Raw genomic sequence first — 115,343 nt, 5'->3', positions numbered from 1 at the left:
GCAGTAGATCCTGGACCTGGAACGATCGATCAAGCAGACCTATTAGATCACCGTCTACCTGAAATGCCAGCAGCTTTAGTCCCAATTATTGAAGAGATCTGGCAAGAAGAAGTGGCAGGTAAATAGATGTCGCTTCATTTTAGAAGAAGGTGTTGGGCTTGGATGCTTTTTTTGCCCCAAGCCTGTATCATCTCTTTATTAATTATTGGAGTAATGGTTGGAATGGTGCAATCTTTTGGCATCATTCCTTCTTTAGGTTTTAATGACTTTACCTTAGAATTCTATCGTCAGGCCTTGAATAATCCCCAATTAAAGGACTCGATTGTTTTTTCTTTGAAGATCGCCCTTGCTTCTTCCTTGTTTGCGATTGGTTTAGGTCTAGGGATTTGCTACGTTTGGCTGCATCAAATAAAACCTTCAAAGTTTAGCGAGATGATGATTCGTATTCCGATTATTGTTCCGCATATCGTGGTCAGTTTATTTGTCTTGCAGTTTCTGAGTCGGACGGGATTATTGGCCCGACTTTTATTTGCCTTAGGGATCGAAAATGCCCGTGATTGGTTTGAACCGCTTCTTTATCAACCAAATGGCATTGGGGTGATCCTCAGCTTTTTATGGAAGGAAGTTCCTTTTGTCGTCTTTTATTGCTTCCCAATGATTCAATCAATCAGTGATGGCCTTGGCCAGGCTGCCCGCACTCTGGGAGCCAGCAGGTGGCAGACTTATTGGAAGATTATTTTGCCTTTAGCTAAGAAGACCATTTTCGCAGCCTTTTTTATCATCTTCATGTTTACCTTTGGGGCTTATGAACTGCCGGCGCTTTTAGGACCCACTGTACCGCGTGCGCTACCGGTAATGACTTATCAAGCCTATACCCATCCTGATTTGGGTCAACGTCCATATGCTATGGCTATGAATGGCCTAATTTTATTCGTGGGCTTAGCGGCTATCTTATGTATATGGATTCTGATTTCCTTGCCTCAGATCAAACATTATCGCATGACTTTCAGGAAAGGAGGGGTCGACTATGAAGGCTAAGTGGTTGAATGGCATCATGGGCTTGATCATCTTTGCTCCTATTTTATTAATGGGAGTGTGGGCTGTGACAGCGCGTTGGCCTTGGCCCGATTTATGGCCGGAATCCTTTTCCTTGAGGGGTCTTCAAGAAATCTGGCGCCAAGGAGGGCGGTTAGGTCATAGTATTTTTACCAGCATCCTCGTTTCTTTAGTGACAGCTTTCTTAGCGACAGCTTTCAGTCTAGCTTCAGCCAGGGCCTTGTTAGATGCTTCGGGCTTCTTAACACGATTGATTCGCATGACTCTAAGCTTGCCTTTTCTGATTCCAGTTACCGTGCTGGCGACAGGCATTCACCAAAAAATGATTCAATGGGGGCTATCCAATAGTGTGACGGGCATTATTCTCGTTCATTTGATCTATTCTTTACCTTACAGCGCTTATTTAATTCATGATGCTTATCAAGCGATTGGGGTGCGGCTAGAAGAGCAGGCCTGGTTATTGGGGGCGAATCGTTGGCAAGCGTTCATGAAAGTTTCTTTGCCGCAGCTAATTCCCGTCTTGTTTACTAGTTTTTCGATGGCCTATATTGTATCGTTTAGTCAGTACTTCTTGACTCTGATGATCGGCGGTGGTCAGGTGCAAACCTTATCGATCTTAATTTTTCCTTATCTTCAAGCCAATGATCGGACGATCGCAAGTAATTATAGTTTGCTTTTCCTGGTGATTACACTGGTAGTACTGGCGGTCTTTCAGCTGGCAATAAAGATTTACCAACGCCATTATCAAACCGTCAAGTATTATTAGGAGGGCACTATGACACTTACAATTACAGACTTAGCTGTGACACTGGATCGTGTCTCAATTTTAAAGAATTTGAACTTACAAGTTGCAGATGGAGAATATTTGGCTTTGTTAGGCCCTTCTGGTTCAGGTAAGACCACCCTCTTAAAGTCAATTTCTGGCTTGATTGATCAAGTTCAAGGCGCAATTCAAATTGACCAGGTCAATATTAAGGAATGGCAGCCTGATAAACGGCCTGTTTCGGTCGTTTTTCAAGACCTGCGACTTTTTCCCCATTATAATGTCTACGATAATATTGCCTTTGCCTTAAAATTACAAAAACTCCCACAAAAAGAGATTGACCAACGCGTTGCGAGTCTCTTGGAGGATGTGCAGTTGCCAGGCTATCAAAAAGCCAGAGTGAATCAATTATCAGGAGGTCAACAGCAACGCATTGCGATGGCTAGGAGTTTGGCAAGTGACCCCAAGGTCCTGCTGCTTGATGAACCATTCTCAGGTTTAGATGAACCCTTACGCCGAGAGATGGGTCAATTGGTCTACCAATTACACCAAGAAAAAGGGATGATGACTATCCTTGTAACACATGATAAGCGAGAAGCGGTTGCCTATGCGGATCGGATCGCTTTCCTGCAGGAAGGGAACTTAGTGCAGGTGGCAGACCCTCAATTTATCATTAATCACCCTCGAACTCACTATTTAGCTAATTTCTTTGGTAAGATGAACGACTTGACCGGACAGGTTGAGAAAGGCTACTTTAGGTCGGGGTCATTATCTATCCCTTGTTTAAATCCTCAAGCAAGAATAATGATGATTCGGCCTAATAGGATCCGGTTGGCCACTTCTTCTGATGAAGCGATCTCTGGTATTCAAGTTGAGGCCCAGATTGAGGCTATGGTCCAGTTTCCAGAATATAGTGAGGTGACTCTGCGATTATTAGCTGAGAATGTGGTCTGGACGGTTAACCTAACAACCCTTGACCCAGGTTTGAAGCTAGAGGATCGAGTCATTCTGTCTTTCCAAGCGGATGATGCAAGCTTTGTGGAATAACAAATACCCCACCTGTTTTAAGCAGGTGGGGTATTCCAATTAAAGCGAATTATTTTTCTTCAAGTGGTAATTGGTCGTTTTCTTTTGTTCCATCGAGTGAGTTCTTAACGTTCGTGTAGCCTTCTTTTTCTAAGAACTCTGCGATCACTGCAGAACGGTTACCTGAATAGCAGTAAGTAACGATTAGAGCATCTTTATCTTCTGGAACATGTTCTAACGCTTTTTCAGGTTCATCCGCTGAAACGTTGATTGCTCCTGGAAGTGCGCTCTTTTCGAAGTCTTTCGCTTCACGCGCATCGAAGATGACCGCGTTGCCTTCTTCCACAATCTTAATGAGTTCATCAGGTAAGATTGATTCAAAGGTATAAAGGGTATAGTCAAATTCTTTGACACCTTCTGAGTTCTTAACATCCTTGAAGCCATTATCGAGTAAGATTTGGGCAGCTTCAGATGATTTCTTACCGGAGTTGCAAGTGGTAATGATTGGGAAATCTTTGTAAGCTTCTAAGCGGTCAAGTGAAGCTTCGAATTCGTCAAGTGGGATGTTGATCGCGTGTTTAACATGTCCAGCCTGATATTCTTCTGCTGAACGAACATCAATGACCAAGACTTTTTCTTTTTGTTTGTTATCTTGTTCCATTTTTTCTAGCTTATCACCAGTTAGGACTTCGATATCTTGAGCATAAATCGATGAAACAGATAGGGTTGCAATGGTTCCTAGAATCATTGCTCCTTTAGTTAAGTTCAAAAATGCTTTGCGCATGAAACACACTCCTTCAATGTATTATGGCTCTATTATAGTCAGAAAAATTGAAGCTAACAATAATGTTTTATGATAAGATGCCTATACTTATTACTATTTTATATAAGAAAAAAGTTGCAAGATTTGGTAAGCTGACACTGATTGATTACTTTTCGAATGGGGAGCGTATAAAAGATGGCAAGTAAAATTTACTGGACAATTGAAGGGCTAATCCTTATGGTGGGCTTTGCACTTAATCATTATGCCAGCCAACGCATGGGGCTCTACCGGCATTTAGTCTACCGGCGTTCACTGCTCGATCAAGGATTATTTGCGACAATTCAACAAAAATATTGGATCCTAGCTGCGTGTTTACTTATCCTGCTTGCGCTTGTGGCGATTTATCGCACGCGTCAGGTTATTCAAGTTTGTTATCGATTCTCTTGGCGGGTACATTGGAGTCTTATAGCCAGTCTTGCCTTATTAGAGATCCTCTTGCTAACCTTCTTTAATAACCGATCCAACTTTTTGATGTTCCCTTATTTTGTTCTTTTCATTCCAGCCATGGCATGTGTCAATTTAATCGGGTGCATTTTGATTCGGATTTTTCATTCCAACCAAAAAACTGTTAAATTGAGGAGGCCTAAATGAATCGCGCAATTATTTATTTTGTGAAGTTGCCCATCATTGGTTATAACAAGACCCGTCTACAAGGGTTTATTCCACCTGAAGATATCCACCATCTGGCAGTATACCTCCTACAAGAAAATTACCAAGTCATCCAAAATTTCCAAGCGGATGTTTGGTTATATGTTTCACCCGCTGAGCGCAAGTTAGACATTCAGCAATTACTTGAGATTTCTAGTGATCGAATTAAAGGACAGTTAGACCATCCTCATTTGGGCCGTCGCATGTCCGCAGCGATGAAAGAGGTTTTTGCAAAAGGTTATCAAGAAGTTGCTCTGATGGGATGTGACTTAGTCGGTATCGATCGGGATTTGTTAGATGAAGTGTTTACATGTCTCCAGGAAAAGGACCTCGTCTTAACTCCTACTGAAGATGGCGGCTATGGGATTATTGCGAGTCGTTATCATGAGCCGGCTGTTTTTGATCTTACGGCCTACTCACATGAAAAAGTCTTGGAAGAAACACTAGAAAAAGCGGCTGCTGTGGAGATGTCCTATGGTTTGACACGCCCCATTGATGATATTGATACAAGGGATGATATCGCAAAATATTTAACGGGTGATTCCTCTGCCCACTTTTTTAACCAGGGAGAGTACAATGCGAATTTTATCTTTGACCAAGATCAAAAAATATTAAGGATTGCTTTGGACTCGCAAATGCACCTAGACGACCAGATTGTCTATGAGTACCAGGCGCTCAAGGGGTTGGAATCGAGTGGGGTTGTGCCGAAGGTTTATGAATGCCAAGCGAATACACCTCTTCTGGGTAAAGGCTATTTAATCGAGGAATACTTGCCAGGACGCCCTTTATCTTATCAGACTGATTTAGCTCTTGCTGCAGATTTGCTAGCCAAGGTTCATAATGTCAATCCAGACAACGCCCCCCATTTAATCGTAGCAGACCAGCCCTTGCAGGTCATGTACCAGGAATTTCAAGAAATGTTTAGTCATTATTTAATTTGGCCGCAAAAGGATCCAGTGATTGCTGAAAAGATTAGTAAGATGCTACGGGACTTGGATCAATATGATCGAGACCAACCCTTACAAGAAGCCTGTATCATCAACACAGAGTTGAATTCCCATAATTTTTTGATTAATCCCGGCCAGGATTCCTATATTATTGATTGGGAGAAGCCGCTAATAGGGGAGAAGGAGCAAGACCTTGCCCACTTTTTAGCGCCAACGACGACTCTCTGGAAGACTAATGACCTATTAGACAAGTCACGTGTTGAAGCCTTTGTCGAGGCCTACAACCAACATAGTCACTTACCAGTTGACTGGGACAAGCTGATTACTTATTTACATTTTACCTGTCTGCGAGGGATTACATGGTGTTCAATGGCTTATGTGCAGTACCTTCAAGCAAGTAAGATTAAAGCAGCCGATCAGGGGTCTTTCGCTGTGATTGAACGCTTTATCAGTCTACCGTTCTTGGAGATGATTGAAGCTTATATTGATTCTTTAGGAGACTTAAGTGATGACCACTAAGCTAAGTGTGATTATTCCTGTCTATAATGAAGCAGACCAAGTTTCAAGCTTAGTCCGGCATCTTGATCATTTTCAAGATGAAGCGATTGAGGTCCTTTTTGTGGATGGAGGTAGCCAGGACCAGACAGCGGATCTACTAGAAGAAGAGGGCTACCAAGTGGTTAAAAGTCTCAAGGGACGTGGCCATCAACTAAATGATGGGGCTCAAAAGGCTAGAGGAGATGCCTTGTTATTTTTGCATGCTGATTCCTTTTTTAAAACTTCGCCAGTCGGTGAAATTTTGCAAGTCCTAACTGAGGCTGATTTTGGGGCCTTCCCTCTGCGATTTGAACCGAATAGCTGCTTACTTAGGATGATTGCAATGGGATCTAATTGGCGGATCAAACATCGCCAAATTGCTTTTGGAGACCAGGGGATGTTTATGACCAAGGCACACTATCACCGTCTGGGTGGCTTTCGGCCTTTACCACTCATGGAAGATTATGATCTGTCAATCAGGAATAAAGAGCACGGACATGGTATACTCTTAGCAAAGACGCCTATTTATACCTCCTCCAGACGGTTCAAGCGCCAGGGGACAATGCGGACACTCATGCGAATGCAGTATTGCCAGTGGCTTTTTAGAAGGGGTGCAACAATTGAAGAAATCCAAGCAATCTATGCTAAAAAATAATTAGAAAGGAAGGACAAAATGAAGAAGCGAAGTTTTAAAGAGAAAATCATTGCCAAGGGAGCGGAGAGAATGGTGATGACCATTGATGAAGCTCCTGCATATGTGACACTTGAGAAGCCTTTAGAGCAATGTAAGGTAGCCTTTATTACCACCTCTGGTCCCCATCTAAAAACCGATCCGCCTTTTAATGTGAAAGGCGATCATACTTATCGGATGATCCCAGGAGCCAGTCAACCCTCCGATATCATGATCACCCACGATCACTATAACCACAAACCAGCTGACCAAGATTTGAACTGTGTTTTTCCTTTAGCCTTACTAAAAGACCTGGCTCAAGAAGGCGTTATTGGGGAAGTGGGACCACGGCATTTTGGCTTAATGGGTTATATAACTAGGACCGATCTCTTAATGAATGAGACGGCCCCTGCGATTGCCCGTCAGTTGAAGGAAGATGGTGTGGACTTGGCTTTGCTGTCTCCTGGCTGATATATTTGCCACCAGTCCGTCGGACTCATTCAACGTGAAGTAGAAGATCAAGGTATTCGGACCGCTTCAATTATGCATTTACCTCGCTTGGCTGAGAAAGTGCGTCCACCTCGGATGCTGACGATCGAATTCCCACTTGGATTGACCTTTGGCGAGCCAGGAGATACTCTTATGCAACGCAAGGTGATGAATCAGTTGTTAGATCTAGCGGTTACAGGTGGGCCAGAAGAACAGCGGCCCTACCAGGATTAGACTTTTTCAGGGGAAGTATTACAATATTTATAAATAAATAAAAGGTCAAAATACCCAGATTTTAATATCGACCTTGATCCATCTGTTTCTAGACAGATCAAGAACTTTAATAAATAAAGGTTGCCAAATAAATTGAAAGTATCTTAGATTTTAAAATTTTGTTAAAATGATTGAGTGTAAATGTCACCACTATTAATAGTGATGACATTTTACCTTGTAAGGGAGGCTGAGCGATGAATTATTTTCTACTATTCATAGAAGGGATTATGACCTTTATCTCTCCTTGTCTATTACCCATGATCCCCCTTTATATTGCCTATTTTGCTGGGGATAAAAAGACGCACACCAAGGGACAGACCCTGCTAAGGGCTGGTTTATTTATGCTGGGTTTTAGCTGTGTCTTTATCTTAATGAGTCTATTTGTGTCGACTGTTGGTAAATTCTTATTGGTTAATCGTCAAGTTGTCAATCTAATTGCCGGTGGAATTATGGTGCTTTTAGGCTTGGACTACTTAACCGGACAACGCTTAATGACCAGGCTATCGCAATCAGGTCAGGCAAGACAACAAACCGCCAACCCCTTTATCTTTGGAGTGATCTTCGCTGTCTCATGGACTCCTTGTGTTGGGACCTTCCTGGCTTCTGCTTTGACTTATATCGCGACGGTTCCTTCGTCTTTTGCATCTTTTATGCTGATTTTATGCTATTGCATCGGCTTAGGGATTCCCTTTCTCTTGTGTGCTCTCTTAATTGAAGAGAGTAAAGAGGCAATCACATGGATTAAATCGCATTATGAGTTGATTAACCGGATTGCAGGGATCTTCTTGATAGCGTTTGGCGTTTTAACGATGACAGGTCTCTTAGAAAATCTTTTAGGTCAACTTGCTTAGGAGGAATCGATTATGAAGCAATTAACACGGTATGGTCTAATGCTAGTCGCCTTATTTATCGTCGCTGGTGTCTTTTATTCACAGGCCCAGAAGGACCAGCAAGTCGTAGACAGTCCACAAGAAGTTACGACAACAACCACATCAACGACCAGTCAAGAGCCAGAAGAAATAAGTCAAGAAGATGAGATAGAGCTAGACGACCAGGCCTCAGAGGAAACCGAGGAGACTCAGAAAGAGTCATCAGAAACTGAGAATGAATCGTCGATTGACCTAGCTAAGTTTGAATTTATTGATGGCAAGGAAGAAGTCATCGATATCACTGACAATATTGGCCGCCCCATGGTAGTTAATATGTGGGCGACCTGGTGCCCACCTTGTCGTGAAGAAATGCCAGCCTTTCAGAAAGCGTGGGAAGACCATAAAGAGGAGGTAGACTTCTTCATGGTCAACGCTCTCCATAGCAAGCCAAGTGAAAATAAAGAGGCAGTCGATCGTTTTGTTGAGAAACATAAATTGACGCTACCAATTTATTATGATTTAGACCTGGCGACGATGATTGAGGTGCAGGCAACATTCTTACCAACTACTTTATTTATTAATAAGGAAGGGGAGATTGTCCATCACCAGATCGGGATGATCAGCCCCGAAGACTTGGAAAAACACATCGAATCGATTTTATAGGTAGATCTTCAATGACTATTGAAAGGGGAGATGGGATGGTTTGTAACACACTTAGCAATTCAAATTAATAAGGAGGTACCTATGAAAAAAAGTCAAATTGCACTTATCGTGAGTGTTGTCGTTCTGTTACTCGTTTATTTCTTTGTTGAGCCCGTTAATAGCTTTATTAACGAATCGGTTGGAGCGATGAAGGCAGTTAAGTTAGAGGATACCATTGCCTTTATTCGTTCTTATGGGAGTATTGCAGCGGTGGTTTCTTTCTTCTTGATGATTCTTCAATCAATCGTTTCGCCGATTCCAGCTTTCCTGATTACGCTTTCTAATGCCGCTATTTTTGGGTGGGCCTGGGGAGCTGTACTTTCGTGGACGTCTTCAATGGTGGGAGCTGCAATATGCTTCTATATTGCGCGTATTCTAGGCCGGGATGTCGTAACCAAGATTACATCTAATCGCGCTTTACAGTCGCTGGATGGCTTCTTCGAACGTTATGGTAAATATACAATTGTTGTTTGCCGGTTATTACCTTTTGTCAGCTTTGACTTAGTGTCATATGCGGCAGGTTTAACTTCTATGGGCTTCTGGCCATTCTTCATTGCAACAGGGATTGGACAACTTCCCGCAACCATTGTTTACTCTTACATTGGCCAAAACTTTGGCGGTGGCGGTAAGCAACTCTTTGTGGGTCTGCTCCTTCTATTCTCTGTTTCAATTGTGATCTTTATTATTAAGTCGGTGTACAATGAACGAAACAAAGAAACAAAAGCAACTGTCGAAGAGTAAGCTATTTAAGGCAGTCTTGATTGTTATTCTCGTAATTGCGACGATTTGGATTACTGTTTATTTTTCGCCAGATCGAGTAAGACAAATGATTGAAGAAGCAGGACCGAATGGACAGATCATTTATATTCTCTTATGGACCTTCTTGCCTATCGGCTTCTTCCCAGTTCCTGTCCTCGCAATTGCTGGGGGGATGGGCTATGGTCTCTGGCAAGGCTCCCTATTGACTTTTATTGGTGCAAGTTTCAATATGATCTTTATGTTCTTTATGTCTCGCTACCTCTTTCGTGAAGGACTCCAGTCTTATCTCTACCGTAAGTATCCTAAGAGTGTCGAAATTCTGGGGGCGGAACGCGGTCGGTTGAATTTCGTCTTGATGCTGGCACGGTTGATGCCTGTCATCCCATATAATATTGAAAACTATGCCTTCGGTTTGACCGATATTCGGTTTTGGGATTACTTATGGATTTCTTGGATCTTTATCCTACCAGGCACCTTTATTTATGTGAATGTCGGGGATAAAGCGCTAGAACCGACGGACCGTTCCTTTATGATTTCACTCCTCTTGCTTGGAGCCTTAGTCATTGGGACGACCTTCCTAGGGAAATTCTTGAAGGACCCAAAAAAGAAAGATAAGGAGTCACAAAATGAAAGTCGTCATTGATTTTGATAATTCTTTTTATACACCGAATCGAGATGTCGATGATGGTCTGGCTTTAATGTACTTGCTCGGGTCGGTGGATGTGGAAGTTGTTGGCATCACCTCGACATTTGGCAATTGTCCGATTGAGGAAGTAGACCGGTGCACCCGGCAATTGATTCAAGACCTTCAGCTCCAAGAAATTCCCTATGCCAAGGGTGGTGGGACAAATGGTGATTATCTCACCGAGGCTAGTCAACTCTTGGTTGATTTAGCCAACCAGTATCCGGGAGAATTAAAAGTCTTAGCAGTTGGTTCCATGACCAATCTGCAAGGAGCTTACTTGAGAGATCCTGATTTCTTCAATAAGTTATCTCAAGTCGTCCTAATGGGTGGCACGACGGAGCCTTTGATCTTTGCTAAACAGGAGATGCTGGAATTAAACTTTTCTTGCGATCCGCAAGCGACCTATACCGTCTTAACGAAGGGTAAAAACGTCAGTATCTTAACTGGGAATCGGTGTACAGACCTCTTATTTACCCGAGAAGATTATCAAAAAGCCTTCCAGGGTGTCGAGACACCGATTGCAGCGCTTATTTCTAAATATTCCGATCCATGGTTTGTGGATAATGAGATTGAATACGGTATTAAGGGGTTTTATAATTGGGATTCCTTAGCGGCTGCTTACTTAGTTGATCCGGGGTATTTCCAAGAAGAGTGGACTGATTTTAATGTTTCAATCAATAGCCTCTCAACGGGTTCTTTAATCGCCAAAGATTTTGATCCGACGTCCTATGCTGGCTCTAAGCCCCTAAGCAAAGTGCACCTTAATATCCCTCAAATCACTGACCACGAGGCTTTAAAACAGGCGCTCTTTGACAAGTGGCTAGCCATTGAATTATAGAAAGGGGGGGAAATGATGTTTAACCTAAAAAATATTCTTTCAGCTCTTTGCTCAGGCTTTATTTTTGCGCTAGTAGCGGGGGCCTTGATGTCTTATTGGGTTTGGTTAGAGATGAGGGTGCATACCTGGGTGTTGTGTTGGTTTGTGGTGGCGCTCTTTATTATGTTAGCCTTATTCTTCAAGATTAAGCCGATCACCTTCTTTATTGGAGAAGCGATTGCCTTGGTCTTAATGTTGGTTAAGTCGCCTAACATATTCTATTATAATGTGCGGGATATGTTCTTTATGAATACACCCTTAAGTACGACCCGGTTGACAACCATAGTGATACTCGTTGTTATGACCATCGTCATGGCTTTTATTTGGTATCATGACAATAAAAACAAAAAACAATTTAAAAGGAGATCTTAAATTATGAATAAATTTATCAAAAAAATTGCAAGTGTTGCCTTTACTTTCGTTGCTGCAGCAAGCTTAGGTGTTCCAACTTTTGCAGAAGAAAGTCTTCCGACTGAAGAGGAACCGATCTTAGTCGATAAAGAAAATAAAACCATTACACTTTTAGCTTATGTGAATGGTAAATATTTAGAAACAAATACCCGCCACGCGATCGTATTTGATGATGGAAACTTTGGTCATAAGTCCATTTTCGGTACTAAAGGAAATCAAGATGATTTCTATGAAGCCTTGAAAGAAATTGGTGCAGAATCTGGTGATAATATGACTCCAGAAAATAAAGAAGAAACACAAGTAGAAGGTGATAAAATTAATGTCACTGTTACTTGGGATGGTGCAGAGAAAGAATATGACATTAATGAAGTTATTAACGATTCAAATGGTAATGAATTGGACTTCCGCTTTGGTGGAAATAAAGAGCGTGCTCACGAAGTCTTTAATGGATGTATCTTATGTCTTGACTCTTGCCCAGTTGGATTGATCTCGAATCATACTTATACTTATGGTGCAGTTGAGAACCGTAACGAAGTGAATTTTACTGGTGATGCAGATGTGTTACCTGAAGAAGGGACTCCTGTCTATATCACTTTTTCTGTAAAGTCTGAAGATGATAGTGACGATCAAGAAAAAGAAGACGAGGAAGATGCTGAAACAGAAGAAGCAGAAGACGACGATCAAGAAGCAACAAAGGATGAAGAATAATCCTCTTTTTGCTCAATCAAAAGCTGGGGCAACCCAGCTTTCTTTTTATAGACAAAGTTGAAAGGAGCGCTACTAAGATGACACATTCCTATTTTGTGAGTCCAGATTGGTTGGAAGCACACTTGCAGGATCCCAATGTTAGGGTTGTGGATGCAACCATCTTCTTTGATGTGGATAATGAAGCGATGATTCAGTCTGGTCAGAAACAATTTGAAACGCACCATATTCCTGGGACCGTTGAAGCAAATTTGATGGAACTTTCAGATCCAACCGCTGAATTACCTTTTACCGTAATGCAGCACGAGGACTTTGTAAAAGCGCTGGAAAAAATGGGGATCTCGGATGAGACCCATGTGGTGGTCTATGATTCAGGGCCACAAGTGGGTGTTGAGTTCTCTGCTTCAATCTGGGCAGCGCGTTTAGCTTGGCAGATGCTCTATGCCGGCTTAACTAAGGTTTCGATTCTTGAAGGAGGCTTTGATCGTTGGTTACTTGAGGAGCGTCCGGTAAGTAAAGAAATCGTAGACTATCCAGAAGGTCAGCTGAATGTCCAACAACAAGACCATTATTTTGTTGATAAGAAAGAGGTCTTGGCTGCTATAAAAGCAGACAATATTCAAATTATCGATGCCTTAAGTCCTGACCAGTATCGCGGCGTGAGTGCCCCTTATGGCCCAGATAGGGCAGGGCATATTCCTGGGAGTAAGAATGTCTTTTATGGGTCTTTAGCAGACCCTGCAACGGGTCGCTTGCTTGACCGAGCGATTTTATCTCAGATTTTCGAAGAGGCGGGCGTTTTGACAGACACGGTTGAGGCCATTTTATATTGTGGCTTTGGGGTCGGTGCCTCCTGGCTCTTTATGGTCCTTAAAGAATTAGGAAAGGAAAAAATTGCGGTCTACGATGGATCCATGGATGAGTGGACTCAGGATGACCAATTACCTATTGAAAAAGATAGTAGCCTGTGATCATTTTGAAAATAAACCTTCAGATCAAGGATAAAAGCTTGATATTAAATGGAATAACTGGTATTATTGTAAGAGTCTTGCTGAAAGAAATATACTTGGGAGCGGATGGGTTCTGGTGTTCCCTCTGGTCTTCAAAACCAGTATGAGGCGTTAAGAGCGTCTTGGGTAAGTTCGATTCTTACACGTTCCCGCCAGACATTTAAGCTAGCCTTTAGAGTCCTCAAAGGATTCTAGGGGCTAGAATTCTTTATTGAGGCAAGACAAGGTCTCCTTCACTTCATTTGGCTTATGGATTGATTTGTTTTATAATGAGTGAAGAGGTTTGAGATATCAGGAGGGTAGTCAAAATCTAATTGAAAAGTCCTTTTCAAAATCCCTTTTTTGTGATATTGTGAACCTATACACAAAACTAATAAATATGGAGGTCTTTATTGATGAATGAAATTCTTCAAAAGGTAGTAGATGGTGGATTATTTAATGAAACAGTAGCAGGATATATTGAGGAAGCTTTCAATAACAAAGAATCTGTCATTATTGCTGGCCACCCTTCAACTGGGTCTCGCCCATTAATGGCTAATGTGATGCAATTAGCTAAAAAATCTTACCCATCTGTACAAGTGCGTAAAGCAGAAGACATGGATAAAGATGGCGATTACTATTTAGTATTTGGTGCGCCTGCTGAGCAAGTTGAAGAATTTGTTGCGGCAGCTTTAGAAAAAGGTAAATCATTTGTTACCTTAAAACAACCAGATACACCTGTATCAATTCTTAAGATCATGAAGCAAGTCTTAAAAGAAAATCCTGATTTTGATCATAAAGTACTTCAAGTTTCTCTTCGTAAAGATGGAACAGGTGCTGGAGCAACACCCTTTACAGACCGCGTTGACCGTTACTTTGTAAATGAAAAAGGACGCGTTAAATCAGAAAAATTAGACTTCTAGTCTTTCGAGAGATACACGGATCAACAGCACAGGTTTTCCTGTGCTGTTTGTTTATTATGCTTAACAATAAGTAGTCATCCTTGATGACTGAAATATCTTTTCAGAAAGCGTATAATAAGGATGAATACAAATTAAGAAATGAGGGATTCAATGGTAGATAACAACAAGAAAACAGATAAAACGACCGAATTAGAAATTTGCGGTGGGTGAAACGCTAAGATTGGACCAGGCAGTTTGTCTGAAATTCTAGGTGGCCTTCCTAAGCAGTTCAATCCTAACTTGCTAGTTGGCTATGATTCGAGTGATGATGCAGCCGTTTACCAGGTGTCAGAAGATGTTGCGGTCATCCAAACGACTGACTTCTTCCCCTCCATGGTCAAAGATCCGTATGATTTCGGTCGGATCGCTGCAACGAATGCTTTATCCGATGTTTATTCCATGGGTGGGCAGGTTATAACGGCCCTCAATATCGTAGCGTATCCAGATAATACCCAGCCGCTTGATGCTTTGGCTGAGATTCTGCGAGGGGGTGCTGAGAAGGTGCTTGAAGCTGGTGGGGTCTTAGCAGGTGGGCATACCATTCGACAAGATCCGCCTCTTTATGGACTAGCGGTTGCAGGGGTTGTTCATCCAGATAAAATTGTAACCAATAATGGCTGTCGGCCAGGTGATGCTCTAATTGCAACGAAAAAGCTAGGCGTTGGGATTGTCACAACAGCCCACAATAAAGGCTTAATTGATGATGCGTCCTTTGAGGAGGCCATTGAATCAATGACCACCTTGAACAAATATGCAGCTGAAATCATGCTAGAATACCAGGTGACGGCTTGTACGGACATTACAGGTTTTGGTATTTTAGGACATTTAATTGAAATGGTGGAAGAGGATGTTTCAGCCGAAATCGACGTCAGCAAGGTGCCGATCATTCCAGGTGCCTATGAAGCGGCTAAAGCCAAGTTGACAACAGGCGGTGCCAAGCGGAACCGCGAACATTATGAGCGGTTGATCGATTTTCAAATGGATGATGTGGCGATGGAAGAGATCCTCTTTGATCCACAAACATCCGGAGGTCTATTAATTACCGTACCACAAGATCAATTGGTTGGGATCATGCAAGCTTATGAAGCTGCGAATATTCAAGCCAGTCATATTGGTACGATTACAGAACGGAAAGATAAGTTAATTACAGTCAAATAAAAGGAGATAAAGATGTCAGAACATATTATAATCTTAAATAACGATCGTTTAGGTAGCGGAAATGATGAGCTCGGTAAGGTTCTAATGAAGTCCTTCTTGAGTGTCGTCGCACAAGATGATGACCTTCCTAAGGAAATCATTCTTTATAATGGGGGTGTGCTGCTTGCCAAAGAAGGAGCGGATACCCTTGAAGACTTGAAGTCCCTAGCGGATAAGGGTGTAGCGATTAAAGCTTGTGGAACCTGTGTCTCTTTCTATGAGATGGAAGATCAATTAGCGGTTGGTGAGAAGACCAATATGCGTTACATCTATGAGCAACAACGCTCACATTCACAAGTTGTCATTCCAGCCTAAGCATTATAGAAAGGATCAATCATGAAGAATGTCGTTTTAGGGACGGCAGGCCATATTGATCATGGAAAGACCACGCTTATCAAAGCCTTAACTGGGATCGAAACAGATACCACTAAGGAGGAGAAACAGCGTGGCCTTTCTATCAATTTGGGCTTTGCCTATTTGGACTTACCGAATGGTGAGCGGGTTGGAATCGTCGATGTGCCTGGTCACGAAAAGTTTATCAAGAATATGTTAGCCGGTTCAGCGGGCATTGACCTTGTTCTCTTAGTGATCGACGTTAATGAAGGGATTATGCCTCAAACCAAAGAGCATGTGGATGTCTTGACCTTGCTAGGGATTGAAGAGTATGTCATTGCTTTATCTAAGGTATCGGGTGTAGACCAAGATTTAAAGGACTTAGTCTATGAAGATATCCGCGAACAATTTGCTGACACTCCTTTAAAAGATGCGCCGATTGTTGAAACCGATGCGATTGCAGGGACTGGTTTGGATGAATTAAAGGACGTCCTTGTCCAAAAAATTGCAGGCATTCAACAAGAAAATGAACAATTACCCGCTCGTTTGAATGTAGACCGAGCTTTCTCAGTTAAAGGCTTCGGGACGGTCGTAACAGGGACTCTGATCGATGGGTCCATTAAAGTCGGCGATGACTTGACCATCTACCCAGCAGGCATCACGACACGGGTTCGGACCATTCAAATTCATGAGCAAGATCAAGCGATTGCTTATGCGGGGAATCGAACAGCTCTCAACTTGACTAAGGTTGATTTAGACCAAGTTGAGAGAGGAGATGTCTTGAGTGCTGCTCCTCTTGAGGCGTCCTATATGTTGGATGCTAAAGTTATGTGCTTGAAGAGTGCTAATCAGCCCATGCAACTATGGGACCGGGTCCATCTCCACATCGGAACGTGTGAAGTGATTGGTCGTCTTGTACCACTTGGGGTGGAAGCTTTGGCTCCAGGTGAGACTGCTTTTATGCAGATTCGGTTGGAAGAGGAAGTGGCCGTTAAGAAAGGGGATCGGTTCATCCTAAGGAACTTCTCACCGGTTGTGACCATCGGCGGAGGTGAGGTCTTGGATGCAACTCCTCGCAAGCACAAGCGCTTTAACCAGAATGTCATTGATTCACTTGAAGTAATGGAATCCGGTTCAACTGAAGATGTTTTACTGGACTTCTTGATCCACCGGTCCACTGGTTTTACTTCAATTAAGGAGATGGCAGACTACCTAGGTGAAGAAATGAGAGTGGTTGAAGCATATGTATCAGACATGGTCGCAGAGGGGAAATTGTTGAAATTTGGTCAATTCTACTTTGCGAAAGATTCCTTTGATGCGATCAGTCAGGAAATGATGAAATTATTAGATGACTTCCACTCAAGCAACAATATGGTGGCAGGGATGTCTCTGGAAGAATTTCGCTCTCGCTTCAATCAGGTAGCACCTAAGGAATTAAATGCTATTATCTCGACCTTAGTTGAGGATAAAAAGCTGAGGATCGATGGCGATATCATCGCTTTGGCAGGCCACTCGATTCAAATCTCACCTGCTCAGGCAAAAGCTCGCCAGGCAATTGAAGATCAATTAGCCCATAATCCATTTACTCCTCCTAGCTTTGAGGAAGTGGTAGGCAAGGATCCGGTTAAGCGTGAAGTCTATATGCTGATGCGTAAAGAGAATGAATTCTACCGCTTAGATAAACAGACTGAACTTCATGTTAAATATTACAATGAGGCTTTGGAGATTTTGGCCGAATTCTGTCGAGACCACGGAGAAATTGCCCTCGCTGATTTCCGCAATTTACTTGGAACCAGCCGTAAATATACCCTTTTATTATTAGATGACTTTGACCGCCGTGGAATCACAACGAGGCAAGAAGATGTGCGGGTGATGAATCCAAAATATCTCAATCATATTGAGGAGGTACAATTATAGTGAGAGAATTATTGGCCAAGTTGCCAAAAGTAGATAAGGTGATGCAAGCAGAAGTCATTACCGCATGGCAAGCAGAATTAGACCTTGATTATATTAAGGAAACGATCCAACTCGAAATTGATAAGATCCGCCAGCGCATCTTAGATGGGGAAGCAACAGATCCGGAGGTGGTCGCCTTTGACCAGGTTGTTAATCAAGTGAATGATGCCTTGACTATCAGGGTTCAGCCCTCCTTGAAGCCGGTGATTAACGCCACTGGGACGGTTCTTCACACAAACTTAGGCCGGGCGCCCTTATCTGAAGAAGTCGTCCAAGCAATTGCTGAATTAGCACCTTCCTATTCGAACTTAGAGTACGATTTAGCAGCTGGTAAACGGGGGTCACGCTATGTTCACTTAAAGGATGTCCTCAAGCAAATAACAGGTGCTGAAGATGCCTTGGTCGTTAATAACAATGCAGCAGCCGTTCTCTTGATGCTATCAGCGCTGACTGAGAAGCAAGAAGTGTTAATCTCACGTGGTGAATTAGTCGAAATTGGAGGTTCCTTTAGAATTCCCGATGTTATTACGCGCGGTGGCGCCCGTTTAAGAGAAGTGGGAGCGACGAATAAGACCCACTTAAAGGACTATCAACAAGCCATAAGTGACCAAACGGGGGCTATTCTTCGTGTCCACACTTCGAATTATCGCTTGGTCGGCTTTACTGACCATGTGTCAGACCATGATTTAGTCGAACTCGCCCATGAAAAAGGAGTCTTAGCTTTAAATGACTTAGGTTCCGGACTGTTCCTCGATATGCAGCAATTTGGTTTACCTTATGAGCCAACAGTTCAAGAAGCGATTCGAGCAGGCTTTGATGTGGTGACCTTCTCTGGAGATAAATTATTAGGTGGTCCACAAGCAGGGATTATTGTGGGCAAGAAGCACTTGCTTGATAAGATTCGTTCTCATCCTTTGACACGGGCGCTTAGGACTGATAAGGTGACCCTGGTTGCCTTAGAAGTGACCATGCGTCAGTACTTAAATCCTGAAGTAGCCCTGGAGAAGATTCCTGTTCTACAAAAAATTAGCCAAAGCCTTGATCAACTACAAGCAAAAGCAGATAAAATGATTCGCGCCATTAATGACCTATCCGAAGATTGGCAGGCTGAGCGTCAACCTGGTCAATCTCAAATAGGTGGCGGGTCTTATCCAGGATCGACCCTACCAACCGCCTTAGTACAGATTGCGCATGCTCACTGCAGCGCAGCTCAGTTAGAACACTACCTGCGTACCCGGACCAAGCCGATTATTGCTCGAGTCCAGCAGGATTATGTTCAATTGGATGTTCGGACCTTACTCGACAGTGAGATGGATGAAATTATCCAAGTATTAAAAGACATGTAAAAAAAGCCCCGAAGGGCCCTGACAAGTATTCTAGCAAGAACGCTTGGCAAATGGCCTTCGTGGGCTTTTTTATTTGGTAACAAGGGCAGGTTTAGATTGTTTACGAGTAAACCTTGAACCATAAACAAAGTAAAGAGCACTCCCTTTAATGAGCATTAGAAGGACCGAATAAACTGCGTTAATTGCTTGTGCATTGAGGTTGGTATCGGGGTTCGCATTCTTTCTAATTTCGATCCCAAGTGTAGGATTCGAAGGTTGATAGAGAAAGACTGAAAGATCATAGTCATCAATCAGCTGGTTGAATTGGATGGCAAAGAGGGCCAAAAGAGTTGGGATCAGAATCGGAATAATGACCCGTCTTAGGGTCTGCCAAGAAGAGGCGCCGAGTAACTTTGAGGCATCCTCTAATTGACCATCCACGCCATAAAAGGCTGCTTTAATGTATCGTAAGCTATTGGGTAAGGAAACCACTAAATAGGCCAGAGGAAGAATCCACCAGGATCCAATGACGGATTGCCCTAATAACAAGCTTGAGGGAGAATCATAAGCGATTAAATAACCTAAGGCTAATAAGAGTGAGGGGATCAGCCAGGGAATATAGAATAAATATTCTAAGGGTAGAGAGAACCAAGCTTCTTTGTTGTTCCGAATCACTCTCGCAATTAAGGTCATCAAGAGGACGGCTAGACCCGCTGCAATGATGGAATAGATGATAGAGGTTACAATTGGTTGATAACCTTTGACATGTGTCAAGACCTCCTGGTAATTGGCCAGGGTAAGACTAGACAAGGAGAGTGTTGATTGTCTTAAACTGGCTGCCGGGGTGAAGGAAGCTAGGATAATCGCGATGAAAGGTAACATAAATAAGATAAATAATCCGTAGGCTAGAAAGTGGACAAGGAAATTCAAGAGAGGAGAATGAATGACTTGCTTCTTGAGGGAAGACTTGGTCTTAGAGATGGAAAGAAAATTTCCCCGTCGTTCATTGCGTGTTAGGAAATAGAGCAGAATAAGTTGACAGATACCTAAAAAGATTGACAGCATCGCTGAGAGATCGCGCGATTTGGGTCGGTTGGCAAAGGTCAAGATTAAAGGTGAAATAGTTTGAAAGTTCTTCCCTCCTACCATAACAGGTGCCGAGAAGGCACCGAGACCGGTTTGGAAGGTCATAATCACTAAGGTCATGATAATTGGAATGAGTGTCGGCAAGGCCACTCTAAAGAGGACATTTAAGGGCTTGGCTCCTAAAATTTTAGCGGCTTCTAATAATTGATAATCGATCGACTGAAAAGCATTTCTCAAGAAGAGCATGTGGATATGGGTACAACCGAGAGTCATGACAAAGAGGACAGCAGGATAGCCCTCAAACCAATAAGGATCCAGGCTAGGTATGAAATGCATCAAGGCCTGAGTAATAAAGCCATTCTTACCATAGACCAGGATATAACCAAAGTTCATGACTAGTCCACCCATTAATAGTGTCGTTAAATAGCCTAGCCGAAGGATTTTTTGTCCTTTAATGGCAAAATACTCCGTTACGAGCACCATAAATAGGCCAACGATATTACAGGTGATGGTTAAGGTAATAGCCAGTAGAAAAGAATTTTTGATCGCCGCCATGGCTCTCTTGGAAGCTAACACCTTATGAATAGCCGATAGGTCGAGTTGGCCATTTTGCCAGAAGCTTGTCGCAATAACACTCAAGATGGGATTGATAATGGCGATCAGGATAAACCAAGCGAGTAAACTGATGAGAAGAAGGTGCGCGATCTTTTGCCAAGGAAATTGCTTAGTCATGAGGAGCCCCTCCTAGCGGATAAGTCATAATATCGCTGGGATTCAGATAAGTTTTGATTGAATGGCCAATCTCAAAATGGTGTCCCGGTTGATTTAAGACCATAAACTGGAAGCTGGCATCTTCGATTTGGATTTGGTAGATTAAACTGTTGCCTTGGAATTTGCGGTCAATGATCGAACCCTCCAAAATAAGATCTTCTTGGCTAAGGGCTTGGGGGCGAATATTCTCCCAGCGAATATAAGCAATATGGTCCGTTGGTAGAGGGGTCTCTAATTGGTGATTGAGCAATTCTATGATTCCTGGAGATAGTCGGTTGGCATCCCCAATGAAATTTAATACAAACTCTGTTTGTGAATGGTTGTAAACTTCGATAGGGCTTCCAATTTGTTCAATTTTACCCCGTTGGAAGACCGCTAATTGATCCGAAAGCTCCAAAGCTTCTTCTTGGTCGTGGGTAACATAGATGGCGGTCAGACCCGTCTTGGCTTGGATTTCTTTTAGTTCTTTGCGCAATTGTTTCCGCAATTTTGCATCGAGGTTCGATAAGGGTTCATCGAAGAGGATGACTCGTGGTTCCATGATCAAGGTACGAGCAATGGCCACACGTTGTTGTTGCCCACCAGATAATTGGCTGACATTTTTGGCAAGTTGGTTGGGATGTAAGTCGACGATTTCAGCTTGGCGGTGAACCTTCTCTCGGATGCGATCTTCCGCCATATGCTGCACCCGAAGTCCGTAGGCGATATTCTCATAGGCAGTCATGGTCGGAAATAGGGCGTAGGATTGAAAAACCATGCCTAGCTGGCGCTTTTCAACTGGTGTATGCGTAATGTCCTGACCATCGAGTAGGACTTTCCCTTGACTAGGAGGGGTTAAACCCGCAATGGCGCGCAGAGTGGTTGTCTTACCACAGCCTGATGGCCCTAGAAAAGTAAAGAAATCACCTTCTTGAATACGAAGGTTAACGTGATCCACCGCAATGTAATCACCATATTTAACTTGGATATTTTGAAGTTCGATCATAAATAGGCTCCTTTATTGGTTGAGATGGAATCTACTAACTATTATCTTAAGATTAAATGTTACAAGATGAAACATTTAAGGTCTGGTCAAAAAATAAAAGCCGAATCGTCAGGGTCGCAAGCTAATGTCGGCTTCTTACCTAGTTGGCGTTTACCAAAGGCATAGCGGCCTTTCAAAAGCCTATTCTGCGAGGCTCGATTCGGCAGTTTGATTGATCAGACGGGTAGTGTGCGTCACAGTCCCTAAGATTGAATCAAAGCGTTATGGCATGTAGTCTAGTTCTAATTTTTCGACCCAAGCGTCAACGTTTTCACGGTAGAGATCCCAGTCAACTTCCATTGGAGTTACTTGTTCCAGGAGTCCTTTCATGGTCTCATCGATTCCTTCTTGAGCAGCGGGAGTTAGTGGGATGAAGCCGAATTCTTCAGCTAAGATCTTTTGAACTTCATCCGAACCAAACCAGTCCACGAATTCTTCCGCGACTGAATAGTCATGATCTCCCCCCTTGTCTAGAATCCCAATTTCTTCTGTCATGGTGAAGACACCGTACTCAGGGTTAATCGGCTTAACATTTAAATCTGGATCTTCCCCCATGCGTGTTGCAGTTCCTGAAGCATGGAAGTAGTCATAAAGCAAAGTACCATCCTTAAGTAATTCAAAATGGTCTTCATCCTCGCGAATTTGATAACCGTTAGCGAGGTAATCTTCGACTTGTTGCCAGCCTTCATCGGAAATACCTAATTCACCCGCTTCATCTGGATATTGCATAAGAATTGAAAGAATAATCTTTTGGTGAGTCGATCCACCTAAGTCTTCTGGAATGCGGTATTTATTTGCTAAATCAGGATCTTGCCCTAATTCTTCTAGGCGGCTAGGAAGATCTTCTTCAGATACTTGATCAGGATTATAAAGGCCAAAGATATAAGATTCAGCAAAAGGATAGAATTGGCCATTGCCGAGTAATTTAGCTTCAGGCATGTCTTTAGCCCAGACCGGCTCAAAGTCATGGAGAGCAACCTCATCTTGTAAGTTCAGCCAATTAGCTTCATCTAAACCAATCACAACATCTGCTTGAGCATCCTCTTTCTCAGCAAGCACCCGGTTATAAATATCACCACCACCTGCTACGACTACTTGTAAGTCAAAACCAGCTTCTTTAGCTAATTCTTCAACACGTGCTTGGCGTTTTTGGTCATTCAAGGTATTGGAATAAATGACTAAGCTTTTATTTTCTTGTGCTGAAACTTGAGTCGGTTCTGTTACGGGAATCAAGCCTGCTGTGAGCGCAGCAGCTGAAATAAAGCATACGAGTTTTCTCATTAAAAAATCCTCCTAAATAATCATTGATAAAGTAATTTTAACACATCAGGGATCTAAAGCCGAATCAAAGCAAGTCTCATCAGAGATTATCATAGGTGATGGGGCATTTATTAGTTGTCAAGCCTTCCTATCACCTTAAGCGACGGATGATCCTGGCCTGACGATCACCATGCTTTATTGGCTGAGGAGTCCTTGTAATAAGCGGTACTGCCGGTCAATTAACTCTGGCCAGGAGTGGCGGGTAATTTCTTGACGCATGCTTTCAGTTGTAGAATGGTCCAAGATTCGTTGGATTTGCATATCCAAGTGAGTGGTTAGGTCCTCGATAAAGATTGGTAAATCTTCTTTGATGGGCTTATCTTGGTCGTAAAGGCGCGGGAGGTTGACGTATTCAATGATGCCCGACTGGTTGACGGTGTCACCTAAGAGTTTTTTGAGTGGCAGTAGGTCTGTCACAACCGCTCGCAGTCCACAAGCCAATGCTTCTAGTACGATGGTAGCCAAACCTTCGAAGTAAGAAGGCAAGACGAAGAGATCGGCTTGTCGCATCTTTTCGGCCAGCTCTAATTGTGAGACAGCGGGATAGAGGAAGAAGCCACTCGCTTCATCCGCTTGGGCGATTTGGTAGAGCTGTCCTTTCTTATCTTCTTCGCCATTACCTATAATATGCAGTTCAAGTTGTGGGTATTTGCTTTTGAGGGCTGGAAAGGTGGCAGCTAATTCAAAGACACCTTTGGCTTGGGCAATCTTGCCGGCGTAGAGAATTTTGATGGTGCCGTCGCTTATTTTTTTCTGGGGTGGATAGAAGATTTGTGGGTTGTAGCCATTACCTGTAATGTGGATCTTTGTTTCATCAATTTGATAGGTTTCCTGAATCGCTTCTTTATCTTGATGAGACAAGGAGAATACCAAAGATAAGCGATTGAGATCATTCACATAACGAGCTGCCAGTTGAGGATGTCGACGCGCTTGTCGAATGTCGGTCCCATGGCTGACACCAACCACTGGAATATCTGTAAAACAATCGAGAACTAAGGATGTTAAGTACCATAAATGGTGGGTAATCACTATATCCGGTTGAAATTGTTCTTTTGCAGCCTGCAGACGTTTTTGAAAGGCAGTTTGCCAAGTTCTCACTTCTTGGTCGGACATTTGGGAGTAGATGGTATGTGGATAGGGCATTGTATCGGACATACCGGGAATGGGAAAAGGACACTCTTCACTCATAAATTGGACTGGGTAGCTAGGGTAGTGGTTCAAGTTGTCTTCAAAGGGGGGTTGGTTGGCATAGATCAGGGCATGCTGTACTTCATCATGGTTGAGCCCTTCAATTAAGTTTCGATAATAAACGCCTGATCCCGTTTGTTGAGGGAGTTGCGCTAAGACGTGTAGTATTTTCATAGTTTCCTCCTTAATTAGTGACTATCTCTGGGTATTATAGCGTACTTTAGATTAAACAAGAGGCTAATTCAGTTTCCAGGTTGGGCCGTTGGTATTTATTAATAAAATAAATATAATTTGGATGGTTATTGTAGCAAGGATTAAAGAAAGGTAAACCGAAGTTATGAAAGGGATTACAAAAGTATTTATAAAAAATATTTGACAAATCCATAAAATAGACTTATGATAATTATCGTAGTAGTGATATTGTTGTTGCGAACAATTTTATTTCATATTTTCTTAGGAGGTATATTATGTCAATGGATAACAAGAAATTGCTTATCATTGGTGACCGTGACGGAATCCCAGGACAAGCAATTGAAGCATGTTTAGAAGGTAAACCAGTAGACATTCTCTTCTCAAGTACAGAATGTTTCGTTTGAACGGCCGCAGGTGCCATGGATTTGGAAAACCAACGTCGTATTAAAGAAGCAGCTGAGAAACACGGTGCAGAGAATCTAGTTGTTATCTTAGGTGGTGCTGAAGCAGAATCTGCTGGTCTAGCAGCTGAAACAGTAACTAACGGAGACCCTACATACGCAGGTGCATTAACTGCTACTCCTCTAGGATTAGCTGTATACCATGCAACTGAACCAGAATTTAAAGATTATGTAGATCCAGATATTTACGACGAACAAGTCGGAATGATGGAAATGGTATTAGATGTAGATTCTATCGCCGAAGAAATGAAATCTATTCGCGATCAATTTTCTAAATATAGTGTATAATCTACCCTAAACAAAAGAGTCGGTATCAGCAGTTTGCTGGTGCTGGCTCTTTTCTTAAAAGGCAAGTGAAAGTGCTTGCTTTTTCAAAAAATATGTGAAATAATCTACAATATAAAACTATGACTAAAGGAGAAATGCAAATGACTTTACCAGTAATTAAAGCTGCGGCTTATACTTTGGTTAATACACCAGATATGTTGGTGCACAATGGTTCTACTCAAACAACTGAGAAGGTAACCACTCCTGATTCTGAATACTTGAAGAATCTTAACAAGCACTTACGTAGCTATGAAGAAGTTTTGGCAGATCCTGCTAATCAAACATATATCAACAATATGCACTACTCTGAATTGAAGAAAATTGCAGAACCACGTTATAAAGAAAAAGCAGAAGCAAAACGCTACTCTAAACGTGGAGAAATTATGCCTGAATTAGAATTTTATGGCTTAATTTCGATTGTTGATGTGTTTGACCTCGTTTACTTAGAAGAATCTTTTGCTGAAAAGACTAAAGCAGCCCTTAGCGAAAACGATATGTTCAAAGATGACATCGCTAAGATTAAAAATACAGAATCAGCTGAATGGTTACAAGTTCAAGTTGATGAAAAAGGGGCAGAAGGGCTCTACTATGAAGGAGAACTTGTCGGAGTGGTTGAACGCGCTCACGATATTGACCCTAACTTATCTGCTCACGTTATGCTTGAAAACTTAGTAAACAAAGCGTCTGGTGTGCTTTCTCTTCGTCACTTATTAAGAGATTCTGAAGATGTGAATGCTGAAGATATTGAATATGTCATCGAATGTTCAGAAGAAGCAATTGGGGATGTTAACCAACGTGGTGGTGGAAACATGGCCAAGGCGATTGCTGAGATGTGTGGTCTTTCAAATGCATCTGGTTCAGACTTACGTGCATTCTGTGGAGCGCCTACTCACGCTTTGATCTCTGCTGCATCACTTGTTAAGGCTGGAACTTACAAGGCAGTTGCGGTTGTAGCGGGTGGTTCAACTGCGAAACTAGGTATGAACGGTAAATCTCACTACGAAAAAGACATGCCATTATTGGAAGACTCTGTAGCAGGTGTGGCATTCTTAGTGACTCAAAATGATGGTATCAGCCCAATCGTTCGTCTTGAAGACTCTGGACGTCATACCGTTTCTTCTGGTTCTTCACCTCAAGCAGTTATGACAGCTTTAGTTGGGGATCCATTAGATAAAGCTGGTTTAGGTGTACCAGACATCGATGTTTACTCAATTGAAATGCAAAACCCAGATATCACGAAACCTGCTGGAGCTGGTGATGTTCCAACAGCGAACTTGAAGATGATTGGTGCGGTTGGGGTTCTACGTAAAGAAATCGAACGTGCTGAATTAGGCAACTTCGTAGCTGAGAAGGGAATTCCTGGATGGGCGCCAACTCAAGGACATATTCCTTCAGGTGTACCTTACCTAGGATTTGCGGTTGATGATATGACTTCTGATTCAGGTGTTAACCGTGCTATGATCGTTGGTAAAGGGTCACTCTTCTTAGGACGTATGACGAACTTGTTCGATGGGGTTTCTGTAATCTTAGAGCGTAACACTGGTGAAGTTGAAGCAGAAGGCGTAACAGGTGACTTGAAAGAAACAGTTAAGGTTGAAGTTGCGAAGGCATTACGCCAATTTGCAGAGAATTTCTCAGCAGAAGAAGAATAGAGGTGAGCAATACGCATGTCTAACCAAGTTAATCAAGCAATAAAAGATGTTTTTAATGAATTAGCTCATACATTAGAGAGCGGTCAAGTTGGACCTTCTATTAAGATCGGTCTAACCATCAATGGCTCTGAATTAGGGTTTGATGTGATGCGTGAAGCGGCTGCTTTAGCGAAGGCTGAAGGACTATTTGATGTTGTTCTAATCGGAGAGAAGTTAGACTGGACCGATGACTATGAACACTATGAAGCAAATGGTGAAAAAGAAGTCGAAGAAACCCTCGATCGTCTCTTATCAGATGGTACAATTGGCGGAGCGGTAACGCTGCACCATACTTTCCCAATCGGGGTATCCACTGTTGGCCGCGTGATCACACCTGCCAAAGGGAAGCAAGTCTTCATTGCTACCACAACTGGTACGACTGCTACAGTTCGTGCTGAAGCGATGGTGCTTAATACCATTAATGGGATTGCAGTAGCTAAAGCGAGCGGTATCGAAAACCCAACAGTTGGGATTGTGAATGTCGATGGTGCCAACACAGTCGAACGTGCCTTACGGCAATTAATTGATAAAGGCTATGAGATTACCTTTGGTGAATCTGCTCGTTCAGACGGCGGGGTTGTCTTACGTGGGAATGACTTATTATTAGGGTCAGCTGACGTAATGGTCTGTGATTCACTGACAGGTAACTTGTTCATGAAATTGTTCGGATCTTACACTTCAGGTGGTACTTATGAAACAACTGGCTTCGGATATGGACCAGGTGTTGGAGAAGGCTATGAGCACATTGTAAATATTGTGTCACGTGCTTCTGGTGCTCCTGTCATCGCAAATGCACTTAAGTATGCCTACCAAATGGCTAAAGGGAAACTTGCTGATAAGTCTAAGGCGGAGTATGCAGCTGCTAACAAAGCAGGATTGAAGGATGTCCGCGAAGGATTACAACCTAAGGCTGCAGCTGTTGAGGAAGAAGTTAAGGCACCAGCTAAAGAAGTGGTAACAGCTTCACTATCTGGAATTGATGTACTTGACTTAGAAGATGCTGTTAAGGCATTATGGAAGGCTGGTATCTATGCTGAATCAGGAATGGGCTGCTCTGGTCCAATCGTGATGATCAGTGAAGCAAACGCTGATAAAGCAGCAGAGGTTGTTAAAGAAGCAGGCTTCATGTAAAAAATAAACTATAGAAATAGACCGTCGATGGTGATCGACGGTCTATTTGTTTGGAGTCAAGGCTAAAAATAAGTGGGACTCTTTTTTATTCGGCGTTCGTGAAGACTTCTTGGACATCATCGTCATCTTCTAACCTTTCAATCAATTGTTCCAACTGGGTGCTGTGACTTTCATCAACAGCTACTGTGTTTTGTGGAACCATGACCAAGCGTGCATCAGCAAATTCAAAGTTACTTGCTTGCAAAGCATCCTTGACAGCCGTGAATTCACTGGGGTCAGTATAGATTTCGAAGGCCTCCTCAGAGGTCTTCATATCTTCAGCACCAGCTTCAATGACCGCTTCGAACATCGCGTCCTCATCTTGGGCTAAGTTTTCTCGGTCAATGGCTATATAGCCTTTGCGATCGAACATATAGGATACAGAACCTGAACTTCCTAGATTTCCGCCATTTCTAGAGAAAGCAACATGGATATTAGTATCGGTTCGGTTTTTGTTATCGGTTAAGGTATGGACCAAGATAGCCACACCGCCTGGCCCGTAACCTTCGTAAGTCAGTTCGTCATAGTTGGTGGTATCGCCAGCATCGGTTGCCTTCTTAATGGCCCGGTTAATATTATCCTTTGGCATATTAGCAGCCTTAGCCTTGTCAAGGGCTAACCTCAAACTAGCATTCATGGCAGGATCCCCGCCACCAGCCTTGGCTGCTGCAAAAATTTCAATCGATAACTTATTGAAGATGGCGCCGCGCTTAGCGTCCTCGGCTCCTTTTTTATTCTTGATCTTACTCCATTTATTATGTCCAGACATAATGGTCACCTCTTTCTTTGCTAAATTTTATCACGATGGATCTTAAGATAAAAGAAGTATCTTAAAGTTAAAAGTGGAGGAGACGATCGATTCGATAAAAAATAGCCATCCACAGAGCTAGACTAACAGCTGTGTGAATGGCGATTGGCGGTTCAATCTAACGAGAGTGACCAAATAGATCAGATGCGTTCGACTGTGAGTCTAATATTAGAGCATTTCTTCTAGTTTACTTGCGATATACTCTTTGAGCGGTTGGTCCTTAACTAGGACCGTTTCAAAATCGGTGAAGTCGATGCCTAACTTAAAGAAGTTAACCGTTAAGGTGTTTCCATCAATCTTATCTTCCATATCATAAGCAGGAACAAAATTGATTTGAACACTATTGTATCGGGTATCTGCCTTGAATTGATCTTTGAGGGCATCCACGTTGAGGGTCTTGACAGTTGGGAGGGTCAATTCAACGTTCCCTGGGTCATCTGCAAAGAATTTATTGGACTTGTAAAATTCGATTTCCTTCTCAGTGCTATCGTTAACAGGTTCATAGTTAATTACAGCAGAAAGCACCTTCCGCACAGAGTTGGCATCAAAGTCCTCTGTATAGAGAGTCTGCATCTCTGGACGGTTTGCGATATCTAAAAGATAAGAATCAGCTAACTTCTCACGCCGCGCAGCAGTTTGCCAGTAGAAGTCCATGAGCTCTATTACTTCAAAGTTAATTTTTACAGTTTCTAGCATTCAGCAAAACCCCTTTTTTTATGATTCGAACTTATTATAACAAAATGATCAGGATTTTAAATAGACCAATGAGACTTATTAAAAAAACAAGTTGCTAGATAATTGCAACTTGTTTTAAGTCTAGGTCATGATCTTGAGCGACTTGGACCAGTCTTTGCTTTTGGTCGGGCTGAGAACGCCATGCCATGCCGCATCCAGCCGATAATTCACGCGGAATAATCACTAAACGTCCTGGAATGTCTTGTTCTTTGAAGAGCTTTTCTGCGGCCATGGCATCTAAGGTATTGTTAAAAGTGGCATACACATATTGTTTTTGACTCAAAAAGATTCCTACTTTCCTTGGGTGATGGGCTTTCCTTCTTTCTTAGCCCAATTACAACCGTAGAAAGCAAGGATGAATAAGATAATGAGACAAGCGATCAAGGCTATCTGACCATTTACCCCTGGACCTCCAGCTGATTCATCAGTCGTTGGTCCCGCAGCAAGCGCAAAGTTATGGGCAAGGGCAGCCCCTGAAAACATACCAAGAACGGCAACACCTGCATCGGTTGAGCCAGAACCTGCCATGATTACTTGACGAACAGGGCAACCTCCAGCTAAGACACCAGCAAAGCCAACAACATACATACTCAGAATATTCCAGAGAGTTTGATTATGGGCAATCGGCCCAGCAGCTTTCAAGGAGAAGTCTCCTACAATGATATTATAAACCAACATGGTCAAAAAGATACCTAGAATTGGTAGCAGACGAGAATAGTCTTTGATGATAAAAGCATCCCGAATGGAACCAGTAAAGCAGAGGCGGGTATAATAAGCGAAGGCCCCAAAAGCTAATCCGACTGCTAAGGACAACCAACGGTTAGCATGCATAGAACCAGGACCTGTTTCGGATTGAGCGAAAAGACTTGGGAAGGCTACGGTCAGAATGAAGATTGCAAGAATCATAATTGGCCAAATGGCTCCATTAATTGGGGCAGCGGCTGTTTTTTCACCAAGAGAATACCCCTTCTTAATGAAAAATGTTCCCGTTAGAACCCCCAGGATTAAGCCAATTAATCCGATATAAGCGGATAAGTCGCCACCAGCCATTCTTAAGACCATTCTTAAGGTACAGCCAAGGAAGACAAGGGCACCGATCATTAAGATATTACCTAAAATAAACTGAATGAGGACATTCTTAGACGTGGTTGCGTGATACTCTTTCTTAGCAAGTGACATGACAAAGGACCCTGCCATTAGACCCGCAATTTCCGGACGGAAATACTGAGTAACTGCACTGGTATGGAACTTCATAGCACCCGCTGAGTCGCGAATAAAGCAGGCTGTACAAAGTGCCATATTCTTGGGGTTACCACTGAATGCCAGAATGGCAATGAGTAGTCCCCCTAAAACCCCTAAAACCAACAAACCTTTCTTCGAATTCCATTTCATGATACGACCTCCTAAATACTTGCGATGCTTTTCACAAGGTGATAATAATGTTATTATATTAGGAAAAGGAAAGGGCTTCAATCCCTTGAAAGGATCATGGTTTATTTATTATAAAAAGCAATGGAGGGAGCAAAAGGTGGAGCTTTTATTTCTCGGACATTCTCTTTTGGATTTTTATCCCAGAGACAGTATTGGAAATTGGAAAATTCGAAATGTGGCTAAACAAGGAACGATTGCCAAGGAAGGTTGGAATTTACTGGTTGAAGACCCCAAAATTCTTACGAACTCGAACGCGGTGCTTGTCATGTATGGTATCAATGAGATCTATTACCAGATGAAGGAAGAGATGGTAATGGACTACTTAGAACGGATTCTTCAAGTGATTAAAGACCATCGAGTCGACCTGCCTATTATTTTAAGTTCAATTATTCAAACGCCAGAAACCCAGCGGATTAAGCCTGCTAAGATACAAAGATTGAATGACCAGATTAATCAATTAGCCCAAGACTATGGGGCCTATTTACTGACTTGGCAGGCCTTTTATAATAGTGAGGGATTTATTCGAGAGGAATATACTTTGGATGGCATTCATTTGACGGCAAAGGGCTATCAATTGTTTGACCATGTCTTATTGCAACTGTTAAGAGTTATATAATTATTAAATAAATCTAGAAACAAAATAAAAGGTAGGTGCCACTTTGAAAACATTTGTGATCGATGTAGGCGGAAATTTTATCAAGTCCGCCTCCGTTCAAGAGGGAGAAATTATATAGCAGTTTGAATCTATCAAGACACCACAGACCCTAGCTGGTTTCAAGCAGGGCCTTGATGATGTATTCAAACATTTCATGGATGACTTTCAGGCGATAGCAATTAGTCATGCGGGTATTGTAGATGACTCATCAGGAAAGGTCGTTTTTAATGGTTCTTTACCTTTCTTAAAAGACTTCTCCTATCAGGATTATTTAGTTCGTTTTAATCGGCCTGTCAACTTAATTAATGATGGGCAAGCGGCTGCCTTGGCTGAGGCCAGGAAGGGAGGTTTAATAGGAGTTAACAAAGGAGCCTCATTAACAATTGGAACAGGTGTAGCACTCGGCATTATTGTCAACGGGCAAATTTATCAAGGGGCACATGGTGTTGCAGGTGAAGTCTCCTTTATTTTACCAAGCTATCAAGCAGAACCTTTGGTCCGGCAGGCGGGGGCCTTTACCTTTATCCGACCGGCCAATGAATTACTAGGGAATAGCGACTTAGAAGATGCTCGACCTGTCTTTAAGGCGATCAAGGAAGGAAACACCAGACTGGATCAGATGTTGACGGACTATTTGAAAGTGATTGTTAACCTAATCTATAACTTGCATGTCATTTTGGATATCGAGCGTTTGACGATTGGCGGTGGTATTTCAAATGAGCCGATGGTATTAGATCGCATTCGTGATCTTTACCAGGAAGTATATACCCACCATCCTTCCTTTGTGTTTAAAGATGAAATTTTCCAGCCGGTGGAAATCCAATCCTGTCAATTTAAGAGTGAAGCGAACTTAATAGGTGCTTATTATCATCAGATTGATCAATTAACGTGTTAGTTATCATTGTTTATAATAACTGAAATATCACTCTTCTCAATTTGAAATAAGTAAGCATTGGCGATTGAATGCGTCTGCTGGGTTGACAGTCTTCTTAATCCAACTTTAATTAGTATTCGTCTTGCTAAATTTATTAGTTTTTGTTATAATGTTCACATGAACAAAGGAGAGTGCGGCCTTCTAGAGGCTTGTTCAAAGCGTATTTGGCATGTTTCATGCTGGGTAGGTGAGCACTAGCGTCAAGAGGTGAAAAGTATGCAAATCATTTCAAATAATCCAATGGTTAAGGAACAAATTACCCAACAACCTGTTATCTTTATTGACGGGTCCTATGGGGACGTTCTGATCGAGGTGAAGCGTCTGATTGTGGACGACCATCACGTCTTGCTCTCTCATCCCTTGAGTGGATCGATTAAGCCTAATGAAACTTTCTATAAATCAATCCTTATCACTACTACACAACAATCACAGATTGATATGGAGAGTCTGGATTTGATCGATCAAGCACTCAATACTTATGAGAAATTTAACCGTAATTTTAAGACTCCAAATTGGCCTGAGCGAGTCTTAGAGGATTTTGCAACAATTGATCTTGATTTGCTGGAGAGTACCCTACAGCGTATTCGTTTTTCGCCCGAGATTAGCGTTGATTAACTCCATATTTAGAAATAACAATAGAGGTGATTAAATGAAACTTGAATTAGGAAAAATTCAAATTAATGATGTTCAAAAAGCTTCTGAATCAAAAGTAGAAGCGAATACATTATATATTAATGAAGAAGACATCAAAAAAATCGTCTTAGAAGACGAACATATCGTAAATGTTTCAATTGAAATCGCAAAACCTGGTGACAGTACACGGATTACACCAGTTAAAGACATAATTGAGCCCCGTTATAAAGTGGATTCAAATTCTAATGTCTTCCCAGGTGTCATCAGTAAGGTTGACCGAGTGGGAGAAGGCCGTACCCACGCACTTAAGGGTTGTGCAGTTGCAACTGTAGGTAAGATCGTCGGCTTCCAAGAAGGAATCGTTGACATGCAAGGCCCAGGTGCTGAGTTAACACCTTTCTCTCAAACCATTAATATTTGTTTAGTCGTTGAACCTGTTGAAGGAATCAAGGCTCACACTTATGAACAAGCAGTTCGTGAAGCTGGTTTGAAGGTTGCATTGTTCTTAGGTAAATTAGGTGAAAATGTAGAGCCTGATGAAGTTGAAACTTACGAAACTAAACCATTATTAGAACAAATCGCTGAATACCCAGACCTACCTAAGGTTGGTTATGTTTACATGCTACAAACACAAGGTCTTCTACATGACACTTATGTTTATGGTACAGATGCTAAACATATCGTTCCTTCAATCCTTTACCCAACAGAAGTAATGGATGGGGCTATCTTATCAGGTAACTGTGTGTCTGCATGTGATAAGAACACTACTTACCACCATTTAAATAACCCAGTTATTCAAGACCTATACGATCGTCATGGTAAAGACATCAACTTCGTAGGTGTTATTATCACTAACGAAGCGGTTTATCTAAACGACAAGAAACGTTCTTCTGACTGGACATCTAAATTATGTAAATATTTAGGTCTTGATGGAGCAATCGTTACACAAGAAGGTTTCGGTAACCCTGATACTGACTTAATTATGAATACTAAGAAAATCGAAGCTGAAGGCGTTAAGACTGTAATCGTTACAGACGAGTACGCTGGACGTGACGGAGCTTCTCAATCATTAGCCGATGCGGATCCAGCTGCTGATGCAGTAGTCACTGGTGGAAATGCCAACGAAGTGATCGTATTACCTAAGTTAGATAACTTAATTGGTACTTACGATTATGTTGACACTATTGCTGGTGGATTTGATGGAAGCTTACGCGAAAATGGCGAAATCGAAGTTGAAATCCAAGCCATTACCGGAGCTACTAACGAATTAGGATTTAACAAACAGTCCGCTCGCGGCGTTTAATCATAATATAAGGAGGTAAAACCATGACTAAAAAACGTGTAGTACATTATATTAACCAATTCTACGCTGGTATTGGTGGTGAAGAAAAAGCCGATACAAAACCATTTAAAGAAGATGGTCCTAAAGGTCCAGGTGTCGGACTCAATGGAGCAATTGCTGAAAATGCTGAAATCGTCGGAACGGTAGTCTGTGGTGACTCATACTTCAATGAGAACCCTGAGGCCATTGACGAAGTCATCGAAATGATTAAGTCATTCGACCCTGAACTTGTAATCGCTGGTCCTGCCTTTAATGCTGGTCGTTATGGGGTGGCAGCAGGTGCTGTTGCAACAGCTGTTATGGAACGCTTAGGAATTCCTGCAGTAACAGGTATGTACGAAGAGAACCCTGGTGTGGATATGTACCGCAAGGTTCCTTACATCGTACAAACTGGTAACTCAGCTGCAACGATGCGTAAAGCTTTACCAGCTATGGCTAACGTTGTTAACAAAATTATCAAGGGTGAAGATTTAAACCCAGCAGAAGATGGCTATTACGAACGTCACCGTCGTAACTTCTTCGCAGAAGAACGTGGCTCTAAGCGTGCCGTTGATATGTTAATTAAGAAATTAGCAGGCGAAGAATACGCGACTGAATATCCAATGCCAGACTTTGACAATGTTGAACCTGGTAAACCAATTGCAGACCTTTCTAAGGCTAAGATTGCAATTGTAACTTCTGGTGGTATCGTTCCACATGGTAACCCAGATCACATCGAATCATCTTCTGCTTCTAAATATGGTCGCTATGACATCACTGGTGTTGATGACCTTAAAGAAGGCGAATATGAAACTGCTCACGGTGGTCACGACCCAATCTACGCGAATGAAGATGCGGACCGTGTTATCCCAGTAGACGTATTGCGTGAGAAAGAACGTAATGGCGAAATTGGTTCATTACATAACTTCTTCTACTCTACAGTTGGTAATGGTACAGCCGTAGCATCTGCTAAGGCATATGCGGCAGAGATCGCAAAAGACCTACAAGAACACGATGTTGATGCGGTTATCTTAACCTCTACCTGAGGGACCTGTACACGTTGCGGAGCAACAATGGTTAAAGAAATCGAAAAAACTGGTATTCCTGTGGTTCACATGTGTACCGTTACACCTATCTCATTAACTGTAGGGGCTAACCGGATTATCCCTGCAATTGCGATTCCTCACCCATTAGGTAATCCATCATTATCTAAAGAGGAAGAGTATGGATTACGTACTCACTTAGTTGATAAAGCATTGAAGGCTTTAACAACTCCTGTTTCAGAGCAAACAGTATTTGAAGACTAATTTAAAACCCATTTAATTGGGATGATAGAGTCAACCCCACATCCAAGTTTTGGATGTGGGGTTTATTTGCTTATTATTTAAATTTATTACTCATGGGTTGTTTTAATACTTACTATAGTGGATAATGAATAAGCACGCTGACTTAGGCAAATTTGAAAAGGGCATCTTAGCTATTTCAGCAAATATTTAAGCTTTTCTAGTGGAGGCATCCAAACAGTCCGCGCATGTATTGAAGCGGCTAAGGGGAACCCTCGAGTTGGGATCTTAGGGGTTGGTTGTGATATCCCCTTGGCAGCACCTTTAGAAAATATCCAGCATTATATGAATGCTGTCCGTCAATTTGCCAGTTATCCGGTCTTAAAGAATCAATATGGCAGTCAAGAAGGGAGTGGGCTATGCTACCACAAGAAATGATTATGCAACTCGCAACTTATCTTAACCAAGCTTCCATTACCATTTTCTATGGGGGAGCGGGCACCTCGACTGAAAGTGGAGTGCCGGATTATCGTGGTCGCTTTGGTACATGGACTAAGATGGAAGAAGACCATAAGAACCCACTCTATTTTGCCAATATCAAGCGCTTAAAAGAAGATCCAGTGGCCTTCTTTAAGATTCGCGAAGAAGTGGACCGCAAAGAACCAGAGCCAAACTTTACCCATCGACTCTTAGCCAATTTAGAAAGAAATGGTCAAGATATCCGGGTCATCACACAAAATGTCGATGGACTTCACCAAAAGGCAGGGCAAGTCTATGTAGACGAATTACATGGAGATACACGTGAGTGGTTCTGTATGGACTGCCGGAGAAGCTATCCCCGAGAGGCCTTGCAGAAGAATCAAGACAAGGTCGCCTATTGTCGAACTTGTGGTGGCATCTTGCGCCCCAATGTCATCTATTTTGGCGAAAGCATTCCGCATGATGTCATGAAGCGGGCCAGGTGGAGTATGGAACAAGCCGACCTCTTAATTATCGCTGGGACAACCCTGACGACTCCTGCTGCTAAACGACTGGTCCAACATTTTAAAGGAGAACATATTGTCATTGTGAACTATGATCCCCTGGATATTGCCCCGCTGGAGGCCGATCTCTTTATCCGTCAACCGATTGGTCAAGTGATGCAGCAAGTTGCCCCCTTACTAGACCATTACCAGAGTGACCCATCGGATCCATAGGAATCGACATGTAAGGGATAAGCAAGAAGGGATATGTTCTTTACTGAAAACTCTGCACCACTAGTCTTGATGGAAACAAGTTGTAATGATTGGCTGGCAGGACGGAAGACCTATCTTGATAGATGAAGCTTCTTGTGAGCCTGATTAGGGTCAAGAAAGGATCGCGTGTTATCGTATCTTGTAACTAGCATCAAAGACATGATCCCTAGACCTTATGTGCACATAGCTATTTATTTCTGGCCATGGATTCTAGTCTATGGGCGGGTTGAATGATGTTATCATGTAGTAAATGAGAGCAAATATGACAGACGTTCGTAAGGAAGCAAGTCAATCATATACTCAAATTACAAAAGTGTAAGCGGGTATCATGCGGACGAATATTTGTTCCTTTGGGGCAGAATCCATGGCAAAGCATATTCGGCCCTTAGTCAGTCAACTGCCAGATGAGATTGTGACGCGTTTTTATGGTTGTGGCACCAGCCCAGAACCAGGTCAAGGTTCATCTAGTGACTGTTCGGGATCCTGTTGTTAAAAAAGCTAGACATTTATGAGAAACTCGTGTATACTTCACCGAGTAGTAAGTTATAATATTTAAAAGCAACCTTCATTATTTTAATGAACTCTTTTCTTTATTTTAATTTTTTCTGCAACTATTCACGCGCGAGCGTCAAAGGAGGATTTCATTATGAATAATGGAACAGTAAAATGGTTTAACTCAGAAAAAGGTTTCGGCTTTATTGAACAAGAAGCTGGCGATGATGTTTTTGTGCACTTCTCAGCTATCAATAAAGAAGGCTTCAAGACTTTAGAAGAGGGTCAACAAGTGACTTTCGATATTGAAGAAGGCGATCGTGGACCTCAAGCAGCGAATGTAAATATCGTGGCTTAATTCAAAGAAAAAATCAAATTTGATCGAAATCAAAGACCTAACAGGCACAAGCTGTTGGGTCTTTCTTCATCTCTCGAACTGTCTTCAGAATTGTGATAAACTTAATCGCACAGGAATGAATATCGATCAGGTCTGACAGAAGGCAGGCCAAGCTATTATGATAAGGAGCGATAGAATGGATGATCAGTTATTAAGTCAGCGCTTAGCTACAATTCAATCCCAGGTACATGAACAAGGAGCAGAATTAATTGCGGTCACAAAATTTGTCGACAGCCAGACAACCCGCCTACTTTATGAAATGGGTCAGTACCACTTAGCAGAGAACCGGTCTGATAAATTTTTGGCTAAGTTAGAAGATTTGGCCGACATTAAAGACCAAATTACTTGGCACTTCATTGGTCATTTACAGTCTCGCCAAGTAAAATTAATTATCAATCAGATAGATTATCTCCATTCTCTGGACCGGATGTCTCTGGCTAAGGAGATTCAAAAGCGGGCAGACCACCCGATTCAGTGCTTCCTGCAAGTGAATGTATCGGGAGAGGAAAGCAAGGGTGGATTTGCTCCCGATCAGGTGGATGAGGCGGTAGGTAGCCTAAAGGATTATGATAAAATTCGCTTGGTCGGCTTAATGACCATGGCCCCAATTGATGCGAATGAAGCGGACCTACACCATTATTTTCAGACACTTAAGAACCTACAAGTCCGAATAGCCGAGCGTGGTTTAGCTTACGCGCCATGCAGTGAATTGAGTATGGGAATGACCCGGGACTATCCGATAGCCTTGAGTGAAGGAGCAACCTTTATCCGTTTGGGTCGAGCTCTCTTTAACCAAGACCAGCCCCAATGATGGGGCTGTTCTTTTGATTATCTCAACCAGGGCAGGCTTTCAATCACTTATTCTTCTCCATAGGAGACGTTCAGATGCCAGATGGTATCATTATAGTCCGCAATTGTTCGATCACTAGAGAAGAAGCCAGATTGTGAGATATTAATCACAGATTTCTTATACCAGTCATCAACCTTCTCATAATCTTTGAGCATGGCTTCTTTTACACGTATATAGTCTTCTAGATCAATAAGGGTCATGAAGTAGTCCTTACTAATCAGTTCATTATAGAGTCGGTTTAAGCGCTGTTCATTACCAAAGTAGAGCATGCCGTGGGAGACAATGAAGTCAACAAGCGGTTTGATGGTGTCACGTTGGTAATAATCATAAGCGATGTAGCCATTATTTTGATAGAGTTGAATGATTTCTTGGCTTTCTTTACCGAAAATATAGATGTTTTCCTCACCGACTTGGTCCTTAATTTCGACATTGGCACCATCGAGTGTCCCCAGAGTAATGGCTCCATTCGCCATAAACTTCATATTTCCTGTCCCGGATGCTTCTTTGGAAGCCAGGGAGATTTGTTCAGAAATATCGGCAGCAGGGATCAAATATTCGGCATAAGTGACATTGTAATTCTCAATCATAACGACTTGAAGGTGGGGAGCCACTTGCTTGTCTAAACGAATGAGTTCGGACAAGGTGAGAATTAAGTGGATGATATCTTGTGCAATGGTATAAGCAGGTGCTGCCTTACCACCAAAGATGACGGTGATTGGTGTTTCGGGTATATTGCCAGCCTTAATATCGAGGTATTTGTGAATAACCCAAAGGGCATTCATTTGTTGGCGTTTATATTCATGGAATCGTTTGATCTGGATATCCATGATGGAGTGGGCTTTAATATTGATACCCATTTGGTCTTTTAGATGTTTCTTAAGGCGTAATTTGTTATTGTATTTAATCGCCCGCAGCTTGCTCAAGGTGTCAGGATCATCCTGATAGTTAAGAAATTCAGTTAGATCTGCATTTCGATGCCAAAGAGTGCCAATCTTAAGGTCTAGATAGGCCGAAAGTTCCTTGTTGGCATCCATGACCCAACGTCGGAAGGTAATCCCATTGGTCATATTATGGAAACGATCAGGGTAGATCGCATAGAAAGGTGAAAGGGCACTGGTTTTGAGAATTTCCGTATGCAATTCCGCAACCCCGTTCACTGAAAAGCCAAAGTGAATAGCTAGATGGGCCATATGGGCATAGCCATAATTATCGATAACCCATACAGCAGGATTATCAGGGTAAGTGTTCCGGATACGTTCATCGAGTTGTCGGATAATCTGACAGACTTGAGGGATAACATTTTCCAAATCATCCATCGACCATGTTTCTAAAGCTTCTGCCAAAATCGTGTGGTTGGTGAAGGCTGTCATGGAGGTCACAATGCTAATGGCTTCATCTAGATCAATTCCTTCTTGACCTAAGAGACGGATCATCTCGGGAATAATTAAGGCAGGATGGGTATCATTGATCTGGATAATGGCATAGTCGGCCAGATCGTGGAGATTCGATCCCTTGTCTTTGGCTTCTTTGATAATGAGTTGAGCACCATTGGAAACCATAAAATACTGTTGATAGACCCGCAATAATCGTCCCTCTTGGTCTGAATCATCCGGGTAAAGGAAGAGGGTTAAGTTTTCTTGAATTTTTGTCTTGTCAAATTGGATGGAGCCCTCTTCGATAATGGTCGGGTTAACACTCTCTAAGTCAAAGAGGCGGAGGCGGTTGCGGTGCGTTTGCTTATAGCCTAGAATGCTCATTTCATAGAGGGTGGATTCTAGGGTGAAGTCTTTGTAGGGCACCTTAAAGCTAAGATCAGTCTTTTCGATCCAATCATGACCCGTTAACCACTGGTCTGGAATCGCGACCTGTTGATTGTCCTTAAAGATTTGCTTGAAGAGGCCAAAGTGGTAATTTAATCCGACCCCATCTCCATTAATTCCCATCTTGGTAATTGAATCAATGAAACATGCGGCAAGACGGCCTAGCCCTCCATTACCTAAGGAAGGTTCGGGTTCAATATGTTCAATATCCATCATGGACCGACCATTAGCCGTTAATTCATTCTTGATTTGGTTGTATAAGTTCAGGTTAATCAAATTATTACTCAAGACCTTCCCCATGAGGAATTCGGCGGAGAAGTAATATAATTTACGTTTTTCGTCTTGATCCCGCAAGGGCAGCTGGTGAATGTGTTCATTCACTAGATCCATTAAAGCATCATAGAGCTCTTGATCTTGGCACTGATAGATTCGCTTATTGAATTTTTTGAGGGTATAGGATTCGAGTAGGGGCATGGGAGATCTCCTTTCAAGGCATGTCTGTCATCAACGAATGATTCAAATCTTCAGGCGGTCATCATCGAGAGATATAAATCCCATTTTATTATAGGCAAAAAAAATAAGCGGTGCAATTTGGACCGCTTAAACCATAAAATCTTTGAAAATATTAATGCTTATACTTGGCCTCGAGTTGAGCCATCCACCAACCCAAGCCAGCTCCAGTTACTAGCATTAAGAAGCAAAGGAGGTATTCACTTGTTTGACCTTGGTAAGAGGTTGGGATAATCATAATCGTTGAAGCCAGGACCACTCCCACTATAAAGTGGAAGAATTGTGGGTAATACCGATCAAAAATCTGCTCGATTAATTTCGATAAGAGAAGGACGGTCAAGATCATGCCGAGTCCTATGGGAAGCATAACAGATAAGTCTAACGTTTTAAAACCGTCTGCCATTAATTTATAGAGCCCCATATAAAGAATAAAATTGGAAGGGCTTAGACCTGGAATTAGTCCACCGAGAGCAATGAGGAGGCCCGCAATCATCCAGGCTGGAAAGCTTGGAGCCACTTGACCGTTAAAGGCTTGTTCACCATAAGCTAAGAGCAGGGTAGCCAATAAAGTTGAAATAACCGTGATCCCAATCTCTCTTGGTTGTCGGCCTTTTTTACCAGCTTCTTGCCAGAGGGAGGGGAGCATCCCGACAATACAACCGACAAAAAACCACATAATGATGGTCTCATAATGTTCCAGCACGTGGCTGACACCAAAAGACAGGATTACGATCCCAAACAATGCGCCTAGACCAACTGGTATAAAGAAACGGACATTCTCCCAAAAGTCCTTGGTGATATTGGCCAAGAAACGGATGATCCGTTCATAGAGACCGAAGATTGCGGCTAAGGCTCCACCAGAAACACCAGGTAGAATAAAACCTGACCCGATGAACATCCCCTTGACAAACCGCCACAACCAATCTTGAAGTTTATTCATTTTATTCATCCTTCCTATCTGTCTTTCCTATTTTATGCTTTAAGCCGAAATTTAGCAATGGATGTAAACCAAGAGGTTTTAGCATGCCTTTTTCTTTACTTATAGTATAATAGGTCTATCAAGCAAAGGAGAGGATACTATGACGGCAAAATTATATTTTTCTGATAAATGCCCGCAAACACCTGCTTTTGTAGACCAACTGAAGGCTCGTGGAATCGACTACCAAGCGGTCAATATCACTGATTCAATGGCTAATCTGAAGGAATTCTTGCGTCACCGCGATCATCGACCTGAATTTAAGGCAGCGATTGAACAAGGACTCGCTGGGGTACCTGTCCTGTATGATCAGGATCAATTTATCTTTGATCTTGATGAAAGCGAGGGCTAGTGGATGACAATTAAGCCAGAAGTGATCGAAGACTTGGTGAGCCAAGCGCGTTTAGTGAGAGACCACGCTTATTGTCCCTACTCCCAATTTCCGGTTGGATGTGCGATCCTGACCAAGGATAGCATCGTCTATACTGGAGTCAATGTTGAGAATGTTTCTTTTGGAGCGACGAATTGCGCAGAAAGATCTGCCATTTTTACAGCCATTACTGAAGGCTACCGCCCTAAGTTTATTCAAGCAATCGCGGTGGCGGGTGAAACGGAAGACTTTTTACCCCCATGTTGCATTTGTCGACAGGTCTTAGTCGAGATGGCGGACCCTGATACACCGGTCTATTTAACGCGAAAGGATGGCAAGATTCTGACAACAAGTGTCGCAGACTTGGCACCTTACTCATTTGAGAAACTAGAAATGTAGGTTTCTTGAGAGGCGGGAGTTGGATTTAGATTGGATAAAGGATATCAGAAAAGGAGAGAAAAAATGACTCAAAAATTATTGCATACTTGTTACCGAATTCTCGATCGTGAAGCGAGCTTGAAGTTTTACACTCAGACCTTTGACTTTGAGGTGGTAAGGGATCGTAAGTTACCTGAAGACGGCTTTGATATTATTTATCTTCAAGTTCCAGGGTCTGACTTTGAGTTAGAGTTAACCTATAATTATGAAGCGGACCCCTATGAGATTGGGAATGGCTTTTCGCATATGGCGATTGCTGTGGATGACCTGAAAGCCATGCATGCCAAGTGCCAAGCAGATGGGTATAAGACAACTGAGCTGAAAGGCTTGCCAGGAGAAGATCCAAAATACTTCTTTGTTAGCGATCCCGATGGGTACCGCCTGGAAGTCATGGAAGAAAATTCAATGGCTTAATACCAAGGTTTGTGACGGTTATATGACCTTTTAGTTGACCAAAAGGGGCAGATAAGGGGCAAATTAAATCAAGTTATTTAATTTCTCCCTTGCCTCTTTTTTTGTTTTCTCGGTGACATGGTATAAACTTTCATGGTCGTCTCTGGATTAGTGTGACCCACTCGCTCCATGATATATTTTAATGAGAAGCCTTTTTCAGCCAGCAGTGTAATATGAGTGTGTCTAAAAACGTGAGAGGACAATTCGGGGTCTACCGTTTTAATTAACCGTTGAAAATAGGTGTAAGTAATTGGACCGTTTAGCTTGCTTGCGAATATTAAACTCGCTTCATCGCCAAATAAAAGATGGTTTATTTTGATGCGTTTAGCAAATATTTCGTTTATTCGATTGTTGTTATCAATCGTTCTAATCGACTGAACATTTTTAGTCTTGGTTACCGCGTTGGTTCTCCGTTCGATTGATTTGTTAATTCTTATTTTGTTATCAAACCAATCTTCTTCGGTTAAGGTTCGCAGCTCGCCTATTCTCATGCCGGTTAGTATCTGAACCTCGACTGCGTCCGCATATAACTCGTTGATGTTATCCCTCATATCTTTAATTAATTTTGGTATATCTCCACTATTGATAAATGGAATGGTTTTAGGTAATTCATCTTTAATGAATATTTTGCCAAAAGACCGTATGAATTCGATTCCATATTCATCGTAACAATAGCTTAAAGCAGCCCCAATCAGTGATTTTATGTTGATGATCGTGTTTCTGGTCAAGCCTTTATCATATTGAACTCGGTCAATAACTTGTTGAATATCGTTCACGGTTAGTTGATCGACGAAATAATCGTGTTCAGGATAAGGCTTTATGTGACGGTTATAAAAGCCAATGTTTTTAATATAGGTAGCCAGCGCCCAGTGTTTCTTTTTAAATTCGATATATTCTTTGACCAATTCGCCAAAACAGATTGATTTCTTTTCTTTTTTAGAATTATCAATTTTTTTATTTAAAACTTTAACCGCATGATTTCTAGCTTACGCAGTGTTTTTATCTAGCGTGATCGAAACGCGTTTATTCTTGCCGGTTTTCTTGTCCAGGTACCGTTCACAATACTTATATTTACCATTGGATAATTCCTCGATCCACATTGTTTATTCCCCCTTTATTTGATACAATTGCAACATAAAGAACCCTTTGAACAGGGGCTACCTCACTCACTTATCTTGGCGGATGGGAGTGGGGTTTTTATTAATCGCTAATGACTCTAACGCTTGCTTGTTCAGGGAATTGGATTTATTGTTTTTACTTAATGGTGTTAATTTCCCTACGGTTTTTTAGTACCAAAGAACCGAAAAATCTATAGAGAGGTAGAATATCTGCTTTTTTAGGAAATTCAAACTTTATACTTTCAAAAGTCTCGTGTCGTGTTGATCTGTTTACGGTTGTTAGGTATGTAATTGTAATTTCACTATCATCAAAACCAGCCCCCGCAGTTTCCATTTCAACATCAATAATATGCGAAAGATAAATAGATTTGAATGATGTTTTCTTTCCTGTTGTTCCTTGTCTATCAACGAAAATAATACGTACATCAGTGAAGATGATAGAGTCTCTGATTAAGGTATAACCCTTTTCGATTTTTTCGCCGTCAAACAAGTAAGGTCCGTATTCTAAATTTAACTTTTCAGCAGAAACCTCACTTAAGTTTCCAAGTACACCTTGTGTTATATTATCAAAGAGTCCCATTTGTAATTCCTCCTAAAAAATTATTTTATTACTCTCAAATTAGGATTATGACCTCACTCGGATGTTTGGCGACAGGGAGTGGGATATTTATTTTTCTTTCAACATTTGTAGCTCATTGTCTGAAGTGAGTAGCGCGTTTAGAATTAACACGATAACCAACAGAGATAATAGCATCTAAATTATAATAATTTACATTAGATGTTTGCGTTAAACCTTCAATTGCACCATGCATGCTGAGTGGCATGTGCAATTTTTGCACATGCCAGTTCGATATCAAGCACTGGATCTGAAAAAATATTATTTAAATGTCGACTAATAGTTGTTCTATCAACCTCAAATAATTCAGCCATTTGTTTTTGTGTCATCCATATAGTTTCATCTTTTATAATGACATCTGCAATAACTGAGTTATTTTCGTTTTCATACATAATAAATTTTGTGATTCTAAATCCAATTTATCACTTCCTGTTTTGGTTTAATTTCGTTATCTAACACTATTTTTTCTTGGCGGGGAGGGTATGGCTGTTATTTTATTAATTAAATTTATATTCAGTAAAATTTGTCATTTTAGATTGAGCTATTTTTTCTCCTGACATGTTCAAAGCGGTGATAAACAGTGAGTTGTCTTCATTTGTTTTCATGAAAACCTCAAGTTTTGCGATATTGTTCGCTGTCTGTAAAACCAACTTTTTATCTTCATCACTTAAATAATTAAATTCATCAGTCACAACTACATGTAGCGCTCCAGTTTGTTGAATTTCTAGACTATCAATGTATGCATGGTACATATAATCAGGGTCTGTTTTAGCGAACTCTTTTGATTCTTCCAACGAATCCCATATCTTTTCGTTAACTTCACTTATATCATAATTCGTATCACTTTTTGGTTCGCCGAATTCGTCTTGTCCTTGAGTTGTTTCTTGTGGAGATGTATTATCTTCTTTAAGAGTTGGTTTTTCATGTGTTTCAGAAACAGTTGAAATTTCTGTTTGTGTTATTTGATTATCATTAGTATTATTTCCTTCATCTTGAGGGAAAAAATACCCTACAATAACCAAAACCAAAATGATAAAAAGAGCGTTTTTTAAACAACCTCCCTTTTTCTTTTCCACATAAATCTTACGTTTTGCCATTTTGACTACCTCCTAATATTCGATATATTTATATTATGAAATACACCCTCAGGGTAGCCGCTCCAAGTTGCGAGCTTGTGAGTGGTATTATTATTTTAATAATTGTGTTAATAAATCTTTTAGTTCTAACTTAGTTATTTTTCCTTCTGCGACTCCAACAACGATATCTTCCATATTGAGAATAAAATCGTCATCAGCAAATGTATAGTGATTTAGATTCATGAAATATAAACCTAGTGAAATAGATGTTCGCTTGTTACCGTCAATAAACATATGGAATTGTATTATTGAAAAAATAAGGTGGGTTAATTTATCTTCAAAACCAGGGTAGTAAATATCATTTTGAATGTGGGTTAAAACACTTTCAAGTTGCCCTTGGTCTTTTATTCCTGCCATTCCCCCAGATTTTTCAATAATCATATCATGAACTTTAAGTGCAAATTCTATATCAATATAATTCATCTTATTTATCCTTCAATCTAATGAATACTTCGATATGCTTATCAATTTGTTTTTCTAATTGTTTAAGTTCTCTTATTTGAATTTCTTTGTTTGTGTTCTTTTCTTTTGGTTTAATATTTTTATCGCTCATTATTATTTCTCCTTTCTTTATAAATCATTCAACACTTTCACAGCCTTGCCAATAATTCTGGCAGGGTTTTCTTTGTTTACAAGATATGGTGAATATTCTTCATTGATTGCTTCTAAAAGAATAGTGTCGCCTAATTTCCGAACCCTTTTCAAGGTGGCTTCTGTATTGCTGTTAACCAATACGGCCGCTATCTCTCCGTTCTCCACCTCCTCTTGTTTGCGGATCAATACCAATGCGTCCTCTTTTATAGTAGGCTCCATGCTATCTCCTTGAGCTTTCAAGAAGAAAAGGTCTCCATTTGGCAATGATTCAACTGGGAATGGAATTGTGTCAGATATGTTCTCTTGAGCGAGTATTGGTTCACCACAGGCAATAGCGCCTAGAATTGGGATTGATTTTGTCTGCTTAATTTCGATAATATTAGAAACTTTATTAAATCTTGGATCAATATCAGATTTCTTAACCTCGAAAAAATCTGATAGTTTTTGAACGTTTTCGGGACTAGGTATTGAAGTCCCTTTAAAATAACCGTTTAATGTGCTTCTCGGTATTTTAAGTCTATCTGATAAATCCGCTTGAGTAATATTTTTTTGTTCAAGGAGAAAAAGTAAATTGCTTGAAATTACTTTTCTTAACTCTAATTCTTGGGGAGTTAGTTCGTTTCGTGCCATTTTAACCACCTCTTTCCTTCTATATTATAACGAATAAAATCGTATTATTAAATAACAAATACGAAAAAAATCGAAAATAAAAAGTGTTTTTTTAGTTGACAATACGATTCTATTCGATATTTTAAGATAAAGAAAGGAGGAGACGTATGTTAATTTCTTTAAAAGCTTCAAGAATAAACGCAGGGCTAACATCAAAAGAAGCATCAAACATGGCGGGAATCCACCAACAAACGCTTTTAAAATATGAAAAAGACAGTTCTAAAATTCCAATGGATCTGTTAAATAAGTTATCAGTTATTTATCAGATCGAAAGTGATGATATTTTTGTTAGGTAAATAATACGGTTTAATTCGTACAATTGAAATTAAACGGAATGCCCAACCAACCTAGAAAGAAGCAAATGATTGAATGTTTTAAAAAAAGCTAAGAAGTGAAGAAAAATTGACGCAACAAGAGATAGCTAAAGAATTAGGAATTAGTTACTCGTTATACGTCAAGATTGAAAATAATTTTATGAATCCAAGTTATAAAGTCATGGAGAAATTGAAGCTGTTTTACGGGGACAGTTTAGATGTGAATATTTTTTTCGACTAAAAAACGTCCTCTATCTAGTACATAGAGAACGTTACGGAAATTATCCTGCTCAAGTCGGTACTAGCAACCAACAACACTTCGACCGCCTTGAGTGATGGCAGCTGATAATTTAGCAGTTGGATAAAAAGGCTTTATATAATTGACAAAGTAGGACCTGATCCCGTATGATACTAGCATGCGATGAGTCGTAAGCAACTGAAAGGTTGCAGCTGCAGACTGTCTAGAATTTCGAATTCAAGCCAGGAAGGCGACGGTTTGAGACTTGATGTGAACAGGTCTTAACGGTGATTCGGATCACTGCTGCTCGATAGGTATATCCTATCGCGTCACCCCATAGGGGTGACTTTTTTTATTTGGTCAAATTTTTATAAATTACCTTGCTTTTGCTTTCGCTAAAAGTCTTTATAGGTTACAATCATGGTAAGATTGTTGAATCATTTCATCCTAGCACCTAAGAAGGGAGGAATCTTCATGGAAAGTCATGCATGGCCGGAGCATCTGTTGGATGATATCTACTATTTCAATCATGGACTTCATCAACGTGCCGATCATTTCTTAGGTGCTAAAAAGCGCTGTTTGAATGGTCAATCAGGTTTTCAATTTAGTGTCTGGGCCCCCCATGCTTTCCAGGTTTATGTGCAGGGAGATTTTTCTTCTTGGGCAAATTTACCTATGGAACAAGTACCAGGAGGAGTCTGGACACTTTTTGTATCTGGAGCCAAATTAAACCAGTGTTACAAATATGGTATTGATCATGGAGATGGGGTCATAGAGTATAAGATTGATCCTTTTGCCCAGAAATTTGAAATTCCGCCTAAAGATGCTTCAATTGTCTGGGAGAGTCAAGATTATCATTGGCAGGATGCAGAGTGGTTAGCCAGACGTAAAGACCAGGACAAATATCAAGTCCCCCTGCAAATCTATGAGGTCCATCCCACTTCTTGGCGCCGTCATCCGGACGGCTCGACCTACTCTTTTAAGGAACTGGCTGATTCGCTCATCCCTTATGTTAAGGAAATGGGTTATAGTCATATTGAATTGATGCCAGTGATGGATCATCCGCTTGAAGCATCTTGGGGTTATCAAATTACGGGTTACTTCGCTGTAGCTGGTCGCTATGGCGAGCCAGAAGATTTCAAAGCATTTATTGATCAAGCCCACCAAAATGGGATTGGGGTCATTCTAGACTGGGTACCCGGTCATTTCAACCGCAATGCTTATGGTTTGAGTTATTATGATGGAACGCCCACTTTTGAGTATGCAGATTATCAGCGGGCTAATAATCAAGGTTGGGGGACCTTGAATTTCGATTTAGGCAAGCATCAAGTTCAGTCTTTTTTGATATCAAATCTCTTTTCTTGGATTGAGGAATTTCACGTTGATGGGATCCGGGTCGATGCTGTGACGAATATGATTGACCTTAATTTTGAGGGTCAAATGACCGGTCATGGAGATTCTGGCTATCAGGAGAATCCACAAGGGGTGGCTTTTCTTCAGAAGCTGAATGCCGCGATCCATCAAGCGCATCCCGATATCTATATGATTGCGGAAGAATCGACGGATCGACCAGGTATTACCCATCCGATTGCAGAGGGAGGATTAGGCTTTGACTATAAGTGGAATATGGGGTGGATGAATGATACCTTGAGATTCTTTCAGCTGGATCCGCTCTATCGTCCTTCTTCATTGAGACTGATCACTTTTGTCTTCATGTATCAATACAAGGAGCGGTATATTTTACCCTTGTCGCATGATGAAGTGGTCCATGGTAAGCGGTCGCTCTTAGGGAAGATACCGGGGAACCGGTTTGATCAATTTGCAAACTTGCGTTTGTTGCACGCATATATGCTAGCTCAGCCAGGTAAAACCCTCCATTTTATGGGCAATGAACTGGGACAATTTCTGGAATGGCGTTTCTATGAAGAATTGGATTGGGCCGGATTAGGACGTGAATATAATACGCCTTACCATGATTTTATTAAGCGAATTAACCAGATCGGCTTGCATTATCCTGAATTTTATCAGTTAGATCATGACCCCGCGGGTTTAATCATTATTGATGCGGATGATCTCGAGATGGGTGTCTTATCTTTCTTTAGGAGGGGAAGCGCTTCTCAAGAGGGAAGTTTAGTGGTTCTCAACTTTACACCTGTTGATCATTTGGCTAAGCGGATTGGAGTTCCAATCGCCGGTGATTACCAACTTCTTCTTAATTCGCAAGACCAAGTTTACGGTGGAAAGGTGCAAGCCCCTTCTACTTGCTTTACTAGTGAAGCGGTGGCCATGAATGGTCAGCCACAATCAATTGTTCTCGATGTGCCCGGTCTGTCTGCTCTTATTATTCGTAAAAAAATTAACGAAAGGAGAAGAATGCTTATCAAAGAATAGGCATTCAACGAAGAGATGAAGAATGAAATGATTGCCATGATTCTAGCTGGAGGCAAGGGGACGCGCTTAGGCCTCTTGACCCAGCATATTGCTAAGCCGGCTGTTCCTTTTGGTGGGCGGTATCGGATCATCGATTTTGCCTTAAGTAATTGCGTGAATTCGGGTATCCATCAAGTGGGGATCATGACTCAGTATCAACCCCTTGAATTGAACGCACATATTGGAAATGGAGAAGCTTGGGGCCTCGATACAAAGGGAAGTGCGACTATCCTGCAACCCTATTCTTCTTCTGAAGGGGAGAAATGGTTCAAGGGGACAGCCAATGCCATTTATCAAAATGTGAGTTTTATTGATTCGCTTGACCCTGAATATGTTCTGATTCTTTCAGGCGACCATATTTACAAGATGGATTATGCTGCAATGCTAGAAGAGCACAAGAAACACCAAGCGAGTCTAACGGTGGCAGTTATTCCAGTGGAGATGGAAGAAGCGTCACGGTTCGGTATTATGAATACAGACGAAGAGGGGCGCATCCTAGAATTCGAAGAAAAACCAGCCCAACCTAAGTCTAATTTAGCTTCTATGGGAATCTATATCTTTAATTGGAAGACCCTAAGAAACTACTTATTAGAAGACCAAAAAGGTAAGCGTGAGTTAGAAGATTTTGGTAAGCATGTGATCCCTCATTATCTAGACCAGGGAGAAGCTTGTTACGCCTATGCCTTTCATGGCTATTGGAAAGATGTGGGAACGGTTGCTAGTCTGTGGCAAGCGAATATGGAGATGCTAGACTTAAACCATCCGATCTATAAGACTGAAGCGACCTGGCGAATTTATTCGAATGATAAGGTATCCCCGCCACAAGTCATAGCCAATCATGCGGCGATTTATGATTCTTATGTGACCGACGGTTGCTATGTAGCGGGCGAGATCTATCATTCCATTCTGTCACAAAATGTCAGTGTCGGATTGGATGCTCAAGTGAAGGACTCTATTATAATGGCTAATGCTAAGATTGGAAGCTCTTGTTCCATTGAATATGCCATTATTGGGGAAGGAGCCCAGATCGCGGATGGTGAGATGGTGATTGGGACCAAAGATCAAATTGCAGTGGTTGGATTTGGTGTAGAGCTGGGAGGAGTGAAGGCAAATGGTCAACAGTAAATTATGTGCAATCTTAAATTTAACCGCTGATTCTTCAGAATTATATCCTTTGACTTATAATCGACCGATTGCGGCCTTGCCTTTTGCTAGCCGGTATCGGATCGTGGACTTTGCTTTATCAAGCTTGACTTATGCCGATGTTGATTCCGTTGCCATGTTTATTAGCGAATCTGGACGTTCAATCTATGACCATGTACGATCCGGTCGTTCATGGAAGTTAAACTCATTAGTCAATGGCGGGATCTTTACCTATTCGCAACAGAATTGGAAGGCTCGTCACCATCATGAGCATCCATTTGAAGATTATTATTATAACCACCGGATCTTTTTGGAACGGTCGAAAGCTCAGTACGTGCTGGTTGCAGGAACAAAGATTATTGCGAATGTTGATCTGAATGCCTTTAAGGCAGACCATATCGCCTCAGGTAAAGATATCTCTTTAATTTATAAGAATGTCCCGGGTGATCGGGTTGGCAAGAACCATCCGAACGAGCGGATTCTAAAGTTTGATGCACACCATCAATTGGTTGACCTCATCGAGAACTCCGATAAGCCTGATTATGAACTGGTTCCAGCATCTTTAAATATGTTTATCTTGAGTGTGGATTTGATGCTAGAGATCATCCAAAAAGCGCTGGAACGTCAACAATTTATGGAACTCGATGATCTTGTCCAATTTTACTTATTAGATTATAGTCTTCATACTCATGAATATACTGGCTATGCTGCAAATATTCGCGACATTCCATCTTATTATCGAGCAAATATGGAGATGCTGAATCATCAATCGTTTGCCTCACTCTTCCATACCCATCAACCTGTTCTAACCAAGACCAAAAATGGTGTCCCTACCTATTATCATGAGCGGTCTTATGTGCGTAATGCGATTGTGGCTACGGGAACCACGATTTGCGGCGAAGTGATTGACTCCTTAATTAATCGCAGGGTCTACATTGCAGAGAATGCTTCAGTTCGTAATGCGATTATTCTCCAAGGAGTTCAAATTGGTGAAGGAGCTCAGGTGGAGTATGCGATCTTAGACAAGAATGTGGTCGTTGAACCAGGAGCCGTGATTGTCGGTCGACCAGATCAAGTAGTGGTGGTGGCTAAGAACCAGCGCGTTGATGCGAGTTCTAGCCCCGTATAAGGAGGCACTATGAAAATATTATTTGCTTCAGCCGAGTCTGCCCCCTTCTTCAAGACCGGTGGATTAGGGGATGTCACTTATGCTCTCCCTAAGGAATTAGCTAAGCAGGAAGGTGTGGATGTTCGAGTCGTCTTGCCTTATTATCAGCAGATGCAAGCAAGCTTCCGCGACCAAGTCCAAGAAATTGCGCATTTTTATTTCAAGTTAGGTTGGCGTCAAGCATATTGCGGTATTAAACACCTCTACCTCGACCAGGTTCATTATTATTTTATTGATAATCAATCCTATTTTTATCGCCAATCCTTGTATGGTGAATGGGATGATGGCGAACGTTTTGCCTTTTTCTCTACGGCGATTATTGAAATGCTGGAAGTGATCGACTGGATCCCAGATATCCTGCATGTCAATGATTGGCAGACAGCCATGGTCCCTGCACTCTTGGTGGACCGCTATCATTGGAAGGAATCCTTGAGAAATATACGCAAAGTTCTAACGATTCATAATATTCGCTTTCAAGGAGTTTATGACCCATCCATGCTTTCGGAGGTCTTTGGCACTGGCTACAATCTATTCACAGAAGATGGGGTGCGTTTCGGCAACCAGATGAATTACTTAAAGGGTGGGATTAATTTTTCAGATCGGGTGACGACCGTTTCCCCTACTTATGCTCAAGAAATTCAGACAGAAGCTTTTGGTGAAGGGCTAGCAGGTACCTTACGACATAATCAGTGGAAGCTTCGCGGAATTGTGAATGGGATCGATACTCAGCTCAATGACCCTCAAACGGATCCAGCCATAGCCGCCCATTTCTCTTCTCAAGATTTGAGGGGTAAGCGGGCCAATAAGCAGGCGCTTCAAGCCCGCTTGGGCTTGCCAGATAGGGAAGACCTCCCTATACTGGCAATGGTGTCACGCTTGACTGACCAGAAGGGCTGTCAATTGTTGGAACCCATCCTCCATCGCCTGCTCAATCAGCCTCTACAAGTTGTGATTTTGGGAACAGGTGAGGCGCGATTTGAGCATGCTTTTCGCCATTTTGAAGCTCACTATCCAGACCGGATGCGGGCTTGTATCCAATTTGATGTCGACCTGGCTCAACAGATATATGCAGGTTCAGACCTCTTTCTAATGCCCTCTGCCTTTGAACCCTGCGGCTTATCACAGATGGTCGCCATGCGGTATGGCACCTTACCGATTGTTCATGAGACAGGAGGCCTGAAGGATACCGTTCGACCCTTTAACCAATATAGCCATGAAGGGACGGGCTTTACTTTCTATCAATATGATGCAGTGACCCTATTCGATACCATTCAACGAGCCTTAGCAGTCTACCAGGATCAACCAAGTGTTTGGCGTAAATTGCAAGACCAGGCGATGAGTCAGGACTTCTCTTGGCAAGGACCTTGTCAGGAGTATTTAACCTTGTACCGAGAACTATTGAGTGAGTAGGTTCCAGGCTTGACCTTGGGGCAGAACAATTTCGATGAGGTGGGAGGAGACCCTCGCCCCGGATGAGGGGAGGGTCTTTCTTGATTATTCAAGACCAGGGTGGGTATTTACTGAATCTTTCACAAAAAGGTTATAGGAAAGTCTTAGATTTGTAGTTTAATTGAGGCAATAGCTCGCAATTTGGATACTTTTTAAGTGACGCTATCTTGGTCTCCGTTTTCGGATTAGAGAGACTGTTAAATAAAGCATATAGGGAGGGGATAGGATGACTCGAGACATTCAAAATCGAAATGACAAGCGACCGCATTATTTTAAGGGTTTGAAGAATCTATGGCGTTATTATCGAGGATGGAAGTGGTTGATTTTTTTAAGTTTGACGCTTGCTTTAATCTTATCCTCCTATTTAGTCCTAATTGCCAAGACAACCGATGTCGAGACCTTGATAAATTCTATGCAAGAAAAGACGCGAATCTATGATTACCAGGATGCTGAATCTGGTACCTTATTGGCCCAGAAAGGAACTTACATTTCCTTAGACCAAATATCGAACCCCCTCAAAACGACTGTTGTAGCGACTGAGGATAAACGGTTTTATGAACATAATGGCTTTGATGCCAAAGGGATTGGGCGCGCGCTCATTCGCTTAGTGATTAATCGCAATACTTCTGGTGGAGGAGGATCGACCCTAACCCAGCAGTTGGCTAAAAATGCCTTTCTTTCTCAAGACCAAACACTCCAGCGAAAGTTGAAAGAGTTATTTTTGGCCTTAGAACTTGAAAAAGCCTATGAAAAAGATCAGATACTGGAGATGTATCTGAATAATGCATACTTTGGTAATGGAGTTTGGGGTGTTCAAGATGCTGCTTTAAAATATTTTGGGGTGAATGCCAGTGACCTTGATTGGAATCAGAGTATGGTGCTAACGGGCATGCTGAAGGGGCCGTCTCTCTATAATCCCATTGATGACTATGATGCAGCGGTAGCTAGACGAAATGTGATCGCGGACATACTCTATCAACAAGGGATTCTCTCTCAAGCAGACCAAGTGGCACTCCAGCAAGCCCCGATTCATTTGATGGATTCCTACATTCAGACCCAACAGGGGCACGAATACCCCTTCTACTATGATGCTGTCATCAATGAGGCAAATCGATTAACCGATATTCCAGAAGCTGATTTGATGGCCAAAGGGTATAAGATCTATACTTATTTAAACCCAGCCTTTCAATCAGCTTTGAACCAATCCTACCAAGATACGGCCTATCTCTTTAATGATGATCTTACTGGAGCAAGGCCCTTGGTTCAAAGTGCATCGGCTGTTGTTGACCCCCATACAGGTGGGGTAATGGCTGTCTATGGCGCTAGAGGAGACTATACCTATCGTGGCTTTAATCGAGCGGTGGATATGTTTCGTTCTCCAGGTTCTGCAATCAAGCCTTTGGCGGTCTACCTGCCCGCTTTAGAAGCGGGTTATCGGATCCATACCATGGTGCCAGATGTGGTCCAAGAGTATGGACCCGATCATTATCGACCTGAGAATATCAATCGAACGACCGAAGCCTCAGGAGAACTCCCTCTCTATTTGGCCTTAGCACAAAGTAAGAACACATCAGCTGTTTACTTAATGGATCAATTGGGGATTGAGACTGCAGTCAAAAAGCTCAATCAATTTGGAATTGATGTTCCTTCCAAGGACCGTCAGCTTACCCTGGCCTTGGGCGCCTTTTCAACGGGGGTTTCTCCTTTACAGCTGGCCTCAGCCTATGCCACTTTTGCAAACCAGGGGGTTCGGCAGGAATCCGCCTTCATCCGCCGGATTGAAGATGCGAATGGAAAAGTTGTCTATAACCAGGGACGCCCTAGTCGTCACCTCATTATGACCCAACAGGTTGCGGCAGATATGACCAGTATGATGCTGGATACCTATGGTGGCTACGGAACAGGTTATGGCTATGGGCCAGATTATGGGCTCATTGCAGGTAAGACCGGATCTACAGAAGTACGTGATGGGTCGAACCAGACCCGTGACCGGTGGATGGTGGGCTATACGCCTGACTTTGCGATAGCGACATGGTTTGGTTTAGATGATGTTGAATCAGGCAATTTGGATGACATCATGCCGCAAGGATCCGGCCAAGTTTTCAAAGTGCAAACCAACTATTTAATGAATCAATCTGCTCAGACCCCCTTTAAAGAAACTTTTGCTTCCCAGATGACGGAGGAGACCAACCAGGGTGTTCAAGGGGCGTGGTTTGACAAGGTTCAACAGGCTGTCGGCGAATGGATGCAAGGAGCCTGGCAGTGGTTGATCCAGCAAACTCAGCCCCTTCAGGAGGCACTTGATCAGGTCGTGAAGTCTTTCGGTGGGTAAGGGATCGCCTGCTTTGAGTCATTGGATATTTTTGGGATATTCAGTGACCATCGATTGAAAAGATAGGGATAAATTGATAAGATGAAGACATAGAAAAGAGGTAATTATGACAAATATAAACATTTATGATACAGCGCATCAGTTGGAACGTGACCTACGCCAGTTACCAGCCTTTCAAAATCTTAAAGAAGCTTTAGAAGCGATTCAACAGGATGCTGAGGCCAAGGAACTTTATGAAGCGTTTCAACAGGCAACCCAGAAACTGCAGTTTTCTCAAGAAGAGCCAAGTGAGAAGATGATGGAAGACTTGCAAGCTCTTTACGGAAAGGTCACTGAGAATCCGATCCTCAAAAAGTTAATGGAGAATGAACAGCAATTGAGTCTTATGATGGAGGAAATCAATCAAATTATTGCCAAGCCTCTCCAAGAAATCTATCAAATGCCAAGTAATTAAACGATTCATATTTGACAACTGGAAGTTCACCGAGTTCAAACTGAAACGGACTGACTTTCAGTTGTTTTTTAGACAAAAATCAAGAAAAGAAAGGGGAATTCTATGCGGTTTATGCATTTTGCCGATTTACACCTGGATAGTCCCTTTGTTGGCTTAACCAAATCATACCCTCGTTTACAGGAAAGTCTGGTGAATGCCCCATTTAAAGCCTTTAAGGATGGTGTATCGATTGCCATTAAAGAAGCGGTGGATGTGGTGGTCATAGTGGGGGATATTTATGATGCTTCTAAGCAAACGATTTATGCGCAACATTTCTTTATGCAACAATTAAAACGTTTGGCAAGTGCTGAGATTCCAGTGGTTATTTGCCATGGAAACCATGACTATCTGGCAGAAGACCGAATCATCTTGAATTACCCTGATAATGTCTACTTGTTTAAAGATGAAGAGGTTGACTATGTAGATCTTACGCTTTCGGATCAAACGACCTGCCGTTTTTATGGATTCTCCTATACTCAGCGCTGGATTAACGAGCGGAAAATTCAAGCTTTTCCAATTAATCCCCAGCAGACAACCTATACAATTGGCCTCTATCATGGGTCTCAAGAAGGGCTGGATCAAGAAGCGGGCCACTATGCGCCATTTTCAATCCAGGAAATGTTGGCTAAACATTATGATTATTGGGCTTTAGGCCATATTCACCAAGATTTGGAACTCAATCACTATCCATTAATTCGCTATGCTGGAACCATTCAGGGCCGTAATCGGTTGGAATTGGGGCCAAAAGGTGCTTATTTAGTCGAAATGACTTCCAATCAGATTGACAGTCATTTTATTTCATTGGCACCCATTATTTGGCAAGAAGCAATTATTGACTGTCAGGCGGATTGGCAAGCACATGATCTTGTTGAAGAAATTCAAGACTTACTGGATAATTTTCAATCTGAGGCTCAGCAAGGCCACTATTCGATCATGTTAACTTTACGCTTAAAGAACGCCCAAAGACTAGATCAAACCTTACAAGATCAGATTGAGAAGCGAGAATTGGACGCTGTCTTACCGGAGCCTGATCCTGCTGATTACTTTGTTGCTTTAATTCGAATTCAATTAGACCGGCAAATGGTTCTACAAGCTTTTGAGTATGACCAAACCCTTAAGCAAAGTTTTAAGGAAGCGATGGTTAAACTGAGTCAAGAGGAGACTTATCAAACGATCTTAGCTGACTTTTTTAATCATGACAAGGTCCGTCAATGGTTGCCTGATTTAGGTGAGGATGCTGATATGAAGGCTGGTTTAATAGATCAGGCCCAAGACTTAATGGTTCAGGCGATTGGTTTTGATTATAAGGAGTCGGATGAAAATGAAGATTAGAGAGCTTGACATTTATGGTTACGGAAAGTGGATCAATCAGCGCTTCGAATTGGATGATCATCTGCAAGTTATAACAGGACAGAATGAAGCCGGTAAATCCACCCTGCAGTCTTTTATTCGGAGTATATTATTTGGCTTTCCTTCTAAACGGCGTCGTATTCAACAGATCAACCGCTATGAGCCACGTCATGCGGAGGTCTATGGTGGAAGAATTCTTCTTGAAAAAACAGCTCTCGGGGATGTCTGGGTAGAGCGAACAAACAAAGGCCTGCATGTCACTACCCGTCAGGGAGATCCCTTAGCTGATAATAGCTTAGACCAGATCTTAGGCGGCTTAGATGAACAGTTATTTGATTCCTTCTATGCTTTCTCTTTGCAGAATCTTCAGGAGCTGGCGAATATTGATGCGGACCGTTTGAGTGATTATTTTCTATCGATTGGGACGATCGGGTCGGAGAAGTTTTTGGCGGTGGCGAAGGCTTTCGATAAGGAAGCAGAAGCGCTCTTTAAGTCTAAGGGCAAGAAGCCCCCTCTGAACCAACTGCTTGAAGACCATGACCAAAGTCAGCAAGCTCGTCTTCAGCTTAGAAATAAGATGAGTGAATATAATCAACTGCTTGCGCAACAACAAGTCGAACTTCAAGCGATTCAGGATCTACATGGAGAGGTCGGCCAGCTTGAAGAATCTTTGCGCCAAGTCGACAAGTTGATGGGGCGCTATGATGTCTTCTTGAAGGACCAGGCTGCGCAGAGGGAGTTACAGCGATTAACCTATACTGAGATGCCTAAGGATTTGCCTGATCAATTGAAGGCCCTAGTAGCCGCTCAAAAAGTCAACCAAGGTCGCATCGAGCAAATGCAAGAACGCATCCAGACGCTGAACCAGGAAATGACGGCCTTAACCCGGTTAAATTGGGCGCGTAACCATGAGGCTCAGAGACGGCAGTGGTTAAGTGCAACCCGACACATCAAGGAAGTTCAGTCTCGCTTAGAACTGGTTCTAGAGCGAATTCAAGAGCAAACACAACAATTAGCCCGCATGGCCCAGGAAGGCCAGTTTTATCCGGATAAGGTCCTAGAATTAGAACGTTTTGACCAGCAGTTAACCCAGGGTTACGAACTTCAAGCTCAATTGGAAGATTTGCAAGGTCAGGCAGATTCATTGAAGGCTCAAAGAAAGGTTTTCTTAGATCAAAGAAGGGAGTTACAAACTTATTCAGCAACGGTTCGCCAACAATATGCAAAATTAGAAAACCAACGTTTGAATGAGGAAGAAGTCTTAATCCAAGCGACCCGGCTGAATCACTACCTTCCTGCTTTAATTGCGATCGTAATAGCGGGGGCTGTTGGATTATTTTATTACTTTAATCAAGCGGCGGATCTATATAAATGGATTGCGATTATACTAGGGGGACTAGGAGGTCTAGGAAGCCTCTATGTCTTCTGGCATCACCGTCAACACCACCTGCACTTTCGGCGAAGTCCAGTTGTTGATAAGATGGCCGAATTATCAGCCAAAGATAAGGATTATCAGGCGCGTAGCATGGATTTAGGGGTTGATATTAATCAGCGAGAAGCGAGCCTGAGACAGGTGAATCAAGCAATTGAAGCACAAAAACAAGACTTACAACGCTGGCTCGTGTCAATTGGCTTCTATCCTACTGCCGATGCTGAATTCATTCTTAAGTCAAACCCCATAAAATCTTATAAAGAAACATTTAACATCCGTCAGCAATATGAAGATGAGCGCAATCAGTTAAATGTAGAGATTATTAATTGGCGCCATCAAATTGCCCCCTTGCTTGAGCGATTTCCATTTGATGACACGATGGTCCGGCCTTTAATCCGCCACATAGAAGAAGTGGAGGTTAGTTTGGCCCGGCAGAGCGAACGTGGCCAAGCAATGGAGGAAAGGATTCAGCATGCTCGTGATGTAATGGAACAAGCACAAGCAGAAATTAAAATCCAGCAGAATCAGATCGATCAGATCTACCAACAAACGAATGCGGTCGACGAATTAGACTTTACGCAGAAAGTTCAAATGAATCAAAGAATTCAAGAGCTCAATGAGAAGCGTAGTCTCTATGCCGATCAGCTAGCGGGTTATGAGGAAGAGTTGGAGACGATTGAGAGTAAACATGCTCTCGTGAGCGCCTACCAAGACCTTGAAGTGAAACTCTCACAGACCAAGGACCGTCTGCAACCTCATCAATACCAACGCGCCAATATCGAAGTGGCTTTAAATCACCTGGAGCAAGATGGTTCCTATCAGGTCTTAGATCAAAAAATTGCGAATCAACGCGCTGAAATCATTGATTATTTTAGCGAATATGCGACTCGAAAGTTAGCCACTGAGTTGATCTATCAGACCCTTCGGCATGGGATGGATAATCCTCTTCCCGAAATGAACCGGATGGCTAATTCAATCTTTTCGGACTTGACCTATGGCCGTTATGACAAGATTAAGTTAAACAAGTCTGGGCTTAAAGTCCAACATTGTTCAGATGTTTTATTTGAACCCCATGAGCTTTCACAGGGAACTCTAGAGCAACTCTATGTTGCCCTGAGACTCGCTTTTATCGTCAATGCATCCAGCATGGTGAAGATGCCAATTTTAATCGATGATGCCTTTGTTAACTTTGATGAACTGCGTAAAAAAAGTATGTACCAGGTGTTAACTAAGTTTTCGAAAGACTATCAAATTTTATTTTTCACCTTTGACCCTCAAGTTCAAGAGATGATGGCGATTGATCAAGTGATTGAGTTAGAGGACTATCAAAGTGATGAAGAGGAAATGCCTGCAGTGAGTAAGGAGGAATGAGCATGACAAAGTTATTTGACTATGATGAAGGGGAAGCTTTTGGAATTTATGTTTTGATTAAAGCAGCTGATGTGAGAATTGCTAGAAATGGTAATCCTTTCATTGCCTTTCGTTTTCAAGACCAATCCGGTGCAATGGATGGCATGTACTGGTCGGCGAGTGAAGAAGAAGTGGCAAAATTTCAAGTTGGCAAAGTGGTCTTTTTAAGAGGGGAACGGGATAATTATCAAGGTAGCCCACAAGTTAAGATCAAGGCGATTCGATTGGCTGAAGCGGGTGAACCAGATGACCCCAGCCTATATGTGGAACGGATTCCTTTCAAAGTAGAAGATCTGAAGGAAGAGCTAAATGATGCCCTCTTTGAAATTCATGAGCCAACCATTAATCGGATTGTCCGGAAGATCTTGAGTGACCATGAAGCGGCCTTTTATTCTTATCCAGCTGCTAAACGCAACCACCATGCTTTAGCAGGAGGACTCGCCTTTCACACAGTCTCCATGTTGAGAATTGCCCGCAGTCTGATTAAAATATACCCCGATTTAAATCCATCCTTGCTCTTGGGCGGATTGATCCTACATGATATTGGTAAAACGATTGAATTATCCGGTGTGATTGCGACTGAATATACCTTAAAAGGCAAAATGTTAGGCCACATTGTAATCATGAGTGAAATGATTGACCAAGCCAGTGTCAAAATTGGGATCGATCCAGAAAGTGAGCCTGTGGTCCTTTTGAAGCACATGGTCTTAGCCCATCATGGCAAGTTAGAATTTGGAAGCCCGGTAACACCTAAATTGATTGAGGCAGAAGTTCTACACCAAATTGATAATCTAGATGCCACAATCAATATGATATCCGGAGCTTTAGATAAGACGAGCCCTGGTGAAGAGAGTGCTCAAATTTATCCTTTGGATCGGCGCGCATTTTATAAACCCCGCTTTAAATAAGGAGGGATCCAATGAACGAAGAAAGAAATTCAAAGCATGATCAAGAGCCAACCTGTCACCATGGAGAAGGTTGTCAATGTGGTCATCATCATGAAAATTTATTGGAGGACCTTTCACCAGACCTAGGTTTAGATTGGACCTTCCAAGGTGAGATCGAAGCCTCCTTGGAAGAAGTATGGAGACATTTGACGGATAATGATTGCTTACAGCGCTGGCAGAAAAAGTTAAGGATCAAAGACTTAAGACCAGGGGGGCACTTGATTATTGACGGACATCCGGTACTCATCACGGATGTCACCAGTCCTCACTTACTGGCCTTCCTGCAAGGAGAAGATATGGTCAGTCTGGAATTTCAACCAGGGGAGGGGTCAAAGACCTGCTTTAACTTAAATTACTGGATGGCTGATTCACAGGCAGCTGTTATTGATAAATTAAGTCCTTGGTTGATTCTTCTAACGCAATTAGAATCTTTCTTGCAGACAGGATCAACTGAATGCGATCCTATAAGACAAGCTGAAATCATTGAATCTTTAAAATCCTTGTTTGACCAACCAAGCCATCAAACCTTTGATTGGTAACAGGAGAGATTGAGTCATCTCCTAAAACCACTCTCAATCTAGTTATTATGCAAGTGCATGCTGGTTGATTAAAGTTGTGAAAGAATAAAACAAACACCGAATGCGAAATCACTGGTAGGGGCAAGCCCCAATGATTCGACATTCGGTGTCTTTTGTTTTTTGATTTATATTAAGACCTATTCATCATCTCTTGGTTGATGAGCAATTAAGAAGGAGATCATTGATTATTCAGCAGGTTCTGCTTCTTGATCCGCTTGTTCTTCGGCACTTGTTTCAGCCTGTTCGTCTTCACCTTCTTGAGCTTGATCTTTTTCTTCTTCAGCCGCTTCTTTTGGTTCATCTTTTTGCTCAGCTAGTGCAATGAGGTCTTCCACAGCGGCGTTAAGGTCTTTATCGTTAATTTTAACATCTGCTTCTTTAATTAATTGTCCGACAATTTTATGGGTGAAGTCAGAATCAGAGAATTTACTTTGCTTATAGGCTTCCACTACTTGATCATGGATTTTATCAAGCGGTTGTTTCTCGCCATTATTCAAAGTCTTGATGACATGGTAGCCAAATTCAGATTTGACAGGATCTTGAGTCATTTCACCATTCTTTAAGGATTTGACTGCTTCTTCAAATTCAGGCACCATTTGCCCCGTTGTAAAGGGTGAAAGTAAGCCGCCATTTGAAGCACTGCCATCTTTGGACACTTCTTTAGCCACTGCATCAAATTCTTCACCATTATTGATACGTTCAATCACTTGCTTAGCTTCTTCTTCCGTATCCACTAGAATATGTTGAGCTTCCATATTAGGTTGGTAATCGTTCTCGTAATACTCCTGGATGACTTCATCTGTAATCTCTAGTCGTGCTTCGACTAGTTCTTGCAGCATATCCCGAATAAAAATTTGATATTTGTATTGTTCGATTGTTCCTAACTTTTGATAAGCTAAGAATTGATTGAACATCTCCTCGCCGCCTAATTCGTCAATTTGAGTTTGAACTTCTTCATCTGCTTGTTTTTGAATGGCTTCAACATCTTTGACATTCGCCTTCAAGACTTCTTCGATGATCATTGCGCGCAGTGCGGTTAGACCATACTGTTCCTTCATATCTTCATAAAGGTCTGCTGCAGTAATTTCAGTGCCATTAACAGTCGCAATGGTGCCTTCTTGAGCTGAAGCCGAAAGGGTAGTTAGGCCAGGAGCTCCAACTAAAGTGAGGCTGGCTGCTGTAATGAGTAGACGACGAATTGATTTCTTCATTATAATCATTCACTCCTATAAATAAGTACTAAATTTGCAAAATCTGCATAATCTTATCTTAACACTTAATGGTTTAAAATGGATAAGATGCTAATAAAAATAACAAAAAGATCATATTTGACTATCATTTTTTGCCTTTTGTTTTAGAGAAGGTGGAAGGGTGTTCACAACTTGGTCCATCTCTTGGTCTAAGTCTTCTTGTAAGTTGGCAATGCGCTGATTAATTCGCCGTAGGCGTGGACTATTCTCTTCTTTAAAGTGGTCAAGACTGTCCTCAACAGCTGCGATGGCTGTTTGGATACTGGTGGCACCTTCAGTGGAAAGACGCTGGAGCGATTGCGAGAGGTTATTCACCTTATAGCGCACGTCATTGACGTCCTGGGTGGTTCGATCAATTTTTTCTTTTAAGAGTTGGCGGGTTTGGTAGCCTGGGCGCTTAGCATTCATGAGTCCAGCTAAGGCTCCCAGAGCTAGGCCGGTGATGAGCCCTTGGCTAAATGAATTCTTAGACATGCGATCACCTACCCTTTAATGGCTTGATGGATCTGACGCGCCCGCTCTTGGAATTCCTCTTGACTATATTCTTTGGAATGATCTTCAAATTTTACTTGGAAACCTTCCTTTTCTTGATAACGCGGGATGAGGTGGATGTGTGAATGGAAGACTGACTGGTATGCGACTGCCCGATTATTATTTAAGATATTTAAGCCTTTGACATTGGGTAACCCTTCCTCAATGGCTCGGGCGATCTTGGGTAAGCGTGAAAATACCTCTCCTGCCAGTTCAGAATCATATTCAAAGATATCGGTGACATGTTTTTTGGGGATTAAGAGGGTGTGGCCGGGTGTCACTTGTGTTAGGTCAAGAAAAGCTAAAACGCGGTCATCTTCATAGACCTTCGCACAAGGGATTTCACCGTTGATGATTTTGCAGAAAATACAGTCTGTCATACGATCACTCCTTATTCAATCAATAAAGTAAGCTTACCATACTTTGAGCCATTTACCACTTGAACCGCTTCTTTTAGTTGGTGTTCACAGAAAATTCATAAGATTGTCGTATTCCTAGCTAGAATTCATTAATATTTCTAGTTAATCTCACGTTAAATGATGGGAGAGTATGATATAATTTTCCTATTAGAACATTTACAGTCTCTGCATGGGAGGAGGGATATCATGGCAAAATATCGAGATAATCTGGTCAAGTCATTAATAAAAAGGCGTCTACTTCACTGGTTAGCTTTAGGAGGAATGGTGGTCTATCCATTCATTCCGGCTACTTCATTTGTACATGGACAAGATTTGAGTGGGACGAATGAAGAAAGTGTAACGACTGAGGCTGAACTTTCCGATGAATCCACAAGTGAGATAGAATCTGAGACGACGGTCGAAGACCAAACAACCATCCAAGAGGACCAGCTGATCGATTCACAAGCTTTTATGAGCCTTTTGCCTTATACCCACTACATGAATTATCAATACAGTGGGGATGGCAGCCAATTCACTCGAAAAGATATTATCATGGAATTTATGCCAGATAACCAGGGGATCTTCCAAGTAGCAGAATTTAGTGATCATAATGCAACGGCTTATATCTACCAGATTAGGTCAGATGGGCTCTATGAATTAGCCCGCTTTGATCACTATGACCGGGTAGAAGATATGCGGTACAGCCAGGACGCAAGTGATGATCTCACTTCTTTAATTCTTCCGGCTCATCTTACCCCAGGGACGGTCTATCAATCAGGCTACCAAAAGGAAAAGGAAGCCAAGGTTGTCGGGAGTGTCCAGTCGGTGACGATCGGTGAGAGTCATTATCAAAATGTCCTGGTTATCGAAGTCATCGATGCGAGCTTACCAGACCAAGGTCTATTGCGCTATTATTTAGCGGACCAATATGGGATCATCTTGGTTGAACAAGAGTTACCGAATGGATCAAAATCAAATATGATGTACTTAAATACAGTTCAAGGCCCACTTTTTTAGAGGAGTGTCTTGAAGAGTGGAAAGGGTGGACAAAGTCCACTCTTTTTAGTTTACCTCTAATAGCAGAGCTGGTGAAAATTTTCATACGAGCAAAAAATGAAAGTCTATGAAAATAAGGGCAATATTTTCGTAAAAAGAAAGCAGTTGACAGATTAAGTCAGACCGAATCGAATTGAAGTTGTTCTAAATCAAGATTCCTTACTCAAACAGCTATGTAGACCTGTTCTCGCCTCGACAATGCATTAGATTTTCAGGCGAATTTTTTGTAAAAAAAGGATTGATTACTGGGATGATAAGTGATATATTATGAATGTAATGAAAGTTTGAAAATAACTTTCATATAGAATCATAGGAGGGATAATGATGGAAAAATTCAAACAAGCTTTTGCAGGTGTATTCGTTATCGCAATGACAGGTTTAGTAAGCCTAGTAGTGCTTCTAGGTTAATTTCGGGCGTATCCCCTCTATTAAATAATAGAATGAATCATTTTGAGACAGCTCCCATCCGGGGCTGTCTTTTTCTGGTTTAAATCGGGTAAAGCAAAACATTTTACAGCGAAAAGGCTTTCGATTATACTGACCTTAGTTATTGATAATTCGCTTTTAAATTCAATAACATAAGTTGTGTCGATCCTAACATTTAGTATCTGAAACAAAGGAGGAAAACCATGAAGAAATTCAAAAAACTATTAGTCGCAGGTCTGGCCCTTTCCTTAGCTTGGGCAAACCCCGTGATCTATGCGCAAGATGATCAGACGACTGTTGAAGAATCAGCTGAAACCGAACAAGCTCCGATGGATAGTCAAGATCTAGATCTCTTTAATCAAATTTTTGAAGCTAATAAGGAATTTTCAAAGATCGAAGGGGAAATGAATGTTGACCTTACCTTGACGAACGTACAGCAATCGCAAGAAGCACCAGTAAAGGTATCCGGTACTTACCAAATTCAGCAATCACCATTTGCTGGCTATTTTGATATTGATGTTCAAAATGAGAACGGGGAAGTGCAGGAGGTTCAAGTAACCATCGTTGATGGTTATGCCTATATCTTCTCACAAGATAAGTGGACTGTACAAAAGATGGAAGTGGATGAGGCTGTTCAAGAAGCCAATAATGCGAGCTCGCTTGAGTACTCACAGAAACTCTTTGAACAAGCAGGAAACCTGGAAGAAGCAGAAAGCGGCTATCAAATTCACTATGACTTCACCAAAGACCTAACCGGACTCTTTGAAGGGATCGATTTGAAGCAAAAGATTCTGGAAGAGTTCGAAAAGAATGCTGGGAAGTACGAAGATTCCTTAGGGCAGACACCTGAGCAGTTACAAACTTTAATGACCCAAGTTGAATACTTCTTAGAGATGGTCGATGTTAACAAGTTAATTTCCGATGTGATGGGGGCGCTTGGTCAAGTGAACCTGACTTATAATAAGGATTCACTTAAGTTGTCAGACGTTGAACTTGTAACCAATTTCTCAGCTAGAGAGATCTTTAGTGAATTGATTGAACCTATAGAAGGATTGTCAGGACAATCCATTACTCAAGACCAAGACATATTGGTTGATCTTAACTTATCACTTAAGGTGAATCAGTATGATGGAGACTTTACGATCACTAAACCGGAAGACGCTCCGACCTATGAAGAATATCAAGAACAGAATCCTAATCAAGGGACTGAATTCCAAGGAACTGAATCCATGGATCAGGAGAGTCTTGAGTCTCAGGAGAGTCTTGAGTCTTTAGAAGGAGAACTTGAGTCCCTAGAACAAGATCTTGAACAATTTGAGGAGACTGAAGAGTCAGCAGAATAAAAAGAACATTTAAAAAATTAAAGTTTCTAAAAGAGAAAACTCACCCTCTATTTGGGTGAGTTTTTTTATGACGGCCGATTGACTCTAAAGGAGTCATAATCCCATGATATTTAAGTGAGAATGCATTCCTTTATTTACAATCTTAAAGAAGAACGCTTATAATAGGTCGAGAGGAAGGAGTGTCTGCAAATGAAAAAAATAATGGCTTATTTTGACTTAAATCCTGCTAGTCTATTGTATTCGATTTTCTTGATGACCTTGGGCTGTGTGGTTTATGCTTTTGGTGTGAATTATTTCCTGTTGCCTAACCACTTTGGGAATGGGGGCGTGACGGGGATTGCCATGTTAGTCTACTATTTATTTGGCGTTGCAACTGGAACGACCAACTTTATCGTCAATGCGATCCTACTAGTGGTTGGTTGGAAATTTTTGGGGCGGCGAACCTTGCTTTTGACAGTCTATGCCAGTACCTGCCTCAGCGTCTGTCTCAACATTGTGAAGCCGGTACCCTATGAGGCAACAAATATCATAATTCCAGCAGTTGCGGGAGGGGTCTTATTAGGTTTAGGGATTGGATTGGTGATCCGCGGAAATGGGACCACAGCTGGGACGGATATTGTGGCGATGATTATGCAGAAATTTTTCGGTCTGAGCTTTTCTGTCGGACTTTTGATGTGTGATATGCTGGTTATTTTGGCCTCTAGCTTTATTATTGGAGTCGATATGACCATTGTAACGATTATGATGATGTTTATTGCCAGCCAAACCATTTCCTTGATAACGGATGGTTTTAATCGGAAGAAGTCTGTGATGATTTTCTCTGAAAAACAAGAAGAAATTGCTGAATGTGTTGTGCGTGACATGGTGCGAGGCATTACAATCTTGAAGGGCTATGGCTATTATACTAAGAAAGATCGGGAGGTCTTATTGGTCATTGTCAACCGTAATCAAATTGTCCCACTCCAACGCTTGGTTACTCAGATTGATCCTAAAGCTTTTGTTACGATCACGGAAGTTCAGCAAGTGATTGGTGAAGGCTTTACCTTCTTCTCTTATGCCAGTCCGCATAAGAAGTTTTACCAATAGGCTTGAACTAGTTACGGCCTGAAAAACATTTGACGGTCAAAGGACATCTGAAGCAATTGTTTTAAAAAAGTTAAAAGAATCATATACACCGTATGTTCCATCGAAGGAAGTTTCTCACAAGCGAAGGCCTGTTGCAGGGGCCACATTAGCTAATAGCTTGGTGGTAAGATGCCAAGCATTACCTACTGAGCCGTAAACTTTCTAGCGATTGAATAGGCGGTGTTTTTTTTGTGGCTTGATCAGGTATTTGAAGAGTCCGTTCTGGCTCACTATTGTCTCGCAAGAGATCCTGCACCTTGTTTCTAGAAGGTGTGCTGTTTATCCTACTTATTGGAACGGACCGATCATTTAAGCTGAGCTCGGGTTAGGTCAGAGTAGGGCAAGCGCGAACCTTGCAATCTATTTTTTAATTACGTAAGATGATTTGGTAAGTGAAAGGGAGGGTGTTCATGGACTATATTTGGAATTATTTAAAACGCTATCCAGGTGAATTGATGGCGGTTATTATTTCGACCATGGTAACGTGTATTTCAATACTCGGGATGCCGAGTATGTTGGCACAAATGATTGATAAGGCGATTGTCGTCAATCAAATGGCGAATGCCTGGCCCTATGTCTGGGGGATGGCAATTTTTACAGTTTTGGGCTTTATTTCACGTGTCATTCGGATGTATATGACTAGTCGAGTTGTAAACAATATGACCATGGAGATTCGCAATGATATCTATTGTAAGATGTTGACTCTCTCGCATCATGAATTTCAGGAGTTTGGTGTTCCATCTCTGACGAATCGCATTACAACGGATGCTTTTGTGATTCTACAGTTCACTGAGATGCTATTGAAGCAAGGGATGATGGGGCCGGTCATGATGATCTTTGCTGTCTTTATGATCTTGAGTATTGCTCCACACTTAGGAATACGTGTCCTTCCAGCTGTCTTCGTCATTGTGATTGCGGTAATGATCACAGCCAAAGTCACGCATTCCATGTCGCAACGGCAACAGGGATTTTTGGATAAGTTAAATCGTATTTTACGCGAGTCGATTACTGGAATGCGGGTCATCCGAGCCTTTAATCGGGAAGACTTTCAGAATAGTCGGTTCCTGGATGTTAACCAGGACTACCGTCAGATCACTGGGAACTTGTTCAAGGTCTTGGCTGCCTCGCCTTCGATTTTTTCCTTTGTCCTGAATTTGTCCATTGCGATCATTATTTATCTTGGAGCGCAGATGATTGAAGTGGGAGACCTTCAGGTTGGGACTTTGGCGGCTTTTATCGAATATATTTTTCATGGGCTCTTCTCGCTTCTGATTTTTGCTAATATCTTTATGATGTATCCACGGGCCTCCGTATCAGCTGGTCGGCTTAGGGAAGTAAAAGAGACGCCTATTACAGTTAAGAACCCTGATCAACCTCGCAGGAATGAATCCCTACAAGGAACCTTAGAATTTAGAAATGTAGACTTCATCTACCCGGATGCAGACCAACCTGTTTTGCGAAATATTTCTTTTACATCCAAACCGGGTCAGACAACGGCCTTTATTGGGTCAACTGGATCAGGCAAATCAACGATTATTAAGCTGATTCCTCGCTTTTATGACGTGTCAAGGGGCCAAATACTGGTTGATGGAATCGATATTCGGGACTATGACTTGGATGATCTAAGATCAATGATTGGTTTTACCCCTCAAAAGGCCTTGCTATTTAAGGGGAAGATCTCAGACAATTTGCGTTACGGAAAGCAGGATGCTGACCTTGATGAGTTAATCCACGCCAGTCTTATTTCCCAGGCCCATGAATTCGTCTCTGAGATGGACCAGGGTTATGACTCTGACTTGACTGAAAAGGCAAGTAATCTCTCTGGTGGGCAAAAACAACGATTGTCGATCGCGCGCTCGATCGTAGCGGATCGTCAAATCTATATCTTTGATGATTCCTTCTCGGCGCTTGACTATCAAACAGATGCGAAGCTTCGTGCTTCATTGAAAGAAGAAACTCAGAATGCAACGACCTTGATTGTAGCGCAGAGGGTTGGGACGATTATGCATGCGGACCAAATTATCGTTCTAGACCAAGGTCGAATTGAAGCAATTGGGACGCATCGCGACCTATTAAAGACATCACCTATTTATTATCAAATTGCATCATCGCAATTGAGTGAGGAGGAATTACTGCATGGACAAGCCTAAAATAACCAAAGATCGGAGTCAGATTCTTCAGCGGTTATGGCACTATATGAAGCCTTATAAATGGCAATTCTTCCTTTCAATGTTGACAACGGTTTTGATGATGGCCGCTTCTTCTGTTGAGCCTTTTATTTTCGGCTTGGCCATCACCAAGTTAAGTCAAAACGTGATCGACATGGCCAAGGGTGTTCCCGGAGCGGGGATTGATCTGATATATATTCGGAATGTCATGATCATCTACTTTCTACGGGGGACCTGCTATTATGTGAATAACTATTTGAGTCAATTTTTTATAACGAATGTTGTCCAAAATACTATTTTTGACCTTCGTGCGGACTTATCCGACAAGTTAAACCGATTACCTGTCTCCTATTTTGATAGCCAGGAAACTGGGGATATCTTATCCAAAATTACTAATGATGTGGATACCATCTCCAATGCCATGCAGCAATCCTTTGTGCAACTCGTCAATGGGGTCCTGGGGATTAGCTTTGCTTTAATCATGATGTTTTGGATTGATTGGCAATTGGCTCTCCTAGTGGTCTTCATGATGCCGATCTCTTATCTATTTGCCCGAGTGATTTTGCGCAAGTCACAACCTTATTTCAATCAACAGTCCCATGCTTTAGGCCACTTGTTTGGCTATGCCCAAGAGCAATTATCAGGCTTTACTGAAATCAAGGTGTTTGGGATGCAGGAAGAATCGGTGGCTGAATTTAAGGCTCGTAATCAAAAGTTAAGGGATGCCGGTTTTAAGGCGAGCTTTATTTCTTCCTTGATGATGCCTTTTATGGTACTTGTGTCGGATTCTGTCTATTTAATTATGGCGCTTGCGGGCCTTTTCAAAGTCTTTGCTGGTCAGTTAGCTGTGGGGAATTTATCGGCTTTTGTCTCTTATGTTTATCAGATTAACCAGCCAATTCAGATGATTTCACAATTATCGAGCATCATTCAATCGGCATTCTCCTCTTCCTACCGTGTCTTTGGTTTGCTGGACGAGCCTGAAGAAATTGGGCAAGAAACGAGTGGACTCTTACCTCAACCGGTTAAAGGATCAGTCGAGTTTCGTCATGTAGGATTCGGCTATGATCCCAACCAACCCCTAATGAAAGATATTTCTTTTAAGGTGCAACCCGGGGAGATGGTAGCGGTGGTCGGGCCGACAGGAGCTGGGAAGACCACTCTCATCAATCTACTCATGCGGTTTTATGATGTGGATCAAGGGGCGATTCTCCTAGACGGGGTGGACATTCGATCGATTTCCAGACAGGAGTTAAGGAAGCACTTTGGAATGGTGCTCCAGGATGCCTGGCTCTATACGGATACTGTTTTAGAAAACTTGCGTTTTGGTGACTTAACAGCTCAAGATTACCAGGTTTATGAAGCAGCGGAGATTGCAAACGTTGACCACTTTATCCGAACCTTACCCAATGGCTATCAGATGGCTATTAATGAGGAGGCATCGAATATCTCCTTAGGTCAAAAGCAACTCATGACGATTGCACGGGCTGTCCTTTCGGATCCGAACATCTTGATATTGGATGAAGCGACCTCTTCGGTGGATACTCTGCTTGAAAAGCTAATTCAAGAAGCGATGGATAAAGTAATGGCCGGGCGAACAACCTTTGTCATTGCCCATCGTCTATCAACGATTCGTAATGCCGATATGATTCTAGTTATGAAGGATGGCAACATTATTGAACAAGGAACCCATGATCAGCTGGTTTGCGCGGGAGGTTTCTATGCAGACCTCTATCAGAGTCAATTTAATGACCAAGAACCGGTTGACCTGCATATGTCCTATTAATTTATATTGAAAGGTTGGATGGGAATTCCGGCTTATCCAACAACTGGGTTTACGGAAGCTTGCTTTACATGATATACTGAAGCTATATGAACAAATAAGAAATGGGGTAATTGTAAATGGCAAAAACAATGGCGATTAACGCTGGATCTTCAAGCTTGAAATTTCAAATTATTGAAATGCCAGAAGAAAAAGTACTTTCTAAGGGCTTAGTCGAACGGATTGGTCTAGAAGAATCAAATCTTGAGATTAAATATACTGACGCTGAGGGAACGGATCAAAAGTTTACTTTACAAGAAGGAATTCCAGATCATAAGCGGGCAGTTGAATTACTCTTCACCAACCTACTCGATTTAGGTGTCATTGAGAGCTTTGAAGAGATCACAGGTGTGGGCCATCGGATTGTAGCGGGTGGTGAGCTATTTAAAGAATCAACGCTTGTTGATGAAGATGTGATCAAGAACATTGAAGCCCTAGGTGAATTTGCGCCACTTCACAACCCAGCTGAAGCCGTTGTGATTCGTGAGTTTCAAGAGAAGTTACCTCATGCCGCGATGGTTGCGGTCTTTGATACTTCTTTCCATACTTCTATGCCTGCTGAGAACTATATGTACAGTGTTCCTTATGAATACTATGAGAATTATTCTGTTCGTAAGTATGGTGCTCATGGAACCAGTCACCAATTTGTTGCAAAACGTGCAGCTGAGTTGGTTGGCAAGCCAATTGAAGACTTGAAGATTATTACGTGCCATTTAGGTAACGGTGCTTCAATTACAGCCGTTCAAAATGGACAATCCCTTGATACCTCAATGGGATTCACACCTTTAGCAGGATTGACCATGGGAACTCGAGTGGGGGATATCGATGCTTCTGCTATTCCTTATATTATGGATAAGGCTGGCGTATCCGATATCAATGAAATGATTAACATCTTCAACAAGAAATCAGGACTCCTCGGTGTGTCAGGTGTATCAAGCGATATGCGGGATGTGGAAGTAGCAGCTGAAGAAGGAAATGAACGGGCGCAATTAGCCTTGGATATCTTCCACAACCGGGTCATTAAGTATATCGGTCAGTATGTTGCGATTATGAATGGGGTAGACGTGATTGTCTTCACGGCAGGTATCGGAGAGAACTCTAAAGAAACCCGCGAAATCGTCATGTCTAACTTTGCTTATATCGGAGCTAAGGTAGATCCTGAGCGTAATGATACACGTAAGGAAGCCATCATTTCAGCGGATGATTCAGAAGTGACCATTATTAATATTCCTACTAACGAAGAGATTGCTATTGCGCGTGACGTAGAGCGGTTAAAAAAATAATTTAATCAAGATCAACCTGGAGCCCTGAGCTCCAGGTTTTTTAATCGCTTTTTGTATAATCGATCAAACCGGCAGCGAGTAGAGTGGTAGCTGACGATTGAGCTGAGGACTGTGTTCAATGACAAGCAAGCGTGTCGTCAGAGATTAGCTACCAGTTGCTAAGAAAGACTTCTGATCAGGTTGAATGGGTAGTTTGGTGCTGATCAAGGGATAGAAGTGATCGATCAGGGGCAGTCGGCTACACCAGACCAAGGAGAACCAATTATAAGGAATGGAAGCGAATGATAAAAAAAGAGCGGGTCAATCACGACATGGTTGTATATTAAATTCTAGCTTTCACAAGGGATAATCGTTAAAATAACAAGTAAATAAGGAAAGGATGGGACTCAATGGAGAATCAATTATTAGATGGTCCAGCAATCGATCGGACCCTCAAACGGATGGCCCATGAAATTGTTGAACGTAATCCTAAAGTGAAGGACATTGTCCTCATTGGCATAAGGACGCGGGGGATCAACCTCTCACAACGCCTCGCGGACAAGATTGGCTTGATTGAGGGCAGTCAGGTGCCAGTTGAAAGTCTAGATATTTCTTTTTACCGTGATGATTTATCCTATAAATATGACTCCAAAATGCCAAAAGTCCAGCCTCCTCACTTTGAACAAGATCTAACCGGTAAGGTAGTGGTTTTAGTTGATGATGTTCTCTATACTGGACGAACCATACGAGCAGGACTTGATGCGATCTTATCGCAAGCTCGACCTGCTAAGATTCAATTAGCTATTCTCGTTGACCGGGGGCATCGAGAGTTGCCGATCCGGGCAGACTTTGTGGGTAAGAATTTACCAACGTCTAAGACCGAAAAAATAGCCGTCAGACTTGAAGAAGTTGACGGCTCAGAAGAAGTGGTCATTATTCGTGATCGCTAGGGGGCTCTTGATTCAAAAGGGTATAGACTAAGAAAGCTATAAAGCCAATATAAATCAGAATGACGATCAGCCAGATCAGACTAGCGGTTCTTAATTGATAGTAAATGAGTGTAAAGCCCAGAAGAGCTAGTAAGAGAGTGGTAATGGCTATTAGGTGAATGAGTTTAGGTGTAGCCAGCTTAAAAAGTTTTAAGAGTGAGGCTTGGAAGAAAAAGAGATACAAGGCAAAAATCATGAGAATAGAAGGAAGAGCATAGAAGATAATGGGTAACATAGTCAGCCTCTTTTCGTTAAGATGGATTTAGTTTAGCGAAGACCAATCAAATAATCAATGAAAAAAGGGGGGTGGCTAATGCCAACCCCCTTGAAATATCTCCGAATTGTGCCGTATCAATAAAGCTAGGTTGAACCCGCTAGCTATCAGGTGGGTTCCCCACGAAATGTTCTGACTTCCACGTGCGATGGCTTGTCATTATCCTTCGATTATAGGATCCCTTCATTAAAATGTTCGGTCAACACAGTAAATATTTCTCGAACACATCAGATCTATTTCTTATGGTCTTATTATAGCATGCTATTCGAGGATTTCAAGTATTTAGCTAAAAAAATGTAAGTGATTTCATTCTTTTTTATTTCGAAAGGCCTCTTTTAAGTTGTGGTAATAGTCTGCGATCGCTTGCTCGTACTTACTAGTGGGATCAGGTTTAAAATACTGGCGGTCCTTAATCGGGTCTGGTAAATACTGTTGTGCGACAAAGTGATGAGGATGGTCATGGGGGTAGCGATAGGTGGCGCCATGCTTAAGCTGGTTGGCACCTTGATAATGACTGTCTTTGAGATGGTTGGGTACGGCTCCAGTATGGCCAGCACTAATATCCGCCATTGCGCGGTTAATGGCCTGATAACTGGTATTTGATTTAGGGCTTAATGCCAGGTCCGCAGTAGCAAAGGCGAGTGGAATCCGAGCTTCGGGTAGGCCTAATTGCTGTGCTGCGTCAACTGCTGCAACTGTTCGTTGAGTGGCTTGAGGATTACCGAAGCCAATATCTTCATATGCAATGACCAAGAGTCGCCGACAGGCGATCGTCAACTCACCTGCTTCCAGTAGCACAGCGAGGTAGTATAAGCTGGCATCGACATCCGATCCTCGAATGGATTTTTGCAGGGCAGAAATAACGTCATAATGCGCATCGCCATCTTTGTCATGAGTCAAACGTTTATGTTGGAGACATTCTTCAGCAATCTCAGTTGTAATTTCAATCTCACCTGCTGGATTAGGATCGGTGGATAAGACAGCTAATTCTAAGGCGTTGAGAGCTGACCGGATATCGCCGTTGGTTGTGTGGGCAAAATGATTCAAGGTCTCCTCGTCGATTTTAACCTGGTATTTGCCTAAGCCTCGTGAGCGATCTTCCAGGGCACGTTTTAGACCTATTTTAATTTGGTCTGGATCCAAGGGATAGACTTGAAAAATTTGGGCTCTCGAGCGAATCGCAGGATTAATGGCAATATAGGGGTTTTCGGTGGTGGCTCCGATCAAGATGATACGGCCATTTTCAAGGTGGGGGAGGAGGTAGTCTTGCTTTACTTTATTTAAGCGATGGATCTCATCCAGGAGGAGGATCACACTGCCGGACATCTTAGCTTCTTCAACGACGACTTCAAGGTCTTTCTTGGCATCGGTTGCCGCATTCAGCTGACGAAAGGCATAATGGGTAGACCCAGCAATCGCAGAGGCAATCGAGGTCTTACCCGTACCTGGGGGACCATAAAGGATCATCGATCTCAAGCGTTTAGCTGTGACCATACGGCGAATAATCTTATCAGGACCGACTAAGTGGTCCTGACCTAGAATTTGATCAATATCGGTCGGCCGCATTCGATAGGCAAGAGGTTGGATCATAAGTCGACTTCCTTTCAATAGATTGTTTTCATTTTAGCACAAGTTATCACTCTCTGCTTACAAGATCAATAAAATAAGGTATAATATGAAGAGTTTAAAGTGACAAGTCATGATTAAGAAGGGTGAGAAATGATTTATTTAGATTATGCGGCCACAACGCCAGTTGATCAACAAGTTCAGAAGGTTATTTGCCAAGCCTTAGATCAGAGTTTTGCCAATCCTTCTGCGGGTTATCGACTCGGAAAGTCAGTCAAGCATCAGCTGATGATGGCGCGTCAACGAATGAAGGAACTATTGAACCTTAATAAGGATGCAGAAATTTACTTTACCTCATGCTCAACAGAAGCGATCAATTGGGCCTTAAAATCACAAGCTTATCAGGCGCGTGAATTAGGGCTTGGGAATCAGATTGTCACCACAACGATCGAGCATTCTGCCGTGATGCGGACCTTGGAGGATTTGGCAGATCATGGTTTTGAGGTTGTCTACTTGGATCCAGATGACCAAGGACAGTTTCACCTTGACCAATTTATTCAAGCAACGACCGACCAAACGATTGGGTGGACAGTCATGGCCGTCAATAATGAAATGGGGTCGATCTTACCCATCCATGAATTAGGCGCTTATGCCAAAGAAAAAGGATTCTGGTTCCATGTCGATGCAACTCAAGCAATTGGCTATCAAAAGACTGATTTTGACCACCTCCCCTGTACCTCTTTTTCGGGTTCGGGTCATAAGTTCTATGCCCCTAAGGGAATCGGTTTTTTAGTCTATCAACCCTGGCGTGAAGAGATGACACTTCATCCACTGCTTCGTGGGGGAGGTCAAGAGTATGGCTTGCGATCCGGAACGGAGAATCTTCCTTATATCCTTGGAATGGTTAAGGCACTCGAGTTAATCGTTGAAGAACGGGACACTTTAATCGATCACTTTGATAGGTTAAGTCAATATTTTATTCAGAAACTGAACGATTCTGGAATCGACTATCAATTGAATGGGGATCACCACCATCATAACCATCGGATTCACAATATCTGGTTTAAAGGTCACTTGGCTAGCCAAGTCTTAATTCAATTGGACCTGGAAGAGATCTATATTTCGGCGGGGTCTGCTTGTTCAGCTGGTTCTGTCAAGCCGAGCCGGGTCCTTAAAGCTTATTATCCTGACCAAGAGGCCTTATGGGGCGAGAGCTTGCGGATTTCTTTTGGCAAATCAACTAGCACTTTAGAAATCGATCAATTGGTTCAAGCACTTCAGAAAATCAATAGATAAAAAGCGCTTACAAAAAATCTTGTCTATCAACTTGAAACCTTGTATAATAAGACTGCAATAAGTAATTTATATAAACACGGACTCATTACTTAATAACTTTTAGAAAGTAAAGGAGAATGAAGGATGGCATTCGTAGAACAAGCGAAACTCGCGGGTTTTGACCGTGTCTTTAAGGTCAGCCCAAATTGTAAGCCGTATACACTGCGGGATAACGGCTTTGTTGAAACTAAGGGAGGAAATTACCTCTATAAGCGTGAATTAAAATCAACGCATCGCTCTGGCTTAGTCTTAAAAGTAACAGTTGATCATGAGATTGAGGTTTTGAAAATTTCACTGGTAACAAGTAATGGCTTGCAGACAGTGAATGTTAATAATCTTGCCAACAATGAAATGGTTAAAGAAAAGATCAATTTTATCTTTGATGGCTTCATTGACAGAAATGTACTGGTTGAGTTATAATGGTGGTCACTTTAAGATGAACGAACTTTCCGGGTGGGAGGTTCGTTTTTATTCATTAGCCAATGAATCACTTCAGAAAGGATGATCAGATGACAAGACAAGAAGATAATTCAAAAATCCGTGTTGTGGTGGGGATGTCAGGTGGGGTCGACTCTTCCGTAGCAGCCTTACTTTTGAAGCAAGCGGGTTATGATGTCGTGGGTCTCTTTATGAAGAATTGGGATGATACAGATGAGCGGGGCGTTTGCACAGCAACCCAAGATTACGAAGATGTGGCCCTAGTAGCAGAGAAGATAGGTATTCCTTACTATTCGGTCAACTTTGAGAAGGAATATTGGGATCGGGTCTTTGAGTATTTCTTAGCGGAGTACCGCAAGGGTCGGACACCAAATCCGGATGTTATGTGTAATAAGGAAATTAAGTTTAAAGCCTTTTTGGATTATGCCATGGACTTAGGGGCCGATTATGTGGCGATGGGTCACTATGCCCAAGTGATGAAGGATGAACAAGGGGTGGTTCATCTTTTAAGAGGGGCCGATTCCAACAAGGACCAGACCTACTTCCTGAGTCAGTTGAATCAAGCACAATTAAAGAAGACCCTCTTCCCCTTAGGACACCTGCAAAAAGCCCAAGTGCGTCAAATAGCTGAAGAAGCGGGTCTAGCTACTGCTCATAAGAAAGACTCAACAGGCGTTTGCTTTATTGGAGAGCGCAAATTCAATGACTTCCTTTCCCATTATTTACCCAACCAACCGGGTCCAATGAAGACATTAGCTGGTGAAGTGAAGGGTCAACACATGGGCCTCATGTACTACACGATCGGTCAACGTCATGGCCTAGGTATCGGTGGATCGACTGGGTCGGATGGGTCGAATGAACCGTGGTTCGTGATTGGCAAAGATCAGACAAGCTCTACCCTCTATGTGGGTCAAGGCTTCCACCATGAGAATTTATATTCCGATTATCTTGAAGCTTCGGATCTTTCCTTTACACATGACTTGATTGAGGATCTGGAATTTGAATGTACAGTGAAGTTTCGCTACCGTCAGGAAGATGTCCCAGCGAAAGTCACTTTATCGCAAGACCGTCAAACTTGCCGAGTCGACTTTTTTGAGCCAGCGCGGGCTGTGACACCGGGTCAAGCTCTTGTCTTCTATCAAGGTGAGGAATGTTTGGGGGGCGGCTTTATTGATGCATGCTATAAGGATGGTGTAAAGCGCCAGTATGTTTAAGCGAAAGGTCTGATTGGAGGCGTCATTATGGAACAATTTGTTGTGTGGGTGATTGGCTTAATCTTAATCCTGGTGGGTGGCTTAATATGGGGTAAACAAAAAATCCACTTGATCCATGATTACCACCATGGTCATGTTAGAGAGCAAGACATTCCTGCTTACACGCGCCAGATGGGCCAAGGGATTATGATGATGGGACTGGCCTGTCTATTAGTAGGGGTCTTCACCTGTCTAGATCGGCAGAGTTTGCGATGGGGCCTCTTTTCAATTATTTTTTTGCTGGCGACGGTTCGCTTGTATCGGGCGCAAAAGAAGTATAATGGGGGCCTTTTCTCTTAAGATTTGCAGTTGGTTTGAATAGACCAACTGTTTTTTTGTTCCATGATGCATCTTTTGAACGTTTCCCTTCGCTATAAAATCAGGATTTATCAAGTGTGACCATTTTGCTATACTAGAAGGTATGAAAGTAGGTGAGATAATGGAGGAAGTGGTTATTTATGGTAAGGCCGTGGCGATTTATTTTGAGAATAATCGCAATTTTTATAAGGTGATTCGAATTGAAGTGGATCAGGAGCGCACTGATGTAATGGTTGAGGATGAGCTTGTTATCACTGGACAATTTGTCAGTATTCATTTGGATACGACCTACCAGTTCTTTGGACAGTGGACCCACCATCCCAAATATGGTCAACAATTCAGTGTGACGCATTACCAGAATATCCAACCGACCAGCCGTAAGGGTATGATCGACTACTTATCAAGTCACCGTTTTAAGGGAATTGGGGTCAAGACGGCTACTGCCATTATGGATACCTTAGGCGATCAAGCGCTCGATATCATACTTGAGGACCCACAGGCCTTAGATCGCGTCCCCGGACTCACTCGTAAGAAAGCCCAGAACTTACGACAACAGTTGATGCGTCATCAAGGGGCTGAGCGTATTTTTATGCAGCTGTCACAATGGGGCTTCTCACCGAATCTGGCTGATAAGATCTTCCATGTTTTTAAGGAAGAGACCTTGGATAAGATTAAGGACGATCCCTTCTGTTTAATTGAAGGCGTGGAAGGGATTGGCTTTTCTAAGGCGGATCAAATCGCAGCCCAATTAGGAGGGGATCCTGACGATCCTCGTCGGATCTGCGCAGCCCTGGTGAGTGTGGTTGGACAAATTGCGAGTGAGCGGGGAGACACCTACGTTACCAAGTCGGATGCCCTACAAGAGGCGAGAAACCTTCTCGAGAAGAGTCGGCCTCACTTGATTAGCGATGGTTTGTTGTTTCAAGGATTAGACATGGCCTTAATGGAAGACCTGCTATTAATCGTGGGTGAGGATCTCGTCCTCCCCTCAATCTTTTATGCCGAATATGGTTCCAGTAAGAAGATTAAAGAATTTATCGAGTTGGAAGAGATCGAGCGCTATCAGGATGAAGACTTGGAATTGGCGATCGATCAGTTACAAGCAGATATTGACATTATTTATGATGAAGACCAGCGTCGTGCTTTGAAGTTAGCTATGTCGTCACCAATGTCGATTATTACAGGAGGTCCTGGGACGGGGAAGACCACCTTAGTGCGTGGGTTGATTCATCTCCATGCTCGTCTCAAGGGATATGATTTAGCGAGTCTTAGAATTGATAATTTTGATTCCCCCATTCGTTTGGCAGCTCCAACTGGCCGTGCAGCCAAGCGGATGCAGGAGGCCAGTCAGTTGCCTGCCACTACTATTCACCGCTTGATTGGATTTACTCGGGATTCCGAAATCGGATACTTTCAACCAGAGACCATAGAAGGTAGTTTATTGATTGTGGATGAGATGTCCATGGTGGATGTTTGGCTGATGAATTGGCTGTTAGAAGCCATCCCCTATGACATGCAGGTGGTGTTTGTCGGGGATAAGGACCAATTGCCTTCGGTTGGACCGGGAAAGGTTTTTGCTGATATGATTGAATCACAAGTCTTGTCTACTATTTCCCTCCATCGTATTTACCGTCAAGCCAAGGATTCATCGATTATTCGCCTGGCCCATGATGTTCGTCAAGGGCGTTTGCCTGAAGATCTGCTGACGAAGCAAGCGGATCGATCCTTCATTCCTTGTCCGACTCACCAGATACCCCAGGCCATCCACCAAATTGTTAACAAAGCAATCGAGAAGGGGTATACCAGTCAGACTTTACAAGTCTTAGCGCCTATGTATAAGGGGCCGGCTGGGATCGATCAAATTAACCAGCTAATGCAAGCCATGCTCAACCCACCCAAGGCTCGAAAGAGAGAGTTAACTTATTTTGACCGGGTCTATCGAGTAGGGGATAAGGTCTTACAATTAGTCAATAATACTGAAGAAGGCGTCTATAATGGAGATGTGGGTCAGATTACGGCCATTTTAACAAGTAAGGAGACGGAGTCAAAGAGTGAAGAAGTGGTGGTGTCATTTGATGAAGTGGAGATTCACTATCAGAGAAGTGATCTAAACCAACTAACCCTCGCCTACTGCACATCGATTCATAAGGCTCAGGGAAGTGAATATGACCTCGTTATTCTCCCTCTGGTTAACCAATTTTCAAGAATGCTTCGACGAGATATCCTTTATACAGCTATTACACGTGCCAGTCAGTCCTTGATTCTTTTGGGAGATCCTCAAGCCTTTTATCAAGCAGCGACTCATCAACAAATCGATCGTAAGACCAATTTGCTGGATTTTCTGGGGCTGGTCTTTGAACAAAAAGTGTCGACCGACCAAGAGGCCCCTGGCTCCCGGTCTGAGCGGTCAGCCGTTGACTTATCAAGTGAGCAGGAGAACTTGCATGTGAGTCAAGATCCACCTCTACCATCTCTCGACCTGGATAATTTTTTGTCTTTAACGAATTATAGGCAAATTGATCCAATGATTGGTATGGAAGGGTTAACGCCTTTTGATTTTATGCCCAATTAAAAAAGCTACCCTTATTCTAAATAGAAAGGGTAGCGATTGATTTGGTGGTTGATATCAACTATGCGTTCAGGTAGAGTCTCGCCATCCATCTCAGACCGTAAAGTCTGATTTGACCGTACTGTGATCGTCTCACCGGTTAGTCTGGTGTAGTGGGATGAATGGACCTGTTGATGGGTGATAAGGGTTTGCCAGACGAGCAAGGGCAGCGCTCGCCATGAAAGATCATGGTAAATGATGCAGGCGAGTTGAGGAGATTGGCTAGTCTTTGGGCCAGGGTTCAATTGAATACCTCCGCCTAGGAAGGGATGGTTCATGACGGCCACCAGACCACATCGATTAAAGTGATGAACTTTTCCGTCTACTGTAATCTCACTCTCAAAGAGTTTAAGCCGATTAAAACTGAAAAAGACTCCCACTATATAGCTAAAGCGCGCTAATCCAAAGCGACCAAGGTGTGATTTTAACTGATATTTTTCAACACTATAGGTTACTTCTGCGTCAAAGCCGGTCCCAAAATTATTTACGAAGCAGCCATGATTGGTTAGAGTCTGATCTTGGTAGTTTCCAATTTTGATCTTCTGACAGTGGCGGTTTTGGACCATATTCATGATGATCGAAGCGGTTGATTGGTCCTTGAGGTGGGCTCTGGCAAAATCACTTCCAGTACCAGCAGGTAGATAGGTAATGGGGACCTCGCTCCCCATCTTGACCAGTTGGCTGACTGCGGCATTTAAGGTGCCATCCCCCCCAATGACTAAGAGCCGGTGGTGGTCTTCATTAAAATACTTTCGGATGATCATATCGATCAAATCGACAGTATGAGTCGCGTACTCACTCGGGTAGACAAGATAGGGGATATGTAGGCGATCGAGCTCATAACGTGCTTCTTTTAATTTTTGATGACCACGATTATGTCCGGATTGTCCATGACAGATGATATAAACTTTTTCAATCAAATGAAAAACCTCTTCCAAGTCTTAATCATGCAATCAGTATACGCTAAAAAGTAGGTGGTTCCAATACTTATTCCCAGTTTTGTTGGACGGGTGTCAATTAGAGTGAATCAGTATTTTGTTTTTTAGTATAAGAAAGGATTCATTTGATAAATCGATACCGATTCATTAAATGTAAACATCAATTAAACATTTATCGAATGGTCCGATTGAGAAATCTTATCGCTATGTTTAGAATTAAAATCATCCATCAATTCCTATTGGGATCATGATTTAATCAGATAAATTCTAATGCGTCCAATACGCATTCATTCATCTTAATCCTTTTTTGCTTTCTAGTAGAACTGAAACAAAAGAAAACAAGGCAGCCCAATACTTAACCAAATAAAAGTGGACGATCCGCTTTATTTAGACGTTGACCCTCTTGGTAAAAATTGATATATTGAACCAGTAGAGGATATGTTCAGTCACTGTAGAGAGATTGTAGATGGTGCAAGCAATCATGATTTGAATGCTCCCTCATACGGACTAGTCGAAAGACTGGGGTCATCCAGCCTTAATGGAACATTGAGAGATAACCAGGAGTTGTTATAAGTAAGGTGGTACCGTGTCTAAGCACCCTTACAAATAGCAGCTTCTTATTTTTATCTATAAAGGAGATTAACCATGCAAGCTTTAACCAGTAATCAAATTAGGCAAAAGTTTTTAGACTTCTGGCAATCAAAAGACCACCAAATTATTCCTTCTGCCTCTTTAATTCCAATTAATGACCCGAGTCTTTTGTGGATCAATTCAGGAGTTGCCGCGTTAAAGAAATTTATGGATGGGACAGAAGTTCCAGCGAATCCTAAGATTGCTAACAGCCAAAAATGTATTCGAACAAACGATATTGAGAATGTCGGAGTGACTGCTCGTCACCATACCCTTTTTGAGATGTTGGGGAACTGGTCAATTGGAGATTACTTTAAGAAAGAAGTAATCACCTGGGCTTGGGAATTCTTAACGAGTCCAGACTGGCTGGATATGGATCCTGACCGGCTTTATGTGACCTATTATCCGGAAGATGAAGAGACAAAAAGGGTCTGGCTTGAGGAATGCGGCTTGAGCGAAGATCACTTGATCCCAGAAGAAGGGAATTTTTGGGATATTGGTGCAGGGCCTTGTGGTCCGGATACCGAAATATTCTTCGACCGGGGTGAAGCCTATCAGAATCTAGCAGCCGATGACCCAGAGATGTATCCTGGGGGCGAAAATGAACGATACCTAGAAATTTGGAATCTTGTCTTTTCTCAGTATAACCATATGCCAGATGGCTCTTATCAACCCCTGCCTAATAAGAATGTTGATACGGGGATGGGCTTAGAGCGGATGGCTTCTGTCATGCAAGATACTCCGACAAACTTTGAGACTGACCTCTTTATGCCTATTATTGAGCAAATTGCGGGACTGACGACTAAGGAATATGGTGCAGATAATAAGGCGGATACCTCCTTCAAGGTGATTGCAGACCATATTCGTGCGGTTACTTTTGCAATAGCTGACGGGGCCTTGCCATCCAACGAAGGACGCGGTTATATCTTGCGACGTCTCATCCGTCGATCCATTATGCATGGTCGTAAACTAGGAATTAACCAGATCTTTATCGCAGATTTGGTGCCTATTGTAGTCCAGGTAATGGGAGGGTATTATCCTGAATTGGCAGAACAAAAAGACTTTGTGGAAGAAGTCTTGAAGAAAGAAGAGGAACGCTTCCATGAGACGATTGAAGAAGGGGAGAACCAGCTTCATAGGGCAATTCAGGACCTCAAGAATGAAAAAGCGCAAGAAATTTCAGGAGACTTGGCGTTTCAATTATATGATACCTTTGGATTCCCCTTGGAATTAACCCAAGAAATGGCTGAAGAAGAAGGTATGATTGTGGATATCGAAGGTTTTGAAGCCGCAATGAGCCAACAAAGAGAGAGGGCTCGTTCTGCTCGCTCGGATGAGTCTTCCATGGCTGTACAATCTGCTGTCCTTCAAACAATTGATTATGACTTCAATTTTGTTGGGCATGACCAATTAACAACCAACGCAACGATTCAATCGATTGTGGTTGATGACCAATTGGTCAAAACACTACCAGCTCATTCAAAAGGGATTATCTTCTTCAACCGTTCGCCATTCTATGCTGAAATGGGGGGGCAGATTGCAGATGATGGGGGCATCTACGATGGCGATCGCATGATCGCTGAAGTGGTGGATGTCAAGAAAGGCCCACATGGCCCCTTCATGCATTTTGTTCGGACTTTCGATGAAGCTTTGAGTCAGGGGCAATCGTATACCCTCACAGTAGATCGCCAGTCACGTCTGCGGACGAACCAGAATCATACAGCGACCCATCTTTTGCATCGGGCTTTGAAGGATGTAATAGGCGCTCATGCTAATCAAGCAGGTTCTTATGTTGGACCCGACCGATTACGGTTTGACTTTTCACATTTTGCTAAGGTAACGGACGAGGAATTACAACAGATCGAAAACTTGGTCAACTATTTTATCGAGAATGCCTTGAATGTTGAGATTGAAGAGATGCCAATTGAACAAGCGAAGGCAATGGGGGCGATGGCTCTCTTTGGTGAGAAGTATGGTGATGTTGTCCGGGTAGTGAACGTCGGCAATGAATCGATTGAATTATGTGGGGGTACCCATGTCAACAATTCAAATGAGATTGGAACCTTTAAATTACTTTCAGAAACAGGGATCGGAGCGGGAATCCGCCGGATTGAAGCCCTAACAGGTCAAGCAGCGATTGGCCATTACCAAGCCAATGAAAAGTTGTTGGAACAGGTTCAGCAAGAATTGAAAGTATCGCAAAAAGATCAGTTAGTCCATAAAGTCCAACAAATCCAAAAAGACTTGAAGACCGCTCAATCAGAAGTGGAGTCCCTGACAGCCAAATTAATGAAAGAGGCATCAGCTGAAATCTTCAAGAATGTCAAACTAGTGGATGATATCACCTATATTGCAACAAGTGTTGAGAATCAAAGTATGGATTCATTGAGGTCGCTAGGGGATACTTGGCAGTCTCAGGTAGCGTCAAATATTTTTGTAGTGGCTTCGCAAAATGAAGGTGCTGTATCCCTCTTGGTCTTGGTAGATGACCAGACTGTTGCGAAGGGGATTAAGGCAGGCGACTTAATTAAACCACTGGCAAAAATAATTGGTGGTGGCGGTGGTGGTCGTCCAACCATGGCTCAAGCTGGAGGAAAGAATCCAGCAGGAATTGGGCAAATGCTTGAGGCCGTTCCAGAAGAGATCCGTAAGCTAGCATAATTCAAGCAGAATGCGTCAAAATATGTTAAAATGCCAGTAGTAAGTGCTAAGCTTAGTCGCTTAGCAATCAAGAGAAAGGCTAGGTGAATGGAAATGCCATCATTAGATGAAACGATTTTATTTAAATTGGATGATTTAAATAAATATACAGTTCGTGAGAGCTTAGAAATTGTCTACAATGCCTTGGAAGAAAAGGGGTATGATCCAGTCAACCAGATTGTGGGCTACTTACTATCTGGAGACCCTGCGTATATTCCTCGCCACAAGGATGCCCGTAATTTAATTCGTCGCCATGAGCGGGATGAGATTGTTGAGAAATTAGTCGAGTACTATTTGACGCATAAGGAGTCCTAAATATGGTGCGGGCAAGTCGCGTCATGGGCCTGGATGTTGGATCTAAGACAGTCGGTGTGGCAGTCAGTGACCTGATGGGATGGACAGCTCAAGGTCTTGAAACTGTGCGGATTGATGAAGCTCAAGGAAATTATGGTTTTGACCGGATTGTAGAATTGGTCAAAGACCATGATGTTGACCGGATTGTGATTGGGTTACCCAAGAATATGGATAATAGTATTGGTCCGCGTGCTCAAGCAAGCTTAGATTATGGCCATAAACTTGAGAACCTGTTACCAGACTGTCAAATTATCTTCCAAGATGAGCGGTTATCGACTTCACAAGCAGAACGGATGTTAGTCGAAGAAGGAAATGTTTCGCGCAAGAAACGCAAGCAGGTGATTGATAAGTTGGCTGCCGTCATGATTTTACAAAGTTACTTAAACCTTAAGAGATAGGAGCTTAAATATGACACACGAACACGAACATGATCATGAACACGAAGAAGAATTAGATTACATTACGGTTGTGGACGAAGAAGGTAATGAATCTTTATATGAGATTTTATTCACATTTGAATCGGAAGACTTTAATAAGTCTTATGTCATTGTCTATCCGGCTGGTATGATTGATGAAGAAGAGGTTGAATTACAGGCCTACTCATATCAGGAGAATGAAGATGGAACGGCTGGCGAGCTGCAAGGGATTGAAAGTGAAGAAGAGTGGGATATGATTGATGAGGTATTAAATACCTTCTTAGATGATGAAGACAGTCCCTTAAATTAAAAAAGCGATCATAATAGGGTAGATGGGAGCAATAAACTTCCATCAACCCTTTTTTGCTTTTTACTGGCTCTTTTTCATAGCGGGTTGAGAATCACCGGGCCCTAGCTATGAGCGACCTTTGATAACTAGTCACTGTGATTCAAACTCTTACTTTTTTTGTCTTTTAACTCTTAAGTTGCCATCTTTTTTAATGGTTTTTGGAATAAATTTCTACAAAAAGATGAAAAAGAAGACCGTCCAAAACCCAGAAAATTATACAAAAAACATTGATTATGCCTGTTGTATCAGCTTTTATAAAGGCTTATTATTTGTGAATATTTTTAGAAAATTACTAGGATATCTTTTATATCGCTTTCAATCTTATTTTTTTGGGCGTAAGATAAGGCCATCACCTAAAAAGGAGAGATATTTTTATGAAAAAAGCAATGAAGAAATTAACATTAGTAACTTTATCAACTATTAGTCTATCAGCAGCACTTCCTAGCTCACCAATCTTTGCGCAAGAAGATATGACATCAACAATGGAAGCCGCGAATTTAGAGGACCAGCAAGAAGACCAAGAAGTAGAGGAAGCAAGTGACCTACAAAAGGCCCTTGAAGCAGCCCTGGAACAATTTAAAAAAGATTATCCAGATGTCAATATTTCGCGCTTAGTTGTTCAACCACAAGAAGAATCAGAAGAGGCAGATGACCTCGGTCAGTCAATGGAAGAAGAAACTGCTGTTGAAGGGGAAGAAGCAGTCGAAACGACCACTTATGAAGAGAATGAAGTGGATTCAATCGAAACGATATCAGGAGACCAAGACCCTTATAAGATTTCAATTGAGGGACTCGATGGTCAAGAGCAAGCAGTGGAGGTTGCCTATGATTCGATCACTGGTGAAGAGATCCAAGACCAGGATATAACGGACATGATGGGTGAGGCGGATGAAGCCGTTGAAGTAACGGACGAAGCAGCTGACTTAAGTCAGGAAGCAGAAGAAATGGTTGAAGGAGCCGAGGAGGCTGTAAGTAGTGAAGCAGAGGACATACTTGGTGAAGACAGCTCTACAGAGGATTTAAGCCAAGAACCCGCTTATCTAGATTTCGATGCTTATAAGACATTTGATGAGATTAAGGAAGCAGCGGAAAAAGAAGCCGGCTTTGGTCAAGCACTTGAGTTCACTTATTCAATTAATGAAGAAACCAACAAGGCGGAAGTTGAAGTAGTCGTCTATGAAGATCCTGAGAACCCATTAGAAGGACAGCAAGCTCAAATTACCTTCGATCCTGAAACACTTGAAATTCTTAAGGTGGAAGGAACCATGGAAGAAGGATCAGACTCACAAGAAATGACACCACCCGCAACCAGCCAACCAACGACTGAAGGTGAAGAGACAACAACGGAATCCAAAGAGGGCGAAGAAAAGGATAAGGAGTCCTCTGAAGAATCAAGTCAGGAATCAGAAGAGTCAAGTGAGGAGACATCTGAAGAGTCAACAGAGTCAACGGCTACTGAAGAATCTAAAGAGACAACGAAAGCAGACAATGAAGCTCCAGCAGAAGGTCAAGAGTAAGCCAGACTTTTATCTTAGCTGATTATACTAGAAGTGCTGCCTCAGTGCCCCTCTCAGTTTGAAACATAAATAGTCGATTGATGACCGAGTACTGGATCGCCCCCATCTGTCCTATATAAAGATGGTGGGAGACCGGTGCTCGGTTTTCCTATGGGTATAAGCTCCTAAAAAAAGAGGCTGTCGTTTGACCTTGATTATTTCGGGTCAAAAGACAGCCTTGGTTGATTAAAATGGGCTCATTGATGAGTCCGTTTGATCTACTTATTGATTTTCATAGCTAATTCAACGAGGGATTGGGCGAGCCAGGTATTCTTAACGAGGAGGGGACCATGGAAGTAGGTGCAGAAGACATTGCGGTAATGAGAACCTTCTGTTTGGTCTTGACCATTGTTACCATATCCTTGCAGGACTTTACCCAATGGTTGACAATCGGCTCCAAGGTGGGTGACACCGTTATGGTTCTCAAACCCGACTAATTTCCGGTCAAAGAATTCAGAATAGATCGTGACATCACCCGTAAAGCGTGAGTCAATCTGACGTTCCGTGTAATGGTCTAACAAGCCGAGGCCTGGCAGGCGTTCACCTAGAGCATTCACATAATAGTGGCCTAATAATTGATAGCCCCCGCAGATGGCTAAGACAACACCATCGTTTTCGATATAGGTTTGGAGGTCATCATGGATGGTATGAATTTGCTTAGCAATGACTTTCTGTTCATAGTCTTGACCACCACCGAAAAAGACTAAATCATAAGCATTTGGGTCGAAGGTATCCCCAATACTGACGACTTGGCAAGAGACATTCAAGCCGTATTGCTTGGCGATGTATTGCAGAATGAGGACATTCCCATTGTCTCCATATGTATTGAGGAGGTTACCATAGAGGTGGCAGATTCTTAAAGTCTTCATGTTAGTCCTCCTTATGCTTTAAATAATGATTCTTAGTCAGCGCTTCACGCAAGTTCAGCATGGCTGTATAAGTGGCTAGCACATGGATTCGCTGGCCTTTTGAATTTTGGATGGCTTGAAGGACCGCTTGCATGTCCTGGGCTTCTTGGATGAGATCGGGATCAAAGCCGGCAACGACAAGCCTTTTGGTCATATCTTCAGCCTTATCTCCACCGGAAATAATGGAGCGAATTGGAAAGCCTTTAGCCTTTTCTAAATCCACGTCCCAGATCCAAGAAATATCTGTCCCATCTGCATGCTGATTATTCATGAGGGTAACGAGTGTGTATGGCTGAGGATCCAAGGCGATGATATCCAGGATCTGGTTGAAACCGACGGGGTTCTTGACGAGATTCAATAGGGCTTTCTTACCTTCTACTAAGACTTCTTCTTGTCGTCCAAACACGCGTTGAGCTTTTTGGAAGCCTTGGTCAATAGTCAAAGGATCGAGGCCTAATTCTCTCAAGAGGGCATAGGCAGACAAAGCATTATAAATATTATACAGGCCAGCAATGGGTAGGTTAAAGGTCTGTCCCTCAATGGTAAAACGACTATGATCCAGCGCCAATTCATCAATACGATCAACTTGATAAGTGAGTTGAGGTCTTTCAAAATCGCAATGCTCACAATAATAGGCACCTAAATTACCATAAGTTAACAACTTGTATCTTAAGACATGATCACACTTCGGGCAAAGCAAACCATCGGTGTTGTAGTGAGGGTCTACTTGGCTAGCGGGTAAATGGTTAAAACCATAGTAAACTTCAGGGTTGGGTAATTCAAAGGAATTGAACATGGGCAAGTCACCGTTGGTTACAACAGTTGCTTGAGGGGCTTGCATTGCAGCGTCTGTCATATAGCGATAGACGGTATGGATTTCACCGAAACGATCCAATTGGTCGCGGAAGACATTGGTAAAGACGAAATAGTCTGGCTTAAGGTCCGCCACAACATTTTTTAAGGAGCCTTCATCGACCTCCAAGATCGCAATTCCTTTCTCATTGGCCTTGAGTCTAGGAGCCGACAAAAAGGTGGAAATAATGCCTTGCTCCATATTGGAGCCTGTCGGATTGGTAATCACATGGGGATAGACATTTTTTAGGGCTTCGACAATCAAGGAAGTGGTAAGAGTCTTCCCATTTGTTCCAGTAATGATCACCACTTGATAGTCTTTGGCAAGGGTTTGGAGAATATTTGGGTCGATTTGATGCGCTAGTTTGCCTGGTAAGGCTGATCCGCCTTGAGTGAAGCGGGTGAGGAACCATCGACTTCCTTTCCCAACCCATTTAGCTAATTGTGCCTGAATAGACATATAATCACCTCATATCTTGACTTAAAACATCTATAGTTTATCAAGCATCTGCAGTAATGAAAAGGACAAAATGCTGATAGTGGCATGATATCAGGCATTGATGAGCAAATGATGATTCATTATCCGACCCTTGATTCGCAAAAGGTTAGTTATTTTGTTAGAGGGGACTATGATCAGCGCCACTGACAACCCTTAATCAAAGGCCACAAAAATTTATTATGACGCCTGATGAGGAATCGTTATGAGTAAAGACCCGTTTCATTTTGCTTTTTATGGACGGGGCCTATTTAGTTGAGCATGGTGGCTGCCTTTTAAAGAATATCATTCATCATGATAAAATGGTGATGGACCGTGGTAACATTTCATTTTGTGTAACATATGTTTGACAACTCTAGACCTAGTAAATGGTAAAGCAATATGAGCGGTTGACGGGGGGGATATTTTAACCTATTATAATTGAGTTAGGGAGTAATAGAGAGGAGAGCTTATATGGCGCAGTTTTATTTTAAATATGGTGCAATGAATTCTGGTAAGTCAATTGAGATTATTAAAGTCGCCCATAATTATGAGGAGCAAAATAAGCCGGTTAAGATATATACCTCTGCTCTTGATGACCGTGAAGGGGTGGGGCAGGTCTCTTCTAGAGTCGGGTTTGCACGGCCTGCGATTCCCGTAGAAGAAGAGGATAATCTGTTTGAGATGATTGAAGAAGCTGCCCAGGAAGAACAACTTTTTTGTATCTTAGTAGATGAAGCCCAGTTCCTTAAGAAACATCACATTATTGAATTAGCACGTGTTGTTGATGAGTTGAATATTCCAGTTATGGCTTTTGGGTTAAAGAACGATTTCACCAATGAATTATTTGAAGGTTCGAAGTATCTCTTAATTTATGCGGATAAGATTGAAGAGATTAAGACGATCTGTTGGTTCTGCCATAAGAAGGCAACGATGAATTTGCGCTTTTCTGAAGGAAAACCGGTCTATCAAGGAGATCAAATTCAAATTGGTGGGAATGAATCTTATTTACCTGTTTGCCGTCGCTGTTATCAAAATCCAGGTAAAATCGAAAACAAGACAATGAGTTAGAGGAGACAGGTATGTTTGAGCAATTAAACCAGTTAATTTTTCGTTTTGAAGAAGTGATTGAATTGATGAGTGACCCAGCTGTGATTGCAGATTCAAGTAAATTGAGAGCCTTATCGATTGAAGAAGCGGACTTAAGGCCAAAGGTTACAAAAATTAAGCGCTACCAGCAGGTGACGGAGGAGCTAGAAGAGACAGAAGATCTCTTAGGGGAGTCGCTCGACCCTGAGATGATGGAATTGGCTAAGTTGGAATTAGCAAACCTGAAGAAAGAAAAGGAAGCCTTGGAAGAAGAGATTAAGGTGATGATGTTACCTGAGGACCCCAATGATGGCAAGAATATTATCATGGAAATTCGAGGGGCAGCAGGTGGCGATGAAGCCCAACTTTTTGCTGGTGATCTTCTAAATATGTATACGCGCTACGCTGAAAACCAGGGATGGAAGGTTGAGGTCATGTCAGCCAATATTACTGGCATTGGCGGATATAAGGAAGTGACCCTGATGATTACGGGACAGAAGGTTTATTCAAAATTAAAATTTGAAAATGGGGCCCACCGTGTACAACGGGTTCCAGAGACAGAGTCGCAAGGGCGTGTCCACACCTCTACGGCAACCGTTGTCGTGATGCCTGAACAGGAAGAACTTGATTTTGACTTGGATGAAAACGACATCCGGATCGACATCTATCATGCCTCCGGTGCCGGTGGTCAGCACGTCAACAAGACAGCCTCTGCAGTCAGATTAACCCACTTGCCAACTGGGATTGTAGTTGCCATGCAGGATGAACGTTCGCAGTTGAAAAACCGAGAAAAGGCCATGAAGGTTCTACGGACGCGTGTCTATGATAGCTTACAATCCAAACAGCAAGAAGCCTTTGATTCCGAACGGAAGTTGGCTGTTGGTACAGGGGATCGTTCAGAACGAATCCGAACCTATAATTATCCTCAAAATCGTGTAACTGACCATCGAATCGGCTTGACCATTCAACAGCTTGATTCTATTATGCAAGGCAATATTGATGAGATTGTAGATGCCCTCGTCTTATTTGATCAAACACAAAAATTGGAGGAACTCAATGGTCAAGGCATCTCCTAGTCAAACGTTAAATGAAGCCCTGCATCAGGCTTCATTTTTTTTGCAGCAAGCAGGTTTTGAAGGGGAGATGGCGCGTGTTTATTGGCAAATGCTTTTTGATTGGGATTTAACCCGAACCTTACGGGAGCTACACCAGATTCAGCCTGCTGAGCGGTTATCGCGATTTGAAGACGCGATCAAACGGATCTTGAAGGATGAACCGATTCAATATATTGCTGGCTTTGCCTATTTTATGGAGAATCGATTTCAGGTATCGCCGGCTTGCTTGATTCCGCGGGAAGAGACACAAGGCGTGGTTGAGCGAGGGATTGCCTATTTAAGAAATCGATCGCAGGCGACGATCTTGGACTTGGGAACAGGTAGTGGGATTATCGCAATTGAAGTTAAGAAGGCACTGCCTCATGTTCAGGTGTGGGCCAGTGATATTAGTCAAGAAGCGCTAGATCTAGCAAAGGAGAATGCCCATGCCCACCAGGTTGAGATTAATTTCATCCGCTCGGATATCTTTGATCAATTCCCAGCTGGATTGAATTTTGATCTGATCCTTTCTAATCCGCCCTATATTTCCTATGATGACCAGAGTCAAATGGATGCGAGTGTTAAGAAATATGAACCCAAAGAGGCCCTCTATGCTGATCAAGGAGGTCTGGCTATTTACCAACGTATTCTGGATCAGGCCAGCCGGTTTTTGTATCCGGGTGGTCAGATCATCTTCGAGATTGGTTATCAACAAGCGGATGCGCTTGACCATATGGTTCGCCAGCATGACCAATTTCACTTGAAGGCCATTGGTCAAGATGGGTGGGGCAAGGATCGTTATGTTCAAATCGCTTTTAAAAAGGAGTTATAAGATGAAAACAGAAATTTATACCCTTGAAACGATTCAAGAAGCTGCCCAAGCTATTCGAGCGGGTGAATTAATCGCTTTTCCCACCGAGACCGTCTATGGTTTAGGAGCTCGATCGGATGAATCTGAAAGTGTGGAGAAAGTTTACCGAGCCAAAGGACGTCCCAGTGATAATCCTCTGATCGTACATGTCAGTAACCAAGATCAAGTGGCTGATTTAGTTCAAACAATCAATCCTTTGAGCCAAGCCCTGATGGATCTTTATTGGCCCGGACCTTTAACCATTATTTTTCCAGTTAAACCAGGTGCAGTAGCTTCGTCTGTCACCGGTGGGAAATCGACCGTGGCGCTTCGGATGCCTGATCATCCTTTGGCGCTCGCCTTAATTGAGGCGGTAGGGATCCCGCTGGTTGGGCCCAGTGCCAACCTTTCAGGTAAGCCGAGTCCAACCCAGTTAGACCATGTTTTACATGATTTTTCGGGAAAAATCGCTGGGATACTCGCTGCGGATGAAGAATTAACCAAAATTGGGGTGGAATCCACAGTGGTTTTTCCTCATGATGGACACGTTGATATTCTAAGACCTGGTTATATTACACCTGAGATGATCCATGCTTATCTTGAATGCCCAGTTGAAATTATCTCGGAAGCGCACCAATTGACGAATGACGAGGTGGCCTCACCGGGGGTTAAGTACCGACATTATAGTCCTCAACAACCTGTCATCATGGTTCAAGCTCCTAAAAACCTTGATCAGTGGCGGGCCATTCTTGACCAGATGGAGGGGAAGGTGGGACTCCTGGCTTGGCAAGAAACGATTGATTCATTAAAGAATCACGAACGTGTTGTAGCCACTTATTCCTTAGGTCAGGCAGATGATCTCACTTCTGCTACCCGGCACATTTATGCAGGCTTGAGATATTTAGAAGGGAGTGCATGTCAAATAATTCTCGTTCAAGGATTAGAAAACGATAAGAATTCAACCGCTTTCATGAATAGGCTTTCGAAAGCGTCTTCATTTGTGCTATAATGAGTATAGACAGTCACACGTCTATATTATCTTTTGGAGGTTTATTTTATGTCAACTAGTAACGAACAGATTTTTGACCTGATTGAGAAGGAATTGCACCGGCAAACCTATGGTATTGAATTAATTGCATCTGAGAACTATATTTCAGATGAAGTTCGCAAGGCGCAAGGTTCTATTCTTTCGAATAAATACGCTGAAGGTTATCCTGGTAAACGCTATTACGGTGGTTGTGAATTTGTTGATGAGATTGAACAATTGGCGATTGATCGGGCGAATGAACTCTTTGGTTCTGTCTATGCAAACGTACAACCTCACTCTGGTTCTTCTGCTAACTTAGCGGTGTACCGTGCTTTCTTGGAACCTGGAGATAAGGTGTTGGGGATGGACCTTTCACAAGGGGGCCACTTAACCCATGGATCACCTGCTAACTTCTCTGGTCAATCCTACACCATGCTAGCTTATGGTCTTGATGAGAATGAAATTCTAGACTATGAACAACTTGAAAAGATTGCACGTGAAGAAAAACCAAAGATGATTATCGCTGGTGCTTCCGCTTACTCAAAAATTATTGATTTTGAACGAATCTCTAAGGTGGCTAAAGAAGTGGGCGCGATCTTTATGGTCGATATGGCCCATATCGCTGGACTTGTTGCAGCGGGTCTACATCCAAACCCTGTTCCTTATGCTGACGTTGTGACGACAACGACTCACAAGACTTTACGTGGACCACGTGGTGGTATGATTATTACTGGTAAAGATGAATACGCGAAGAAATTGAACAGTGCCATCTTCCCAGGTATCCAAGGGGGCCCACTTGAGCATGTGATTGCTGGTAAAGCTGTAGCCTTTGGTGAAGCTTTAAGACCTGAATTTAAGGAATATGCGCAACAAATTATCAAGAATGCTCAAGCAATGGCAGAAGTCTTCAACGAAAGTGAAATCCGCGTCATCTCAGGTGGTACTGATAACCACGTGATGCTACTCGATTTAACAGCCCTTGATGTTTCAGGTAAATGGGCCCAAGAACGCTTGGAAGAAGTGGCGATCACGGTTAATAAGAACTCCATTCCAAATGATCAACGGTCATTCGTTCAAACATCTGGAATTCGGGTTGGAACGCCTGCTATTACAACTCGGGGTGTCAAAGAAGAAGAAGCGCGTGAAATTGCTCGCATCCTAGTTAAGGCTTTGAAGGCGGATGAGTCTGAATTGCCAGAATTACGTAAACAAGCTGAAGCGATTGTTGCAGAAAAACCACTTAATGCTTATTATTAGAATAAGAAATCATTAGGAGGAATTTAAATGGCAAAATTCACAGTCGTCGACCACCCTTTAATTCAGCATAAGCTGACAATCATTCGCGACAAAAATACATCTACTAAGGTTTTTCGTGAAGTAACGAATGAAATTGCGATGTTAATGGCGTATGAAATTACACGCGATCTTCCTTTGGAAGAAATTGAAATTGAAACGCCCTTAACCAAGTCAACCCAGAAACAAATTTCAGGTAAGAAAATGGCGATTGTGCCAATCTTACGTGCGGGCTTAGGGATGGTGGATGGCATTACCAGCCTCGTGCCAAGTGCACGTGTGGGACATATAGGGCTCTATCGTGAACATGATACCCTTAATATTGTTGAATACTTTGCTAAATTACCTCTGGATATTTCGGAAAGACAGGTTTTCGTTGTGGATCCAATGCTTGCGACAGGCGGGTCCGCTATCTCAGCCATTACCCAATTAACCCAAAAATATCAAGTGGATATTTCCCATATTACTTTTGTCTGCCTGGTGGCCGCACCAGAAGGGGTTAAGGCATTACAGACTGCCTTCCCTGAACTGGATATCTTTACAGCAGCTCTAGACGAGAAGTTAGATGAGAATGGTTATATCTTGCCGGGTCTAGGTGATGCGGGTGACCGAATTTTCGGAACAAAATAATGAGTAAATCGTAAGAGATTCTACACCGTCCTCTATTAAATAATGGAGGACGTGTGTTTTTTTAGGAGGGCTTATGACCTTTAATAAATTTTATCAACAACCAATCGATCGAAGACGTCATCTGGTGGAAGCCTATCAGAGTCATCCGCTGGGTTACACACCCATGAGTGATGAGATTGGAGACCGGATGGTCGAGAACTACCTTTATCCTTATTCCTTACCCTTGGGGGTTGCTCAGCATTTCAAGATTAATGATCGAGACTACCTGATTCCCATGGCCATCGAAGAGCCTTCTGTCATAGCTGCAGCTTCAAATGGGGCCAAACGGTTGGGTAATATTCAGGCTGAAGCTGGGGCGAAGGTCTTGACCGGTCAGATGATTCTGATTCCACAAACAGACCGCTTGCCTCAGGATTGGTTGGCTGATCGGCAGGAAGCTTGGTTGGATATCGCGCGTCAAGCGAGTCCATCAATGGTCAGAAGAGGTGGGGGACCCTTGGCCTTGAGAGGCCAACGACTTCAAAAGGAAGCTACTTCTTACGATTGTTATTATTTGGACTATGACCCAGTGGATGCGATGGGGGCTAACCAGCTCAATCAGGTCTTAGAATGGATTGGTCCCATTATTGCCCAAGAAACACAAGGTGACCTCTTGATGGCGATTTTATCCAACTATAGTCCGGATTCGCTTATAACGGCGAGGGCTCAACTTCCTGTGTCTTCCTTGAACAGGAATCACCAGGAGGCCTTCAGAATGGCTCACCGTATTGTCCAGGCGAGTGACTATGCGCAATTGGATCCTTACCGAGCAGTTACTCATAATAAGGGGATCATGAATGGGGTGGACGCCCTTATGATTGCGACGGGAAATGATTGGCGAGCAATCGAAGCTGGTGTGCACGCTTATGCTTGTCATGAAGGCGATTATCAGCCTCTCAGTCATTGGTCTCTTTCAGCTGATGACCAGTATTTATTGGGTGAGATTGCCCTCCCTTTACAGGTTGCCACGGTTGGGGGCACACTTGCTGTTCATCCTAATGCACAATGGGCGCTTAACCTCTTGGGCCAACCAGATGCCAGAACGCTAGGGGAGATTGCAGCGAGTCTCGGCCTCGCTCAAAATTTTGCTGCGCTTAGGGCCTTGGTGGGCCAAGGAATTCAACAAGGGCACATGGCCTTGCATGCTAGGAGTCTTGCGTTACAAGTGGGTGCTCAGCCAGATGAGATCGACAGGTTAGTTGAAGACTTGCAAGGTCAGACTTTGATCAACCGACAAGTTGCCAAAGAATTACTAGACAAAATCCGCCACTCATTAGATAATGAAAAGGATTAGTTATATGAAGGAGAATACTATGGAACATAAAGTCGGAATTGATCGGATGCATCTATATATTCCACCGCAATATATCGAGATGGAGGAATTGGCTCTGGCTCGAGGAATCGATCCAGCCAAATATACAGTTGGAATTGGTCAGTCGCAGATGGCGGTGACTGATGCGACTCAAGATATTGTCATGATGGCGATCAATGCGGCCCGCCCTCTTCTGAAGGAGGAGGACTTAAATCAAATTGATCAGGTAATTGTGGCGACGGAGTCCGCTTTTGATTATTCAAAGGCAGCAGCTATTTATGTTCATGAGGCGCTAGGAATCCATCCCTATGCGCGTTCTTATGAAATTAAAGAAGCTTGCTATGGGGGAACTGCTGCGGTGCTTGCGGCCTGTGATTATGTTCGCCTTCGCCCAGATCGGAAAGTCTTAGTCATCACGAGTGATATTGCTCGATACGGTCTTGCAACAGGTGGCGAACCAACGCAAGGTGCGGGGGCGGTGGCTATGCTCATCAGCTCAAACCCCCAGATCATTGCTTTTGATACGAAGACGACCCCCTATACGAATAATCAGTTTGATTTCTGGCGACCTGATTATTCACCCTATCCAATGGTCGAAGGAAAGTTCTCAACTCAGCTTTATTTGGACTCCTTTGCTCAAGTTGTCAAGCAAGCAGCTGAAAAGGACCCGCAATTATGGGAATCAACGCAAGCCATTGCCTTGCATTTACCATTTACTAAGATGGGACTTAAAGCAATTAGAGCGCTACGCGAGGACCTAACTGAACAAGTCGAGGCAGTTAAGGCGATAGACCGCTGGGAGTCTCATTACCAGGCTTTAACAGCACTCAGTCGACGTATTGGAAATATCTATACAGGATCTCTCTACCTAGGCCTCTTATCTCTACTATGCAATGATCCAACGATCAAGGCTGGCGACCAGATTGGACTATTTTCTTATGGGTCCGGTGCGGTGGCAGAGTGGTTGTCAGGTAAACTGCAAGTGGGATACCAAGCGGGTATTCTTCAAAAGGAAGTGGCAGATCAACTCACTAGCCGCCGGAAGTTGAAGATTGAAGAATATGAAACTTTATATAGGAAGACTCTCAATGAATCGGATTCGATCCAAGAATATGAACCGAGTGTGGGGCAAGGAGACTTTTATCTAGCACGGATTGACCACCACCGTCGGTACTATGAACAAAACCATCAAGCTGAATAAGTAGTTCAGGGCCATGCCTGATAGTATAAGGCCCTTGTAAAAAGCGAGTACAGCCTGTCAAATACAATGTGTGACAAATCCGTCTTTCAAGTGGATTTGTCACCTTTTTCTTTTTTTAGAGTGTATTCGAAAAAAATTTATGCTATCATGTAGGTGAACTAGAAAGGTAGGGTTTCATGTCAGCAATTATTAATGGTATGGCAGTACTTTTAATTCGGATCTTGTTTGTCGTGATTGCTTATTTTGCCTTGTCAAAGGTCAAATGGAAGCAAATCCTCTACCCCAACTATCATGCAATGGATCGCTATCTTTGTTTGTTGGTGAGCCTTGCATTAGGCTATTTGACTAGTTCGTTCTTTATTACAATCATTGAAAGTCTGCAACAAATTTTGTTGTCGATTTTCTCTAATCATGTTTAACACCCATCGTCAACTCCAAAACGATGGATGCAAAAGGGGATTAATTGAATAATGGAAGAAATAATTGTACAAGGTGGTAACCGTTTGGAGGGTACAGTTCGGGTCGAAGGTGCGAAGAATGCGGTTTTACCCATTCTAGCAGCTTCTATTTTGGCGTGCGAAGGAGTTGTTCGCTTATCCAATGTTCCGATCCTTTCAGATGTCTTTACCTTGAATGAATTACTTAAAGCGATTAATGTTAAGACTCAATTTAATGAAAGAAAAAACCAAATGACCTTAGATGCGAGTGGTAAGGTTGCTACTATGGCAGACTATGACTTTGTCAGTAAGATGCGTGCTTCAATTGTGGTTATGGGCCCTATGCTAGCACGGTATGGCCATGCTCGAGTAGCGATGCCAGGTGGCTGTGCGATTGGTACAAGACCGATTGATCTGCATCTGAAGGGCTTTGAAGCCTTAGGGGCAAAAATTACAACGACTGCCGGCTACGTTGAAGCCTATGTGGATCGCTTGAAAGGGGCGTCGATTTATTTAGACTTCCCGAGCGTGGGTGCAACGGAGAACATTATGATGGCAGCTGTAATGGCTGAAGGTGAAACCGTCATTGAAAATGTGGCCCGTGAACCGGAGATTGTGGACCTAGCTCACTTCTTGAATAAAATGGGAGCGAAGATTTCTGGCGCTGGAACTGAAACCATTCGCATTCAAGGAGTTGATCGCTTAGTTGCTTGCGACTATGAAGTCATGCCAGACCGGATTGAAGCAGGCACCTTTATGGTGGCAGCAGCTGTCACTCAAGGAAATGTTGTCATAGAAGGCGCTCTGGCTCATCACAATAAGCCGCTCATTAGCAAGTTGAAAGAAATGGGTGTTGCCTTCCAAGAGGAAGCAAATGGTTTGCGTGTGATTGGACCTGAAGTCTTAAAGGCAACCGATGTCAAGACCTTACCTTATCCAGGATTTCCAACGGATATGCAAGCTCAGATGTCTATTGCTCAATTAGTTGCAGATGGGGATTCCGCTTTAACTGAGACTGTCTTTGAAAATCGCTTTATGCATTTTGAAGAGTTGAGAAGAATGTCAGGAAACTTTACCATCGAGCGTCAAACGGTGATCATGTATGGACCCAGTGAACTGAGTGGGGCTCAAGTCAAGGCGAGCGACTTAAGAGCCGCTGCTGCTTTAATTATTGCAGGCTTGGTTGCCAAGGGCTTAACCCGTGTGTCAGAGTTGAAATACTTAGATCGCGGTTATTACCGTTTCCACGAAAAATTACATGCCCTAGGAGCAAATATAGAAAGAGTCAATATCCAACCTGTCAAAGAAGCCGTTTATGATCAAGTTGAAATGGCTTTTGCATAAAAGCAATAGAAAGCATCGATAATTATGGCAAGAGACATTGGAATTGATCTTGGAACAGCAAATAGTTTAATTCATCTAAAGGGACGTGGCATCATCCTGAACGAACCGTCTGTGCTTGCCTATGACAGAAAAAGTCAAGAAGTCATTGCAATTGGGAATGAAGCCTATCCGATGCTTGGCCGAACGCCTGCATCGATTGAAGTCGTCCAACCCTTAAAGGGTGGTGTAATTAACGATTATGAGTTGACAGAAGCTTTCTTGTTGCTGTGTTTTAAGAAGCTAAGACTGCAAAGAGGATTTCGCTCAACGAACGTCTTGATTTCTGCCCCGAGTAGTATTACCGATATTGAGCGCCTATCACTCTATGAAGCTGTTCAAAAGGTTTCCTCAGGCAAAGTTTATATCGAACCTGAACCATTAGTGGCTGCTGTTGGAGCGGGGCTAGAGGTCCTAGATTCGACAGGGAATATGATTGTGGATATAGGGGGCGGCACTACGGATATCGCCATTATCTCGGCGGGTGAAATTCTCTACAGTGAATCGCTCAAGATTGCCGGGGATGATTTTGATGAAGCGATTATCAACTACCTTAAGGAACATGAACAGATCCTTGTTGGGCTTCATTCAGCTGAAGCCTTGAAGAAGCAGTTGGCTTCAGCCCTTGAACAAGAAGAACCCTTCATAAAGAACATTGAAATTAAGGGACGAGACCTGGTTACCGGTCTGCCGAAGGCTGTGAATGTCGATTCGAATGATTTATTTCAAGCTTTGCAGGACCTACTCCTGCAAATTGCACGCGCTACACGTCGGGTGTTGGAGCAAGCTCCCCCTGAAATTATGGCAGATATCCATGATCAAGGGATTATCGTTACTGGAGGTGGCGCCTTGATTCAAGATATTGACTTGTTCCTGAGTGACCAACTAAAAGTGACGGTTGTGACTTCTGACCATCCCTTGACTGCTGTTGCTTTAGGGACAGGAACGATGTTGGAATGGATTACAGCGGGTCGTTTAGACCGCAGTAATAAGAAGCAAAAGATACGCAGACAACGGTGGCGCCGGTTTTGGCGACGCATCATTGGCTAAATGAGGTGAGTAATGTGGAAGAGTCCAAGTATTTAAAGTATCCCCTGGGCAAGGTAATTCTTAAATCAATCCTGAAATTTATTGTTTTCCTATTGGTTGTAGGGTTGGTCTTTGCTCTCGGGCTAATCATTGGGTATGCGGTGATTGGTAAGGGACATGTCTGGGCGGTATTTAACCAGGATACCTGGCGGCATATTATGAACTTTTTGAATTAGGCGATAAGCAACTTGCAATGTTTAGCTAGGAAGGAGAAACTGATGGGGAATCATCCTTTTTCATTAGGGGAGTTCTTGAATTATGTGGTTCCCCTCATTATTATTTGGATAGTCAATCGTTACTATCGGTCCTATTTAAAGTTTTTTAAACAGTGGCCCTTAACGCTAGCTATTCTCTTAATCCCGATGTGGCTCGTCTTAATTTATAATTTTGGCTGGCTGACTTTCGGTTTTAATGTTCTCCCCTTTATTATTCTATTGACAGCCTTCATGTTAGGCTTACAGCTCTTTTATATGGTGCGAGAGATTGATCGTTTTTATTTTCAATCCTACTATTTACCAGCTAGCGAACTCATTTTTTCTATTTTAACTGCCCACCTTGTGGGACTGATCTTACTGAGATGGTGGACTTTTATTCGATAATGGGAAGATCCACCACTTGACTTTCCCATTATAAAGCTTGATCGATCAACGATTTTGAAACCATGCAAACCGCATGGTTTATTTTTTTGCTAAAAAAGGGGAATAAAGTGGTGAATTGTGGTGGATTGTGGTAGAATGAATTTAGCTTAGGGGAGGAGTGTGATAAATCGTGTTAATTGGAGAATTTCAACATAATATTGATGCCAAGGGCCGATTGATCATGCCTGCTAAATTCCGTCCTGACCTAGGAGAACAGTTTATAGTGACTCGCGGTCTTGATGGATGCCTAAGTGGTTATCCCATGAAGTCATGGGAGAAAATACAAGACAAATTAATGCAGCTACCTCTAGCTAAGAAGGATGCTCGTAAATTTACCCGCTTTTTCTACTCAGCTGCCACTGAAGTCGAAATTGATAAACAAGGGCGGATTAATTTACCAAAGAACTTAATCGAGTTCGCTAAGATTGATAAGGAATGTCGTGTGATTGGCGTATCAGACCGTATCGAGATTTGGAGTAGCGAACGTTGGGAAGAGTTCACCTTGGATGCTGAGGAGAATTTTGAAGATATAGCAGAAGAAATGACAGATTTTGGTTTCTAGGGGAGGAAGACAGGTGTCCTTTGAACATGAAACGGTTTTGCTGAAGGAAACAATTGATGGCCTCGATATAAACCCTCAGGGGATCTATGTCGACTGTACCTTAGGAGGGGCAGGGCATACTGCCTATTTACTTGACCAATTAAGTGACCGGGGCCGTGTAGTAGCGATTGACCAGGATGCTTTTGCCATTGATCAAGCCAAAGTTTCATTAGCGGATGCTTACCAGGCAGGAAGCGTATCCTTTGTACAGGATAATTTTCGCCATCTTGCTAAAATCCTCGATCAAGAGGGGATTCCTTATGTCGATGGCATTTATTATGACCTAGGCGTTTCGTCGCCTCAACTCGACCAGGCTGAACGTGGTTTCTCCTACCATAAGGAAGGACGTTTAGATATGCGAATGGATCGTAGACAAGATTTAGATGCCTACGAAGTCGTTAATTCATGGTCTTATGAAGATTTAGTCCGAATTCTTTATCGTTATGGCGAAGAGAAGTTTGCCAAGCGGATTGCACGCAAGATTGAAGAGGAGCGGGCGAAGGAAGCGATCGTGACAACGACCCAATTAGCTGAAATTGTTAAGTCTGCGATTCCTGCGGCAACACGCAGAACAGGGGGGCATCCAGCCAAACGGAGTTTTCAAGCGATCCGAATGGCTGTGAATGATGAGCTAACGGCTATTGAGGAGTCAGTCGAAGCAGGACTGTCTCGTCTGAAAGTCGGAGGGAGGATGGCAGTCATTACCTTCCACTCCTTAGAAGATCGTTTGATCAAACAGATTTTCAGACAATATTCGACACCCGCTGAAACGCCTCCTAATCTGCCTGTTATGGGAAACAACCAGGCGGATTACCAGCTCGTCAATCGGAAGCCGATTGTGGCGAGTGAAAGTGAACTTGAAGAAAATAACCGCGCTCGGTCAGCAAAACTGAGAATTATTGAGCGCAATCGTATTTCTTGATAGGAGAAAGGGGACATTATGCAAACAAGTAATAATCGAAATTCTTCCCCTGGTGATTCTGCGAACCATTGGACAAGTTCGGGACACTTGGATTGGTATGAAGGCAATGCAGCCCGTCAGATCGCTCAACCTGAATGGATTGAAGAGACACAGCCAGCCCATTCTTCTAATCAAAGACAAGTCTCTGGTTATTTCCTACAGAAAGGGATCAACCTTTTACTGGTGGGTGTGTTTTTGCTGAGCCTTTTTGCTAATCTTTTCCTGCAGTGGCAAACGATTCAAATGAACCAACGAATGAGTGAATATTCAGCGAATCAAATCCAATTGGATGAAGAGATGAATATCATGCTGAATGAAATTGCTCAAAGCTTCGACTATGACCGAATCAAATTGGTTGCTCAAGAACAAGGTATGGAACAAGTCAGGGAACGGGTAAAGGAAATCAGTCAATGAATCCAGAACATCAAGAAAAAATTAATCAAACACAAAAAAATTTATTTTATCTATCCATTGGTGTCATTCTCATTGCGCTTATTTTTATGGCAAGGTTTGCACAATTAAGTCTTTTTAAAACCGTTAACCAGGTTGACTTAGCCACTTATCATCAAGCAAGACCTGAAAGAAGTAGTATCATTGAAGCAAAGCGGGGCAGCCTTTTTGATCGACAGGGTCAGCCGATTGCAATGGATACTACTTCTTATTCTTTATTTGCTGTTTTAGGGGGCGAATGGTCAGAAGGGAATGTCGTTCAAGACAAGGACCAGACTGCACGCGTTTTGGCCAAATACCTTGAAATGGACCAGGGAGCGATCTATTCTCTGCTTAATCAGACAGGTGTTGACCAAGTTGAATTTGGTCCTGCTGGACAGAACTTGTCGCCACGGACCAAAGAAGCCATCGAGGCTGAACACCTAGCTGGGATTCATTTCAATTCAAAAACCAGTCGGACTTATATTAATGATTATTTTGCTTCCCACTTGATTGGTTATGTTAAAGACCTGCCAAGAGATTTACTGAACCAGCCGCATTTTATCGGCGAGATGGGCATTGAAGCGGCCTTTGACCCCCTATTGAGTGGTCAATCGGATGGGGAGGAGCCAGCGATCGGTCAGGATCTTTATTTGACTTTGGACACTCGTTTACAAAACAGTTTAGAGGATAGTTTAGACCAGGTTTACGTCCGGTATCAGCCCAAAAGTACAGCTGCCTATTTAGTGGAAGCCAAGACTGGCAGATTGCTAGCAGCTGGTCAGCGGCCGACTTTTAATCTCAATAGCCGGCAAGGAATTGAAGATCTATGGCAAAACTTATTAGTTGAAACCGCCTATGAACCGGGGTCTACTATCAAAGTTCTGACCATGGCAGCTGCCTATGACCATCATGTCTTTTATCCAGGTGAAACTTTTATGTCTGGAAAAGTAGAAGTTTACGATCAAACAGTACGTGAATACAACCGTTTTGGTTGGGGGGAAATCTCATTTGAGGAAGGTTTTGCGCGGTCCTCAAACGTTGGAATGGTTGAACTGGTCAATCGAATGGGCAATCAAACGTGGGCCCAACAGTTAGAGCAGCTTGGATTTGGTCAAACTACCGCAAGTCTCTTACCCAATGAGTCAGCTGGGACAATGGATTTTTCTAATCCTGTTTCGCGGACAATGTCAGGATTTGGTCAAGCAATTTCTGCAACTCCCCTCCAATTGATGCAAGCTTTTACCAGTGTGGCAAATGATGGCATGATGAAGAAGATTCAATACATTGACCATGTGGGTCAAGAAGAGAATGATCGCTATCAGGTACAGGACCTTGGTCAGATGTTTACACCGGAAGCCTGTCGGGCTGTCCGTCAGTTGATGGTGGATTCTGTTAACAAGCCCTATGGAACGGCTACTCCATTTAAATCGGACGAGACACAAGTAGCAGCTAAGACAGGAACTGCAGAGATTGCCAACCCAGATGGTCCTGGTTACTTGCAGGGGGAGAAGAATTTTCTCTATTCTGTGGTCAGCTATTTTCCAGCTGAAGACCCAGAATATTTGCTTTATATCTTTGTTAAGCAACCCCAGCAATTGAATGGTAAAATAGGGACACAAATAGTGGCGGAAGTTTTTCATCCGATTGTCAAATCCGTCATGATAAACCAATAAAGGAGGAAGATCATGAAGGCGCAAGCATTGATTGAAGTGCTGATTAATTATCAGCTTAAGGGCTCAACAGACCTCAGCTGTGAGATCCAAAATTTAACAAATGACAGCCGCCAAGCAGGTCCAGGTGACGCATTTATCGCCATCGTGGGTCAGCGTTTTGATGGGCATTCGGCGGTTGATCAACTGATTCAAGACCGTGTGCAGATGATTGTGGCTCAGGAGGTCAGTGACTACCAAGTTCAACAAGCGATTCAAAAGAACGTGATCTTAGTAGTAGTGCCCGATACCAATCGTGCCCAAGCAATTATGGCTAACCGTTTTTTCCATGAAGCCTCCTCCACCCTCAAATTAGTAGCTGTTACCGGGACCAATGGTAAAACAACGACAAGCAATATGATCAGTCAATTGTTAGAAGCTTTTGACCACACGACGGGTCTGATCGGAACCATTCATTATAAGATTGGGCAAACTTTTTACCCGGCGATTAACACTACTCCCGACTCCCTGACCTTGCACCGTTACTTTGCTGAAATGGTTGAAGCGGGCTGCCAGGATGCCGTTTTAGAGGCTTCTTCTCATGCTTTGGCTTTAGGGCGTTTATGGCAAACGGAGGTTGATTGTGCAATCTTCACCAACCTAACCCGCGAACATTTAGATTTTCATCAAACCATGGACCATTATGCTTATGCTAAAAGTTTGCTTTTTGCCCAGTTAGGAGAGCATTTTAAAGGGGGACAACCAAAGCTGGCGATTGTCAACCTTGATGATGACTACCATTCCGTCATGCTAGCAGCTAGCGGTGCTGCAAGTGCGACCTACTCATTAGAGAATCCAAGGGCTACTGCTTTTGCAGATGAGATTGAAATGAGTCCAAGTGGCTTACGTTTTACCTTGCATTTTGATAATCAGGCCTTTAAGGTCTTCTTACCGATGATTGGGCGCTATAATGTCTATAACTATTTGGCAGCTTTCCTTTGCCTCACCCTTTCTTATGGCTATGCCCCGCAAGCGGTTATAGAAAAGACCGGACAGATGACCGGTGTCCCAGGAAGAATGCAGGTGATTGAAACAGACCAGCCGTTTTCAATTGTTGTGGATTTCGCCCACACGACCGATGCCTTAGAAAATGTTCTTAGTGAATTGAGTCAAAATAAAGAAGGAAAATTAAAGGTTCTCTTCGGCCATTCAGGTGGGAATCGTGACAGTGCTGCTCGTCCTGACTTAGGAAATACGCTCTTCAAGTGGGCGGATGAGGTTGTTCTTACAGCGGATAATCCTCGTTTCGAACCAGTGGATAAGATTAACCAAGAGCTATTGGGTGATCATCATGATCACGTTCATGTTATGATCGAGGACCGGATCGAAGCGATTCAATACATGATTCAATCCGGTCAACCAGGTGATATTTTGTTGTTTGCCGGTAAGGGTGGCGAAAGCTATCAAGTTATAGGGGATGACTATGTGCCTTATGACGAGATTTCAGTGATCAAAGATACTTTAGTCAAGAAATTTGGAGGGGAATAAATGGATCTAGTACTTAGCTTGGTAGCTTCTGCTATCTTGACCTTCTTATTGGTCCCATTGTTTATTGGCGTTTTTCAGCGTCGCAAGATTGGTCAAACAACTCGAGAAGAAGGGCCGACCTGGCACCAAGTCAAAACAGGAACACCCACCATGGGGGGGACCGTTTTTATTTCAGTTGCTATTTTAATATTAGTGGGAATGTCTTTCCTACAACCTGCCATTAAAGGCGAACTTTGGACGATCGCCTTAACTTTCTTGCTCTTTGGCGGAATTGGCTTTATCGATGATTTTATTGCGGTCTTTCATCGTAAGAATGAAGGGTTAACGGCTAAACAAAAATTTGTCCTGCAACTTCTCTTCTCTGGACTTGTCATAGGGCTTGCTTATTGGCAAGGACAGGAGCTCGTGATTCCTTTCTTTAAATGGCAATGGACGAATGTTTGGGTATTGATTGCCTATGCTTTTATTTGGATTACTGGTTTTTCGAATGCAGTGAATTTAACCGATGGCTTAGATGGTTTAGCGACAGGCTTGAATATTATTGCTTACTCAAGCTACTTCTACCTAGCGATCCAAGCGGAACAGATGGGGATAGCCTTAGCCTGTTTAACGACTGTCGGCGCCTTATTAGGATTTCTCTACTACAATCGTAAGCCGGCTCAAATCTTTATGGGCGATGTCGGCTCCTTGGCTCTAGGAGCGGGTTTGGCTGTAATCTCCTTACTCCTAAACCATCCTTGGTCCCTCTTGATTATCGGGTTAGTATTTGTTATTGAGACGCTTTCTGTGATCTTACAAGTTTTTTCCTTTAAATTGACGGGTAAGCGGATTTTCCGGATGAGTCCCATTCACCATCACTTTGAATTAGGTGGATGGTCGGAGGAAAAAGTCGTCGCGGTCTTCTGGTTAGTCGGCCTACTTGCGAGTGTGATTTACTTCGTTTTATAATAGACTTAGAGAAAACCTTTAGAAATGGATGAATCGAATGAATTATAAAGGACAAACAGTCTTAGTGATGGGCTATGGCATCAGTGGAAAAAGTGTTGTCAATTATCTGTTAGCCAAAGAAGCAAATGTTATTTTAAATGACCGAGGGGTAGTCACAGCTGACCCGTCGGTTTCTTTGCTTATCAAACAAGGTGTGAAAGTAATTGAAGGCGGGCATCCGATGAGTGCTCTTACGGGAGTGGATTTGATTGTCAAAAGTCCCATCATCCCTTATACATTAGACCTATTGAGAGAAGCACAAGAACGGCAAACTCCCATTCTAACCGATGTTGAACTAGCCTATCTTGAATGTAAGGCACCGATTATTGGGATTACGGGCTCGAATGGTAAGACGACCACCACCCAGTTGATCCAGCTGCTATTAGACCAATCGAGTGAGGGGTCGGCTTATATTGCAGGCAATATTGGGGTTCCTGCCTTGGAAGTCTGCCAAAAGGCGTTGGCCGAGGACCGGGTCGTAATGGAGCTGTCCAGCTTTCAATTGATGGGAATCCAGAAATTTAGACCGAAAATCGCAGTTTTCACTAATTTTTATTCAGCTCATTTGGATTATCATGGCAATCGCCAGGCCTATATTGCAGCGAAGATGAATCTGGCGCGTAACCTCACGCCTCAAGACTATTTAATTTATAATGCAGACCAAGAAGAAATGGTGGACTTATTCAAAGGGGTTGATGCTAAGAAGGTGCCATTTTCCCGTCTTCAACCACAAACTTCTGGTGCCTACTTACAAGGAAATGCCCTCTATTTTGCTGGCGAGAAGGTGATGGACCGGGCTGCAATTCGCCTTCCAGGTAACCATAATCTCGAAAATGTTCTGGCTGCGATCGCAGTTGCTAAAATCGAGGGAATCGATAATAATAAGATTGAAGCCATTGTAAGTGGCTACCAGGGCATGCCTCATCGCATTCAGTGGGTGGGGGAATGGCAAGGAGTGACTTACTACAACGATTCCAAGGCGACGAACACCACTGCCAGCTTAACAGCCCTAAATAGCTTTAAACAAGAGATCCTTTATATCGGTGGTGGTTTGGATCGGGGAAACGATTTTAGCGATTTAATCCAAGGAGTCAATTCAGTGAAGGCTGCTTTTTTATATGGACAATCGGCTCACAAGATGGCAAAAGACTTCAAGAATGCAAAGATTGATAAGGTACAAGTCTTCGACCATTTGGAGGACGCGACACTCGCTGCGATCAAATCAGCCAAAGACGGGCAAGTCGTCCTCTTCTCGCCGGCCTGCGCTTCTTGGGACCAATTCAAAAATTATGAAGAACGAGGCGAAGCCTTTATGCAGGTTGTCAACCACTATTATGATCAAAAAGGAGACTAGCATGACAGAGATCCAACGAATTGTGTTAACAGGGGGCGGAACAGGCGGACATATCTATCCAGCACTTGCCTTGTATCGTCGGTTCATTCAGCAATATCCCAAGGCCCAAGTTTTATATATTGGAACGGAGAGAGGACTGGAGTCCAAGATTGTGCCCCAGGAAGGAATACCCTTTGAAACAATTGATATTGAAGGGCTGCGTCGATCTTTGAGTCCTAAGAATCTGCAAGTTGCTTTCAAAATGCTTACTGCCACTCATAAGGCCAAGAAAATTCTCAAAGACTTTAAGCCCGACTTGGTTCTAGGAACAGGGGGCTTTGTATGTGGGCCTGTGCTTTTAGGAGCTGCGCAGCTCAAGATCCCGACCATCATTCATGAACAGAATTCTGTGGCTGGGATCACAAATAAGTTTCTCGCTCGCTTTGTTGATCAAATTGCGACATGTTTTGAGGATGTGCAGACTGACTTTTCCAAGTATGCTGATAAGCTTGCGCTGGTAGGAAATCCCAGGGGACAAGAAGTGATGTCAACTTCCTCACAAAAGGATATCCTAAGCCAACAATTTGACCTCCAGGATAGCCTTCCAACCGTCCTGGTTTTTGGTGGATCGCGAGGCGCTCCTGCCATTAACGCAGCCAGTTTGGCAGCACTCGATTTATGGCAGCAGGCGGATTATCAAGTCATCATTGCAACTGGTCAAAGTCACTACGATGCTTTAGATCCCGACCAAGTCGCTGAAATTAATGCCAGCCCAAACGTTCGCATTTGTCCGTATATCGCGAATATGCCGAGTGTCTTTCAAGCGATTCAGCTGGTTGTTTGCCGGGCTGGAGCGACGACTTTAGCAGAGTTAACAGCTTTGGGGCTAGCTAGTATCTTAATTCCGAGCCCTTATGTGACCAATAACCACCAGGAACATAATGCTCAGGCGCTTGTTAACCAAGAAGCGGCCATGATGATTAAGGAAGAAGACCTTACGGCTGACCGGCTCTACCAAGTGACCGACCACTTAATGAAAGATCCAGACCAACTAGAAGAGATGAGCAAAAAAGCACGTGCCATGGGAAGAGTCGATGCTTGTGACCATTTAATTCGCATGATGCAAAATTTAATAGCACCAACTACATAGGATACCGGATAAAAAGGAGGGGATGGGAATGCCAAATTATCGGTTAGATCGTGATCAATTTAATCAGACTTACCAGTCACATCGTTCAACCATCCAGCAACGGCAGCAACAGCCTTTAACGGCTCCAATGGGGAATTATCGCCTAGATGATCAAGGACAGCCCATTTTGCCATCTGAATACGACCAATACCCAGCTCCTGATTATTCACAAAATATTTATCATTTAGCAGACTATCAGTCTAAGGGGACGCAGTCGGTTGCTTTGCGGAATCCGGCTGCTCAATTTGATCGTAGCCGGCACCCAGCGCGGTCGGCAAATTATCGGATGGATTATGCCAATGACTATCAACGTCAGCAATCGTATCTAAATCAGTCAAGTGGAAGGCTGTCAGCAAACCGCTTGAGTCAGCAAGTTCGACTTTGGTCAAGCCATCAGTCTAAGTCTTTCACTTCGGGATTACCCAAGGGGAAGGTCAAATTGTTGGTCCTTTATTTGTTGATTTTTGCAGTAATGGTGGTTTCAGGTTGGATGCTGATGCCTTTTAATAAGGTCAATCAGGTTCACGTCTATGGTGTCCAGGTAATGGATTCCGAGACTTTGTTGGAGGATTTGAGGATTAATCCCTTAGCCCCAGTTAAAAGCGTTATGAAGCACCAGCAAACGATTGAGACCTATTTGGAGAAGACTTATCCGCTTGTGGAATCCGTCGATTTGCAGCGGAGAAACTGGTGGTCACTCGATTTCTATGTTAAGGAATACCAAGTTGTTGCTAAAGTCCAAGAGGACAACCGCCTGAATTTGCTCTTAAGCAGTGGCCAATTGATTGAGAATGATCTGAATGATAGTATGATCACTCAAGAGGCCTATGATCAACTCCCTCTTCTTATGGGAGTTTTTCCAGCCGACGAACGGAAGAATTTGGGGTCCAGTCTGTCTCAGATTGATTCAGAGGTCGTGGCCCAGATGGTCTCTATTGCCTCCGTTGATGAAGCGAATAAAGAGGGGCATATTCAAGTTAAAATGAAAGATGGGAATGAGATTCAGGCTGTCATCACGACCTTTGCCCAAAAAGTAAACTACTATCCCCAAATTCTTGAACAATTGGAAGGAAGACAAGGAATTATTGATTTGGAAGTTGGGGCTTATTTTACCCCTTATCAGAGTGTTACTAATTCAGTCAAACTTCATAATAATTAAGATAAGTTAGGTTACGAATTGATAACATCCTTTTAGAATATATTTCAAAGGTCTTTTCTTTATGCTAGTATTAAGTTAATCGCCTGGCTTTTGTCTGGGCTACGAAGGGAGTTCATCCGCCAAAATGAGAAATCAAGAGATTGTAGTCAGCCTTGATATCGGGACCACTTCGATTAAGGTGGTTGTGGCTGAATATATCAATGGACAAGTGAATATTATCGGTGTAGGCAATGAGAAGTCACGGGGTCTTAGTCGAGGAGTTATTGTAGATATCGATGAGACAGTCTTCTCCATTCAGAAAGCCATTGAACGGGCCGAGCAAAAGGCAAATGTTAAGATTAATGAAGTCGTCGTGGGTGTGCCAAGTAATAAGCTGGCTATCGATGATTGTCATGGCATGATCGCTGTCGCGAGTGAGAATCGCGAAATCACAGCCCGTGATGTTGATAATGTGATCTCAGCTGCCAAGGTCCGGTCTGTTCCACCTGAGCGTGAGGTCATTGCCATCCTACCTCAAGAATTTATTGTCGATGGTTTTAATGGTATTCGAGATCCGCGCGGAATGATTGGTGTTCGCCTCGAACTCTATGCCAAGCTCTTTACCGGGCCACGCACCATCATCCATAATATTCGACGTTGTGTTGAGAAGGCGGGTCTTCAAATTTCTGAATTTGTCATCCAACCCCAAGCGATCGCTTCTGTGGCGCTCAGCCAAGATGAATGTGAGTTTGGTACGGTTGTGATTGACATGGGAGGCGGTCAAACGAGTGCTTCCATCTTCTACGATAACCAATTAAAATATTCCTTTGTTGATCAAGAAGGTGGCGATTATGTGACCAAGGATATTTCGGTCATCTTGAACACCTCCCTTGATAGTGCAGAACGAATTAAACGCGAGTATGGTTACGCGCTCTCGAGTCAGACATCTCCTGAAGAGTATTTCCCAGTTGAGACGGTTGGACGTAAAGAACCAGTTCGAGTGGACGAGCGGTATTTATCTGAAATCATTGAAGCTCGGTTGTCTCAAATCTTTGAAACCATTGTGGATGATTTGTCGATGGTGGATGCCTTGGAT

At 42.6% G+C, this 115,343-nt stretch carries 115 protein-coding genes, 1 tRNA gene, 1 other RNA gene and 1 pseudogene (2 of these 118 cut by a window edge); 90 read left to right on the top strand and 28 right to left on the bottom strand.

The annotated features are described in order from the left end of the window. The 4 genes in view from HMPREF9708_RS01320 to HMPREF9708_RS01305 are tightly spaced (at most 36 nt apart) and all read left to right on the top strand, a layout consistent with a single transcriptional unit that may run on beyond the window. Window positions 1–126, top strand: partial view of an ABC transporter substrate-binding protein gene (locus tag HMPREF9708_RS01320; RefSeq protein WP_006308162.1) — the 3' portion only. It extends 1,101 nt beyond the left edge of the window; the window shows 126 of its 1,227 coding nt (coding positions 1,102–1,227); its start codon lies beyond the left edge, outside the window; it ends in the stop codon at window positions 124–126. A gap of 36 nt (window positions 127–162) precedes the next feature. After that, entirely contained in the window at window positions 163–1,038 is an 876-nt protein-coding gene (locus HMPREF9708_RS01315; RefSeq protein ID WP_006308161.1) for an ABC transporter permease, read from the top strand. Continuing rightward, on the top strand, window positions 1,028–1,822 hold the full coding sequence (locus HMPREF9708_RS01310) for an ABC transporter permease (RefSeq protein ID WP_006308160.1): 795 nt from the start codon (window positions 1,028–1,030) through the stop codon (window positions 1,820–1,822). The genes HMPREF9708_RS01315 and HMPREF9708_RS01310 overlap by 11 nt, the downstream gene beginning before the upstream one ends. Window positions 1,823–1,831: 9 nt before the next feature. After that, window positions 1,832–2,866 carry an ABC transporter ATP-binding protein gene (locus HMPREF9708_RS01305; protein ID WP_006308159.1) on the top strand — a complete coding sequence of 345 codons (1,035 nt, stop codon included), beginning with the start codon at window positions 1,832–1,834 and terminating at the stop codon, window positions 2,864–2,866. 49 nt (window positions 2,867–2,915) lie between these two features. Here HMPREF9708_RS01305 and HMPREF9708_RS01300 read toward each other — a convergent pair whose 3' ends face one another. After that, entirely contained in the window at window positions 2,916–3,629 is a 714-nt protein-coding gene (locus HMPREF9708_RS01300; RefSeq protein ID WP_006308158.1) for a rhodanese-like domain-containing protein, read from the bottom strand. A 174-nt stretch (window positions 3,630–3,803) separates the two neighbouring features. Here HMPREF9708_RS01300 and HMPREF9708_RS01295 point away from each other — a divergent pair, with 174 nt between their 5' ends. The 18 genes from HMPREF9708_RS01295 (at window position 3,804) to selA (ending at window position 19,023) form a co-directional block, all read left to right on the top strand. After that, a complete protein-coding gene (locus tag HMPREF9708_RS01295; RefSeq protein ID WP_006308157.1) occupies window positions 3,804–4,259 on the top strand; it encodes a hypothetical protein in 456 nt (151 codons plus the stop codon). After that, window positions 4,256–5,782: a TIGR04282 family arsenosugar biosynthesis glycosyltransferase gene (locus HMPREF9708_RS01290; RefSeq protein WP_006308155.1), complete on the top strand. Its 1,527-nt coding sequence runs from the start codon at window positions 4,256–4,258 to the stop codon at window positions 5,780–5,782. The genes HMPREF9708_RS01295 and HMPREF9708_RS01290 overlap by 4 nt, the downstream gene beginning before the upstream one ends. After that, window positions 5,772–6,455 (top strand): TIGR04283 family arsenosugar biosynthesis glycosyltransferase, encoded by a 684-nt coding sequence (locus tag HMPREF9708_RS01285; protein WP_006308151.1) that lies wholly within the window; start codon window positions 5,772–5,774, stop codon window positions 6,453–6,455. The genes HMPREF9708_RS01290 and HMPREF9708_RS01285 overlap by 11 nt, the downstream gene beginning before the upstream one ends. Window positions 6,456–6,473: 18 nt before the next feature. Beyond that, on the top strand, window positions 6,474–7,193 hold the full coding sequence (locus HMPREF9708_RS01280; RefSeq protein ID WP_240679516.1) for a glycine/sarcosine/betaine reductase selenoprotein B family protein: 720 nt from the start codon (window positions 6,474–6,476) through the stop codon (window positions 7,191–7,193). A gap of 233 nt (window positions 7,194–7,426) precedes the next feature. Next, window positions 7,427–8,083, top strand: a complete 657-nt coding sequence (locus HMPREF9708_RS01275; protein ID WP_006308146.1) for a cytochrome c biogenesis CcdA family protein — start codon at window positions 7,427–7,429, stop codon at window positions 8,081–8,083. Between the two features lie 12 nt (window positions 8,084–8,095). Then, the gene (locus tag HMPREF9708_RS01270) at window positions 8,096–8,764 is read left to right on the top strand and encodes a TlpA family protein disulfide reductase (protein WP_006308145.1); all 669 of its coding nucleotides are present in this window, start codon (window positions 8,096–8,098) and stop codon (window positions 8,762–8,764) included. Between the two features lie 81 nt (window positions 8,765–8,845). Further along, window positions 8,846–9,544, top strand: a complete 699-nt coding sequence (locus HMPREF9708_RS01265) for a TVP38/TMEM64 family protein (protein ID WP_006308144.1) — start codon at window positions 8,846–8,848, stop codon at window positions 9,542–9,544. Continuing rightward, window positions 9,504–10,205 (top strand): TVP38/TMEM64 family protein, encoded by a 702-nt coding sequence (locus tag HMPREF9708_RS01260; RefSeq protein WP_006308143.1) that lies wholly within the window; start codon window positions 9,504–9,506, stop codon window positions 10,203–10,205. Before HMPREF9708_RS01265 ends, HMPREF9708_RS01260 begins: the two co-directional genes overlap by 41 nt. After that, window positions 10,189–11,085 carry a nucleoside hydrolase gene (locus HMPREF9708_RS01255; protein WP_006308142.1) on the top strand — a complete coding sequence of 299 codons (897 nt, stop codon included), beginning with the start codon at window positions 10,189–10,191 and terminating at the stop codon, window positions 11,083–11,085. The genes HMPREF9708_RS01260 and HMPREF9708_RS01255 overlap by 17 nt, the downstream gene beginning before the upstream one ends. A gap of 15 nt (window positions 11,086–11,100) precedes the next feature. Continuing rightward, window positions 11,101–11,496 carry a hypothetical protein gene (locus HMPREF9708_RS01250; RefSeq protein ID WP_006308141.1) on the top strand — a complete coding sequence of 132 codons (396 nt, stop codon included), beginning with the start codon at window positions 11,101–11,103 and terminating at the stop codon, window positions 11,494–11,496. Between the two features lie 3 nt (window positions 11,497–11,499). Next, window positions 11,500–12,243, top strand: coding sequence for a YdjY domain-containing protein (locus HMPREF9708_RS01245; protein WP_006308140.1), 744 nt, complete (start codon window positions 11,500–11,502; stop codon window positions 12,241–12,243). A 77-nt stretch (window positions 12,244–12,320) separates the two neighbouring features. After that, window positions 12,321–13,211 carry a sulfurtransferase gene (locus HMPREF9708_RS01240; protein ID WP_006308139.1) on the top strand — a complete coding sequence of 297 codons (891 nt, stop codon included), beginning with the start codon at window positions 12,321–12,323 and terminating at the stop codon, window positions 13,209–13,211. A gap of 97 nt (window positions 13,212–13,308) precedes the next feature. Further along, window positions 13,309–13,405, top strand: a tRNA-Sec gene (locus HMPREF9708_RS08255). 240 nt (window positions 13,406–13,645) lie between these two features. Then, complete coding sequence (locus HMPREF9708_RS01235; protein WP_006308138.1) at window positions 13,646–14,152, top strand: hypothetical protein; 507 nt, start codon at window positions 13,646–13,648, stop codon at window positions 14,150–14,152. A gap of 219 nt (window positions 14,153–14,371) precedes the next feature. After that, window positions 14,372–15,349, top strand: a complete 978-nt coding sequence (gene selD, locus HMPREF9708_RS01230) for a selenide, water dikinase SelD (RefSeq protein ID WP_269534837.1) — start codon at window positions 14,372–14,374, stop codon at window positions 15,347–15,349. Between the two features lie 12 nt (window positions 15,350–15,361). After that, on the top strand, window positions 15,362–15,703 hold the full coding sequence (gene yedF / locus HMPREF9708_RS01225; protein WP_006308136.1) for a sulfurtransferase-like selenium metabolism protein YedF: 342 nt from the start codon (window positions 15,362–15,364) through the stop codon (window positions 15,701–15,703). Between the two features lie 21 nt (window positions 15,704–15,724). Further along, on the top strand, window positions 15,725–17,638 hold the full coding sequence (gene selB, locus HMPREF9708_RS01220; protein ID WP_006308135.1) for a selenocysteine-specific translation elongation factor: 1,914 nt from the start codon (window positions 15,725–15,727) through the stop codon (window positions 17,636–17,638). Then, a complete protein-coding gene (gene selA, locus HMPREF9708_RS01215) occupies window positions 17,638–19,023 on the top strand; it encodes an L-seryl-tRNA(Sec) selenium transferase (protein WP_006308134.1) in 1,386 nt (461 codons plus the stop codon). The genes selB and selA overlap by 1 nt, the downstream gene beginning before the upstream one ends. A 69-nt stretch (window positions 19,024–19,092) precedes the next feature. On the opposite strand, the gene HMPREF9708_RS01210 is transcribed toward selA, so the two are convergent. The 4 genes from HMPREF9708_RS01210 to HMPREF9708_RS01195 form a co-directional block, all read right to left on the bottom strand. Beyond that, window positions 19,093–20,820: an ABC transporter permease gene (locus HMPREF9708_RS01210; RefSeq protein WP_006308133.1), complete on the bottom strand. Its 1,728-nt coding sequence runs from the start codon at window positions 20,818–20,820 to the stop codon at window positions 19,093–19,095. Continuing rightward, on the bottom strand, window positions 20,813–21,844 hold the full coding sequence (locus HMPREF9708_RS01205; protein ID WP_006308132.1) for an ABC transporter ATP-binding protein: 1,032 nt from the start codon (window positions 21,842–21,844) through the stop codon (window positions 20,813–20,815). The genes HMPREF9708_RS01210 and HMPREF9708_RS01205 overlap by 8 nt, the downstream gene beginning before the upstream one ends. A 261-nt stretch (window positions 21,845–22,105) precedes the next feature. Then, window positions 22,106–23,164: an extracellular solute-binding protein gene (locus tag HMPREF9708_RS01200; RefSeq protein WP_006308131.1), complete on the bottom strand. Its 1,059-nt coding sequence runs from the start codon at window positions 23,162–23,164 to the stop codon at window positions 22,106–22,108. A 174-nt stretch (window positions 23,165–23,338) separates the two neighbouring features. After that, a complete protein-coding gene (locus tag HMPREF9708_RS01195; RefSeq protein ID WP_006308130.1) occupies window positions 23,339–24,565 on the bottom strand; it encodes a glycosyltransferase family 4 protein in 1,227 nt (408 codons plus the stop codon). A gap of 293 nt (window positions 24,566–24,858) precedes the next feature. Here HMPREF9708_RS01195 and grdA point away from each other — a divergent pair, with 293 nt between their 5' ends. The 3 genes from grdA (at window position 24,859) to grdD (ending at window position 28,193) form a co-directional block, all read left to right on the top strand. Next, window positions 24,859–25,332, top strand: coding sequence for a glycine/sarcosine/betaine reductase complex selenoprotein A (gene grdA, locus HMPREF9708_RS01185; protein ID WP_083826829.1), 474 nt, complete (start codon window positions 24,859–24,861; stop codon window positions 25,330–25,332). Between the two features lie 140 nt (window positions 25,333–25,472). After that, the gene (gene grdC / locus HMPREF9708_RS01180) at window positions 25,473–27,023 is read left to right on the top strand and encodes a glycine/sarcosine/betaine reductase complex component C subunit beta (protein ID WP_006308127.1); all 1,551 of its coding nucleotides are present in this window, start codon (window positions 25,473–25,475) and stop codon (window positions 27,021–27,023) included. Between the two features lie 15 nt (window positions 27,024–27,038). Beyond that, complete coding sequence (grdD, locus tag HMPREF9708_RS01175; RefSeq protein ID WP_006308126.1) at window positions 27,039–28,193, top strand: glycine/sarcosine/betaine reductase complex component C subunit alpha; 1,155 nt, start codon at window positions 27,039–27,041, stop codon at window positions 28,191–28,193. An 85-nt stretch (window positions 28,194–28,278) separates the two neighbouring features. On the opposite strand, the gene HMPREF9708_RS01170 is transcribed toward grdD, so the two are convergent. The 4 genes from HMPREF9708_RS01170 to yedE form a co-directional block, all read right to left on the bottom strand. After that, window positions 28,279–29,001, bottom strand: coding sequence for a YebC/PmpR family DNA-binding transcriptional regulator (locus tag HMPREF9708_RS01170; RefSeq protein WP_006308125.1), 723 nt, complete (start codon window positions 28,999–29,001; stop codon window positions 28,279–28,281). Between the two features lie 207 nt (window positions 29,002–29,208). Beyond that, the gene (locus tag HMPREF9708_RS01165) at window positions 29,209–29,736 is read right to left on the bottom strand and encodes a TDE2712 family protein (protein ID WP_006308124.1); all 528 of its coding nucleotides are present in this window, start codon (window positions 29,734–29,736) and stop codon (window positions 29,209–29,211) included. 94 nt (window positions 29,737–29,830) lie between these two features. Next, on the bottom strand, window positions 29,831–30,058 hold the full coding sequence (locus HMPREF9708_RS01160) for a DUF3343 domain-containing protein (protein WP_006308123.1): 228 nt from the start codon (window positions 30,056–30,058) through the stop codon (window positions 29,831–29,833). Window positions 30,059–30,066: 8 nt separating this feature from the next. Then, entirely contained in the window at window positions 30,067–31,167 is a 1,101-nt protein-coding gene (gene yedE / locus HMPREF9708_RS01155) for a YedE family putative selenium transporter (RefSeq protein WP_006308122.1), read from the bottom strand. Between the two features lie 214 nt (window positions 31,168–31,381). On the opposite strand from yedE, the gene HMPREF9708_RS01150 reads away from it, so the two are divergent. From HMPREF9708_RS01150 to HMPREF9708_RS01115, 10 genes are all read left to right on the top strand, one after another. Next, the gene (locus HMPREF9708_RS01150) at window positions 31,382–31,822 is read left to right on the top strand and encodes a GDSL-type esterase/lipase family protein (RefSeq protein ID WP_232215516.1); all 441 of its coding nucleotides are present in this window, start codon (window positions 31,382–31,384) and stop codon (window positions 31,820–31,822) included. Between the two features lie 193 nt (window positions 31,823–32,015). Then, entirely contained in the window at window positions 32,016–32,756 is a 741-nt protein-coding gene (locus HMPREF9708_RS01145; RefSeq protein WP_006308120.1) for an ROK family protein, read from the top strand. A 255-nt stretch (window positions 32,757–33,011) separates the two neighbouring features. After that, on the top strand, window positions 33,012–33,410 hold the full coding sequence (locus HMPREF9708_RS01140; protein WP_006308119.1) for a GrdX family protein: 399 nt from the start codon (window positions 33,012–33,014) through the stop codon (window positions 33,408–33,410). 34 nt (window positions 33,411–33,444) lie between these two features. Further along, a complete protein-coding gene (locus HMPREF9708_RS01135) occupies window positions 33,445–34,731 on the top strand; it encodes a glycine/sarcosine/betaine reductase component B subunit (protein ID WP_006308118.1) in 1,287 nt (428 codons plus the stop codon). Window positions 34,732–34,754: 23 nt separating this feature from the next. Next, complete coding sequence (gene grdB / locus HMPREF9708_RS01130) at window positions 34,755–36,056, top strand: glycine reductase complex selenoprotein B (protein ID WP_083826828.1); 1,302 nt, start codon at window positions 34,755–34,757, stop codon at window positions 36,054–36,056. Window positions 36,057–36,344: 288 nt separating this feature from the next. After that, window positions 36,345–36,470: a hypothetical protein gene (locus HMPREF9708_RS08575; RefSeq protein ID WP_269534832.1), complete on the top strand. Its 126-nt coding sequence runs from the start codon at window positions 36,345–36,347 to the stop codon at window positions 36,468–36,470. Beyond that, window positions 36,452–37,228 carry an SIR2 family NAD-dependent protein deacylase gene (locus tag HMPREF9708_RS01125; RefSeq protein ID WP_006308115.1) on the top strand — a complete coding sequence of 259 codons (777 nt, stop codon included), beginning with the start codon at window positions 36,452–36,454 and terminating at the stop codon, window positions 37,226–37,228. The genes HMPREF9708_RS08575 and HMPREF9708_RS01125 overlap by 19 nt, the downstream gene beginning before the upstream one ends. A gap of 403 nt (window positions 37,229–37,631) precedes the next feature. Next, window positions 37,632–37,760: a hypothetical protein gene (locus HMPREF9708_RS08570; protein ID WP_269534831.1), complete on the top strand. Its 129-nt coding sequence runs from the start codon at window positions 37,632–37,634 to the stop codon at window positions 37,758–37,760. Between the two features lie 153 nt (window positions 37,761–37,913). Next, a complete protein-coding gene (locus HMPREF9708_RS01120) occupies window positions 37,914–38,117 on the top strand; it encodes a cold-shock protein (protein WP_006308114.1) in 204 nt (67 codons plus the stop codon). 175 nt (window positions 38,118–38,292) lie between these two features. Next, complete coding sequence (locus HMPREF9708_RS01115; RefSeq protein WP_006308113.1) at window positions 38,293–38,967, top strand: YggS family pyridoxal phosphate-dependent enzyme; 675 nt, start codon at window positions 38,293–38,295, stop codon at window positions 38,965–38,967. A 47-nt stretch (window positions 38,968–39,014) separates the two neighbouring features. Here the strand turns inward: HMPREF9708_RS01115 and HMPREF9708_RS01110 are convergent, their stop codons facing one another. Beyond that, window positions 39,015–41,300: a glycogen/starch/alpha-glucan phosphorylase gene (locus tag HMPREF9708_RS01110; RefSeq protein ID WP_006308112.1), complete on the bottom strand. Its 2,286-nt coding sequence runs from the start codon at window positions 41,298–41,300 to the stop codon at window positions 39,015–39,017. 151 nt (window positions 41,301–41,451) lie between these two features. Continuing rightward, a complete protein-coding gene (locus HMPREF9708_RS01105; protein WP_006308111.1) occupies window positions 41,452–42,276 on the bottom strand; it encodes a DUF368 domain-containing protein in 825 nt (274 codons plus the stop codon). Window positions 42,277–42,415: 139 nt separating this feature from the next. On the opposite strand from HMPREF9708_RS01105, the gene HMPREF9708_RS01100 reads away from it, so the two are divergent. The 3 genes from HMPREF9708_RS01100 (at window position 42,416) to gloA (ending at window position 43,534) form a co-directional block, all read left to right on the top strand. Beyond that, window positions 42,416–42,664: a hypothetical protein gene (locus HMPREF9708_RS01100; protein WP_006308110.1), complete on the top strand. Its 249-nt coding sequence runs from the start codon at window positions 42,416–42,418 to the stop codon at window positions 42,662–42,664. A gap of 3 nt (window positions 42,665–42,667) precedes the next feature. Beyond that, on the top strand, window positions 42,668–43,081 hold the full coding sequence (cdd, locus tag HMPREF9708_RS01095) for a cytidine deaminase (protein WP_006308109.1): 414 nt from the start codon (window positions 42,668–42,670) through the stop codon (window positions 43,079–43,081). Between the two features lie 63 nt (window positions 43,082–43,144). Then, complete coding sequence (gene gloA, locus HMPREF9708_RS01090; RefSeq protein ID WP_006308108.1) at window positions 43,145–43,534, top strand: lactoylglutathione lyase; 390 nt, start codon at window positions 43,145–43,147, stop codon at window positions 43,532–43,534. Between the two features lie 77 nt (window positions 43,535–43,611). On the opposite strand, the gene HMPREF9708_RS01085 is transcribed toward gloA, so the two are convergent. The 8 genes from HMPREF9708_RS01085 to HMPREF9708_RS01060 all read right to left on the bottom strand — a co-directional run bounded on the left by HMPREF9708_RS01085 (window position 43,612) and on the right by HMPREF9708_RS01060 (window position 47,667). After that, the gene (locus HMPREF9708_RS01085; protein ID WP_006308107.1) at window positions 43,612–44,478 is read right to left on the bottom strand and encodes a tyrosine-type recombinase/integrase; all 867 of its coding nucleotides are present in this window, start codon (window positions 44,476–44,478) and stop codon (window positions 43,612–43,614) included. A gap of 349 nt (window positions 44,479–44,827) precedes the next feature. Continuing rightward, entirely contained in the window at window positions 44,828–45,271 is a 444-nt protein-coding gene (locus HMPREF9708_RS01080; RefSeq protein ID WP_006308105.1) for a PH domain-containing protein, read from the bottom strand. 112 nt (window positions 45,272–45,383) lie between these two features. Next, entirely contained in the window at window positions 45,384–45,503 is a 120-nt protein-coding gene (gene rhuM, locus HMPREF9708_RS08655; RefSeq protein WP_198004218.1) for a RhuM family protein, read from the bottom strand. Beyond that, complete coding sequence (locus HMPREF9708_RS01075; protein ID WP_040447705.1) at window positions 45,487–45,699, bottom strand: hypothetical protein; 213 nt, start codon at window positions 45,697–45,699, stop codon at window positions 45,487–45,489. Before HMPREF9708_RS01075 ends, rhuM begins: the two co-directional genes overlap by 17 nt. Window positions 45,700–45,804: 105 nt before the next feature. Next, complete coding sequence (locus tag HMPREF9708_RS01070) at window positions 45,805–46,404, bottom strand: hypothetical protein (RefSeq protein ID WP_006308104.1); 600 nt, start codon at window positions 46,402–46,404, stop codon at window positions 45,805–45,807. A 90-nt stretch (window positions 46,405–46,494) separates the two neighbouring features. Beyond that, on the bottom strand, window positions 46,495–46,866 hold the full coding sequence (locus HMPREF9708_RS01065; RefSeq protein ID WP_006308103.1) for a type II toxin-antitoxin system death-on-curing family toxin: 372 nt from the start codon (window positions 46,864–46,866) through the stop codon (window positions 46,495–46,497). 1 nt (window position 46,867) lies between these two features. Beyond that, entirely contained in the window at window positions 46,868–46,996 is a 129-nt protein-coding gene (locus HMPREF9708_RS08565; protein ID WP_006308102.1) for a hypothetical protein, read from the bottom strand. A 17-nt stretch (window positions 46,997–47,013) separates the two neighbouring features. Further along, a complete protein-coding gene (locus tag HMPREF9708_RS01060) occupies window positions 47,014–47,667 on the bottom strand; it encodes a S24 family peptidase (RefSeq protein ID WP_006308101.1) in 654 nt (217 codons plus the stop codon). A gap of 146 nt (window positions 47,668–47,813) precedes the next feature. Here HMPREF9708_RS01060 and HMPREF9708_RS01055 point away from each other — a divergent pair, with 146 nt between their 5' ends. The 12 genes and pseudogenes from HMPREF9708_RS01055 to HMPREF9708_RS01000 all read left to right on the top strand — a co-directional run bounded on the left by HMPREF9708_RS01055 (window position 47,814) and on the right by HMPREF9708_RS01000 (window position 62,951). Continuing rightward, entirely contained in the window at window positions 47,814–48,002 is a 189-nt protein-coding gene (locus tag HMPREF9708_RS01055; RefSeq protein WP_006308100.1) for a helix-turn-helix transcriptional regulator, read from the top strand. A 94-nt stretch (window positions 48,003–48,096) separates the two neighbouring features. Next, a pseudogene (locus HMPREF9708_RS08650) lies at window positions 48,097–48,261 on the top strand (helix-turn-helix transcriptional regulator); the annotation flags it as partial. A 471-nt stretch (window positions 48,262–48,732) separates the two neighbouring features. Then, entirely contained in the window at window positions 48,733–50,649 is a 1,917-nt protein-coding gene (gene glgB, locus HMPREF9708_RS01045) for a 1,4-alpha-glucan branching protein GlgB (protein ID WP_006308099.1), read from the top strand. A 15-nt stretch (window positions 50,650–50,664) separates the two neighbouring features. Beyond that, the gene (locus tag HMPREF9708_RS01040) at window positions 50,665–51,813 is read left to right on the top strand and encodes a glucose-1-phosphate adenylyltransferase (protein WP_040447703.1); all 1,149 of its coding nucleotides are present in this window, start codon (window positions 50,665–50,667) and stop codon (window positions 51,811–51,813) included. Next, window positions 51,800–52,960 (top strand): glucose-1-phosphate adenylyltransferase subunit GlgD, encoded by a 1,161-nt coding sequence (glgD, locus tag HMPREF9708_RS01035; protein WP_006308097.1) that lies wholly within the window; start codon window positions 51,800–51,802, stop codon window positions 52,958–52,960. Before HMPREF9708_RS01040 ends, glgD begins: the two co-directional genes overlap by 14 nt. Before the next feature lie 9 nt (window positions 52,961–52,969). Beyond that, the gene (gene glgA / locus HMPREF9708_RS01030) at window positions 52,970–54,409 is read left to right on the top strand and encodes a glycogen synthase GlgA (RefSeq protein WP_006308096.1); all 1,440 of its coding nucleotides are present in this window, start codon (window positions 52,970–52,972) and stop codon (window positions 54,407–54,409) included. Window positions 54,410–54,674: 265 nt separating this feature from the next. Continuing rightward, entirely contained in the window at window positions 54,675–56,780 is a 2,106-nt protein-coding gene (locus HMPREF9708_RS01025) for a transglycosylase domain-containing protein (RefSeq protein WP_006308088.1), read from the top strand. 106 nt (window positions 56,781–56,886) lie between these two features. Next, a complete protein-coding gene (locus HMPREF9708_RS01020) occupies window positions 56,887–57,234 on the top strand; it encodes a YlbF family regulator (protein ID WP_006308087.1) in 348 nt (115 codons plus the stop codon). A gap of 102 nt (window positions 57,235–57,336) precedes the next feature. After that, complete coding sequence (locus HMPREF9708_RS01015) at window positions 57,337–58,605, top strand: metallophosphoesterase family protein (protein WP_006308086.1); 1,269 nt, start codon at window positions 57,337–57,339, stop codon at window positions 58,603–58,605. Beyond that, window positions 58,595–61,426, top strand: a complete 2,832-nt coding sequence (locus HMPREF9708_RS01010; RefSeq protein WP_006308085.1) for an ATP-binding protein — start codon at window positions 58,595–58,597, stop codon at window positions 61,424–61,426. Before HMPREF9708_RS01015 ends, HMPREF9708_RS01010 begins: the two co-directional genes overlap by 11 nt. Before the next feature lie 2 nt (window positions 61,427–61,428). Next, window positions 61,429–62,373: a 3'-5' exoribonuclease YhaM family protein gene (locus tag HMPREF9708_RS01005; protein ID WP_006308084.1), complete on the top strand. Its 945-nt coding sequence runs from the start codon at window positions 61,429–61,431 to the stop codon at window positions 62,371–62,373. 11 nt (window positions 62,374–62,384) lie between these two features. Continuing rightward, the gene (locus tag HMPREF9708_RS01000) at window positions 62,385–62,951 is read left to right on the top strand and encodes an SRPBCC domain-containing protein (RefSeq protein ID WP_006308083.1); all 567 of its coding nucleotides are present in this window, start codon (window positions 62,385–62,387) and stop codon (window positions 62,949–62,951) included. A gap of 224 nt (window positions 62,952–63,175) precedes the next feature. On the opposite strand, the gene HMPREF9708_RS00995 is transcribed toward HMPREF9708_RS01000, so the two are convergent. The 3 genes from HMPREF9708_RS00995 to HMPREF9708_RS00985 form a co-directional block, all read right to left on the bottom strand. Then, the gene (locus HMPREF9708_RS00995; protein ID WP_006308082.1) at window positions 63,176–64,201 is read right to left on the bottom strand and encodes a peptidylprolyl isomerase; all 1,026 of its coding nucleotides are present in this window, start codon (window positions 64,199–64,201) and stop codon (window positions 63,176–63,178) included. A gap of 111 nt (window positions 64,202–64,312) precedes the next feature. Beyond that, a complete protein-coding gene (locus HMPREF9708_RS00990; protein WP_006308081.1) occupies window positions 64,313–64,714 on the bottom strand; it encodes a YtxH domain-containing protein in 402 nt (133 codons plus the stop codon). Between the two features lie 8 nt (window positions 64,715–64,722). Beyond that, entirely contained in the window at window positions 64,723–65,151 is a 429-nt protein-coding gene (locus tag HMPREF9708_RS00985) for an HIT family protein (RefSeq protein ID WP_006308080.1), read from the bottom strand. A 225-nt stretch (window positions 65,152–65,376) separates the two neighbouring features. Between HMPREF9708_RS00985 and HMPREF9708_RS00980 the strand changes: the two genes are divergently transcribed. The 7 genes from HMPREF9708_RS00980 to pyrR all read left to right on the top strand — a co-directional run bounded on the left by HMPREF9708_RS00980 (window position 65,377) and on the right by pyrR (window position 75,321). After that, window positions 65,377–66,186: a hypothetical protein gene (locus HMPREF9708_RS00980; RefSeq protein WP_006308079.1), complete on the top strand. Its 810-nt coding sequence runs from the start codon at window positions 65,377–65,379 to the stop codon at window positions 66,184–66,186. Between the two features lie 668 nt (window positions 66,187–66,854). After that, a complete protein-coding gene (locus tag HMPREF9708_RS00975) occupies window positions 66,855–67,994 on the top strand; it encodes a DUF6612 family protein (protein ID WP_006308078.1) in 1,140 nt (379 codons plus the stop codon). Window positions 67,995–68,183: 189 nt separating this feature from the next. Continuing rightward, window positions 68,184–69,080, top strand: coding sequence for a YitT family protein (locus HMPREF9708_RS00970; RefSeq protein WP_006308077.1), 897 nt, complete (start codon window positions 68,184–68,186; stop codon window positions 69,078–69,080). A gap of 449 nt (window positions 69,081–69,529) precedes the next feature. Continuing rightward, window positions 69,530–71,269, top strand: a complete 1,740-nt coding sequence (locus HMPREF9708_RS00965; RefSeq protein ID WP_006308076.1) for an ABC transporter ATP-binding protein — start codon at window positions 69,530–69,532, stop codon at window positions 71,267–71,269. Then, the gene (locus HMPREF9708_RS00960; protein ID WP_006308075.1) at window positions 71,256–73,073 is read left to right on the top strand and encodes an ABC transporter ATP-binding protein; all 1,818 of its coding nucleotides are present in this window, start codon (window positions 71,256–71,258) and stop codon (window positions 73,071–73,073) included. The genes HMPREF9708_RS00965 and HMPREF9708_RS00960 overlap by 14 nt, the downstream gene beginning before the upstream one ends. A 116-nt stretch (window positions 73,074–73,189) precedes the next feature. Continuing rightward, window positions 73,190–74,392 carry an acetate/propionate family kinase gene (locus HMPREF9708_RS00955; RefSeq protein ID WP_006308074.1) on the top strand — a complete coding sequence of 401 codons (1,203 nt, stop codon included), beginning with the start codon at window positions 73,190–73,192 and terminating at the stop codon, window positions 74,390–74,392. Window positions 74,393–74,781: 389 nt separating this feature from the next. Next, on the top strand, window positions 74,782–75,321 hold the full coding sequence (gene pyrR, locus HMPREF9708_RS00950; protein WP_006308073.1) for a bifunctional pyr operon transcriptional regulator/uracil phosphoribosyltransferase PyrR: 540 nt from the start codon (window positions 74,782–74,784) through the stop codon (window positions 75,319–75,321). Here pyrR and HMPREF9708_RS00945 read toward each other — a convergent pair. The 3 genes from HMPREF9708_RS00945 to HMPREF9708_RS00940 all read right to left on the bottom strand — a co-directional run bounded on the left by HMPREF9708_RS00945 (window position 75,305) and on the right by HMPREF9708_RS00940 (window position 77,224). Next, entirely contained in the window at window positions 75,305–75,595 is a 291-nt protein-coding gene (locus HMPREF9708_RS00945) for a hypothetical protein (protein ID WP_006308072.1), read from the bottom strand. The two genes, pyrR and HMPREF9708_RS00945, sit on opposite strands and share 17 nt — an antisense overlap. Window positions 75,596–75,689: 94 nt before the next feature. Next, window positions 75,690–75,871: non-coding RNA, 6S RNA (ssrS, locus tag HMPREF9708_RS07975), on the bottom strand. 69 nt (window positions 75,872–75,940) lie between these two features. Next, window positions 75,941–77,224, bottom strand: a complete 1,284-nt coding sequence (locus HMPREF9708_RS00940; protein WP_006308071.1) for a replication-associated recombination protein A — start codon at window positions 77,222–77,224, stop codon at window positions 75,941–75,943. A gap of 129 nt (window positions 77,225–77,353) precedes the next feature. On the opposite strand from HMPREF9708_RS00940, the gene HMPREF9708_RS00935 reads away from it, so the two are divergent. The 5 genes from HMPREF9708_RS00935 (at window position 77,354) to recD2 (ending at window position 83,116) form a co-directional block, all read left to right on the top strand. Beyond that, complete coding sequence (locus HMPREF9708_RS00935) at window positions 77,354–78,496, top strand: cysteine desulfurase family protein (RefSeq protein WP_006308070.1); 1,143 nt, start codon at window positions 77,354–77,356, stop codon at window positions 78,494–78,496. A 123-nt stretch (window positions 78,497–78,619) separates the two neighbouring features. Beyond that, a complete protein-coding gene (locus tag HMPREF9708_RS00930) occupies window positions 78,620–78,955 on the top strand; it encodes a hypothetical protein (RefSeq protein ID WP_006308069.1) in 336 nt (111 codons plus the stop codon). A gap of 89 nt (window positions 78,956–79,044) precedes the next feature. Next, window positions 79,045–80,187, top strand: coding sequence for a tRNA 2-thiouridine(34) synthase MnmA (gene mnmA / locus HMPREF9708_RS00925; RefSeq protein ID WP_006308068.1), 1,143 nt, complete (start codon window positions 79,045–79,047; stop codon window positions 80,185–80,187). Between the two features lie 27 nt (window positions 80,188–80,214). Next, a complete protein-coding gene (locus HMPREF9708_RS00920; RefSeq protein WP_006308067.1) occupies window positions 80,215–80,526 on the top strand; it encodes a DUF3784 domain-containing protein in 312 nt (103 codons plus the stop codon). A gap of 139 nt (window positions 80,527–80,665) precedes the next feature. Beyond that, entirely contained in the window at window positions 80,666–83,116 is a 2,451-nt protein-coding gene (recD2, locus tag HMPREF9708_RS00915) for an SF1B family DNA helicase RecD2 (protein WP_006308066.1), read from the top strand. An 11-nt stretch (window positions 83,117–83,127) separates the two neighbouring features. On the opposite strand, the gene HMPREF9708_RS00910 is transcribed toward recD2, so the two are convergent. Then, on the bottom strand, window positions 83,128–84,072 hold the full coding sequence (locus HMPREF9708_RS00910; protein ID WP_006308065.1) for a diacylglycerol/lipid kinase family protein: 945 nt from the start codon (window positions 84,070–84,072) through the stop codon (window positions 83,128–83,130). A 663-nt stretch (window positions 84,073–84,735) separates the two neighbouring features. Here HMPREF9708_RS00910 and alaS point away from each other — a divergent pair. From alaS to HMPREF9708_RS00885, 5 genes are all read left to right on the top strand, one after another. After that, window positions 84,736–87,381, top strand: coding sequence for an alanine--tRNA ligase (gene alaS, locus HMPREF9708_RS00905; protein ID WP_006308064.1), 2,646 nt, complete (start codon window positions 84,736–84,738; stop codon window positions 87,379–87,381). Window positions 87,382–87,474: 93 nt separating this feature from the next. Further along, entirely contained in the window at window positions 87,475–87,735 is a 261-nt protein-coding gene (locus HMPREF9708_RS00900) for an IreB family regulatory phosphoprotein (RefSeq protein ID WP_040447697.1), read from the top strand. A gap of 2 nt (window positions 87,736–87,737) precedes the next feature. Continuing rightward, a complete protein-coding gene (gene ruvX / locus HMPREF9708_RS00895) occupies window positions 87,738–88,172 on the top strand; it encodes a Holliday junction resolvase RuvX (protein WP_006308062.1) in 435 nt (144 codons plus the stop codon). Between the two features lie 10 nt (window positions 88,173–88,182). Further along, on the top strand, window positions 88,183–88,500 hold the full coding sequence (locus HMPREF9708_RS00890) for a DUF1292 domain-containing protein (RefSeq protein WP_006308061.1): 318 nt from the start codon (window positions 88,183–88,185) through the stop codon (window positions 88,498–88,500). 413 nt (window positions 88,501–88,913) lie between these two features. Continuing rightward, the gene (locus HMPREF9708_RS00885) at window positions 88,914–90,056 is read left to right on the top strand and encodes a hypothetical protein (RefSeq protein WP_006308060.1); all 1,143 of its coding nucleotides are present in this window, start codon (window positions 88,914–88,916) and stop codon (window positions 90,054–90,056) included. Between the two features lie 257 nt (window positions 90,057–90,313). On the opposite strand, the gene HMPREF9708_RS00880 is transcribed toward HMPREF9708_RS00885, so the two are convergent. Together HMPREF9708_RS00880 and HMPREF9708_RS00875 are read right to left on the bottom strand one after the other, a co-directional pair. Beyond that, the gene (locus HMPREF9708_RS00880) at window positions 90,314–90,964 is read right to left on the bottom strand and encodes a type 1 glutamine amidotransferase (protein WP_006308059.1); all 651 of its coding nucleotides are present in this window, start codon (window positions 90,962–90,964) and stop codon (window positions 90,314–90,316) included. A gap of 1 nt (window position 90,965) precedes the next feature. Further along, window positions 90,966–92,315 (bottom strand): Mur ligase family protein, encoded by a 1,350-nt coding sequence (locus tag HMPREF9708_RS00875; RefSeq protein ID WP_006308058.1) that lies wholly within the window; start codon window positions 92,313–92,315, stop codon window positions 90,966–90,968. Window positions 92,316–92,804: 489 nt separating this feature from the next. Between HMPREF9708_RS00875 and HMPREF9708_RS00870 the strand changes: the two genes are divergently transcribed. From HMPREF9708_RS00870 to ftsA, 23 genes are all read left to right on the top strand, one after another. Beyond that, the gene (locus HMPREF9708_RS00870; RefSeq protein WP_006308057.1) at window positions 92,805–93,401 is read left to right on the top strand and encodes a thymidine kinase; all 597 of its coding nucleotides are present in this window, start codon (window positions 92,805–92,807) and stop codon (window positions 93,399–93,401) included. Between the two features lie 11 nt (window positions 93,402–93,412). After that, window positions 93,413–94,495: a peptide chain release factor 1 gene (gene prfA, locus HMPREF9708_RS00865; RefSeq protein WP_006308056.1), complete on the top strand. Its 1,083-nt coding sequence runs from the start codon at window positions 93,413–93,415 to the stop codon at window positions 94,493–94,495. Further along, a complete protein-coding gene (gene prmC / locus HMPREF9708_RS00860; RefSeq protein ID WP_006308055.1) occupies window positions 94,476–95,345 on the top strand; it encodes a peptide chain release factor N(5)-glutamine methyltransferase in 870 nt (289 codons plus the stop codon). Before prfA ends, prmC begins: the two co-directional genes overlap by 20 nt. A gap of 1 nt (window position 95,346) precedes the next feature. Next, window positions 95,347–96,372 (top strand): L-threonylcarbamoyladenylate synthase, encoded by a 1,026-nt coding sequence (locus HMPREF9708_RS00855; RefSeq protein ID WP_006308054.1) that lies wholly within the window; start codon window positions 95,347–95,349, stop codon window positions 96,370–96,372. Between the two features lie 48 nt (window positions 96,373–96,420). Further along, complete coding sequence (glyA, locus tag HMPREF9708_RS00850) at window positions 96,421–97,647, top strand: serine hydroxymethyltransferase (protein ID WP_006308053.1); 1,227 nt, start codon at window positions 96,421–96,423, stop codon at window positions 97,645–97,647. A 27-nt stretch (window positions 97,648–97,674) separates the two neighbouring features. After that, on the top strand, window positions 97,675–98,313 hold the full coding sequence (gene upp, locus HMPREF9708_RS00845; protein ID WP_006308052.1) for a uracil phosphoribosyltransferase: 639 nt from the start codon (window positions 97,675–97,677) through the stop codon (window positions 98,311–98,313). A 73-nt stretch (window positions 98,314–98,386) separates the two neighbouring features. Beyond that, window positions 98,387–99,646, top strand: a complete 1,260-nt coding sequence (locus tag HMPREF9708_RS00840; RefSeq protein WP_006308051.1) for a hydroxymethylglutaryl-CoA reductase, degradative — start codon at window positions 98,387–98,389, stop codon at window positions 99,644–99,646. Between the two features lie 19 nt (window positions 99,647–99,665). Beyond that, complete coding sequence (locus HMPREF9708_RS00835) at window positions 99,666–100,865, top strand: hydroxymethylglutaryl-CoA synthase (RefSeq protein WP_006308050.1); 1,200 nt, start codon at window positions 99,666–99,668, stop codon at window positions 100,863–100,865. A 176-nt stretch (window positions 100,866–101,041) separates the two neighbouring features. After that, on the top strand, window positions 101,042–101,284 hold the full coding sequence (locus HMPREF9708_RS00830) for a DUF1146 family protein (protein WP_006308049.1): 243 nt from the start codon (window positions 101,042–101,044) through the stop codon (window positions 101,282–101,284). A gap of 51 nt (window positions 101,285–101,335) precedes the next feature. Then, window positions 101,336–102,646 carry a UDP-N-acetylglucosamine 1-carboxyvinyltransferase gene (gene murA / locus HMPREF9708_RS00825; RefSeq protein ID WP_006308048.1) on the top strand — a complete coding sequence of 437 codons (1,311 nt, stop codon included), beginning with the start codon at window positions 101,336–101,338 and terminating at the stop codon, window positions 102,644–102,646. A 24-nt stretch (window positions 102,647–102,670) separates the two neighbouring features. Further along, on the top strand, window positions 102,671–103,732 hold the full coding sequence (mreB, locus tag HMPREF9708_RS00820; protein WP_006308047.1) for a rod shape-determining protein: 1,062 nt from the start codon (window positions 102,671–102,673) through the stop codon (window positions 103,730–103,732). A 14-nt stretch (window positions 103,733–103,746) separates the two neighbouring features. Beyond that, on the top strand, window positions 103,747–103,947 hold the full coding sequence (locus HMPREF9708_RS00815) for a DNA-directed RNA polymerase subunit beta (protein WP_040447694.1): 201 nt from the start codon (window positions 103,747–103,749) through the stop codon (window positions 103,945–103,947). Window positions 103,948–103,989: 42 nt separating this feature from the next. Further along, entirely contained in the window at window positions 103,990–104,370 is a 381-nt protein-coding gene (locus HMPREF9708_RS00810) for a hypothetical protein (RefSeq protein WP_006308032.1), read from the top strand. Between the two features lie 169 nt (window positions 104,371–104,539). Beyond that, window positions 104,540–104,971, top strand: coding sequence for a division/cell wall cluster transcriptional repressor MraZ (gene mraZ, locus HMPREF9708_RS00805; RefSeq protein WP_006308031.1), 432 nt, complete (start codon window positions 104,540–104,542; stop codon window positions 104,969–104,971). A gap of 13 nt (window positions 104,972–104,984) precedes the next feature. Beyond that, the gene (rsmH, locus tag HMPREF9708_RS00800; protein WP_006308030.1) at window positions 104,985–105,932 is read left to right on the top strand and encodes a 16S rRNA (cytosine(1402)-N(4))-methyltransferase RsmH; all 948 of its coding nucleotides are present in this window, start codon (window positions 104,985–104,987) and stop codon (window positions 105,930–105,932) included. A gap of 18 nt (window positions 105,933–105,950) precedes the next feature. Beyond that, window positions 105,951–106,385 carry a hypothetical protein gene (locus HMPREF9708_RS00795; RefSeq protein WP_006308029.1) on the top strand — a complete coding sequence of 145 codons (435 nt, stop codon included), beginning with the start codon at window positions 105,951–105,953 and terminating at the stop codon, window positions 106,383–106,385. Further along, on the top strand, window positions 106,382–108,076 hold the full coding sequence (locus HMPREF9708_RS00790; protein ID WP_006308028.1) for a peptidoglycan D,D-transpeptidase FtsI family protein: 1,695 nt from the start codon (window positions 106,382–106,384) through the stop codon (window positions 108,074–108,076). Before HMPREF9708_RS00795 ends, HMPREF9708_RS00790 begins: the two co-directional genes overlap by 4 nt. A gap of 12 nt (window positions 108,077–108,088) precedes the next feature. Continuing rightward, on the top strand, window positions 108,089–109,600 hold the full coding sequence (locus HMPREF9708_RS00785; protein WP_006308027.1) for a UDP-N-acetylmuramoyl-L-alanyl-D-glutamate--2,6-diaminopimelate ligase: 1,512 nt from the start codon (window positions 108,089–108,091) through the stop codon (window positions 109,598–109,600). Continuing rightward, a complete protein-coding gene (gene mraY / locus HMPREF9708_RS00780; protein WP_006308026.1) occupies window positions 109,601–110,548 on the top strand; it encodes a phospho-N-acetylmuramoyl-pentapeptide-transferase in 948 nt (315 codons plus the stop codon). Between the two features lie 37 nt (window positions 110,549–110,585). Then, window positions 110,586–111,941, top strand: a complete 1,356-nt coding sequence (gene murD, locus HMPREF9708_RS00775; RefSeq protein WP_006308025.1) for a UDP-N-acetylmuramoyl-L-alanine--D-glutamate ligase — start codon at window positions 110,586–110,588, stop codon at window positions 111,939–111,941. Window position 111,942: 1 nt separating this feature from the next. Beyond that, window positions 111,943–113,070 (top strand): undecaprenyldiphospho-muramoylpentapeptide beta-N-acetylglucosaminyltransferase, encoded by a 1,128-nt coding sequence (murG, locus tag HMPREF9708_RS00770; protein WP_006308024.1) that lies wholly within the window; start codon window positions 111,943–111,945, stop codon window positions 113,068–113,070. 28 nt (window positions 113,071–113,098) lie between these two features. Continuing rightward, window positions 113,099–114,268 carry a cell division protein FtsQ/DivIB gene (locus HMPREF9708_RS07825; RefSeq protein WP_006308023.1) on the top strand — a complete coding sequence of 390 codons (1,170 nt, stop codon included), beginning with the start codon at window positions 113,099–113,101 and terminating at the stop codon, window positions 114,266–114,268. A 124-nt stretch (window positions 114,269–114,392) separates the two neighbouring features. Next, window positions 114,393–115,343, top strand: the 5' portion of a protein-coding gene (ftsA, locus tag HMPREF9708_RS00760) for a cell division protein FtsA (RefSeq protein WP_006308022.1). It continues 612 nt past the right edge of the window; only the first 951 of its 1,563 coding nucleotides appear in the window; the start codon lies at window positions 114,393–114,395; its stop codon lies off the right edge, out of view.

It is taken from the genome of Facklamia languida CCUG 37842 (genome assembly GCF_000245795.1).
Taxonomy (GTDB): domain Bacteria; phylum Bacillota; class Bacilli; order Lactobacillales; family Aerococcaceae; genus Facklamia; species Facklamia languida.
Note: the sequence above shows the minus strand (reverse complement) of the source record. Positions and strands in the feature narration are given on the sequence as shown.

Excerpts from the sequence above, each read along its gene's own strand:
- HMPREF9708_RS01315 (WP_006308161.1), top strand. The coding sequence starts at position 163 with ATGCTTTTTTTGCCCCAAGCCTGTATCATCTCTTTATTAATTATTGGA.
- HMPREF9708_RS01310 (WP_006308160.1), top strand. The coding sequence starts at position 1,028 with ATGAAGGCTAAGTGGTTGAATGGCATCATGGGCTTGATCATCTTTGCT.
- HMPREF9708_RS01305 (WP_006308159.1), top strand. The coding sequence starts at position 1,832 with ATGACACTTACAATTACAGACTTAGCTGTGACACTGGATCGTGTCTCA.
- HMPREF9708_RS01300 (WP_006308158.1), bottom strand. The coding sequence starts at position 3,629 with ATGCGCAAAGCATTTTTGAACTTAACTAAAGGAGCAATGATTCTAGGA.
- HMPREF9708_RS01295 (WP_006308157.1), top strand. The coding sequence starts at position 3,804 with ATGGCAAGTAAAATTTACTGGACAATTGAAGGGCTAATCCTTATGGTG.
- HMPREF9708_RS01290 (WP_006308155.1), top strand. The coding sequence starts at position 4,256 with ATGAATCGCGCAATTATTTATTTTGTGAAGTTGCCCATCATTGGTTAT.
- HMPREF9708_RS01285 (WP_006308151.1), top strand. The coding sequence starts at position 5,772 with ATGACCACTAAGCTAAGTGTGATTATTCCTGTCTATAATGAAGCAGAC.
- HMPREF9708_RS01275 (WP_006308146.1), top strand. The coding sequence starts at position 7,427 with ATGAATTATTTTCTACTATTCATAGAAGGGATTATGACCTTTATCTCT.
- HMPREF9708_RS01270 (WP_006308145.1), top strand. The coding sequence starts at position 8,096 with ATGAAGCAATTAACACGGTATGGTCTAATGCTAGTCGCCTTATTTATC.
- HMPREF9708_RS01265 (WP_006308144.1), top strand. The coding sequence starts at position 8,846 with ATGAAAAAAAGTCAAATTGCACTTATCGTGAGTGTTGTCGTTCTGTTA.
- HMPREF9708_RS01260 (WP_006308143.1), top strand. The coding sequence starts at position 9,504 with ATGAACGAAACAAAGAAACAAAAGCAACTGTCGAAGAGTAAGCTATTT.
- HMPREF9708_RS01255 (WP_006308142.1), top strand. The coding sequence starts at position 10,189 with ATGAAAGTCGTCATTGATTTTGATAATTCTTTTTATACACCGAATCGA.
- HMPREF9708_RS01250 (WP_006308141.1), top strand. The coding sequence starts at position 11,101 with ATGTTTAACCTAAAAAATATTCTTTCAGCTCTTTGCTCAGGCTTTATT.
- HMPREF9708_RS01245 (WP_006308140.1), top strand. The coding sequence starts at position 11,500 with ATGAATAAATTTATCAAAAAAATTGCAAGTGTTGCCTTTACTTTCGTT.
- HMPREF9708_RS01240 (WP_006308139.1), top strand. The coding sequence starts at position 12,321 with ATGACACATTCCTATTTTGTGAGTCCAGATTGGTTGGAAGCACACTTG.
- HMPREF9708_RS01235 (WP_006308138.1), top strand. The coding sequence starts at position 13,646 with ATGAATGAAATTCTTCAAAAGGTAGTAGATGGTGGATTATTTAATGAA.
- yedF (WP_006308136.1), top strand. The coding sequence starts at position 15,362 with ATGTCAGAACATATTATAATCTTAAATAACGATCGTTTAGGTAGCGGA.
- selB (WP_006308135.1), top strand. The coding sequence starts at position 15,725 with ATGAAGAATGTCGTTTTAGGGACGGCAGGCCATATTGATCATGGAAAG.
- HMPREF9708_RS01210 (WP_006308133.1), bottom strand. The coding sequence starts at position 20,820 with ATGACTAAGCAATTTCCTTGGCAAAAGATCGCGCACCTTCTTCTCATC.
- HMPREF9708_RS01205 (WP_006308132.1), bottom strand. The coding sequence starts at position 21,844 with ATGATCGAACTTCAAAATATCCAAGTTAAATATGGTGATTACATTGCG.
- HMPREF9708_RS01200 (WP_006308131.1), bottom strand. The coding sequence starts at position 23,164 with ATGAGAAAACTCGTATGCTTTATTTCAGCTGCTGCGCTCACAGCAGGC.
- HMPREF9708_RS01195 (WP_006308130.1), bottom strand. The coding sequence starts at position 24,565 with ATGAAAATACTACACGTCTTAGCGCAACTCCCTCAACAAACGGGATCA.
- grdC (WP_006308127.1), top strand. The coding sequence starts at position 25,473 with ATGACTTTACCAGTAATTAAAGCTGCGGCTTATACTTTGGTTAATACA.
- grdD (WP_006308126.1), top strand. The coding sequence starts at position 27,039 with ATGTCTAACCAAGTTAATCAAGCAATAAAAGATGTTTTTAATGAATTA.
- HMPREF9708_RS01170 (WP_006308125.1), bottom strand. The coding sequence starts at position 29,001 with ATGTCTGGACATAATAAATGGAGTAAGATCAAGAATAAAAAAGGAGCC.
- HMPREF9708_RS01165 (WP_006308124.1), bottom strand. The coding sequence starts at position 29,736 with ATGCTAGAAACTGTAAAAATTAACTTTGAAGTAATAGAGCTCATGGAC.
- yedE (WP_006308122.1), bottom strand. The coding sequence starts at position 31,167 with ATGAAATGGAATTCGAAGAAAGGTTTGTTGGTTTTAGGGGTTTTAGGG.
- HMPREF9708_RS01145 (WP_006308120.1), top strand. The coding sequence starts at position 32,016 with ATGGATGACTTTCAGGCGATAGCAATTAGTCATGCGGGTATTGTAGAT.
- HMPREF9708_RS01140 (WP_006308119.1), top strand. The coding sequence starts at position 33,012 with ATGCAAATCATTTCAAATAATCCAATGGTTAAGGAACAAATTACCCAA.
- HMPREF9708_RS01135 (WP_006308118.1), top strand. The coding sequence starts at position 33,445 with ATGAAACTTGAATTAGGAAAAATTCAAATTAATGATGTTCAAAAAGCT.
- HMPREF9708_RS01125 (WP_006308115.1), top strand. The coding sequence starts at position 36,452 with ATGCTACCACAAGAAATGATTATGCAACTCGCAACTTATCTTAACCAA.
- HMPREF9708_RS08570 (WP_269534831.1), top strand. The coding sequence starts at position 37,632 with ATGGCAAAGCATATTCGGCCCTTAGTCAGTCAACTGCCAGATGAGATT.
- HMPREF9708_RS01120 (WP_006308114.1), top strand. The coding sequence starts at position 37,914 with ATGAATAATGGAACAGTAAAATGGTTTAACTCAGAAAAAGGTTTCGGC.
- HMPREF9708_RS01115 (WP_006308113.1), top strand. The coding sequence starts at position 38,293 with ATGGATGATCAGTTATTAAGTCAGCGCTTAGCTACAATTCAATCCCAG.
- HMPREF9708_RS01110 (WP_006308112.1), bottom strand. The coding sequence starts at position 41,300 with ATGCCCCTACTCGAATCCTATACCCTCAAAAAATTCAATAAGCGAATC.
- HMPREF9708_RS01105 (WP_006308111.1), bottom strand. The coding sequence starts at position 42,276 with ATGAATAAACTTCAAGATTGGTTGTGGCGGTTTGTCAAGGGGATGTTC.
- HMPREF9708_RS01100 (WP_006308110.1), top strand. The coding sequence starts at position 42,416 with ATGACGGCAAAATTATATTTTTCTGATAAATGCCCGCAAACACCTGCT.
- cdd (WP_006308109.1), top strand. The coding sequence starts at position 42,668 with ATGACAATTAAGCCAGAAGTGATCGAAGACTTGGTGAGCCAAGCGCGT.
- gloA (WP_006308108.1), top strand. The coding sequence starts at position 43,145 with ATGACTCAAAAATTATTGCATACTTGTTACCGAATTCTCGATCGTGAA.
- HMPREF9708_RS01080 (WP_006308105.1), bottom strand. The coding sequence starts at position 45,271 with ATGGGACTCTTTGATAATATAACACAAGGTGTACTTGGAAACTTAAGT.
- rhuM (WP_198004218.1), bottom strand. The coding sequence starts at position 45,503 with ATGCATGGTGCAATTGAAGGTTTAACGCAAACATCTAATGTAAATTAT.
- HMPREF9708_RS01075 (WP_040447705.1), bottom strand. The coding sequence starts at position 45,699 with ATGTATGAAAACGAAAATAACTCAGTTATTGCAGATGTCATTATAAAA.
- HMPREF9708_RS01070 (WP_006308104.1), bottom strand. The coding sequence starts at position 46,404 with ATGGCAAAACGTAAGATTTATGTGGAAAAGAAAAAGGGAGGTTGTTTA.
- HMPREF9708_RS01065 (WP_006308103.1), bottom strand. The coding sequence starts at position 46,866 with ATGAATTATATTGATATAGAATTTGCACTTAAAGTTCATGATATGATT.
- HMPREF9708_RS08565 (WP_006308102.1), bottom strand. The coding sequence starts at position 46,996 with ATGAGCGATAAAAATATTAAACCAAAAGAAAAGAACACAAACAAAGAA.
- HMPREF9708_RS01060 (WP_006308101.1), bottom strand. The coding sequence starts at position 47,667 with ATGGCACGAAACGAACTAACTCCCCAAGAATTAGAGTTAAGAAAAGTA.
- HMPREF9708_RS01055 (WP_006308100.1), top strand. The coding sequence starts at position 47,814 with ATGTTAATTTCTTTAAAAGCTTCAAGAATAAACGCAGGGCTAACATCA.
- glgB (WP_006308099.1), top strand. The coding sequence starts at position 48,733 with ATGGAAAGTCATGCATGGCCGGAGCATCTGTTGGATGATATCTACTAT.
- HMPREF9708_RS01040 (WP_040447703.1), top strand. The coding sequence starts at position 50,665 with ATGAAGAATGAAATGATTGCCATGATTCTAGCTGGAGGCAAGGGGACG.
- glgD (WP_006308097.1), top strand. The coding sequence starts at position 51,800 with ATGGTCAACAGTAAATTATGTGCAATCTTAAATTTAACCGCTGATTCT.
- glgA (WP_006308096.1), top strand. The coding sequence starts at position 52,970 with ATGAAAATATTATTTGCTTCAGCCGAGTCTGCCCCCTTCTTCAAGACC.
- HMPREF9708_RS01025 (WP_006308088.1), top strand. The coding sequence starts at position 54,675 with ATGACTCGAGACATTCAAAATCGAAATGACAAGCGACCGCATTATTTT.
- HMPREF9708_RS01020 (WP_006308087.1), top strand. The coding sequence starts at position 56,887 with ATGACAAATATAAACATTTATGATACAGCGCATCAGTTGGAACGTGAC.
- HMPREF9708_RS01015 (WP_006308086.1), top strand. The coding sequence starts at position 57,337 with ATGCGGTTTATGCATTTTGCCGATTTACACCTGGATAGTCCCTTTGTT.
- HMPREF9708_RS01010 (WP_006308085.1), top strand. The coding sequence starts at position 58,595 with ATGAAGATTAGAGAGCTTGACATTTATGGTTACGGAAAGTGGATCAAT.
- HMPREF9708_RS01005 (WP_006308084.1), top strand. The coding sequence starts at position 61,429 with ATGACAAAGTTATTTGACTATGATGAAGGGGAAGCTTTTGGAATTTAT.
- HMPREF9708_RS01000 (WP_006308083.1), top strand. The coding sequence starts at position 62,385 with ATGAACGAAGAAAGAAATTCAAAGCATGATCAAGAGCCAACCTGTCAC.
- HMPREF9708_RS00995 (WP_006308082.1), bottom strand. The coding sequence starts at position 64,201 with ATGAAGAAATCAATTCGTCGTCTACTCATTACAGCAGCCAGCCTCACT.
- HMPREF9708_RS00990 (WP_006308081.1), bottom strand. The coding sequence starts at position 64,714 with ATGTCTAAGAATTCATTTAGCCAAGGGCTCATCACCGGCCTAGCTCTG.
- HMPREF9708_RS00985 (WP_006308080.1), bottom strand. The coding sequence starts at position 65,151 with ATGACAGACTGTATTTTCTGCAAAATCATCAACGGTGAAATCCCTTGT.
- HMPREF9708_RS00980 (WP_006308079.1), top strand. The coding sequence starts at position 65,377 with ATGGCAAAATATCGAGATAATCTGGTCAAGTCATTAATAAAAAGGCGT.
- HMPREF9708_RS00975 (WP_006308078.1), top strand. The coding sequence starts at position 66,855 with ATGAAGAAATTCAAAAAACTATTAGTCGCAGGTCTGGCCCTTTCCTTA.
- HMPREF9708_RS00970 (WP_006308077.1), top strand. The coding sequence starts at position 68,184 with ATGAAAAAAATAATGGCTTATTTTGACTTAAATCCTGCTAGTCTATTG.
- HMPREF9708_RS00965 (WP_006308076.1), top strand. The coding sequence starts at position 69,530 with ATGGACTATATTTGGAATTATTTAAAACGCTATCCAGGTGAATTGATG.
- HMPREF9708_RS00960 (WP_006308075.1), top strand. The coding sequence starts at position 71,256 with ATGGACAAGCCTAAAATAACCAAAGATCGGAGTCAGATTCTTCAGCGG.
- HMPREF9708_RS00955 (WP_006308074.1), top strand. The coding sequence starts at position 73,190 with ATGGCAAAAACAATGGCGATTAACGCTGGATCTTCAAGCTTGAAATTT.
- pyrR (WP_006308073.1), top strand. The coding sequence starts at position 74,782 with ATGGAGAATCAATTATTAGATGGTCCAGCAATCGATCGGACCCTCAAA.
- HMPREF9708_RS00945 (WP_006308072.1), bottom strand. The coding sequence starts at position 75,595 with ATGTTACCCATTATCTTCTATGCTCTTCCTTCTATTCTCATGATTTTT.
- HMPREF9708_RS00940 (WP_006308071.1), bottom strand. The coding sequence starts at position 77,224 with ATGATCCAACCTCTTGCCTATCGAATGCGGCCGACCGATATTGATCAA.
- HMPREF9708_RS00935 (WP_006308070.1), top strand. The coding sequence starts at position 77,354 with ATGATTTATTTAGATTATGCGGCCACAACGCCAGTTGATCAACAAGTT.
- HMPREF9708_RS00930 (WP_006308069.1), top strand. The coding sequence starts at position 78,620 with ATGGCATTCGTAGAACAAGCGAAACTCGCGGGTTTTGACCGTGTCTTT.
- mnmA (WP_006308068.1), top strand. The coding sequence starts at position 79,045 with ATGACAAGACAAGAAGATAATTCAAAAATCCGTGTTGTGGTGGGGATG.
- HMPREF9708_RS00920 (WP_006308067.1), top strand. The coding sequence starts at position 80,215 with ATGGAACAATTTGTTGTGTGGGTGATTGGCTTAATCTTAATCCTGGTG.
- recD2 (WP_006308066.1), top strand. The coding sequence starts at position 80,666 with ATGGAGGAAGTGGTTATTTATGGTAAGGCCGTGGCGATTTATTTTGAG.
- alaS (WP_006308064.1), top strand. The coding sequence starts at position 84,736 with ATGCAAGCTTTAACCAGTAATCAAATTAGGCAAAAGTTTTTAGACTTC.
- HMPREF9708_RS00900 (WP_040447697.1), top strand. The coding sequence starts at position 87,475 with ATGCCATCATTAGATGAAACGATTTTATTTAAATTGGATGATTTAAAT.
- ruvX (WP_006308062.1), top strand. The coding sequence starts at position 87,738 with ATGGTGCGGGCAAGTCGCGTCATGGGCCTGGATGTTGGATCTAAGACA.
- HMPREF9708_RS00890 (WP_006308061.1), top strand. The coding sequence starts at position 88,183 with ATGACACACGAACACGAACATGATCATGAACACGAAGAAGAATTAGAT.
- HMPREF9708_RS00885 (WP_006308060.1), top strand. The coding sequence starts at position 88,914 with ATGAAAAAAGCAATGAAGAAATTAACATTAGTAACTTTATCAACTATT.
- HMPREF9708_RS00880 (WP_006308059.1), bottom strand. The coding sequence starts at position 90,964 with ATGAAGACTTTAAGAATCTGCCACCTCTATGGTAACCTCCTCAATACA.
- HMPREF9708_RS00875 (WP_006308058.1), bottom strand. The coding sequence starts at position 92,315 with ATGTCTATTCAGGCACAATTAGCTAAATGGGTTGGGAAAGGAAGTCGA.
- HMPREF9708_RS00870 (WP_006308057.1), top strand. The coding sequence starts at position 92,805 with ATGGCGCAGTTTTATTTTAAATATGGTGCAATGAATTCTGGTAAGTCA.
- prfA (WP_006308056.1), top strand. The coding sequence starts at position 93,413 with ATGTTTGAGCAATTAAACCAGTTAATTTTTCGTTTTGAAGAAGTGATT.
- prmC (WP_006308055.1), top strand. The coding sequence starts at position 94,476 with ATGGTCAAGGCATCTCCTAGTCAAACGTTAAATGAAGCCCTGCATCAG.
- HMPREF9708_RS00855 (WP_006308054.1), top strand. The coding sequence starts at position 95,347 with ATGAAAACAGAAATTTATACCCTTGAAACGATTCAAGAAGCTGCCCAA.
- glyA (WP_006308053.1), top strand. The coding sequence starts at position 96,421 with ATGTCAACTAGTAACGAACAGATTTTTGACCTGATTGAGAAGGAATTG.
- upp (WP_006308052.1), top strand. The coding sequence starts at position 97,675 with ATGGCAAAATTCACAGTCGTCGACCACCCTTTAATTCAGCATAAGCTG.
- HMPREF9708_RS00840 (WP_006308051.1), top strand. The coding sequence starts at position 98,387 with ATGACCTTTAATAAATTTTATCAACAACCAATCGATCGAAGACGTCAT.
- HMPREF9708_RS00835 (WP_006308050.1), top strand. The coding sequence starts at position 99,666 with ATGGAACATAAAGTCGGAATTGATCGGATGCATCTATATATTCCACCG.
- HMPREF9708_RS00830 (WP_006308049.1), top strand. The coding sequence starts at position 101,042 with ATGTCAGCAATTATTAATGGTATGGCAGTACTTTTAATTCGGATCTTG.
- murA (WP_006308048.1), top strand. The coding sequence starts at position 101,336 with ATGGAAGAAATAATTGTACAAGGTGGTAACCGTTTGGAGGGTACAGTT.
- mreB (WP_006308047.1), top strand. The coding sequence starts at position 102,671 with ATGGCAAGAGACATTGGAATTGATCTTGGAACAGCAAATAGTTTAATT.
- HMPREF9708_RS00810 (WP_006308032.1), top strand. The coding sequence starts at position 103,990 with ATGGGGAATCATCCTTTTTCATTAGGGGAGTTCTTGAATTATGTGGTT.
- HMPREF9708_RS00795 (WP_006308029.1), top strand. The coding sequence starts at position 105,951 with ATGCAAACAAGTAATAATCGAAATTCTTCCCCTGGTGATTCTGCGAAC.
- HMPREF9708_RS00790 (WP_006308028.1), top strand. The coding sequence starts at position 106,382 with ATGAATCCAGAACATCAAGAAAAAATTAATCAAACACAAAAAAATTTA.
- HMPREF9708_RS00785 (WP_006308027.1), top strand. The coding sequence starts at position 108,089 with ATGAAGGCGCAAGCATTGATTGAAGTGCTGATTAATTATCAGCTTAAG.
- mraY (WP_006308026.1), top strand. The coding sequence starts at position 109,601 with ATGGATCTAGTACTTAGCTTGGTAGCTTCTGCTATCTTGACCTTCTTA.
- murD (WP_006308025.1), top strand. The coding sequence starts at position 110,586 with ATGAATTATAAAGGACAAACAGTCTTAGTGATGGGCTATGGCATCAGT.
- murG (WP_006308024.1), top strand. The coding sequence starts at position 111,943 with ATGACAGAGATCCAACGAATTGTGTTAACAGGGGGCGGAACAGGCGGA.
- HMPREF9708_RS07825 (WP_006308023.1), top strand. The coding sequence starts at position 113,099 with ATGCCAAATTATCGGTTAGATCGTGATCAATTTAATCAGACTTACCAG.